This is a genomic window from Serratia sp. EWG9 (assembly GCF_019913725.1).
GTDB lineage: Bacteria > Pseudomonadota > Gammaproteobacteria > Enterobacterales > Enterobacteriaceae > Serratia > Serratia ureilytica.
The window spans coordinates 227,049-338,053 of sequence record NZ_JADNRO010000002.1; the positions used below are offsets into that span (position 1 = coordinate 227,049).

General features: G+C 60.9%; 110 protein-coding genes, 2 tRNA genes and 3 pseudogenes (3 of these 115 running past the window's edge). 72 read left to right on the forward strand and 43 right to left on the reverse strand.

Going from position 1 to position 111,005, the window contains the following annotated elements:
• Positions 1-47, reverse strand: partial view of a hypothetical protein gene (locus tag ITX55_RS06505; protein ID WP_223084936.1) — the 5' end (the start) only. The gene continues 769 nt to the left of window position 1, outside the view; only the first 47 of its 816 coding nucleotides appear in the window; the start codon lies at positions 45-47; its stop codon lies off the left edge, out of view.
• Positions 1-574 carry the 5' portion of a hypothetical protein gene (locus tag ITX55_RS06510; protein ID WP_223084938.1) on the reverse strand. The gene continues 17 nt to the left of window position 1, outside the view, so only the first 574 of its 591 coding nucleotides appear in the window; its start codon is at positions 572-574; its stop codon lies off the left edge, out of view. The genes ITX55_RS06505 and ITX55_RS06510 overlap by 64 nt, the downstream gene beginning before the upstream one ends.
• Positions 571-2,709 (reverse strand): ATP-binding protein, encoded by a 2,139-nt coding sequence (locus tag ITX55_RS06515; protein ID WP_197776716.1) that lies wholly within the window; start codon positions 2,707-2,709, stop codon positions 571-573. Before ITX55_RS06515 ends, ITX55_RS06510 begins: the two co-directional genes overlap by 4 nt.
• 439 nt (positions 2,710-3,148) lie before the next feature.
• Positions 3,149-3,619: an ash family protein gene (locus tag ITX55_RS06520; protein ID WP_255612272.1), complete on the reverse strand. Its 471-nt coding sequence runs from the start codon at positions 3,617-3,619 to the stop codon at positions 3,149-3,151.
• A 359-nt stretch (positions 3,620-3,978) separates the two neighbouring features.
• Between ITX55_RS06520 and ITX55_RS06525 the strand changes: the two genes are divergently transcribed.
• Genes ITX55_RS06525 through ITX55_RS06535 form a run of 3 tightly spaced genes read left to right on the forward strand, consistent with a single transcriptional unit; the run spans position 3,979 to position 5,418 of the window.
• Complete coding sequence (locus tag ITX55_RS06525; protein WP_223084940.1) at positions 3,979-4,806, forward strand: RNase A-like domain-containing protein; 828 nt, start codon at positions 3,979-3,981, stop codon at positions 4,804-4,806.
• A 4-nt stretch (positions 4,807-4,810) separates the two neighbouring features.
• A complete protein-coding gene (locus ITX55_RS06530) occupies positions 4,811-5,098 on the forward strand; it encodes a contact-dependent growth inhibition system immunity protein (protein WP_223084942.1) in 288 nt (95 codons plus the stop codon).
• On the forward strand, positions 5,095-5,418 hold the full coding sequence (locus ITX55_RS06535; RefSeq protein WP_223084944.1) for a contact-dependent growth inhibition system immunity protein: 324 nt from the start codon (positions 5,095-5,097) through the stop codon (positions 5,416-5,418). The genes ITX55_RS06530 and ITX55_RS06535 overlap by 4 nt, the downstream gene beginning before the upstream one ends.
• Before the next feature lie 34 nt (positions 5,419-5,452).
• Here ITX55_RS06535 and ITX55_RS06540 read toward each other — a convergent pair whose 3' ends face one another.
• Entirely contained in the window at positions 5,453-6,883 is a 1,431-nt protein-coding gene (locus ITX55_RS06540) for a 6-phospho-beta-glucosidase (RefSeq protein ID WP_033651415.1), read from the reverse strand.
• A gap of 144 nt (positions 6,884-7,027) precedes the next feature.
• On the reverse strand, positions 7,028-8,470 hold the full coding sequence (gene ascF, locus ITX55_RS06545) for a PTS cellobiose/arbutin/salicin transporter subunit IIBC (RefSeq protein ID WP_182073998.1): 1,443 nt from the start codon (positions 8,468-8,470) through the stop codon (positions 7,028-7,030).
• Between the two features lie 284 nt (positions 8,471-8,754).
• On the opposite strand from ascF, the gene ITX55_RS06550 reads away from it, so the two are divergent.
• From ITX55_RS06550 to ITX55_RS06575, 6 genes are all read left to right on the forward strand, one after another.
• Positions 8,755-9,774 (forward strand): LacI family DNA-binding transcriptional regulator, encoded by a 1,020-nt coding sequence (locus ITX55_RS06550; protein WP_156965084.1) that lies wholly within the window; start codon positions 8,755-8,757, stop codon positions 9,772-9,774.
• A 640-nt stretch (positions 9,775-10,414) separates the two neighbouring features.
• Positions 10,415-11,479, forward strand: a complete 1,065-nt coding sequence (rffG, locus tag ITX55_RS06555) for a dTDP-glucose 4,6-dehydratase (RefSeq protein ID WP_042783600.1) — start codon at positions 10,415-10,417, stop codon at positions 11,477-11,479.
• Positions 11,480-11,499: 20 nt separating this feature from the next.
• Entirely contained in the window at positions 11,500-12,369 is an 870-nt protein-coding gene (gene rfbA / locus ITX55_RS06560; protein WP_033651411.1) for a glucose-1-phosphate thymidylyltransferase RfbA, read from the forward strand.
• A gap of 75 nt (positions 12,370-12,444) precedes the next feature.
• Entirely contained in the window at positions 12,445-13,494 is a 1,050-nt protein-coding gene (locus ITX55_RS06565) for a TDP-N-acetylfucosamine:lipid II N-acetylfucosaminyltransferase (protein WP_033651410.1), read from the forward strand.
• Positions 13,495-13,548: 54 nt separating this feature from the next.
• The gene (gene rffA, locus ITX55_RS06570) at positions 13,549-14,679 is read left to right on the forward strand and encodes a dTDP-4-amino-4,6-dideoxygalactose transaminase (protein WP_033651409.1); all 1,131 of its coding nucleotides are present in this window, start codon (positions 13,549-13,551) and stop codon (positions 14,677-14,679) included.
• The gene (locus ITX55_RS06575; protein WP_223084946.1) at positions 14,676-16,073 is read left to right on the forward strand and encodes an oligosaccharide flippase family protein; all 1,398 of its coding nucleotides are present in this window, start codon (positions 14,676-14,678) and stop codon (positions 16,071-16,073) included. Before rffA ends, ITX55_RS06575 begins: the two co-directional genes overlap by 4 nt.
• An 87-nt stretch (positions 16,074-16,160) precedes the next feature.
• Here the strand turns inward: ITX55_RS06575 and yjiA are convergent, their stop codons facing one another.
• The 3 genes and pseudogenes from yjiA to ITX55_RS06590 form a co-directional block, all read right to left on the reverse strand.
• On the reverse strand, positions 16,161-17,114 hold the full coding sequence (gene yjiA / locus ITX55_RS06580) for a GTPase (protein ID WP_223084949.1): 954 nt from the start codon (positions 17,112-17,114) through the stop codon (positions 16,161-16,163).
• A gap of 21 nt (positions 17,115-17,135) precedes the next feature.
• Positions 17,136-17,339 carry a YbdD/YjiX family protein gene (locus ITX55_RS06585; protein ID WP_004953088.1) on the reverse strand — a complete coding sequence of 68 codons (204 nt, stop codon included), beginning with the start codon at positions 17,337-17,339 and terminating at the stop codon, positions 17,136-17,138.
• A gap of 218 nt (positions 17,340-17,557) precedes the next feature.
• Positions 17,558-19,737, reverse strand: a pseudogene (locus ITX55_RS06590) (carbon starvation CstA family protein).
• Positions 19,738-20,173: 436 nt separating this feature from the next.
• On the opposite strand from ITX55_RS06590, the gene sfnG reads away from it, so the two are divergent.
• Complete coding sequence (sfnG, locus tag ITX55_RS06595) at positions 20,174-21,268, forward strand: dimethylsulfone monooxygenase SfnG (protein ID WP_025305137.1); 1,095 nt, start codon at positions 20,174-20,176, stop codon at positions 21,266-21,268.
• A gap of 4 nt (positions 21,269-21,272) precedes the next feature.
• Here the strand turns inward: sfnG and ITX55_RS06600 are convergent, their stop codons facing one another.
• From ITX55_RS06600 to ITX55_RS06640, 9 genes are all read right to left on the reverse strand, one after another.
• Positions 21,273-22,157 carry a LysR family transcriptional regulator gene (locus ITX55_RS06600; protein WP_223084952.1) on the reverse strand — a complete coding sequence of 295 codons (885 nt, stop codon included), beginning with the start codon at positions 22,155-22,157 and terminating at the stop codon, positions 21,273-21,275.
• Between the two features lie 27 nt (positions 22,158-22,184).
• Positions 22,185-22,877 carry an MgtC/SapB family protein gene (locus tag ITX55_RS06605; protein WP_019453282.1) on the reverse strand — a complete coding sequence of 231 codons (693 nt, stop codon included), beginning with the start codon at positions 22,875-22,877 and terminating at the stop codon, positions 22,185-22,187.
• Between the two features lie 111 nt (positions 22,878-22,988).
• Positions 22,989-23,768: an ABC transporter ATP-binding protein gene (locus tag ITX55_RS06610; RefSeq protein WP_033641721.1), complete on the reverse strand. Its 780-nt coding sequence runs from the start codon at positions 23,766-23,768 to the stop codon at positions 22,989-22,991.
• Between the two features lie 585 nt (positions 23,769-24,353).
• On the reverse strand, positions 24,354-25,436 hold the full coding sequence (locus tag ITX55_RS06615) for a porin (RefSeq protein WP_223084955.1): 1,083 nt from the start codon (positions 25,434-25,436) through the stop codon (positions 24,354-24,356).
• 31 nt (positions 25,437-25,467) lie between these two features.
• Positions 25,468-26,259, reverse strand: a complete 792-nt coding sequence (locus ITX55_RS06620) for an ABC transporter ATP-binding protein (RefSeq protein WP_033641723.1) — start codon at positions 26,257-26,259, stop codon at positions 25,468-25,470.
• Positions 26,260-26,274: 15 nt separating this feature from the next.
• Complete coding sequence (locus ITX55_RS06625) at positions 26,275-27,801, reverse strand: ABC transporter permease subunit (RefSeq protein WP_089192526.1); 1,527 nt, start codon at positions 27,799-27,801, stop codon at positions 26,275-26,277.
• Positions 27,802-28,478: 677 nt separating this feature from the next.
• The gene (locus ITX55_RS06630) at positions 28,479-29,168 is read right to left on the reverse strand and encodes a trehalose-6-phosphate synthase (RefSeq protein ID WP_033651401.1); all 690 of its coding nucleotides are present in this window, start codon (positions 29,166-29,168) and stop codon (positions 28,479-28,481) included.
• A gap of 13 nt (positions 29,169-29,181) precedes the next feature.
• Positions 29,182-29,592 (reverse strand): GNAT family N-acetyltransferase, encoded by a 411-nt coding sequence (locus ITX55_RS06635; protein WP_047025147.1) that lies wholly within the window; start codon positions 29,590-29,592, stop codon positions 29,182-29,184.
• Positions 29,593-29,624: 32 nt separating this feature from the next.
• The gene (locus ITX55_RS06640) at positions 29,625-30,995 is read right to left on the reverse strand and encodes a glutamine synthetase family protein (protein WP_223084957.1); all 1,371 of its coding nucleotides are present in this window, start codon (positions 30,993-30,995) and stop codon (positions 29,625-29,627) included.
• Positions 30,996-31,231: 236 nt separating this feature from the next.
• Here ITX55_RS06640 and ITX55_RS06645 point away from each other — a divergent pair, with 236 nt between their 5' ends.
• Entirely contained in the window at positions 31,232-31,531 is a 300-nt protein-coding gene (locus ITX55_RS06645; protein ID WP_223084960.1) for a hypothetical protein, read from the forward strand.
• Between the two features lie 15 nt (positions 31,532-31,546).
• On the opposite strand, the gene ITX55_RS06650 is transcribed toward ITX55_RS06645, so the two are convergent.
• From ITX55_RS06650 to ITX55_RS06660, 3 genes are read right to left on the reverse strand one after another with little or no spacing between them, the layout of a single operon-like run.
• Positions 31,547-31,948 (reverse strand): putative T6SS immunity periplasmic lipoprotein, encoded by a 402-nt coding sequence (locus ITX55_RS06650; RefSeq protein ID WP_223084961.1) that lies wholly within the window; start codon positions 31,946-31,948, stop codon positions 31,547-31,549.
• Entirely contained in the window at positions 31,945-32,145 is a 201-nt protein-coding gene (locus tag ITX55_RS06655; RefSeq protein WP_197756105.1) for a hypothetical protein, read from the reverse strand. Before ITX55_RS06655 ends, ITX55_RS06650 begins: the two co-directional genes overlap by 4 nt.
• On the reverse strand, positions 32,117-33,034 hold the full coding sequence (locus ITX55_RS06660; protein WP_223084963.1) for a LysR family transcriptional regulator: 918 nt from the start codon (positions 33,032-33,034) through the stop codon (positions 32,117-32,119). Before ITX55_RS06660 ends, ITX55_RS06655 begins: the two co-directional genes overlap by 29 nt.
• A 168-nt stretch (positions 33,035-33,202) precedes the next feature.
• Here ITX55_RS06660 and ITX55_RS06665 point away from each other — a divergent pair, with 168 nt between their 5' ends.
• The 7 genes from ITX55_RS06665 (at position 33,203) to ITX55_RS06695 (ending at position 40,433) form a co-directional block, all read left to right on the forward strand.
• Positions 33,203-33,901, forward strand: coding sequence for a CoA transferase subunit A (locus ITX55_RS06665; RefSeq protein WP_004933280.1), 699 nt, complete (start codon positions 33,203-33,205; stop codon positions 33,899-33,901).
• 11 nt (positions 33,902-33,912) lie between these two features.
• The gene (locus ITX55_RS06670) at positions 33,913-34,566 is read left to right on the forward strand and encodes a CoA transferase subunit B (protein ID WP_025305151.1); all 654 of its coding nucleotides are present in this window, start codon (positions 33,913-33,915) and stop codon (positions 34,564-34,566) included.
• 14 nt (positions 34,567-34,580) lie between these two features.
• A complete protein-coding gene (locus tag ITX55_RS06675; protein WP_223084964.1) occupies positions 34,581-35,765 on the forward strand; it encodes an acetyl-CoA C-acetyltransferase in 1,185 nt (394 codons plus the stop codon).
• Positions 35,766-35,783: 18 nt separating this feature from the next.
• Complete coding sequence (locus ITX55_RS06680; protein WP_223084965.1) at positions 35,784-36,707, forward strand: 3-hydroxyacyl-CoA dehydrogenase family protein; 924 nt, start codon at positions 35,784-35,786, stop codon at positions 36,705-36,707.
• A 42-nt stretch (positions 36,708-36,749) separates the two neighbouring features.
• On the forward strand, positions 36,750-38,144 hold the full coding sequence (locus ITX55_RS06685; protein ID WP_197666623.1) for a GntP family permease: 1,395 nt from the start codon (positions 36,750-36,752) through the stop codon (positions 38,142-38,144).
• A gap of 12 nt (positions 38,145-38,156) precedes the next feature.
• The gene (locus tag ITX55_RS06690) at positions 38,157-38,927 is read left to right on the forward strand and encodes a 3-hydroxybutyrate dehydrogenase (protein WP_042783615.1); all 771 of its coding nucleotides are present in this window, start codon (positions 38,157-38,159) and stop codon (positions 38,925-38,927) included.
• Between the two features lie 369 nt (positions 38,928-39,296).
• Positions 39,297-40,433 carry a porin gene (locus ITX55_RS06695; protein WP_046688171.1) on the forward strand — a complete coding sequence of 379 codons (1,137 nt, stop codon included), beginning with the start codon at positions 39,297-39,299 and terminating at the stop codon, positions 40,431-40,433.
• Positions 40,434-40,469: 36 nt separating this feature from the next.
• Here ITX55_RS06695 and ITX55_RS06700 read toward each other — a convergent pair whose 3' ends face one another.
• On the reverse strand, positions 40,470-41,291 hold the full coding sequence (locus tag ITX55_RS06700; protein WP_046688172.1) for a helix-turn-helix transcriptional regulator: 822 nt from the start codon (positions 41,289-41,291) through the stop codon (positions 40,470-40,472).
• Between the two features lie 120 nt (positions 41,292-41,411).
• On the opposite strand from ITX55_RS06700, the gene ITX55_RS06705 reads away from it, so the two are divergent.
• From ITX55_RS06705 to ITX55_RS06715, 3 genes and pseudogenes are all read left to right on the forward strand, one after another.
• Positions 41,412-41,789, forward strand: a complete 378-nt coding sequence (locus ITX55_RS06705; RefSeq protein ID WP_108680141.1) for a hypothetical protein — start codon at positions 41,412-41,414, stop codon at positions 41,787-41,789.
• 10 nt (positions 41,790-41,799) lie between these two features.
• Complete coding sequence (locus tag ITX55_RS06710) at positions 41,800-42,675, forward strand: helix-turn-helix domain-containing protein (protein WP_047025153.1); 876 nt, start codon at positions 41,800-41,802, stop codon at positions 42,673-42,675.
• A gap of 233 nt (positions 42,676-42,908) precedes the next feature.
• Positions 42,909-43,826 (forward strand): annotated as a pseudogene (locus tag ITX55_RS06715) (L,D-transpeptidase family protein); the annotation flags it as partial.
• Between the two features lie 174 nt (positions 43,827-44,000).
• On the opposite strand, the gene ITX55_RS06720 reads toward ITX55_RS06715, so the two are convergent.
• Positions 44,001-44,303: a hypothetical protein gene (locus ITX55_RS06720; protein ID WP_033651388.1), complete on the reverse strand. Its 303-nt coding sequence runs from the start codon at positions 44,301-44,303 to the stop codon at positions 44,001-44,003.
• 492 nt (positions 44,304-44,795) lie between these two features.
• Between ITX55_RS06720 and ITX55_RS06725 the strand changes: the two genes are divergently transcribed.
• The 5 genes from ITX55_RS06725 to ITX55_RS06745 are packed head-to-tail and all read left to right on the forward strand — an operon-like array spanning position 44,796 to position 50,174.
• On the forward strand, positions 44,796-45,203 hold the full coding sequence (locus ITX55_RS06725; protein ID WP_047572802.1) for a biopolymer transporter ExbD: 408 nt from the start codon (positions 44,796-44,798) through the stop codon (positions 45,201-45,203).
• Between the two features lies 1 nt (position 45,204).
• Positions 45,205-45,951, forward strand: coding sequence for an energy transducer TonB (locus ITX55_RS06730; RefSeq protein WP_046688175.1), 747 nt, complete (start codon positions 45,205-45,207; stop codon positions 45,949-45,951).
• A gap of 39 nt (positions 45,952-45,990) precedes the next feature.
• Positions 45,991-48,234 (forward strand): TonB-dependent receptor, encoded by a 2,244-nt coding sequence (locus ITX55_RS06735; protein WP_033651386.1) that lies wholly within the window; start codon positions 45,991-45,993, stop codon positions 48,232-48,234.
• 46 nt (positions 48,235-48,280) lie between these two features.
• The gene (locus ITX55_RS06740) at positions 48,281-48,931 is read left to right on the forward strand and encodes a MotA/TolQ/ExbB proton channel family protein (protein WP_016929215.1); all 651 of its coding nucleotides are present in this window, start codon (positions 48,281-48,283) and stop codon (positions 48,929-48,931) included.
• Positions 48,924-50,174 (forward strand): phospholipase D-like domain-containing protein, encoded by a 1,251-nt coding sequence (locus ITX55_RS06745; RefSeq protein ID WP_223084966.1) that lies wholly within the window; start codon positions 48,924-48,926, stop codon positions 50,172-50,174. The genes ITX55_RS06740 and ITX55_RS06745 overlap by 8 nt, the downstream gene beginning before the upstream one ends.
• A 34-nt stretch (positions 50,175-50,208) precedes the next feature.
• Here the strand turns inward: ITX55_RS06745 and ITX55_RS06750 are convergent, their stop codons facing one another.
• From ITX55_RS06750 to ITX55_RS06765, 4 genes are all read right to left on the reverse strand, one after another.
• Positions 50,209-51,318 (reverse strand): P1 family peptidase, encoded by a 1,110-nt coding sequence (locus ITX55_RS06750; protein ID WP_047025158.1) that lies wholly within the window; start codon positions 51,316-51,318, stop codon positions 50,209-50,211.
• A 2-nt stretch (positions 51,319-51,320) separates the two neighbouring features.
• Positions 51,321-52,697 carry an APC family permease gene (locus ITX55_RS06755; RefSeq protein WP_033641746.1) on the reverse strand — a complete coding sequence of 459 codons (1,377 nt, stop codon included), beginning with the start codon at positions 52,695-52,697 and terminating at the stop codon, positions 51,321-51,323.
• Positions 52,698-52,822: 125 nt separating this feature from the next.
• Positions 52,823-54,331 (reverse strand): CoA-acylating methylmalonate-semialdehyde dehydrogenase, encoded by a 1,509-nt coding sequence (locus ITX55_RS06760; protein ID WP_223084967.1) that lies wholly within the window; start codon positions 54,329-54,331, stop codon positions 52,823-52,825.
• Positions 54,332-54,341: 10 nt separating this feature from the next.
• Positions 54,342-55,682, reverse strand: a complete 1,341-nt coding sequence (locus ITX55_RS06765; protein WP_223084968.1) for an aspartate aminotransferase family protein — start codon at positions 55,680-55,682, stop codon at positions 54,342-54,344.
• 135 nt (positions 55,683-55,817) lie between these two features.
• Between ITX55_RS06765 and ITX55_RS06770 the strand changes: the two genes are divergently transcribed.
• Complete coding sequence (locus ITX55_RS06770; RefSeq protein WP_047025161.1) at positions 55,818-56,747, forward strand: LysR family transcriptional regulator; 930 nt, start codon at positions 55,818-55,820, stop codon at positions 56,745-56,747.
• Between the two features lie 135 nt (positions 56,748-56,882).
• Here ITX55_RS06770 and ITX55_RS06775 read toward each other — a convergent pair whose 3' ends face one another.
• Positions 56,883-58,010, reverse strand: coding sequence for an iron-containing alcohol dehydrogenase (locus ITX55_RS06775; RefSeq protein WP_223084969.1), 1,128 nt, complete (start codon positions 58,008-58,010; stop codon positions 56,883-56,885).
• A 229-nt stretch (positions 58,011-58,239) separates the two neighbouring features.
• On the opposite strand from ITX55_RS06775, the gene ITX55_RS06780 reads away from it, so the two are divergent.
• The 3 genes from ITX55_RS06780 (at position 58,240) to ITX55_RS06790 (ending at position 60,904) form a co-directional block, all read left to right on the forward strand.
• Positions 58,240-58,998, forward strand: coding sequence for a helix-turn-helix transcriptional regulator (locus ITX55_RS06780; RefSeq protein ID WP_147838156.1), 759 nt, complete (start codon positions 58,240-58,242; stop codon positions 58,996-58,998).
• Positions 58,999-59,218: 220 nt separating this feature from the next.
• A complete protein-coding gene (locus ITX55_RS06785; protein ID WP_033651379.1) occupies positions 59,219-60,520 on the forward strand; it encodes an FAD-binding oxidoreductase in 1,302 nt (433 codons plus the stop codon).
• An 18-nt stretch (positions 60,521-60,538) separates the two neighbouring features.
• Entirely contained in the window at positions 60,539-60,904 is a 366-nt protein-coding gene (locus ITX55_RS06790; protein WP_015376517.1) for a cupin domain-containing protein, read from the forward strand.
• A gap of 46 nt (positions 60,905-60,950) precedes the next feature.
• Here the strand turns inward: ITX55_RS06790 and ITX55_RS06795 are convergent, their stop codons facing one another.
• The 5 genes from ITX55_RS06795 to ITX55_RS06815 all read right to left on the reverse strand — a co-directional run bounded on the left by ITX55_RS06795 (position 60,951) and on the right by ITX55_RS06815 (position 65,463).
• The gene (locus ITX55_RS06795; protein ID WP_187048598.1) at positions 60,951-61,757 is read right to left on the reverse strand and encodes an alpha/beta hydrolase; all 807 of its coding nucleotides are present in this window, start codon (positions 61,755-61,757) and stop codon (positions 60,951-60,953) included.
• A 95-nt stretch (positions 61,758-61,852) separates the two neighbouring features.
• Entirely contained in the window at positions 61,853-62,965 is a 1,113-nt protein-coding gene (locus tag ITX55_RS06800; protein ID WP_033651377.1) for a class II histone deacetylase, read from the reverse strand.
• Positions 62,962-64,149 carry an MFS transporter gene (locus ITX55_RS06805; RefSeq protein WP_187048599.1) on the reverse strand — a complete coding sequence of 396 codons (1,188 nt, stop codon included), beginning with the start codon at positions 64,147-64,149 and terminating at the stop codon, positions 62,962-62,964. Before ITX55_RS06805 ends, ITX55_RS06800 begins: the two co-directional genes overlap by 4 nt.
• 140 nt (positions 64,150-64,289) lie before the next feature.
• Positions 64,290-64,937, reverse strand: coding sequence for a LuxR C-terminal-related transcriptional regulator (locus ITX55_RS06810; RefSeq protein ID WP_033651375.1), 648 nt, complete (start codon positions 64,935-64,937; stop codon positions 64,290-64,292).
• Between the two features lie 253 nt (positions 64,938-65,190).
• Complete coding sequence (locus ITX55_RS06815; RefSeq protein WP_145957787.1) at positions 65,191-65,463, reverse strand: hypothetical protein; 273 nt, start codon at positions 65,461-65,463, stop codon at positions 65,191-65,193.
• Between the two features lie 96 nt (positions 65,464-65,559).
• Here ITX55_RS06815 and ITX55_RS06820 point away from each other — a divergent pair, with 96 nt between their 5' ends.
• The 7 genes from ITX55_RS06820 to ITX55_RS06850 all read left to right on the forward strand — a co-directional run bounded on the left by ITX55_RS06820 (position 65,560) and on the right by ITX55_RS06850 (position 71,566).
• Positions 65,560-67,053, forward strand: a complete 1,494-nt coding sequence (locus ITX55_RS06820) for an APC family permease (protein WP_089192544.1) — start codon at positions 65,560-65,562, stop codon at positions 67,051-67,053.
• The gene (locus ITX55_RS06825) at positions 67,028-67,618 is read left to right on the forward strand and encodes a DUF3156 family protein (protein WP_072626678.1); all 591 of its coding nucleotides are present in this window, start codon (positions 67,028-67,030) and stop codon (positions 67,616-67,618) included. Before ITX55_RS06820 ends, ITX55_RS06825 begins: the two co-directional genes overlap by 26 nt.
• Positions 67,611-68,393: an SDR family NAD(P)-dependent oxidoreductase gene (locus ITX55_RS06830; protein ID WP_046688188.1), complete on the forward strand. Its 783-nt coding sequence runs from the start codon at positions 67,611-67,613 to the stop codon at positions 68,391-68,393. The genes ITX55_RS06825 and ITX55_RS06830 overlap by 8 nt, the downstream gene beginning before the upstream one ends.
• A 10-nt stretch (positions 68,394-68,403) precedes the next feature.
• Positions 68,404-69,201 carry a molybdenum cofactor biosynthesis F family protein gene (locus ITX55_RS06835; protein ID WP_033651371.1) on the forward strand — a complete coding sequence of 266 codons (798 nt, stop codon included), beginning with the start codon at positions 68,404-68,406 and terminating at the stop codon, positions 69,199-69,201.
• Between the two features lie 4 nt (positions 69,202-69,205).
• Complete coding sequence (locus ITX55_RS06840) at positions 69,206-69,994, forward strand: SDR family oxidoreductase (RefSeq protein ID WP_072626680.1); 789 nt, start codon at positions 69,206-69,208, stop codon at positions 69,992-69,994.
• A 122-nt stretch (positions 69,995-70,116) separates the two neighbouring features.
• On the forward strand, positions 70,117-70,650 hold the full coding sequence (abiEi, locus tag ITX55_RS06845) for a type IV toxin-antitoxin system AbiEi family antitoxin (RefSeq protein ID WP_072626681.1): 534 nt from the start codon (positions 70,117-70,119) through the stop codon (positions 70,648-70,650).
• The gene (locus tag ITX55_RS06850) at positions 70,643-71,566 is read left to right on the forward strand and encodes a nucleotidyl transferase AbiEii/AbiGii toxin family protein (RefSeq protein WP_072626682.1); all 924 of its coding nucleotides are present in this window, start codon (positions 70,643-70,645) and stop codon (positions 71,564-71,566) included. Before abiEi ends, ITX55_RS06850 begins: the two co-directional genes overlap by 8 nt.
• Before the next feature lie 98 nt (positions 71,567-71,664).
• Here ITX55_RS06850 and hpaR read toward each other — a convergent pair whose 3' ends face one another.
• The gene (hpaR, locus tag ITX55_RS06855; protein WP_042783637.1) at positions 71,665-72,117 is read right to left on the reverse strand and encodes a homoprotocatechuate degradation operon regulator HpaR; all 453 of its coding nucleotides are present in this window, start codon (positions 72,115-72,117) and stop codon (positions 71,665-71,667) included.
• A 328-nt stretch (positions 72,118-72,445) separates the two neighbouring features.
• On the opposite strand from hpaR, the gene ITX55_RS06860 reads away from it, so the two are divergent.
• The 11 genes from ITX55_RS06860 (at position 72,446) to hpaC (ending at position 82,861) form a co-directional block, all read left to right on the forward strand.
• Complete coding sequence (locus tag ITX55_RS06860) at positions 72,446-73,078, forward strand: fumarylacetoacetate hydrolase family protein (protein ID WP_033651368.1); 633 nt, start codon at positions 72,446-72,448, stop codon at positions 73,076-73,078.
• Complete coding sequence (locus ITX55_RS06865) at positions 73,075-73,839, forward strand: fumarylacetoacetate hydrolase family protein (RefSeq protein ID WP_016929192.1); 765 nt, start codon at positions 73,075-73,077, stop codon at positions 73,837-73,839. The genes ITX55_RS06860 and ITX55_RS06865 overlap by 4 nt, the downstream gene beginning before the upstream one ends.
• The gene (gene hpaE, locus ITX55_RS06870) at positions 73,836-75,290 is read left to right on the forward strand and encodes a 5-carboxymethyl-2-hydroxymuconate semialdehyde dehydrogenase (RefSeq protein ID WP_223084971.1); all 1,455 of its coding nucleotides are present in this window, start codon (positions 73,836-73,838) and stop codon (positions 75,288-75,290) included. The genes ITX55_RS06865 and hpaE overlap by 4 nt, the downstream gene beginning before the upstream one ends.
• Positions 75,291-75,340: 50 nt before the next feature.
• The gene (gene hpaD / locus ITX55_RS06875) at positions 75,341-76,198 is read left to right on the forward strand and encodes a 3,4-dihydroxyphenylacetate 2,3-dioxygenase (protein WP_015376537.1); all 858 of its coding nucleotides are present in this window, start codon (positions 75,341-75,343) and stop codon (positions 76,196-76,198) included.
• Between the two features lie 9 nt (positions 76,199-76,207).
• Positions 76,208-76,594, forward strand: a complete 387-nt coding sequence (locus tag ITX55_RS06880) for a 5-carboxymethyl-2-hydroxymuconate Delta-isomerase (protein WP_004933172.1) — start codon at positions 76,208-76,210, stop codon at positions 76,592-76,594.
• Positions 76,595-76,608: 14 nt separating this feature from the next.
• Positions 76,609-77,412 (forward strand): 2-oxo-hept-4-ene-1,7-dioate hydratase, encoded by an 804-nt coding sequence (gene hpaH, locus ITX55_RS06885; RefSeq protein ID WP_033641768.1) that lies wholly within the window; start codon positions 76,609-76,611, stop codon positions 77,410-77,412.
• 76 nt (positions 77,413-77,488) lie between these two features.
• Positions 77,489-78,283: a 4-hydroxy-2-oxoheptanedioate aldolase gene (gene hpaI, locus ITX55_RS06890; protein ID WP_033641769.1), complete on the forward strand. Its 795-nt coding sequence runs from the start codon at positions 77,489-77,491 to the stop codon at positions 78,281-78,283.
• Positions 78,284-78,286: 3 nt separating this feature from the next.
• The gene (gene hpaX, locus ITX55_RS06895) at positions 78,287-79,657 is read left to right on the forward strand and encodes a 4-hydroxyphenylacetate permease (protein WP_021505400.1); all 1,371 of its coding nucleotides are present in this window, start codon (positions 78,287-78,289) and stop codon (positions 79,655-79,657) included.
• 34 nt (positions 79,658-79,691) lie between these two features.
• Positions 79,692-80,588, forward strand: a complete 897-nt coding sequence (gene hpaA / locus ITX55_RS06900; protein WP_004933161.1) for a 4-hydroxyphenylacetate catabolism regulatory protein HpaA — start codon at positions 79,692-79,694, stop codon at positions 80,586-80,588.
• A gap of 178 nt (positions 80,589-80,766) precedes the next feature.
• Positions 80,767-82,329 carry a 4-hydroxyphenylacetate 3-monooxygenase, oxygenase component gene (gene hpaB / locus ITX55_RS06905; RefSeq protein ID WP_004933158.1) on the forward strand — a complete coding sequence of 521 codons (1,563 nt, stop codon included), beginning with the start codon at positions 80,767-80,769 and terminating at the stop codon, positions 82,327-82,329.
• 16 nt (positions 82,330-82,345) lie between these two features.
• Positions 82,346-82,861 carry a 4-hydroxyphenylacetate 3-monooxygenase, reductase component gene (gene hpaC, locus ITX55_RS06910; RefSeq protein WP_016929186.1) on the forward strand — a complete coding sequence of 172 codons (516 nt, stop codon included), beginning with the start codon at positions 82,346-82,348 and terminating at the stop codon, positions 82,859-82,861.
• Between the two features lie 33 nt (positions 82,862-82,894).
• On the opposite strand, the gene ampH is transcribed toward hpaC, so the two are convergent.
• Together ampH and ITX55_RS06920 are read right to left on the reverse strand one after the other, a co-directional pair.
• Positions 82,895-84,037, reverse strand: a complete 1,143-nt coding sequence (gene ampH / locus ITX55_RS06915; RefSeq protein WP_033651366.1) for a D-alanyl-D-alanine-carboxypeptidase/endopeptidase AmpH — start codon at positions 84,035-84,037, stop codon at positions 82,895-82,897.
• Between the two features lie 125 nt (positions 84,038-84,162).
• The gene (locus ITX55_RS06920) at positions 84,163-84,921 is read right to left on the reverse strand and encodes a FadR/GntR family transcriptional regulator (RefSeq protein WP_033641770.1); all 759 of its coding nucleotides are present in this window, start codon (positions 84,919-84,921) and stop codon (positions 84,163-84,165) included.
• 236 nt (positions 84,922-85,157) lie between these two features.
• Between ITX55_RS06920 and ITX55_RS06925 the strand changes: the two genes are divergently transcribed.
• Genes ITX55_RS06925 through fucP form a run of 7 tightly spaced genes read left to right on the forward strand, consistent with a single transcriptional unit; the run spans position 85,158 to position 91,319 of the window.
• The gene (locus tag ITX55_RS06925; RefSeq protein ID WP_046898069.1) at positions 85,158-85,898 is read left to right on the forward strand and encodes an SDR family oxidoreductase; all 741 of its coding nucleotides are present in this window, start codon (positions 85,158-85,160) and stop codon (positions 85,896-85,898) included.
• A 25-nt stretch (positions 85,899-85,923) separates the two neighbouring features.
• Positions 85,924-86,769, forward strand: a complete 846-nt coding sequence (locus ITX55_RS06930; protein WP_042783645.1) for a fumarylacetoacetate hydrolase family protein — start codon at positions 85,924-85,926, stop codon at positions 86,767-86,769.
• Positions 86,770-86,783: 14 nt separating this feature from the next.
• On the forward strand, positions 86,784-88,061 hold the full coding sequence (locus ITX55_RS06935; protein WP_223084973.1) for an L-fuconate dehydratase: 1,278 nt from the start codon (positions 86,784-86,786) through the stop codon (positions 88,059-88,061).
• 14 nt (positions 88,062-88,075) lie between these two features.
• On the forward strand, positions 88,076-88,939 hold the full coding sequence (locus tag ITX55_RS06940; protein WP_223084975.1) for an amidohydrolase: 864 nt from the start codon (positions 88,076-88,078) through the stop codon (positions 88,937-88,939).
• On the forward strand, positions 88,917-89,693 hold the full coding sequence (locus ITX55_RS06945; protein ID WP_033651361.1) for an SDR family oxidoreductase: 777 nt from the start codon (positions 88,917-88,919) through the stop codon (positions 89,691-89,693). The genes ITX55_RS06940 and ITX55_RS06945 overlap by 23 nt, the downstream gene beginning before the upstream one ends.
• Complete coding sequence (locus ITX55_RS06950) at positions 89,690-90,049, forward strand: L-rhamnose mutarotase (RefSeq protein WP_015376547.1); 360 nt, start codon at positions 89,690-89,692, stop codon at positions 90,047-90,049. Before ITX55_RS06945 ends, ITX55_RS06950 begins: the two co-directional genes overlap by 4 nt.
• A 40-nt stretch (positions 90,050-90,089) precedes the next feature.
• The gene (fucP, locus tag ITX55_RS06955) at positions 90,090-91,319 is read left to right on the forward strand and encodes an L-fucose:H+ symporter permease (protein WP_042783649.1); all 1,230 of its coding nucleotides are present in this window, start codon (positions 90,090-90,092) and stop codon (positions 91,317-91,319) included.
• A 1-nt stretch (position 91,320) separates the two neighbouring features.
• On the opposite strand, the gene ITX55_RS06960 is transcribed toward fucP, so the two are convergent.
• On the reverse strand, positions 91,321-92,523 hold the full coding sequence (locus ITX55_RS06960) for an MFS transporter (RefSeq protein WP_108680154.1): 1,203 nt from the start codon (positions 92,521-92,523) through the stop codon (positions 91,321-91,323).
• A 108-nt stretch (positions 92,524-92,631) separates the two neighbouring features.
• Between ITX55_RS06960 and ITX55_RS06965 the strand changes: the two genes are divergently transcribed.
• Positions 92,632-93,543 (forward strand): LysR family transcriptional regulator, encoded by a 912-nt coding sequence (locus ITX55_RS06965; protein ID WP_033651358.1) that lies wholly within the window; start codon positions 92,632-92,634, stop codon positions 93,541-93,543.
• A gap of 10 nt (positions 93,544-93,553) precedes the next feature.
• Here ITX55_RS06965 and ITX55_RS06970 read toward each other — a convergent pair whose 3' ends face one another.
• Positions 93,554-94,750, reverse strand: coding sequence for an MFS transporter (locus tag ITX55_RS06970; RefSeq protein WP_033641780.1), 1,197 nt, complete (start codon positions 94,748-94,750; stop codon positions 93,554-93,556).
• Between the two features lie 136 nt (positions 94,751-94,886).
• Here ITX55_RS06970 and ITX55_RS06975 point away from each other — a divergent pair, with 136 nt between their 5' ends.
• Positions 94,887-95,483: a TetR/AcrR family transcriptional regulator gene (locus tag ITX55_RS06975; protein WP_187048605.1), complete on the forward strand. Its 597-nt coding sequence runs from the start codon at positions 94,887-94,889 to the stop codon at positions 95,481-95,483.
• Positions 95,484-95,528: 45 nt separating this feature from the next.
• Here ITX55_RS06975 and ITX55_RS06980 read toward each other — a convergent pair whose 3' ends face one another.
• On the reverse strand, positions 95,529-96,608 hold the full coding sequence (locus ITX55_RS06980) for a GGDEF domain-containing protein (protein WP_033641782.1): 1,080 nt from the start codon (positions 96,606-96,608) through the stop codon (positions 95,529-95,531).
• A 260-nt stretch (positions 96,609-96,868) separates the two neighbouring features.
• Here ITX55_RS06980 and ITX55_RS06985 point away from each other — a divergent pair, with 260 nt between their 5' ends.
• Entirely contained in the window at positions 96,869-97,153 is a 285-nt protein-coding gene (locus ITX55_RS06985; protein WP_033641783.1) for a DUF1435 domain-containing protein, read from the forward strand.
• A gap of 89 nt (positions 97,154-97,242) precedes the next feature.
• Here the strand turns inward: ITX55_RS06985 and ITX55_RS06990 are convergent.
• The 3 genes from ITX55_RS06990 to ITX55_RS07000 form a co-directional block, all read right to left on the reverse strand.
• A tRNA-Leu gene (locus tag ITX55_RS06990) sits at positions 97,243-97,329 on the reverse strand.
• Positions 97,330-97,365: 36 nt separating this feature from the next.
• Positions 97,366-97,452 (reverse strand) — tRNA-Leu (locus tag ITX55_RS06995).
• 72 nt (positions 97,453-97,524) lie between these two features.
• Positions 97,525-98,469 carry a LysR family transcriptional regulator gene (locus ITX55_RS07000; protein ID WP_108680155.1) on the reverse strand — a complete coding sequence of 315 codons (945 nt, stop codon included), beginning with the start codon at positions 98,467-98,469 and terminating at the stop codon, positions 97,525-97,527.
• A gap of 118 nt (positions 98,470-98,587) precedes the next feature.
• Between ITX55_RS07000 and ITX55_RS07005 the strand changes: the two genes are divergently transcribed.
• Positions 98,588-99,580: an aldo/keto reductase gene (locus tag ITX55_RS07005; protein ID WP_072626692.1), complete on the forward strand. Its 993-nt coding sequence runs from the start codon at positions 98,588-98,590 to the stop codon at positions 99,578-99,580.
• A gap of 51 nt (positions 99,581-99,631) precedes the next feature.
• Here the strand turns inward: ITX55_RS07005 and rsmC are convergent, their stop codons facing one another.
• On the reverse strand, positions 99,632-100,672 hold the full coding sequence (gene rsmC, locus ITX55_RS07010) for a 16S rRNA (guanine(1207)-N(2))-methyltransferase RsmC (protein ID WP_033641786.1): 1,041 nt from the start codon (positions 100,670-100,672) through the stop codon (positions 99,632-99,634).
• 146 nt (positions 100,673-100,818) lie between these two features.
• On the opposite strand from rsmC, the gene ITX55_RS07015 reads away from it, so the two are divergent.
• From ITX55_RS07015 to deoC, 13 genes and pseudogenes are all read left to right on the forward strand, one after another.
• The gene (locus tag ITX55_RS07015) at positions 100,819-101,256 is read left to right on the forward strand and encodes a DNA polymerase III subunit psi (protein WP_046688207.1); all 438 of its coding nucleotides are present in this window, start codon (positions 100,819-100,821) and stop codon (positions 101,254-101,256) included.
• A complete protein-coding gene (gene rimI / locus ITX55_RS07020) occupies positions 101,201-101,644 on the forward strand; it encodes a ribosomal protein S18-alanine N-acetyltransferase (protein WP_033641788.1) in 444 nt (147 codons plus the stop codon). The genes ITX55_RS07015 and rimI overlap by 56 nt, the downstream gene beginning before the upstream one ends.
• 154 nt (positions 101,645-101,798) lie before the next feature.
• Positions 101,799-102,104 carry a helix-turn-helix domain-containing protein gene (locus ITX55_RS07025; protein ID WP_072626693.1) on the forward strand — a complete coding sequence of 102 codons (306 nt, stop codon included), beginning with the start codon at positions 101,799-101,801 and terminating at the stop codon, positions 102,102-102,104.
• A 3-nt stretch (positions 102,105-102,107) separates the two neighbouring features.
• Positions 102,108-103,373 (forward strand): type II toxin-antitoxin system HipA family toxin, encoded by a 1,266-nt coding sequence (locus ITX55_RS07030; protein WP_108680157.1) that lies wholly within the window; start codon positions 102,108-102,110, stop codon positions 103,371-103,373.
• Between the two features lie 146 nt (positions 103,374-103,519).
• Positions 103,520-105,109 carry a peptide chain release factor 3 gene (gene prfC / locus ITX55_RS07035; RefSeq protein WP_033641789.1) on the forward strand — a complete coding sequence of 530 codons (1,590 nt, stop codon included), beginning with the start codon at positions 103,520-103,522 and terminating at the stop codon, positions 105,107-105,109.
• A gap of 516 nt (positions 105,110-105,625) precedes the next feature.
• Entirely contained in the window at positions 105,626-106,240 is a 615-nt protein-coding gene (gene osmY / locus ITX55_RS07040) for a molecular chaperone OsmY (protein WP_033641790.1), read from the forward strand.
• A 161-nt stretch (positions 106,241-106,401) separates the two neighbouring features.
• Positions 106,402-106,563: a DUF1328 domain-containing protein gene (locus tag ITX55_RS07045; RefSeq protein WP_004933089.1), complete on the forward strand. Its 162-nt coding sequence runs from the start codon at positions 106,402-106,404 to the stop codon at positions 106,561-106,563.
• A 68-nt stretch (positions 106,564-106,631) separates the two neighbouring features.
• The gene (locus ITX55_RS07050) at positions 106,632-106,817 is read left to right on the forward strand and encodes a hypothetical protein (protein ID WP_004933086.1); all 186 of its coding nucleotides are present in this window, start codon (positions 106,632-106,634) and stop codon (positions 106,815-106,817) included.
• 82 nt (positions 106,818-106,899) lie between these two features.
• A pseudogene (locus tag ITX55_RS24185) lies at positions 106,900-107,354 on the forward strand (patatin-like phospholipase family protein); the annotation flags it as partial.
• Positions 107,355-107,528: 174 nt separating this feature from the next.
• Positions 107,529-107,945, forward strand: a complete 417-nt coding sequence (locus tag ITX55_RS24190; RefSeq protein ID WP_370632640.1) for a DUF6363 domain-containing protein — start codon at positions 107,529-107,531, stop codon at positions 107,943-107,945.
• Positions 107,942-108,724, forward strand: coding sequence for a TatD family hydrolase (locus ITX55_RS07060; protein ID WP_072626698.1), 783 nt, complete (start codon positions 107,942-107,944; stop codon positions 108,722-108,724). The genes ITX55_RS24190 and ITX55_RS07060 overlap by 4 nt, the downstream gene beginning before the upstream one ends.
• A 184-nt stretch (positions 108,725-108,908) precedes the next feature.
• Complete coding sequence (locus tag ITX55_RS07065) at positions 108,909-110,186, forward strand: NupC/NupG family nucleoside CNT transporter (RefSeq protein WP_004933076.1); 1,278 nt, start codon at positions 108,909-108,911, stop codon at positions 110,184-110,186.
• A 370-nt stretch (positions 110,187-110,556) separates the two neighbouring features.
• On the forward strand, positions 110,557-111,005 hold the 5' portion of the coding sequence (gene deoC, locus ITX55_RS07070; protein ID WP_033641793.1) for a deoxyribose-phosphate aldolase. It continues 331 nt past the right edge of the window; 449 of the gene's 780 nt are visible here — the first part of the coding sequence; its start codon is at positions 110,557-110,559; its stop codon lies beyond the right edge, outside the window.

Here is a 111,005-nt window from a genome sequence, read left to right on the forward strand (position 1 = left end):
CTGTTACCATTCTTGTCTTCATTGGTATTAAATTTAATAAAGAACACAAAGTAGCGCTGGCAGCGTTTAAAACTCCAGCCTCCCACTCTAGCATTGCAGCTAATTGTGGGTTTGAATATACAGCAGATCTTACCGATGTGCGTAGTTTTTCTGGGTTATTTGTCATGCCGTCTTGTGTATTTATAAATTCTATTTTTGATAAACTAATTACGGCGAGTGGTTTTGCATATGACTCAATCCTTTCTATATATTCCTTTAGTTTTTCGCAATAGTCAGGGTATTCGGTCCATAAAACCAATATATATGGCCCTCCGTTAGGATTGATATTCTCCTCAAGGATTCCACATATGATTCCATAATTTTGACGCTGATCGGTAGATGCTTGACCGCCCAACAAATGTAGATCAATGAACAACGCTCTCACGCCTTGAAAGAGATTCTTATCTAGTGTTTTAGATGCTTCAAAATGGATCCCTAAACAAGGTGATCCTAATTTCTGAAAAGCATCTGTAATTGCCGTTAGATGCTCTTTTGTATCATCTAAGACGATGAAACGTGGGGGGGTGAAAATCAAAGCTCTTCTCCTTTTCCAAAAACTAAGGCAATTATTGCACCGTCAAAGCCTTCAGGAATGTTAGCATCTTCAGCAGTAGGGAAAATTAGTCTCCCACCATTTAACTCCATTACCATATTAGCATAGTACAATCCGACACCCATCCCATCTGGACGACGACTAAAGAACGGGTGGGTTAATCTTTCAGGATCATCTTGGAAACCAGGTCCATTATCAGCGATAATTATTGCAGGACCGCCATCAAAATCTGGTTCTATATTGATGTAAATTTTTTGTTCATGATCATGATCGGGCCATCTAACTTGAAGCCAATAGAAGGCATTATCTAACAGGTTATTTAAAGTTCCGAGTAATAATCCAAATGAAAATACACTTTTGAAATCGTCAGCGTCGTCTTCTAGTGCAGGACAATTTAAAGTAACGTTATGGAATCTAAATCGAACTTTATTTATATCTCGAGCTCTTTTAACTAAATGTTTTATACTATTATTTTGTCTTTCACCTTTACGAAGTAACTCGGAAAAACCATCTAATATACGAACCAATTCGTGAGCTTGCTGTTGTAAGGATTTTCCATTACCTCCAGCTTCAATCGCACTATATAATACTCTTACGCCTTGTTCAATTTCATGAAAAACTATTGCTAATCCCATCCCGGAGAGTCCTGCACGCAACATCGTGTCACGCATTTCATTATAGTTCTTTTCTGCCTTATTGATTAATGGGTCCAGCTCAGATGATAAATTATGTTTTTTTGCTGCTTTCCTTAAAGCCTCTAATGGTTTTGTTATATTAACATCTTCTGGATTATTTCCGCTGCTTGTTATTTTTTTTATATTATCTTTGTCAAGCTTGCGCTCTATCTCGAAAATTGACAATGCTCCTAGAACTATTTTTTGTAGTCTTTCATATGAATCATTCTCTACAAATCCCTCGCGATTTGTTTTTTCTTTTAACTGATTACTTAACTCAAGTTTAAGATCCACAGCACCTATTATTATGTTTCTACTTAAATTTCTACCTGGAGTATTTACTCGACGAAGATCAAGGCCTAACCAATCGTCACCAGGTTCACCGTAGTTGTAAACACGTATACTATCTCTATATACTCTTACACCGCCATTTTCATCTAGAAAGTTTTGAATTAATTGGCTGTCAGCGAATTTTGAAATTATATCTCGATCACGATCGAATGCATAGAACGCACCTTTCACTGGACCAATTCCTTCCGATGTTTTTTCATCGGCTGTAATTTTTTTTGGTTTTGTTAGTGTTTGTAAGTCATCATTGATTTCTCGGCGCTCCGCTGGCAGTAATAACTTTTCGTTTACACCAAGATTATTTCTTTTATTGAGTTTTATTCCAGGAATACCATTAAATGAATAATTCCAATTAAAAACACCATTGCTAAAGGTGAACTCGAAAAACCACGGTGCTCTTTTCAATAGAATATCAACATCAGGAACTCCATCAACCCAATCAGAGTGCTCTGGCACTTTTAATATTGTTTTGAATTTATCAGAGCGATTGCTAAAAGGAGATGAAATAGATGTTACTTGTCGTAGCAACCGTCGAACTTCTCCCCGTGTCCATGTTGACTCACGTAATTTTTTTATCGTGATTTGCGTGCCTGTTTTATCCTCTGTAAAAACTATTGGTTCGCGAGTTTTTACCGTTACTGGGGCATCAGATAAAAATGGTTTATGAACTATATCATCCCAGTCGATGGTCACGATACACTCTAAATTATCATGGGCTCTTGTAACTAACTCTATATAATCACCTAACTTGTGCACAGCGAAGCGGCCAAGCCCCTTTTCACCAAGAGGTAATCTTTGTAAACGTGTTCTCTTCAAGGAGTTGCGTTGTAGTTCTCGGTGATCATGCGCTGGTACTAACCAGATATTGCATATTGTCTCTAATGACATACCATCGCCATTATCATAAACAACTATGCTGGGTGCATCTGAATCAAGATTGGCGAGCGTAACTGTTACTTCCTCTGCATCAGCATCATATGCGTTCTTTACTAGTTCAAAAACAGCCAAGCGTGAAGAACCTATTAGCTGATCTCCTAGCAACTGTAGCAATCGTGCTCGAGGTCGAAAGGGAAGTTTGACTTCTTTATTATCCATATAGCACCTGTCGTATAAATGGCAACTTTGTTTATTGTCCAATAAAATATTAATGTGTTGATTATTAAGTTTTTATTCATTCATTGCAAACTACTCATGGTTGAATTATATACCTTTGACATTTCTATGCACAATGCTTCATGGTAAAAACTTCACATATATTATTATCTTGCTAATTATAACTATATATTACTATTTGGTTGATTCCTATATGTTGAATTAGATAGCTAGTAGCTTTAAATTTTTTATAGGGTGGAGCGAGGTGAGAGATAATTAATAAAAGTGGTATTTTTAATGATGCATAAATTTCTTATTATACTTGGAGTGTTTGGTGCTATTTTTACAATCGTTTTTGTTTTTATCAGGAAAATAATTGAAAAAGGCAGTATTACACAGTAATACTGCCCAGCTTTATCACTTATACCCGCTAACCACCTAGTTATTTCAACTCCATCTCCCGCAACGCCTGCCCATAAAGATTACACAACGCAGGAACCAGATGCGCCGTGGCGTTGAGATAGCGATTCAACTGTTCCCAGCCTTCGGCATCCAGCTGTGGGTGTTTTTGCAGCAAGTGGCCGAACAGCATCAGCCCGTGGCACAGACCTTCCGCCTGCTCGGCAGAGAGGGCGGCCAGATCTAAAAGTTCAGAGGGGTTAAAAGCGCTGAGATCGAGGTGGTTAAACAGTTGGCGATAAAGGGTAAGGGTGTTGGCGATGGTTTCAGAAGCGTTGGGTAAGTAAGTGTTTTCCATATCGGCTATTTCCATTGGGTGAGAAATACCGCTACCAGAAGAGACGCTAAACTCGGGTGGTAGCTCGAACGGCGTTAGCGTACCGGCCCCAACGGATACCGGCCTTCCCGGAGGAAGCACCGCCCGAGCCACCATTGTTTGGGTGCGCATCGGCATGCTCGAATTTATACCATATTCGAACAGGGTTGGGGGATTCGGAACGCTAACTCCGGCTACGGATTTTGCCGCAGCGAAAAAACTATAGCGTTATCAGTAAAAGGAAAAAATAAGCTGTATGGAATTACAGTTTGTTTGCTTTCAGCATTGGAATACAGATCGCAGTTATTTATGGTGCTCTTTTATATTTGTAATGTTGTCTATATATAGTGAATATAATTCATGGCATTCCATTCTCTAAATGAATGTTATGCTCAGTAATCCTCTATTCGCGCTACGAAATATTAACCGTTCCAGTATTTATCCTTTCTAGAGCTTATGTTAATCATACGGCTTTGCTCATTCACGGATGAACGAACATGGCGAATGAAGATGAGTTGCGCATTGCCCTGTCGCCGGTGCAGCTTGCGGCGGTGCTGTCTGATGAAAGCGTCACTGAAGGCGAAACGCTCAGTAACCGTCTGCTTGGCGGTTTGGGGCTTGCCGGTGGTGTCGTTGAGCTGATGGGGGCAGGGGTGTTGTGCTATGCGCCGGATCCGACGTTTATCACCAAAGTTGGGTGTGTGGTGGTGGGAACGCATAGCCTGGACAGCATCAAGGCCGCTTCCAATCAGATGATTACCGGGCATCCAACAACTACCGATACTTATCAGTCTGCCGTTTTATTGGCGCAAACATTGGGTGCCGATCGGGAAACGGCCTATAACGTTGGTTTAACGGTCGATATTGCCGTGCCTTTTGTCTTTGCCGGAGCGGTTGGCGCTGCCAGAGTCGCATCCGTGCGTATGGGGCGGGTTAAGCTGGTTGAGCATGAGTCCGTTAGCGGTAAATATCCGGGCGGGCACACATTGGCTCGGCATATAAACATAACTCCGGAAGCGCTTATTGCCAGGCTAGCCAGGCGCCCGAAACTGATTGCAGCAAGCACCTTCAGGTCGGTAAAAGAGGCCGAAAAGTATGTTTCTGTTACGGTAAAGGCAAACCGCGCAGATATTGTGAATTGGGTAAAGTACGCGTCTCCCGGCAGCCGTTTGAGTGTGTATCACAATTTCACAGAATCAGTGGGTTATGGGGTATTACGCGGCAGTACTGACGTCTATCAATGTCACCGGGTTGGCGTTGTGATTGAATTTACCCGCTATAATGGCAAACCTTACTTTATCCTTAGCGCTTTCCCTGCGAGATAAGCCGATGAAAACCAGCGAACTTGAGAACCTGATCGTCGTTTATTTTGGTCAAGATTATGACCTGATAAATGCAGAGGGCGATATTACTGCGCTGATCGCAGAGTACATTCGTCTGGCGACTCATCAGCAGCGCGAGGCTTTGGTTAATGAGATAGATGAGTTACTGGCGCAGGATAATGTGGAGTCATTATTCAGCCAACGTTTCGGCTTTACCTTCAGCCCGGAGCTATGGGGAACCACGGTTCCCGCATTCCTGCAACAGGCCAGAAGCGCTGCGGTGAAAGCGCTTTGAGCACCATCATGATTCACAATCACTTTAGCGAGCTCAGTAGCTTATTCAGTATTTACTTCGGTCAGGATTATGATTTGTTTACTGATGCCGAAACGGCCGAGGGTGTGATTGACGGCTTCCTGGAGCAAAACGGCACTCAAGTCATCCGCGCTATCCTCGAGGAGGCTAAAGAGTTTCAGGCTACTTATGCAGGACGTATATACGAAGGCATGGCGGAGCATTTTTCAGATGAATTTATGCCGGAGAGCTGGGGGTACTACCGCGGTAGCGTTCTTTGCCATGTTGCAACGAAAAGCAGAGCAAAAGCTGGGGCAGCTTAAACGAATTTAAGCCCCCCAACCCCACCGCCCAAACCTACCCCAAATCCCCCCCATTGCTGGCGATCACTTTCTTATACCACCAGAACGATTTCTTGCGGGTGCGGGCGAGGGTGCCGTTGCCCTGGTCGTCGCGGTCGACGTAGACAAAGCCGTAGCGCTTGCTCATTTCGCCGGTTGAGGCGGCCACCAGGTCGATGCAGCCCCAGGTGGTGTAACCCAGCACCGGCACGCCGTCGGCGATGGCGTCGGCCATGGCGCGGATGTGTTCGCGCAGGTAGCTGATGCGGTAGTCGTCCTCAATCTCGCCTGCTGCATTGAACTCGTCGTGTGCGCCCAGGCCGTTTTCCACCAGGAACAGCGGCTTTTGGTAGCGGTCGTACATCATGTTCATGGTGATGCGCAGCCCCAGCGGATCGATGCCCCAGCCCCAGTCGCTGCGCGGCAGGTGCGGGTTCGCCAGCGATTTCACCACGTTGGCGGCGCTGCTGTTGTTGTCGTTCATGTCGGCGGAGGCGCAGCGCGAGGCGTAGTAGCTGAAGGAGACGAAGTCGACGGTGTGCTTCAGGATGTCGGCGTCTTCCGGCGCCATGGCGATGCTCACGCCTTTCTCGCGGAAGACGCGGGCGGCGTAGGAGGGGTAAGCGCCGCGCGCCTGCACGTCGATAAAGAACAGGTTCTCGCGGTCTTTCTCCAGCGCGGCCCACACGTCTTCCGGCTTGCTGGACCACGGGTAGAAGTTGCCGCCGGCCAGCATGCAGCCCACCTGGTTGGCGGGGTTCACTTCATGGGCGATGCGCGTCGCCAGCGCGCTGGCCACCAGTTCGTGGTGCGCGGCCTGGTATTTCACCTGTTCAGGGTTTTCGTCCGCTTCAAACACCAGCCCCGCGCCGGAGAACGGGCTGTGCAGCAGGATGTTGATCTCGTTGAAGGTGAGCCAGTATTTCACCAGCCCGTCGAAGGCTTCGAAGCAGGTGCGGGCGTAGCGGGTGAAAAACTCCACCATCCTGCGGCTGCGCCAGGAGCCGTATTCGGTCACCAGGTGCATCGGCACGTCGAAATGGCACAGGGTGACCAGCGGCTCGATGCCGTATTGGCGGCACTCTTCGAACAGGCTGCGGTAGAAGGCGATGCCTTCGGGGTTGGGCGTCAGCTCGTCGCCGTTGGGGTAAATCCGGCTCCAGGCGATGGAGGTGCGGAACACGGTAAAGCCCATCTCCGCCATCAGCGCGATGTCGTCGCGGTAGCGGTGATAGAAATCGATGGCGTCGTGGCTGGGGTAAAACTCGTCGTCGCGCAGGCTAAAGCGCTTCTCCAGCCCGAGTTTGACCGCCATGCGGTTGGCGCCGTGCGGGAGCATATCGACGGTGGTCAGCCCTTTGCCGCCCTCGCGATAGCCGCCTTCAGCCTGGTTGGCGGCTAAAGCGCCGCCCCATAAAAATCCTTTAGGGAATGTTGAGTCAGACATGCAATCCTCAATACCCGTCATACTTGAAGCTGCATCCGTGTTGGCTGCGTTCACTCACCCGAATCACTTACTTGTGTAAGCTCATCGGGATTCGCTCTCTTGCCGCCTTGATGCCGCTCCAACTATTTAGGGTATAAATATACGTTAATGCGTTGCGCTGGCGGCGTTCGCCGCCGGTGCGGTTTGGCCGGGCGCGGCGGCGTTTTCCGGCAGATCCTCGAAGCCCAGCATCAGCGTGAGCGCGAACGACAGCACCACCGAGAGCGCCATCACCGCCACCACCCACACGATGCTCATCGGGTTGGCCGGATCGAAGAACTGCACGCTGGTGAACAGCCCGGGCGAGGCCATCGAATGGCTGGCCAACCCGCCGATGCCGGCGACCGCGCCGCAGACGAAGCCGCTGATCAGGCTGGCGATCAGCGGCCGTTTCAGGCGCACCGCCACGCCGTACAGCGCCGGTTCGGAAATCCCCGCCACGATGGCGGAGGCGGCGGCGGCCAGCGCGGTCTGGCGCAGCTCGCGGTTCTTGGTTTTCAGCGCCACCGCCAGCGAAGCGCCGCCCAGCGACAGGTTGGCGCCGATCTCCGAAGGCATCACCATGCCCTCTTTGCCGGTCTCGGCGATGGTCTGGATGATGGTCGGGGTGAACACCCGGTGCATGCCGGTGATCACCAGCAGCGGCCAGATCGCCCCCATGATGGCCACGGAAAGCCAGCCCAGGTAGCCGTGCACGGTGTACACCAGCGCAGAGATGCCGCTGCCTATCCAGATGCCGAGCGGCCCGATAAGCAGAATGGCGATCGGCGCGGCGATCAGTACGATCAGCATCGGCTTGAGGAAGTTCTTGGTCACCGCCGGGGTGATGCGATCCACCCCGCGTTCGATGTGCGACAGGATCCAGGTCATCACCAGCGCCGGGATCACCGTGTAGGTGTATTTCACCGCCGTCACCGGGATGAAGGCGAATTCCACCGCCTGGCCCTGCGCCGCCTTGGCCATCAGATCGATAAAGTTGGGATGCACCAGCACCCCGGCGATGGCGATCGCCAAAGACATGTTGGTTTTGAACTTCAGCGCCGCCGAGGCGGCGACCATCACCGGCAGGAAGAAGAACGCGCCGTCGCCGATCACGTTGAGGATGACGAGGGTCGAGGAGCCTTTCTCGAATACCCCGGCCATGTCCAGGATCATCGCCAACAGCTTCACCATCGAGCCGCCGATGATGGCGGGGATCAGGGGCGACATGGTGCCCACCAGCGCGTCGAGAATGCCGGCGCCGATGCCCTTCAGGGTGAGCTTGCGTTTTACCGGGGCGGCGGGGGCCGCCGCGCCTGGCATGCCGAGCGCCAGCACCGCCTGATAGGCTTTGGCCACCTCGTTGCCGATGATCACCTGGCACTGCTCGCCGCTGTGCACCACGCCCAGCACGCCGTTGATGGCCTTCAGCGCCGGCGTGTCGATCCGCGCTTTGTCTTTCACCACGAATCTCAGGCGGGTCATGCAGTGGGTCACGGCCTCGATATTGCCCGTGCCGCCCAGGGCGGCCACGATGGCGTGCGAGATCTCTGCGTAGTTCTTCGGCATGGCGTGTCGTCTCTCAGATAGCAATTCGGATAGCCCAAAGGCGAATATTTACTGCCTGGGCGATCCGTCGTTCCATCCGTATGAAACGCCCACAAGAAACCGGTTTCACAAAATCATGTATTGGTGTTTTGTGGTTGGCAAGAACTATGATTTTTGGCGTTTCGTTTTCGTGATCTGGATCGTCAGAGGTAAGTGCGCACCGACGCGCAGGGGCGCGAAAGCGTTCCAAACGCCGGGCGTCTTGGGTAGACTGCGCTGAACCCATGGATTTTGGCGGCGCACAGATGGCAACGATACTCGAGGTGGCGAAAAAGGCCGGCGTTTCAAAGGCGACGGTGTCGCGCGTTTTGTCCGGCAGCGGCTATGTCAGCGAGGAGAAACGCGCATTGGTGGATAAAGCCATCGCGGAAACCGGCTATCGGCCCAACCTGCTGGCGCGCAGCCTGGCGACCAACACCACCCAAACCCTCGGCCTGGTGGTCACCAACACCCTCTACAGCGGCAACTATTTCAGCGAACTGATGGCGCAGTCGGCGCGCATCATGGAGGCGAACGGCCGTCAACTGATCCTGGCGGACGGCAAGCACACCGCCGAAGAGGAGCGGGCCGCCATTCAGTTTTTGCTGGATCTGCGCTGCGACGGGGTGATCATCTATCCGCGTTTTCTGTCGATCGCGGAAATGGACGAGATCGTCTCCCAACACCGCCAGCCGATTCTGGTGATCAACCGGCGGCTGCGGCTGAACGACAGCTACTGCATCTTCAGCGATCAGCACGCCGCCGGCGCGGCGGCGGTGGCGCACCTGATCGCGCGCGGCCATCGCGACATCGCCTTTATCACCGGTTCGCTCGATTCCCCCACCGGGCTGGAGCGGCTTTCCGGCTACAAATCCGCGCTGGCGCAGCAGGGCATTGCGGTTAACGAGGCGTTGATCGTCGAAGGAAAATGGCACGCGCAAAGCGGCGTGGCGGCGGTCGATGCGCTGCTGGCCGGCGGGCAGCCGTTCAGCGCCATCGTCGCCGGCAACGACGAAATGGCCATCGGCGCGATGAAGCGGCTGGCGGAGCGCGGCGTGGCGGTGCCGGAGGCGGTATCGGTCATCGGCTTCGACGACATCCCGCTGGCGCCCTATACCGTGCCGTCGCTGTCGAGCATGAAGATGCCGGTCACCGAGATGATCCAGGAGACCATCAACCGCCTGCTGTCGATGCTGGACGGCGGCGAGCTCAGCAAGCGCCCCAGCTTCCCGGCCAGCCTGATCGAGCGCGAGTCGGTGGCGGCGGGGCCGTACGAGCGAAGTTGAACTCGGCAATGCGTCCATGTGGTTTGTGAAGGCGTAGGTTGGCCGTACAAGCCGTTATCACCCGGCGCAGCGCCGTCACCCCATAGCCATGACTTTTCGCGATGGCGCGTCAGTCGCTCCCCTTACCACCCTGAGTAATAATCTGAAAGAGCGCCCCAAGGCTGCTCTTTCGGGCCGCTATACGTTATGTTATCCCCCGAAAGTTTGGCCGTTCCCACCCGCTTTTAGCGATTGAAAGCATCACGCTGTCTTCTGCGACGGCATGGCTTCCTGCGTTGCGTCGGTGAACGGTTTCAGTGGCAAACCTTGCGGCCCTGCGGATGAACGGCCTGAGCGTGTCGCCGTCCGGCGGCAATACCCGAGCGACCACCAGAGATTGGCGTCTGTGAGCCAAGGGCGGTAGCGTAGCCGTCCGGCGTTTCCGGCGGCGATACCCGAACACGACGGTTGCGTGCCGACCTAAAACCAACAGAGCTGCGATGCAGCTCTGTTGGTTTTAGGGGCTTGCTCGCGCGGGATTGGGGAATGCTGTGATTCGATGGTCGGCAGGGTGTTTACCCACGACAAGGCCTTTAGCCGTTTTATGCGCATGTAAAACAATGTGGCGATGAAATGACCACGGCGTATTTTAGAGGATTCTATGAAAATTATCGTTACCGGCGGCGCCGGGTTTATTGGCTCGGCCGTTGCCCGCCATATTATCAATGATACCGCTGATCACATTTTGGTGCTGGATAGCCTGACCTATGCCGGCAACCTCGAATCCCTGGCGCCGATCGCCGATAGCGATCGTTACACCTTCGAGCAGGTCGATATCTGCGACCGTCAGGCGTTGGATCGCGTGTTCGCCGCCTTCCAGCCCGATGCGGTGATGCACCTGGCCGCCGAAAGCCACGTCGATCGTTCTATTGACGGCCCGGCCGCCTTTATCGAAACCAACATCGTCGGCACCTACACCTTACTGGAGGCGGCTCGCCAGTATTGGCACGCCCTGGACGCCGAGCGCAAGCAGGCGTTCCGCTTCCATCACATCTCCACCGACGAGGTGTATGGCGATCTGCACGGCACCGACGATCTGTTTACCGAAACCACGCCGTATGCGCCAAGCAGCCCGTATTCCGCCTCCAAAGCCGCCAGCGATCACCTGGTGCGCGCCTGGTTGCGCACCTACGGTTTACCGACCGTCGTCACCAACTGTTCGAACAACTACGGTCCTTACCATTTCCCGGAAAAGCTGATCCCTTTAACGATCCTGAACGCGTTGGAAGGCAAGCCGCTGCCGGTATACGGTAACGGCGCCCAGGTGCGCGACTGGCTGTACGTCGAGGATCACGCGCGGGCGCTGTATAAGGTGGTCACTGAAGGCGCGGTGGGCGAAACCTATAACATCGGCGGCCACAACGAGCGCAAAAATATCGAAGTGGTGCAAACCATTTGCGCGCTGTTGGATGAGCTGGTGCCGAACAAACCGGGCGACATCGCGCATTATGCGGATCTCATCACCTTTGTCACCGACCGCCCTGGGCACGATATGCGCTATGCGATCGACGCCGCCAAAATCGATGCGGAGTTGGGGTGGAAGCCGCAGGAGACCTTTGAAAGCGGCATTCGCAAAACCGTGGAATGGTATCTGGCGAATGAGACCTGGTGGCGCCGGGTGAAAGACGGTTCCTATGCCGGCGAACGTCTGGGTTTGACCCGTTAATCGATTTTTAAGGAAGAAGCATGAAAGGCATTGTTTTAGCGGGCGGTTCCGGCACGCGTCTCTACCCCATCACGCGCGGCGTTTCCAAGCAGCTGCTGCCGATTTACGATAAGCCGATGGTCTATTATCCGATCTCCGTGCTGATGCTGGCGGGGATCCGGGATATCCTGATCATCTCCACCCCGGAAGATATGCCCTCCTTCAAGCGCTTGCTGGGCGACGGCAGCCGTTTCGGCATCAATCTGAGTTATGAAATCCAGCCGAGCCCGGACGGCCTGGCGCAGGCCTTCCTCATTGGCGAAGCGTTCATCGGCGGCGACAGCTGCGCGCTGGTGCTCGGCGACAACATTCACTTCGGCCAGGGCTTCGGCAACAAGCTGGAGTCGGTGGTGAAGCGCAGCGAAGGGGCGACCGTCTTCGGCTATCAGGTGATGGATCCTGAACGTTTCGGCGTGGTGGAGTTCGACGATAACTTTCGCGCGTTGTCGCTGGAAGAAAAACCGGCCGTGCCGAAATCCAACTGGGCGGTCACCGGGCTTTATTTCTATGACCATCACGTGGTCGAGATGGCCAAGCAGGTGAAGCCGTCGGCGCGCGGCGAGCTGGAAATCACCACTCTCAACCAGATGTATCTGGAGCGCGGCACGCTAAACGTCGAGCTGCTGGGGCGCGGTTTCGCCTGGCTGGATACCGGCACGCACGACAGTCTGATCGAAGCCTCTCAGTTTATACATACCATTGAGAAGCGTCAGGGCTTCAAGGTCGCTTGTCTGGAAGAGATCGCCTACCGAAAAGGCTGGTTGACGCGCGAGCAGCTGGCCGCCGAAGCCAAGCTGCTCGGCAAAACGCTGTATGGCCAGTATCTGTCGCAGCTGATCGCGGAAAAATAACCCCGGCCCGGCCCGTCGTGCTCCGAACATCCGGCGCGCGGCGGGGCGCTGGACGAACCTGCATATAGAGCGGATATGAGCACTGTACATATTTGTCCTCTGGATAAATTCATCCCTTCATTCATTGAATTTGTGAATGAGAAATTCGATCCCGATGAGCACACCTTTTGGGTTTACGGCGATAAGGCGCGTTTCGCTTTGCCGCCGGCGGACAACGTTCATTATCTCGGGGCGGATCTGTTCGGCAACGTCAAGCCGACCCTGAAGTTGATGAAGGCCATTCAACGCCACGACCGGGTGATTCTGCACAGCTTCCACGGCATCAAGATGGCGCTGCTGCTGCTGTTGACCCCCTGGGTATTAAAGAAATGCTATTGGTTCATGTGGGGCGGCGATCTCTACCAATACCAAATCGGCAAGCGCAACTTCAAATGGCGCCTGACGGAGCTGCTCCGCCGCCCGGCCATCAAGCGTATGGGCAACTTTGTCACTTACATCAAGGGCGATTACGAGCTGGCTAAAAAGTGGTACGGCTGCGCCGGCCGGTGGCATGAGTGCCTGCTGTATACCAGTAACGTATACAAGAAAAACGTCATCGGCGAACGTGCGGCGGACGCGGACGATAAAACCACCATTTTGCTGGGTAATTCCGCCGATCCGACCAATAATCATTTTGCCGCGTTCGACGTTTTGGAAACCTACAAAAACGAGAATATCGAACTGGTCGTGCCGCTCTCCTACGGCAATAAACGCTATGCGGCAGAAGTGGTGGCCGAAGGCACGCGGCGCTTTGGCGAGAAGTTTGTCCCCTTGACCGACTTTATGCCTTTCCAGCACTACCTGGCGCTGCTGGGGAAAGTGGATATCGCGGTGTTCAATCACCATCGCCAGCAGGCGATGGGCAACACCATTTCCCTGCTGGGGCTGAAAAAAACGGTGTTCTTGAATCCGGGCACCACGCAGTGGGATTTCTTTCAGGAAAAGGGTATCCAGGTATTGGATCTTCAAACGTTTTCGCTACGCAGCTTGAGCGCGGCGGAAAAGGATGACAACGAGCAAAAAATCGAAGCCTATTTCTCCGCTGAGAACCTGACCGCGCAGTTAAAGGCCGTCTTTACTTCCTGATGCCGCACGGCGCACCGCCTCGGCATGCATTCAGAATCGACAACAAGGGATAACATGATACCGTTCAACAAACCACCGGTAACCGGCAACGAAATTCAATATATCAATGCGGCGTTGGAGAATGGGAAACTGTCGGGCGATGGCCCGTTCGGCAAACAGTGCCAGCAATGGTTTGAAAACAAGCTGGGGTGCAAACACGCGCTGTTGACCCCGTCTTGCACCGCCGCGCTGGAGATCGCCGCGCTGCTGGTCGATATCCAGCCGGGCGACGAAGTTATCATGCCAAGCTACACCTTCGTCAGCACCGCCAACGCCTTCGTGTTGCGCGGCGCAAAAATCAAATTCGTCGATATCCATCCTGAAACCATGAATATGGATGCAGCGCTGGTGGCTGCGGCGATCACCGATAAAACCAAAGCCATCGTGCCCGTGCATTATGCCGGCGTCTCCTGCGATATGGATGCGATCATGCGCCTGGCCGACCAACATAACCTGCTGGTGGTTGAAGACGCCGCGCAGGGCGTCATGAGCAAATACAAAGGCGATTTCGTCGGCGTTAAAGGCCATCTGGCGGCTTTCAGCTTCCATGAAACCAAAAACTACACCAGCGGCGGTGAAGGCGGCGCGTTGGTGATCAATGACGAACGCTTTATCAAACGCGCCGAAATTCTGCGTGAGAAGGGCACCGATCGCAGCCAGTTCCTGCGCGGCCAGGTAGACAAGTATACCTGGGTCGATTTCGGCAGCAGCTTCCTGCCGGGCGAACTGCAGTCGGCTTGCCTGTGGGGGCAGTTGGAACTGGCCGATGAGATCAACGATAACCGCCTGGCGACCTGGCACAAGTACTATGCGAGCTTTGCGCCGCTGGCGGAGAAAGGGCTGCTGACGTTGCCGACCATCCCGGCGGACTGCGAGCATAATGCGCATATGTTCTATGTGAAGCTGAAGGATATCGAGCAAAGAACGCAGTTCATCGCTCACCTGAAGGCCTGTGGCGTCATGGCGGTGTTCCATTATATTCCGCTGCACTCGGCGCCGGCGGGCAAGGTCTTCGGCACCTTCATCGGCGAAGACAACTACACCACCCGCGAAAGCGAGAGACTGGTTCGCTTGCCGCTGTACTACAAAATGAGCGATGCCGATCTGAATAAAGTCATTGAAAGCGTAGTGAGGTTCTTTGAGTGAACGCCCGCAAGATCCTGGCGTTCGCTATCGGGCCGATCGGTAATGCCGCGCTGGGATTGTTGACCCTGCCGGTGATCACCTGGCTGTTTTCGGCGGACGACGTAGGCCGAATCAGCATGCTGAACGTGGCCGTGTCTTTCTGCGTGCTGTTTTTCAGTTTGGGGCTCGATCAGGCTTACGTTCGGGAATACCACGGCGAATCCGATCGCGGGCAGCTGTTGAAGAACGTTGCTTTCCCCGGCTTGCTGATGATCGTCATCATCAGCGCCGTGTTCCTGCTGTTCCCCGGCAGTTTGTCCGCGTTGCTGTTCGAACAGAAAGACACGGCGATAAGCTGGCTTGTCATGCTGATTCTGTTGGCTTCGTTCATCAACCGTTTCCTGTCCCTGATACTCAGGATGCAGGAGAAGGGGATGGCGTTTTCGCTCAGCCAACTGATGCCCAAGCTGATGACGCTGATCGTTATCGGCCTGTGCTATGTCCTGTTCACCCAGCATACGCTGATGCAGCTGGTGGTGGCGAACGCCGTCGGTTTTATCGCGGTGTCGCTGATGCTGATGTGGTCTTCCCGGGCGGATTGGATCGCCGCGCTGCGCAGTTCGCTGGACGCCGGCAAACTGAAAGCGATGCTCAAGTTCGGCTATCCGCTGATTTTGGGCGGGCTGGCGTTTTGGGGGCTAACCACCATCGATCGGATGTTCGTGCGAGCCTATTCCGGCTTTGAACAGTTGGCTATCTTCTCGGTGGCGGTCAGCTTCGCCGGCGTGGCGAGCATTCTGCAAAGCGTATTTTCTACCGTTTGGGCGCCGATGGTCTACAAGCTGGCGGAATCCAACGAGGGCGGCGAGCAGCAGATGATCAACAAGGTCACGCAGTGCATGCTGATTGCCGTGGTTTGCCTGTTCAGTCTGGGGGGGCTATTTTCCTGGCTGGTTGACTTTGTCTTGCCCGCTAACTACTTGAATGTGAAATACATTTTGGTTGCGAGCCTGGGTTTCCCTTTGCTGTTCACGCTGTCGGAAACGACGGCGGTCGGCATCGGCCTGAGCAGAAAGACCGGTTACACCATGCTGGCTTCCTTGATCGCGTTGATTATCAACGTGGCGGCCAACGCACTGCTGGTGCCTCGTTTCGGCGCCGGTGGCGCGGCGGTCAGCACCTGCCTGGCCTTCTGGGCATTCCTGATCCTGAGAACGGAGTTCTCGATTATCAGTTGGAAGACCATGCCGCGTTTTGAAATGTATTTCTTCACTTTCCTGTGTCTGGCGGGGGCGTCGGCTTCCGCGCTGGCGGGCGAGAAAATGAAATACGAGCTGTTTGTCTATTGGGGCGTCATGCTGGCCGTTGTGCTGGTGAGGAACCTGCGGTTCCTTAAATCGTTCGCCAAAAGATAACGTTTTCGGTCAGGCAACCCGTTGTGGGTTGCCGCCGTTTTGACTTCCCCCATCCAGCGCTATCCGATGGCGTTCACTTCTCTTGGCTCAACGCAGCCGCTGCCGAATCTCCTCCTCCGGCAGATCCACACCGATAAACACCAACGTACTCTTGCGCTCTTCCTCAGGCAGCCATTCCCGATCCCAGTCGGCGTTATACAGCCGCTGCACGCCCTGGAACAGCAGGCGGCGCGGCTCGTCTTCGATAGACAGAATGCCTTTGTAGCGCAGCAGGTTGTCGGCGTATTCCAGCAGCAGGCCTTCCATCACGTCGGAGATTTGCATCAGCGGCAGCGGGCGTTCCAGCGTCACGACAATTGAGCGGATGCCGCTCTGCGGCTGCGGGATGCGGCGGAACAGCGGGGTGGCTGGCGTCAGGTTCAGCTTGTCGTTCAGCGTGAAGCCTTCGATGTCGAACAGCACGCTCAGATCGATGTCGCCGTGCGTGACTTTGTAGACCGGCGCGCGGGCGTTCATCCGCTGCAGCCGCTGGATCAGCGCCTCGCAGTCCGGCGCCACGTCGGTTTTGGTCAACAGGATGCGGTCGGCGTAGCCCACCTGCGCCTGGGCGATGCTGAACTGGCTCAGCTGCTGCTCGGCGTGCGCCGCGTCCACCAGGGTGATGATGCCGTCCAGCAGGAAGCGCTCGCACAAGATCTCGTGCGAGAAAAAGGTCTGGGTAATCGGGCCGGGATCGGCCATGCCGGTGCATTCGATGATCAGCCGATCGAACGCCAGCTGGCCGCTGTCGACGCCGTCCAGCAAATCCAGCAGCGCGTCTGCCAGTTCGTTGGACTTGCTACAGCAGATGCAGCCGTTGCTCAACGTGGTAATGCGGCTGGCGCGATCGCCGATCAGCGCGTCGTCGATCGGCACTTCGCCGAACTCGTTCTCGATGACCGCGATTTTATAGCCGTGGTCGGCGTTCAGGATGTGGCGCAGCAGGGTGGTTTTGCCGGCGCCCAAAAAGCCGGTCAGGATGGTGACTGCGATGGGTTTCATACGGATCCTTGTGACTGCGGGTTAACAGCAGCGCATGCCGCCTTTGCCGTCGCCGCCGTAGCGCGCTTGTTGGCGCTCGCGGAAAAATTCTTTATAGGTCATCACCGGCTTGTCCGGGTGGTTGTCTTTCATGTGCTGGACGTAGGTATCGTAGTCAGGCACGCCCACCAACATGCGCGCCGCCTGCCCGAGATACTTCCCCGCCTGGCCGAGATTTCCGAACATAAGCCTTCTCCAACTCTACCCTGCATCACTACAGCGCTTGCTTTAGCCTGATATTAGGGGAAGCCGGGGGATGGGGTTCCCGCAGGGATGCCCCACCTCCGGGTCGCCCCGGGTATCTCGATTGCATCGCGCCGCACGCCTGGCATCTTGCGATGCACAGGCCGTGCGGCTTTGGGTACTGCTTAACGTTTATTATGCAGGGTATCCGCTAAATCACATCAATGCTGGGTCGAAACTTTGACCTCCCCCTCAGTTACGCCGTCGGCGGGCGCGGCCTGCGGCACCGGCACGTAAGGCGTTTCCTGATCGGTGCGTTTCGGGGTCTTGTGCGCCGCCATCGCGGTTTTCACCCCGTAGAAGATGATGCTGTACACCACCAGCAGGAACAGAATGCTCAGACCGGCGTTGGTGTAGTTGTTCACCACGATGTGGTTCATGTTGGCGATCTGCTGGGCGCTCAGCTCGGCGCCGCCCTCGGCGATTTTGCGTTTGTATTCGCCGGCCAGGAAGAAGAAGCCTTCCAGCTGCGGGTTGTCGCTGAACAGCTTCAGGCCCAGCGCATAGGTGGTGCAGATCAGCAGCCACACCGCCGGCAGCACGGTCACCCAGATGTATTGCGCGCGCTTCATCTTAATCAGCACCACGGTGCCCAGCACCAGCGCCACGGCGGCCAGCATCTGGTTGGAGATGCCGAACAGCGGCCACAGGCTCTTCACGCCGCCGAGCGGATCCACCACGCCCTGATACAGCAGGTAGCCCCACAGCCCGACGCAGCCGGCGGTGCCGACGATGCCGGCCACCAGCGAGTCGGTTTTCTTCAGGAACGGTACGAAGTTGCCGAGCAGATCCTGCAGCATAAAGCGGCCGGAGCGGGTGCCGGCGTCCAGTGCGGTCAGGATGAACAGCGCCTCGAACAGAATGCCGAAGTGATACCAGAAGCCCATGTTGGCGCCCGGAATGATCTGGTGGAACACGTGGGCGATGCCCACCGCCAGCGTTGGCGCGCCGCCGGCGCGGTTCAGCACCGAAGGTTCGCCGATGTCGGTGGCGGTCTGCAGGATCTGTTCCGGGCTGATGACGAAGCCCCAGGAGCTGACCGCCGCCGCCGCGTGCACGGTCACGTCCTTCAGCGAAGCCATGATCATCGGCGCGTCTTCGGTGCCCAGGCGGTGCAGATCCGGCATGGTGATGCCCAGCGCCGCCGGCGGGGTGTTCATGGCGAAGTACAGGCCCGGCTCGATGATGGAAGCCGCCACCAGCGCCATGATGGCGACGAAGGACTCCATCAGCATCGCGCCGTAGCCGATAAAGCGCGCGTCGGTCTCATTGGCCAGCAGCTTCGGCGTGGTGCCGGAGGCGATCAGCGCGTGGAAGCCGGAGACCGCGCCGCAGGCGATGGTGATGAACAGGAACGGGAACAGCGTGCCTTTCCACACCGGGCCGGTGCCGTCGACGAACTGGGTCACCGCCGGCATTTTCAGCTCGGGGTTGAGGATCACGATGCCGATCGCCAGCCCGACGATCACGCCGATTTTCAGGAAGGTGGCCAGGTAGTCGCGTGGCGCCAGGATCAGCCACACCGGCAGCAGAGCGGAGACGAACGCGTAGCCGATCAGCGTGAAGGTGATGGTGGTGTCTTTAAAGGTCAGCGCCGGGCCCCAGTACGGGTCGTGCGCCACCACGCCGCCGAACCAGATGGCGGCCACCAGCAGCACGATGCCGATGATTGACACTTCACCCACGCGGCCGGGGCGCAGGTAGCGCATGTAGATGCCCATAAACAGCGCGATCGGCACGGTGGAGCAGACGGTGAACACGCCCCACGGGCTTTCCGCCAGCGCTTTCACCACGATCAGCGCCAGCACCGCCAGGATGATGATCATGATCAGGAAGCAGCCGAACAGCGCGATGGTGCCCGGTATCGGCCCCATCTCTTTTTTGATGATCTCACCGAGCGAGCGCCGTTGCGGCGCGAGGAGATGAACAGCACCATAAAGTCCTGCACCGCCCCCGCCAGCACTACGCCGCCCAGCAGCCACAGCGTGCCGGGCAGGTAGCCGACCTGCGCGGCCAGCACAGGCCCCACCAGCGGCCCGGCGCCGGCGATGGCGGCGAAGTGGTGGCCGAACAGCACGTTCTTGTTGGTCGGCACGTAGTTGAGGCCGTCGTTGTTGACCACCGCCGGGGTGGCGCGGCCGGCGTCCAGCTTCATCACCCTGGTGGCGATGTACAGGCTGTAGTAGCGGTAGGCCACCAGATACACCGCCACCGAAGCGACGACGATCCACAGCGCGCTGATGTGTTCGCCGCGGCGCAGCGCCACCACGCCGAGGCAGGCTGCGCCGAGTATCCCCAGCAGCATCCACGGAATGTGCTTTAAAATCCCCTCTCGTTTCATGAGGTATCCTTAATTCCAGTCTGCAAAATATGAATGAACTCATCCGCTTGTAAGAGATGTCAGAGTGGCGCGGTGAGCCGTAGCGTCTTTCCCGAGGTAAGGCGGGTTTAGGAACAGCTCATCATCGCCGGGGGTTAGGGGGGAAGACAGGCGTATTTCGGTCAGCGGTCAGATCCGCCGGGTGAACGGTTGGATTGGCGGGGTGAGCGGTTTGTTGCATAACCAACAGCCGCCCGTCAGCCGCTGTTGCCAATGCAGCACCCGCCCGCACCCGTCGGCTTTAAACGCCCGGTTTTTCAGCCAGATGCCTTAACGTGGCGGTTGGCACGCATCCTGCTATCGGATTTATAACCAAAACAAGGTTTTCAATATTTGGAAATCAATAATGGTTATATGCGCGCCGCATAACGGCGCCGACGGTCAGAGGGAGAGAAGCATGTCAGCAGCAAACCACTCGCAGCAGCCGATTCAGTTCGCCTACTGGGTGCCGAACGTTTCCGGCGGCCTGGTGATCAGCAATATCCCGCAGCGCACCGGTTGGGACATCGGTTATAACCGCAAGCTGGCGCAGATCGCCGAGCGCGCCGGTTTCGACTACGCGCTTACCCAGATCCGCTTCACCGCCGGTTACGGCGCGGAGAACCAGCACGAGTCGGTGTCGTTCTCACAGGCCCTGCTGGACGCCACCGAAAAGCTGAAAGTGATCGCCGCGCTGCTGCCGGGGCCGTGGAACCCCACGCTGGCGGCCAAACAGATCGCCACCATCAGCCATCTTTCCAACGCGCGCATCGCGGTGAACATTGTCAGCGGCTGGTTCCGCGGCGAGTTCAAGGCCATCGGCGAGCCATGGCTGGATCATGAGGAGCGCTACCTGCGCTCGGAAGAGTTTATCCGCTGCCTGCGCGGCATCTGGACTGAGCCCAGCTTCACCTTCGCCGGCGATTTCTACCGTTTCCGCGACTACTCGCTGAAGCCGAAGCCGCTGGCGCCGTTGCCGGAAATTTTCCAGGGCGGCAGCTCACGTGCGGCGCGCGACATGGCGGCGCGGGTCTCGGACTGGTATTTCACCAACGGCAACAGCGTGGAGGGCATTCGCCGGCAGGTGGAGGACATCCAGAGCAAGGCGCAGGCCAATCACCATCGGGTGAAGGTGGGGGTGAACGGTTTCGTCATCGCCCGCGAGAGCGAACAGGCGGCGCAGGCGGTGCTGCAGGAGATCATCGATCACGCCAACCCGGAGGCGGTGCAGGGTTTCGGGCACGAGGTGAAAAACGCCGGGGCGGCCTCGCCCGAGGGCGAAGGCAACTGGGCCAAGTCCACCTTCGAAGATTTGGTGCAGTATAACGACGGCTTTAAAACCAACCTGATCGGCACGCCGCAGCAGATCGCCGAGCGCATCATCGCGTTGAAAGACGCCGGGGTGGATCTGCTGTTGCTGGCGTTTCTGCACTTCCAGGAAGAGGTGGAGTACTTCGGCCGCGAAGTGATCCCGCTGGTGCGCGAACTGGAGCGCCAGCGGGCGGCGGCCTGAGCGTTCAACCCGTTTGCAGGGTTTGCAGCAGGTGGATAAAGGCGGCGCTGAGCGGCGGCGTGGCCGGCTCATGGCGGGTAAAGACATAAAAGCGCGCGCTGATGTCGATCCCCTGCGTCGGGATTTTCTGCAGGTGAAGCTGCGGGGCGTAGTGCGCGACGACCCGATCGCTCAGCAGCGCGATATAGCCCTGCTGCCTGACCAGGCACCAGGTCGCCAGAAAGGAGTCGGTCTCGACGATCTGGCCGTGCGGCGTGTAACGTTCGGCGATCTCGCGGATGGCGGCGTGCCCCACCGAGCAGGAGCGCGGCACCACCCATTTGGCTTCGGCCGGCGGCTGCCCGGCGGCGGTCAGGTCGCCCCCTTGATAGAGCGAGAAGCGCTCGCTCTTCAGCGCCTGCATGGCCAGATCGGCGCTGCCCGCCGCGCCGTTCAGGCTGCTGACCGCCAAATCCAGCTCGCAGTTTCTCAGCCGGGCGAGCAGGCCTTCCGGGCCGTCTTCCACCACCGTCACCCGGGTATGCGGGTAGCGGCGGTTGAAGCCTTCGAGCACCTGGGGCAGGTAGCACAGCAGCGGATCGACGCTCATCCCCACCCGCAGGCGCTTCTCGCCGCCGGCGCTCATGCCGCGCAGCTCGTCAAACGCGCTGAGCAACTGATTGGTGGCGGCGTCTATCCGCCGGTAAAACAGCTCGCCGACCGCCGTCAGGCGCACGCCGCGGTTGCTGCGCTCCAGCAACCGCGCGCCGATGGACATTTCCAGCTCTTTGAGCACCCGGCTGAGCGTCGGTTGCGAGACGGCCAGTTTTTTCGCGGCATCGTGCAAACTTCCGCAGTGAACGATGTCTTTGAACATCGTCAGATGAGCCAGTTTCGGCATGGTTTTCATGGTGGATCTCCCTGGAAGTGAACGGCACTAGCCGGAGCCGGCGATGCGGCTGTAATAGGCCTGTTTCATCATGCTGTCGTTCAGCAGTTTATTGATGGTCTGGTCGAGCACCGGCGTGGTGACGGAGGCCGGCATCAGCGTGGCGGTGATCTCCACGTCGTCGTCGCCAAAGGGTTCGATATCCAGATGCGAGATAAAGCAGTTTTCTCCTTGCAGCACCTGTTTGAATTTGGCCAGCGCTTCACGCTGTTCATGCTCGAAGGCAATGACGCAAATCTGGTAGGTGGATTCGCCGTTAACGTCATTGAAGGGCTGTTTGTTGACCATATTGACCAGAGGGCGCAGCAGGGTGTTGGCGGCGAGCACGAACAGCGTGGCGGCCAGCGCATCGCCGTACAGGCCGCAGCCGGCGCAGGCGCCGACCGCTGCGGAGCCCCAGAGCGTGGCGGCGGTGTTCAGGCCGCGGATGTTCATCCCTTCTTTCATGATGGCCCCGGCGCCGAGAAAGCCGACGCCGGAGACCACGTAGGAGATGACGCGCACCGCGCCGCCGCTGCCGTCGATGGTCATGGCCAGGTGGACGAAGATCGCCGCGCTGGTGGCCACCAGCGTATTGGTACGCAGCCCGGCGGTGCGCTGGCGGAATTGTCTTTCGTAGCCGATGGCGGCGCCCAGGACGGACGCAGTCAGCAGCGTCAGCAGTGTATGAATGAAATGCATGATAATAACTCGATGTATTATCCGCTTATCATGAGCCACCCGTGGCGGGGTGACTCTTGATAAACAGGTAGTTAAGTTGGCGGGATCCGTCCCGCCAGGCCAGGGCGGCGCTCAGTGCGCGGCGGCGATCTGCCGGCTGAGCGTCTCGCTGATTTTGTCCGTCAGCGGCTGCATCCCCTCGCGGGTGCGCGTCTCGCGGCGCTGCGCGATGTGATAGCAGCCGTCGAGGGTGCCGGCGCCCAGCAGGAGGATGCGATCAGACATCATCACCGCTTCCTCTACGCTGTGGGTCACCAGCACGATGGAGCGGGTTTTGATCTGGCGCGTGCTCCAGATGCGCAGCAGATCGCTGCGCAGGTGTTCGCCGGTATAGACGTCCAGCGCGGAAAAGGGCTCGTCCAGCAACAGCAGCATCGGTTCTACCGCCAGCGCGCGCGCAAAGCCGACTCGTTGGCGCATGCCGCCGGAAAGCTCGCGCGGGTAGGCATCGCGGTAGGGCGCGAGCCCGACCAGATCGAGCATTTTCAGCGTCTGGGTTTCGACCACCTGCGGCGGCAGATCCTGCGCCTGCAGCCCGAAGGCGATATTTTGGTAGACGTTCAGCCACGGGAAAATGGCGAAGGTCTGGAACACCATGTTGATCTGCGGATTCGGCCCCGAGACTTTTTTATCCCCCAGCATCACGGTGCCCAGATCCGGCGCGATCAGGCCGGAAAGTATGCGCAGCAGGGTGGATTTGCCCGAGCCGGACTGCCCCAAAATGCTGACGACCTCGTTATCGTAGAGGCGCAGGTTGATTTCATTCAGCACCAGGCGTTTTTCTTTACCGGTAGGCTGAACGCTTTTGCTGACGTTATTAACCGTCAGCAGCGTGGTTTTTTTTACCATCATGATGTTTCTCCACTCAATTAAAAATATGAGCATGGAAAAATGGCCGATAGTTATCGCCGCGCAGGGGTAAAATAAATGCGAGCGCAAATAAGCCTGAGCGTTATCGGACTGTTAATAAGCGTATGCTGGAAGGATTAGCCTGTCAGGCGCGCCGGAGCGGCGTGCGCGGAGGCCATGCGCTGAAGGGGTAAAGCGAAGGGATGTGGTAACTGACTCATATCCTGACACTTTCAGGATGCAATGGGATGACTATTGCTCCTGTGACCTCAGCGATTCCAACAATAAAATAAACAACCAACTGTCGCCGTCCATATCATTTCCCCGTTATTTTTCGTGTGGCCATAATACGCGTGATATTGCCTGTGATTCAATGTGGTTAGGCGGAATTATCGCGGCAAAATGTAATTTAATATGAATACGGGAAAGTTTTTCTTTATTTATTAAACGGGGCGTCAACGAAAATCATGAGAATGAATATAGGCGCTATTTTATGGAAATATAAACCTGAATTAAACGAGAGAATAACAGGGCGGGCGCAAGACAAATAATGAACCGGCCGCAGCGCGCGCTGCGGCCGGTATCGGGTCAGAACTGATACATGATGCCGGTTTCGACAATGTCGTCGGCGCCGGCGCCGACGGCGTTCTGCCGTTGCAGCAGGTTGAGCTTGTACTCCACGTAGGTCGACATATTGGCGTTGAAGCTGTAGTTCAGCGCCAGATCCAGGTATTTGACCAGATCGGCGTCGCCGATGCCGGGCAGGTTACGGCCGCGCGTTTGCAGGTAGGCCACCGAGGGCGTGACGCCGGAATCGAAGTGATACTGCGCGACCGCCTCGACGGCGTCCGCGCGGGGGGCGAAGCCGGCGTAGCGATCGCCGTCGACATAGGTCATGTTTTCGGTGCGCGCATAGCTGGCCGCCAGGTAGAGGTTGTCCAGATCGTATTTCAGCCCCAGCGTCCAGGCCCGGGCGCGATCGCCGTCAGCCAGGCCGAAGCGCTGCTGCGCCAGGGTGCGCGCAGAGTTGGCGTAGGCGGCGCCAAAGTTTAGCCCCACGCCGGTGTCGTAGGTGGCGGAAAAGGCGTAGCCATCGCCGTTTTGCGTCTGAATATCCTTCGCCCGCAGAGCGTCGTCCCCCCGATTCTTCCCCTGATATTGCAGGCCGAGATCCAGACCGTCCAACAGCCCGCCCAGGCTGCGGGTGTGGTAGGTCAGCAGGCCGTTGGCACGGCCAGTCATGAAGTTGTCGGCCGCTTCGTAGCTGTCGTTGCCGAATTCGGGCAGCACGTCCGTCCAGCCGGCCACGTCATACAGCAGGCCGTAGTTGCGGCCGTAGTCCAGGCTGCCCCAGTGGCCGAACGTCAGCCCGGCGAAGCCCAGCCGGGTATAGCTATTGCCCGGCCCGGCGCTTTCAGGCTGATCGAGCCCCGCCTGATATTCCCATTGGCCATACCCTGTCAGCCCGTCGGCGATCTGCGTCTCGCCTTTGAAACCGAAACGGGTGTAGGAGCGATCGCCGTTATTGTCGGCATCGCTGCTGAAGTAATGCACCCCGTTCAGTTGGCCGTAGAGATCCAGTTTATTGCCGTCCTTATTGACGATTTCTGCCCCGGCGGCGGCCGCCGGCATCAGGATGACCAGCGCCATCAGTAAGCTTTTATGTTTCATTTCACTACCCTGAGTTAACGAAAATGCGGCCTTATCCGGCCGGTTGCGCCTGCGCGATTTTTTTGTACAGACAGCTGCGGATCCGATCGGTGAGGTGCCGCAGGCTGTCCCGGTTGCGCGCCGCGCGGGGAATATTGATGCTGAATTCGTCATCGATCCGTTTGCTGGTCGCGTCCAGGATCAGCACCCGATCGGACATCAGCACCGCCTCTTCGACGTCGTGCGTCACCATCACCATGGCGCGCGTGCGCAGCCGGTTGTCTCCCCACAGCGCCAGCAGATCGCTGCGCAGTTTTTGCGCGGTAAAGATATCGAGGGCGGAAAAGGGCTCGTCCAGCAGCAAGACATCGGGCTCTACCGCCAACGCCCGGGCGAAGCCCACGCGCTGGCGCATGCCGCCCGACAGCTCGCGCGGCCAGGCGTGCTCATAGCCGCTCAGCCCCACCAGGCGCAGCAGCGCCTCCAGCCGCTCGGCGATCGTCTGCGGCGGCAGCTTTTGCGCCAGCAGGCCGAAGGCGATGTTGTCGTACACCGTCAGCCAGGGGTAGAGCGCGTAGGATTGAAACACCATGCCGGCGTTGGCGCTCGGGCCGCAGACCGGTTTGCCCGCCAGGGTGAGCGTGCCGCTGTCCGGCGGGATCAGCCCGGCCAGCATGCGCAGCAGCGTGGACTTGCCCGAACCGGATTGCCCCAGAATGGTGACGAACTCGCCGGCGTGCACGGTCAGCGACACGTCGCGCAGCACGGGGGTGGGGCGCTTGTTTTCGCCGATAAACGTCTTGTTCAATCGACGGGCGCTGATAATCACGTCTTGAGTCAGCATGTTGTTCCCCCTTGATCAGTCATATTTGAATTTGGTTTCCGCGATGCGATACAGCGGTTGCCAGACGAAGATGATGCACAGCGCCACCAGCGCGCACATCGCGGCGCAGCCCAGTGCGGACTCCGGGTTCTTGCCGGCGTCGGTGACGACGGAAATGAACGCGCCCAGCCCGGTGGCGCTGAGGGTGGTGCTGCCCCACTGGATCACTTCGGCGGCGATGGCGCTGTTCCAGGCGCCGCCGGCGGCGGAGATGATGCCGGTCACGATGTAGGGGAAGATCGCCGGCAGCATGTAGTAGCGCCACCAGCGGAAACGGCGCAGCCCGAAGGTTTCGCTGACCTCGGTGATCTGCGTCGGAATGGCGGAAACGCCGGCGATCACGTTGAACAACACGTACCACTGGGTGCCCAGCATGATCATCGGAATGGCCCACCAGCCGAGATCCTGATGATAAATGGCGATGAAGGCGGCGATCAGCGGGTAGAAAATATTGGGCGGAATGGCCGCCAGGATCTGGATGATCGGCTGGAAGATCTTCACCAGGCGCGGATTCAGGCCGATCCACACCCCCAGCGGCGTGAAGATCGCCACGCTGAGCAGCATGGCCGCGGCCACGCGCGCGGTGGTGAGCAGCATCCACTCCGGCAGCATGGCGAAGTACTGTTTGGGGAAGTATTCCCACAGCCGGTAACCGAACCAGACGCAGGCCAGCACCACGCCGAGATACCACAGGCTGCGCCACAGCCAATTGCCTTTGGCGGCGAGGCGAAACAGGCGGTGCAGGCCGAGGGCGTACCACAGCCGCGGCAGCTTGAACAGCCACAGATCAGCCAGCGCGCGCAGCGTGCGGCCGAGCGCCGCGCCGACGTGCGAAAAGGCCAGACTGTTGTAGAACCACGGATTGCCGAGCGCCCGATTGGCGGTAACGTCTTCGTATTTGAAGCGGGCGGTGTAACGCACCAGCGGGCGGAAAACCAGCTGATCGAGCAGCACGATGTTGGCGGCCAGCGCGACGATCGCATACAGGATCGCCGGCACGTTCTGCTGCGCCAGCGCTTCGGCGATATAGGAGCCGACGCCGGGCAGTTCGACCGAGCGATCGCCGACCGGAATGGCTTCGGAGGCCACCAGGGCGAACCAGGCGGCGGATTGCGACACCATGGCGTTCCACAGCAGGCCCGGCACCGAATAGATGAATTCCAGCCGCCAGAAACGTTGCCACGGGTTGTAATTGAAGCTGCGGGCGGCTTCGTCCAGCTCCTTGGGCACGATGCGCAGCGTCTGATACAGCGTCAGCATCATGTTCCAGGCCTGGCCGGTAAACACCGCGAAGATGGCGGTGCACTCCAGCCCCATCACGCTGTGTGGGTAGAGGTTGAGAAAGTACACGGTCGTGAAGGTCAGGAACCCCACCAGCGGCACCGACTCCATAAAGTTGACGAAGGGCAGGATCACCCGGCGCAGCGGCGCATAGCGCGCGGCCAGCACGGCGAACACCACAGAAAACAGCAGCGACCAGGCCATGCCGAGGAGAAAACGCATGCTGGTTCTGAGCGAATAATAAAGCAGGTTCCAGGCATCGAGACTAATGGCAGAGACGTTTTGTTCATTGAAGTCGCCGTGCATGTCGCCCCACGCGCGAATAAAAAAGGCAATGAAGAAAACGCCGGTGGCGATAACGATAAAGTCATTTAAATAAGACTTTCTGAAAACAGATGTACCCCGGTTATTTTGCATAACGCAATACCTTATTTTTCCCATAAGAAATCCGTCGGCGCTCGGGTAATAGGCCCGGCGACATCAGATAAATACCGCCACAGCGGTTGAGACAAACGTTATTTTCGCAGCGAGGCGATGGGCGGGCAGGCAGAGCGGGAAAGGCCGTCAGAAGGGGAGCGGTTGCCGCATTCCGTATCTTTCAGAATGCAACGTGGATGGCATTACTGAAAGGTGCCCAATAGCATTAGCGTAAAACTAAAACTTTCATCGCCCATAGGGCCCTCCTCGGTTTAAATATGGCACGGAGAGGGTAATGTGTTTTGCTAATAAAAAGCAATTGGCGGCGCGCGGTTTTTACGGTTGATATGTAACAGGATGAATATTCATTTTTTAATCGCTATATTCAGAAAATAAAATAACCTATTTTGATGGCGGTAAATGCGGTGAAAATAAATCGCGGCGAAATAAAACGGCGCGCCTGAATACCGCGCGCCGTAACATTAATAAACCTGCCTGCCGTTGATGCCGGCGGGGAAAATGCCGGTGGCGAAAATATGCCCGTTGGCCTGGATCTGGTCGTCGGGCAGCATCTCCAGCGGAAACTCGGCCGCCAGGCAGTTGAGAAAGGCGTTGCGATCGTCGGTGGTGGTAAAGCCGATCAGATCGTAGAACAGCAGCGAAGCGATCAGCTGGCGATGTTCCGGGATGCGCCGCAGCAGCGCCGCCGACGGGAACGGCAGATGGAAAAAGAACGCGCAGTCGTTCAGCAGCCCCTGTTCCTTCAGCGCCTGGGCGCAGGGCAGCAGTTGGTAATCGTCGATGCAGACGATGTCGCCCGGGCACAGGTGTTCGCAGGCGATATCGGCGAAACGGCGATTCAGCTGCCGGTAGGCGCGGTAGTTTTCCGGCGTGAAGTGCGCCTTCTCCGGCTGGTTGTGGAACACCGGCCACAGGCCGTCGTGGTAGTAGCCCTGATAGTGGCGGCGGAACTCTTCGATCGACAGCGGGAAGGTCACCTGATCGTAACCGGCGTCTTGACGGCAGTGGATCGGGCGCTGCGCGAAATTCTGCACGTCGCCGTTCCAGCCGAGCCACAGCCCCGGTTCTGCGTCGGCCGCCAGCGTCCGGCCGGCGCAGGCCAGATCCTTGCCGTCGCACTGCTTGTTGGAAATCAGCACCAAACGAGACATGGGGGTCTCCTTATCAGTGAAGGGCGCGCGGGGCGTGCGCCGCGCAGTCGGCGCGCCAGGGCGCTTGCAGCGCGGGCAGCGTGACGCGCAGGCCGCGCAATGCCGGATGCGCCAGGCAGCAGCGCGTCAGCCAGCTTCCCAGCCCGACGCCGCGGTATTCGGCGCTGACGAACAGTTCGCTCACCGAGGCGAAGGTGGCGTAATCGGTCACCATGCGGGCGAAGCCGAGCTGGTGGCGTTTGCGGTACAGGCCAAAGCACAGGCCGTGGCGCGCCAGGCGCTCCGCCGCCGCTCGATCCTGCAGGCTGAGAAAACGCTGGATCGCGTCGATATCCAACAACTGCCGATCGGTGCTGATATGAAAAACGCCTTTGCGCCAGCAGAGCAGCGGCTGTGCGGGCGCCCGTTGCGGTTGCATATTCATGATTATCCTTAGGTTAACGAATCAGTGGGCGGTTACAGCATCCAGCCGAGTTCGGCGGCGGTGACCTGTTCCTCGAAGCGGCGCAGTTCGGCGCTTTTGCAGGTGTGCCACAGGGTGCAGAACGCCGGGCCGAGCAGTTCGCGCAGCGGATCGCTGTGGCGGAACAGCGCCAGCGCCTCCTGCTGGCCGAGCGGCAAGGGCGCGGCGTTGTCGCTCTCGCAGCCGTTGGCGGCGGGCGGCAGCGGCAGCGGGTGTTCCAGCCCGTGCAGCAGGCCGCCGAGCATCACCGCCAGCGCCAGATAGGGGTTGGCGTCGGCGCCGGCCAGGCGGTATTCGATGCGCTGGTTGGCGCTGTCGGCGCAGGGCAGGCGCAGCGCCACCGTGCGATTGTTGTGGCCCCAGGAGGCGCGCAGCGGCACGTGCATGCCGGGGCGGAAGCGGCGAAAGGCGTTGATGTTGGGCGCCAGGATCGCCATCGACGCCGGCATCAGCGCCAGCATGCCCGCCATCGCCTGCTGCATGCTGTCGCTCAGTTCGCCCGGCGCGCCGGTCAGCAGGTTCTCGCCGTGCTCGTTCTGCAGGCTGATGTGAAAATGCAGCCCGCTGCCGGCGGCATGGGCGCAGGGCTTGGCCATAAAGCAGGCGTGCTGGTGATGTTGCTCGGCAATCTGCCGCGTCAGGCGCTTCAGCGCCATGATCTGGTCGCAGGCTTCCAGCACGCGCCGGCTGTGATGCAGGTTCAGCTCGTACTGGCCGGAAGCGGCTTCGGCCACCACGCCGGTCAGCGGCAGGCTTTGCAGCCGCGCGTGCCGTTCGATGTCGCTCAGCAGCGCATGGTGGCGCTCGGGCGCATCCACCGCGAAGCTCTGCGTCGGGCAGGCTTCCGCCTCGGCGGGGCGCTGCGGATCCTGCAGGTAGAACTCCAGTTCGGCCGCCACCACCGGGAAGCAGTTGCGCTCGTGCAGGCGCTTCAGCACCCGTTGCAGCACCACACGCGGCTCCAGCTCGCAGGCGTCGCCGTCGGCGTTTTGCATCGTCAGCAGCAGCTGGGCGTGGCGTTCGGGATCGCGCGCGCAGGGGCGCAGCGTGCCGGGCACCGGCAGGCACAGCCGATCCGGCTCGCCCGCCCGTTGCCCCAGCCCGCTTTCTTCAATCACCCGGCCGTGCAGATCCAGGGCGTAGATCGACAGCGGGAAGTAGCAGCCTTTTTCCAGGCCAAAGGCTTCGGCGATCGGCAGGCGCTTGCCGCGCAGCTGGCCGTTCAGATCGTGCAGATAAATATCCAGCTGTTCGGTATCCGGATAGCGCTGCAGGTAGTGTTCCAGCTCTTTGCGAAAGGTGCGCGTCGGCGATGCGGGCAGCTCTGCCAGCAGAGGATTGAACCCGATAATATTAGAATGCATGGCGCGCTCCAGAACGAAGACCGGTCACGGCCAGAGGCAGGGATAAACGCATGAGACAACTCTCTTGTGAGGCCATAGCGGCGATGTGAAAAGGGTATCTGCGGCGGCAAAAACTGTCTGTAAAAACGCCGTAACGTTAACGGGGCGCGGAATAAAAATGCCGTAAAGAGCGCGGCGGGTTGGCAGGGGCGGCACGGTCTATACTGGCGAGACGGGCCGTAGAAGGAGAGATAACGATGAAGAGAATAGGGCTGCTTATCGCCGCGCTGGCCGCGTTCCACGCCACCGCGTCTTCCCCACAGGCGTGGGCCGAGAGCGAACGGGCGATGCGCGCCGCCTGCCTGAAAGCCAGCGGGCTAAAAAACGCCAGGGTGGAAGGGGATATTATTCACTACGGTGATGACGTCGGCTATTCGGCGCTGTTTATCGGCGGGCGCTACCCGCAGCCGTTTATGAAAAACCAGCCGGGCAGGGAGCTGTGCTTATATCAGCGCGCCACACAGAAGGCGGCGGTGCAGGGGGTGGAGGGGGAATAAATAATCCTAGTCTCCTTACTGTAGCTGTATTCCTCCCTTGGGATTAATTATTAAGTTGAATTTTTTTATGTATTTACGCCTTTCCGTATCGTTATTCATCGAGACGCCGAGCAAGACCGAGTATTCTCCCGCAGCCCAGTTTACCTGCGGATAAGTGGCGCATTGTCCCGGTTTCAGGTCGGGCAACGGAGTGACTTCTGGTGAGGCCCAGACGATATGCCATTGCTGTTGTTCCTGTCGTGAGACGATCACCCCCCGGTTTTGCAGGCTGTCGCCGCTGCGAACGCTGTTGATAGGCACGGCAAAGCAAGGTTGGTTGTCTTTGAGCGAGACGTCTAACGGATGGTACCAGGGCTGAGTGGATTGGCAGCCGTTCAGTAGCAGTGCGCACAGTAAAGAGAGATAAAGTTTTGTCATAGCAAGGTGTTCCGGTTCTTTGGATTGTTCAGGAAAGCTCGCAATACCCATTCATAACGTTTTTTGATGTCTGGCCCAATAATGCCGCTGTAGCTGGTGGCTACGTGGAAGCGATGGGCGGCACGCTGCGCCTGGACATTGAACTGCCGGGCGGCAAGCACGTCGGGTTTACGGTTTAAGCGCAGGCTGCCCGCCACTCCCCGCCATCTCCCGTTCGATTACCGTCGCCAGCGCCTGCGCGGCGGAAGAGAGTTGGTGCTGCGCCAGGCGGATCAGGCCCACGCGCCGTTCGATGATCGGGCCGATCAGCGGCACGCAGACCGCCCCCAGCTCATCCATCTGTTGCTCGCACAGCGCCGGCACCGCGCTGGCGCCGAGGCCGTTGGCCACCATGCGCCCGACCGTCACCAACTGGTGGCTCTCAAACGCCACCTCCAGCGTTCGCCCGCTGCGGGTCAGTTCCTGCTCCAGCAGCAGTCGCACCGCCGATGGCCGCTGCAGGGTGATGAAATCCAGCGTCAGCAGCTCCTTCCAGCTCACCTGCGCCTTGCGCGCCAGCGCCGAATCCTTCGGCACCACCGCCAGAAAGCGATCGCGGCACAGCGGGGTGAAGTGCAGGGTGTCGCTCGGCTCCGGCTCGAAGGCGATGCCCATCTCCACCCGGCCTTCGCGGATCATTTCAAACACCTGTTCGTTGATGACGTCGTGCACCGCCACGTTGATGCCGGCATAGCGATCGCGAAACGCCTTAAGGATCGGCGGCAGCGGGTTGCCGGCGAACGACGGCATGGCGGCGATCGCCACCTTGCCCATCTGCAGGGTGAAGCGCTGACGCATCGCCTCTTCCGCGTTATCCCAATCCGCCAGCAGCTGGCGCGCCATCGGGAAGAAGGTTTCTCCTTCCGGCGTCAGCGTCACCCGGCGGGTGGTGCGCAGCAGCAGCGGCCCGCCCAGCGCGTCTTCCAGCCCACGGATCGCCAGGCTGAGCGCCGGCTGAGAAATATTCAGCCGCTCGCTGGCCTGGGCGAAATTCAGAGTGTGAGCTACCGCTAAAAACGCGCGTAACTGTTTGATGCTCATTTTCATTTTGGTTGGCGTTAACTCTTTGTTAATTTTCGGTTAACGGGTGATTAATAAAAATTCTAAATGAATGCGGCATAAAAACAAAATTAACAAATCATTTTTGTGACCTGAAGATGCCCTCACGCAAGCCAGGGCATTTCGCCCTGCGCCGCAACATGCAGGGGCAACGATATGGCAGGGCTCGACAAACGCGTCGGCAGCTACCAGGAAGCGCTGGCAGGCCTGACGGACAACATGACGGTGCTGGCGGGCGGCTTTGGCCTGTGCGGCATCCCGGAGAATCTGATCGAAGAGATCCGCCGGCGCGGCGTGCGCGGGTTGACGGTGGTTTCCAACAACTGCGGCGTCGATGGGTTCGGCCTCGGGCGGCTGCTGGAAACCCATCAGATCCGCAAGGTGGTGGGATCTTACGTCGGTGAAAACGCGCTGTTCGAACAGCAGGCGCTCAGCGGCGAGCTGGAGGTGGATCTCACGCCGCAGGGCACGCTGGCGGAGAAGATCCGCGCCGGCGGCGCCGGCATCCCGGCATTCTTCACCGCCACCGGTTACGGCACGCCGATCGCCGAAGGCAAAGAGGTGCGCGAGTTCAACGGCCGCCCCTACATCATGGAAACCGCCATCACCGGCGATTTCGCCATCGTGAAAGGCTGGAAGGCCGATCACTTCGGCAACGTCATCTACCGCCACACCGCGCAGAACTTCAATCCGCTGATGGCGACCGCCGGGCGCATCACGGTGGTGGAAGTGGAAGAGATCGTCGCGCCGGGCGAGCTGGATCCGGCGGCGATCCACACCCCCGGCATCTATGTCGATCGGCTGATCCAGGGCACCTTCGAAAAGCGTATCGAACAACGCACCCTGCGGGCATAAGGAGAATTCGCATGCTTACCCGTGAACAAATGGCGCAGCGCGTGGCGCAAGAGCTGAGGGACGGTTACTACGTCAATCTGGGCATCGGCATCCCGACGTTGGTGGCCAACTACGTGCCGGCGGGCATGGACGTGATGCTGCAGTCGGAAAACGGCCTGCTGGGGATGGGCGAGTTCCCGACCGAGCAACAGCTGGACGCCGACATGATCAACGCCGGCAAGCAGACGGTCACCGCGCGCCTCGGCGCGTCGATCTTCGATTCGGCGCAGTCGTTCGCCATGATCCGCGGCGGCCATGTCGATCTGACCGTGCTGGGGGCGTTTGAAGTGGACGTCGAGGGCAACATCGCCTCGTGGATGATCCCCGGCAAGATGGTCAAGGGCATGGGCGGCGCGATGGATCTGGTGGCGGGGGCGGAGAACATCATCGTGGTGATGACCCACGCTGCGAAGGGCGGCGAGTCCAAGCTGCTGCCGCGCTGCACGCTGCCGCTGACCGGCGCCAACTGCATCCGCAAGGTATTGACCGATCTGGCCTATCTGGAAATTGAAGACGGCGCCTTCGTGCTGCGCGAACGCGCGCCGGGCGTCAGCGTGGCGGAGATTGTCGCCAAAACCGCCGGCCGGCTGATCGTGCCGGAGCAAGTGCCGGAAATGCGTTTCTGAAACGGGAGGTGAATGTGCAACAACGTGAAGTGGTGATCGTGGCGGCGACGCGCACGCCGGTCGGCAGTTTTCATGGCGCGCTGGCGCCGCTGACGGCGGTGGAACTGGGCACGGCGGCGGTGCAGGGGCTGCTGGCGCAAAGCGGCGTGGCGCCGCAGCAGATCGATGAAGTGATCCTCGGCCAGGTGCTGACCGCCGGCTGCGGGCAGAATCCGGCGCGCCAGACCACGCTGAACGCCGGACTGCCGTTTACGACGCCGGCGCTGACCATCAACAAGGTGTGCGGCTCCGGTTTGAAGGCGGTGCATCTGGCGGTGCAGGCGATCCGCAGCGGTGACGCCGACGCGGTGATCGCCGGCGGCCAGGAGAGCATGAGCCGGTCGCCTTACCTGATGACCGGCGCGCGCGCCGGTCTGCGTCTCGGTCACGCGCAGATGGTGGACAGCGTGATCCACGATGGCCTGTGGGACGCGTTCAACGACTACCACATGGGCATCACCGCCGAAAACCTGGCGGAGAAATACGCCATCAGCAGAGAAGAACAAGACAGGTTCGCGCTGCGCTCGCAGCAGAAGGCGCAGGCGGCGCAGCAGGCCGGGCGTTTCGCGCAGGAGATCACGCCGGTGACGGTGCCGCAGCCGAAGGGCGAAGCGCTGCGGGTAGAGCGCGACGAACAGCCGCGCGACACCAGCCTGGAGGCGCTGGCGCGGCTGCGCCCGGCGTTTCGCAAAGAGGGCACGGTGACCGCCGGCAATGCCTCATCGCTCAACGACGGCGCCGCCGTGGTGCTGCTGATGAGCGCGGAAAAAGCCGCAGCGCTGCGTTTGCCGGTGCTGGCGCGCATCGCCGGTTACGCCTCGTCGGGCGTCGATCCGGCGATCATGGGCATCGGCCCGGCGCCGGCCGCGCGCCGCTGCCTGGAAAAAGCCGGTTGGCGGCTGGAGGAGGTCGATCTGATCGAAGCCAACGAAGCCTTCGCCGCGCAGGCGCTGGCGGTGGGCAAAGAACTGGGCTGGGAGGCGGAGCGGGTGAACGTCAACGGCGGAGCGATCGCGCTGGGGCATCCGATCGGCGCGTCCGGCTGCCGCATTTTGGTGTCGCTGCTGTACGAAATGCAGCGCCGCGAGGTGAACAAGGGGCTGGCGATGCTGTGCATCGGCGGCGGGCAGGGCGTGGCGCTGGCGGTAGAGCGCCCGTAAACAACCGAGGAAGGCACGATGCAGTCATCTGACTATGCGGTACTGGGCGCCGGGCTGATGGGGGTGGGCATCGCCACCCACTTTATTCGCCACGGCCATGAGGTGCTGCTGTATGAACCGGATCCGCAGCGCCGGGAGGAAGCGTCGGCAGTGGCGAGCGGCATTCTGGCCGAGCTGAGCGACGTCGGGCAGTTTGATCGCGGCGAACGCGAAGCGGCGCTGGCGCGGCTGTGCGTGACCGGCGATCTGAACGCGGTAGCGCGTGCCCGGCTGCTTATCGAGGCGATCCCGGAACGGCTCGAGCTGAAGCACGCGCTGTATGAGCAGTTGGAAGGGCTGATCGCTGACGACGTGGTGATTGCCAGCAACACCAGCGGCTTGCCGCCGGACGAGCTGGCGGCGCGCATGACCCATCCGCAGCGGCTGCTGATCGCCCACTTTTGGCACCCGCCGCACCTGATCCCGCTGGTGGAGATCGTGCCCGGCAGCGCCACCGAGCCGCGCCATCTGGCGGCGGTGCAGGCGCTGCTCGGCGAGATGGCGCTGGAGGCGGTGCTGCTGGAACGCGCAGCGCCGGGGTTTGTCGGCAATCGGCTGCAGTTTGCGGTGCTGCGTGAGGCGCTGCACATCGTCCACAGCGGCATCGCCAGCGCCGAGGTGGTGGATCAGGTGATGCGCGCCTCGCTGGGGCGGCGCTACGCCATGGTCGGCCCGCTGGAGGCCGCCGACATGACCGGGCTGGCGACGGTGGCGGACATCGCCCGCCACCTGTTCCCGGAACTGGCGACCGGCGACGAGATGATGGCGCTGGTGGAACAGCGGCTGCAGCGCGGCGATACCGGCCAGCGCAGCGGCCAGGGATTTTATCTTTGGGATGAAGCGCGCAGGGAACGCATTCAACGGCGACGGGCGCATCAGCTGCGCTTTGCGCTGAAACCGTAATTTCGCACGCCGTACCTGACAATAACAACGATAGCGAGGTGCCTGATGAGCGTTTTGATTGCCCTGGCAGCACTGGGATTACTGATGCTGGCCGCCTACCGCGGCTACAGCGTGATTTTGTTCGCCCCGATAGCCGCGCTGGGCGCGGTGCTGTTGACCGACCCCGGCGCGGTGGCGCCGACCTTCACCGGGCTGTTTATGGAGAAGATGGTTGGCTTCGTGAAGCTCTACTTCCCGGTGTTCCTGCTGGGGGCGGTGTTCGGCAAGCTGATCGAGCTGTCCGGCTTCTCCCGTTCGATCGTCGCGGCGGCGATCCGCATTCTCGGCCGACGCCACGCCATTCCGGTGATCGTGCTGGTGTGCGCGCTGTTGACCTACGGCGGGGTGTCGCTGTTCGTGGTGGCGTTCGCGGTTTATCCGTTCGCCGCCGAGCTGTTCCGCCAGAGCGGCATCCCCAAGCGGCTGATCCCGGCCACCGTGGCGCTCGGCGCCTTTTCCTTCACCATGGACGCCTTGCCCGGCACGCCGCAGATCCAAAACATCATCCCGACCAGCTTCTTCGGCACCAACGCCTGGGCCGCGCCCTGGCTGGGGCTGATCGGCTCGCTGTTCATCATCGCGGTCGGTTTGCTGTATCTTGAACGCCAGCGGCGCAAGGCGCAGCTGAAGGGGGAGGGGTACGGCACCGATCTGCTGAACGAGCCGGAAACCCCGGACGACATCAACCTGCCGAACCCGCTGATCGCCATCCTGCCGCTGATTTTGGTCGGGGTATTCAACCTTGGCTTCACCCATTGGATCCCGCAGTGGTACGGCGCCAGCCACGAGCTGACGCTGCCGGGGCTGGCCAAGCCCATCACCACCGATGTGGCGAAGATCACCGCCATTTGGGCGGTGGAAGCGGCGCTGGTGTCGGGGATTCTGCTGGTGGTGGCGTTCGGCTTTCGCAATATTCGCGGCCGCTTGGCGGAAGGCAGCAAGACGGCGGTCGGCGGCGCAATTCTGGCGGCGATGAACACCGCCTCCGAATACGGCTTCGGCGCGGTGATCGCCGCCCTGCCGGGCTTTTTGGTGCTGTCGCAGGCGCTGTCGGCGATCCCCAATCCGCTGCTGAACGAAGCGATCAGCGTCACCCTGCTGGCCGGCATCACCGGTTCGGCCTCCGGTGGCATGAGCATCGCGCTGGCGGCGATGGCCGATAACTTCGTGGCCGCCGCCCATGCGGCACACATTCCGCTGGAGGTGCTGCACCGGGTGGCCTCGATGGCCAGCGGCGGCATGGACACCTTGCCGCACAACGGCGCGGTGATCACCCTGCTGGCGATCACCGGCCTCAGCCACCGGCAGGCCTATGGCGGCATCTTCGCCATCACCCTGATCAAGAGCGCCGCGGTGCTGTTCGTGATCGGCGTGTTCTACCTGACCGGCATTGTTTAAAGGAGCGATACCATGAGTGTACAAGGCAAAACCGCGCTGGTGACCGGCTCGACCAGCGGCATCGGCCTCGGGATAGCGTCCGTGCTGGCCGCCGCCGGCGTGCGCGTGATCCTCAACGGCTTTGGCGATGTGGAAGCGGCGAAGGCGCAGGTTGCCCGGCTGGGCACCGCGCCGGGGTATCACGGCGCCGATCTCGGCGATGCGGCCCAGATAGCGGACATGATGCACTATGCCGAGCGTGAGTTCGGCGGCGTGGACATTCTGGTGAACAACGCCGGCATTCAGCACGTGGCGCCGCTGGATCAGTTCCCGGTGGAGAAATGGAACGCCATTCTCGCCATCAACCTGTCGGCGGTGTTCCACACCTGCCGATTGGCGCTGCCGGGTATGCGCGAGCGCAACTGGGGGCGCATCATCAACGTGGCGTCGGTGCACGGGCTGGTGGCGTCGAAAGACAAATCGGCTTATGTGGCGGCCAAGCACGGCGTGGTGGGGCTGACCAAGACGCTGGCGCTGGAAACCGCCCGCACGCCCGTCACCTGCAACGCCATCTGCCCCGGCTGGGTGCTGACGCCGCTGGTGCAACAGCAGATCGACAAGCGCATCGCCGCCGGCATCGATCCGCAGCGGGCGCGCGATGAGCTGCTGGCGGAGAAGCAGCCGTCGCAAGCGTTCGTCACGCCGGAGCAGCTCGGCGAACTGGCGCTGTTCCTGTGCAGCGATGCGGCGGCGCAGGTGCGCGGCGCCGCCTGGAACATGGACGGCGGCTGGCTGGCGCAGTAGTGAATTCTCTCTCGGAGCGCGCAACGCGCTCCGTCGTTATTTCCCGCCTTTAATTAATTCCCTCGCGTGACGGTTTACCTGCGGCAATAATATTTATTTGTTATTTGCTATCTTTATTCCCAGATAATCACGCCGGGTTATTTTGGGTAAAAGATGCGGATTGGTTTATTTCGTGCTGCGGTTATTACATTATTTTTCTCCGTGTTACAGGTGAACACGTTTCTGCTGAAAATAAGCCCAACCTGAAATAATGGCAGATTATGACGTGAATTTTTATATCTTGCGTGCGCTGTTGACATCGGGTAATTATTTCCGCGTGGCTTAAGACCACCGTTTTTATAACAATAATTTTTTCGGGCAGGGGTAATAATGAGAAAGAATACAACGCCAATATTCATTGGCGGCGTCTTGCTGTCGGCGTTATCCGCCGGCGCACAGGCCGAGATCACCATTCTGGATAAAAACCCGCAGAGCAATGTGTTGCTGGCGCCGCTCAGTTTAAAGGTGGGCGGCAGCATTCGCCCCGAGTGGATCTTCAATAACGGCCCGGAGCCGGGCTATGACAAAAACGGTCACGACGGCGGCACGCGTTTTCGCTTCAGCGGCGACTATGCGCTGACGCAGGACACCTCGATCATCGGCTATTACGAATGGGGCGTCGATCTGGCGCACGCGCTCAGCTGGGACGGGCACTACAATGAGGACGGCAAACGCGACTATCAGCGCCAGCTGTACGCCGGTTTCAAGGACGATCGTTACGGCACCCTGACCTATGGCCACCAGTACGGCATCTATTATTCCGTGGTCGGCATCAAAAGCGACGTCTGGGATAACGACGGCCACGCAGGCGGCACCGGCATCGGTATTTCCGGCGATTATGACGGCGGCAATAAACCGAAAAACAGCATCAAATACACCAATGATTTCGGGCCGGTAACGCTGTACGCCAACTATTTATTGCCGGAAGACGATCTGCACACCGCGGATAACCTGATTTACCGCCGCAAGGGCGGTGGCGGGCTGGGCTTCGATTATAAGGTGACGAAGGATTTCACCTTCAGCGCCGCCTACAGTTATACCGACGCGAAGATCAAAGATAATCTGTACAACGAAAAGGATTATCACCAGCAGCTGTCCGGCACCGCGTTGACCTGGCAGCCGAACAACTGGTACATCGTCGGCACCGCCAGCTATTACAAAGACTATGTGCCGAGCACCCGCCAGCGCACGCTGTCGCACTTCTTCGCCGGCGACGGCTACGGGCTGGAAGGCTTCGTCGGTTACACCTTCAATATCGACAAGCCGTTCCTCAAATCCGTTCAGCCTTACGTCGCGGCGGACTCGCTGCGGCTGAAAGGAGACGAGGCGTATCACGCCAACCACGTCTACCTCGGCGCGGGCACCACCATCGGCTACGGTCTGTCGGTGTATGTGGAGCGCACGCTGGCCAACAGCAGCGACAACGAGCCGGATTCCACCTGGATAACGGTGTTCTACGACTTCTGATCCGCCTCTTGCCAGGCCGGCGCGGGCGCCGGCCGTTCACATGCTGATCGCACCGCCCGGAGATTGTCCGGCGGCGTTGCGTTCCGCCAGGTAGCGCGCCGGCGGTTTGCCCACCGCCTTTCTGAACATGGTGACGAAGCCGCTGGCGCTCTCGTAACCCAGATCCAGCGCCACCGTCTGTACGCTCTCGCCCTGCGTCAAGCGCTGCAGCGCCAGCATCACGTGCAGCTGACGCCGCCAGTGGCCGAAGCTCATGCCCATCTGTTGTTGCAGCGTGCGGCTGAGGGAGCGCTCGCTCATGCCGATGCGCTGCGCCCACTGGCCGAGGGTGGATTTGTCCGCCGGGCAGCTCAGCATGCCTTCGGTCAACTGCCGGATGCGCGCATCGTCGGATACCGGCAGATGCAGATTCTCGATCGGCGCGGCTACCAGCTGATCCAGCAACACCGCCGTCAGGCGCCCTTCGGCGCCCTGTTCGTCGTAGAGCGGTTCGAAGGTGGTGGCCTGCAGCAGCAGTTCGCGCAGCAGCGGCGAGACCGACAGCGTGCAGCAACTCTGCGGCAAGCCGGCGACGACGTGTTGATCGACGAACAGGCAGTAAGCCTCGGTCGAGCCGGCACCCTGGGCGTTGTGCAACACGTTGCCCGGCATCCACAGCGCGCACTGCGGCGGCACCAGCCACAGACCGTTTTCCACTTCGCAGCGGATCATGCCGCGCACGGTATAGATCAGCTGCGCCTTTTGATGACGATGCGGCTCGACTTCCCAGTCCTGCTCGATGGTGGAACTCTGCACGGCGAACAGCGGGCGCGGCACCTGATCGATATCGATATTGCGGCGTGGGATCTGGACTTTCATGAGAACAATTCTCAATTTGGCGGAATTGAAAAGTATTATGTCCTGATTGCGCAATGTGGTCTAGCGCCGGTGCCGATAAAGTAAGCGCCAGTCCTAAACCCTTTCGCGAGGAAACTGATTATGTCACTCGATACCGCCGATTTTCCGCTGGTGTGGATGCGCCGAAACGGGCGCGATACCCAGGCCGAGCTGGCTGAATTCAGCGCGCTGCTGGCGCGCGCCGAGCCTTTCGTCCTGATAACCGATCGCAGCGTCGGCGATGAAGGTGAAGAGCACGATCGCGACGCCCGCACTCAGGTAGCGCTGTGGAAGCGCGATAACCGCGCGGCGCTGAAGCGGTGGGCGAAAGGCATGATCATGCTGGAACCGGACGACGCCAAACGCGCGGCGGCGGAAGCATTCGCCGAATACGGCGCCAGGTTCTGGGGCTATCCGATACTGGTGGCCGCCGATGAAGCCGCAGGCCGGATGTTGGCGCTGACATTATTGAGCAAATAAGGGGAACACCATGCACCAGCAACAGGTGATTGAGCAGCTGCTGGCCTGGATCGAGCAGAGCCTGGATCAGCCGCTGACGCTGGACGACATCGCCGCCAAATCCGGCTATTCCAAGTGGCATTTGCAGCGGATGTTCAAGCAGCACACCGGCCATATCCTCGGCACTTACGCCCGCCGCAGAAGGTTGACCGCCGCCGCGCGCGAACTGCGCCTGACCGGCACCAGCGTGGCCTGTATCGCCGATACGTACCAGTTCGATTCGCAGCAGACCTTCACCCGCTGCTTCCGCAAGCAGTTTGGTCTGCCGCCGGCCAGCTATCGTCGCAGCCAGGATTGGTCGAGCTACGGTCTGCAGCCGCCGCTGCGGCTGACCGAAGCGCCGCTGCCGCAGGCCGATATCGTGACGCTGCCCGCCATGCAGCTGGTGGGCAACACGCAACGCCGCAGCTTTACGCTGGGGCAGTTGGCGGCTTCCAAATGCGAGCTGCGTCGCCATGCCTGGCGGCAACTGCTGCGGCCGCAGACGCTGCCTGAGGTGATGTATGGCCTTACCAGCCTGGAGATCGACCGGCAGCGTCGGGGCTGCCCGCGCATGGCGTATACCGCCGCTTTGCCGGACGAAGGGGCGGTGGGGGAACGGGTGACCATCGAACAGGGGGAATACGCCCGTTTCACCTATCAGGGGCAGGCGGAAGGGTTACAAAACTTTATTGTCCGGCTGTATGACACCGCCATGCCGCAGATGAACGCCATCCGCCGGCCAGGGCAGGATATTGAGCGGTTCTACCCGGCGCAGGAGGGCAGTTGCCCGCTTGGCGGCGCGGCGATCCGTTGTGAATATCTGATCCCCATTCGGCGGGCGGAGGCGCTGGCCGCCGCCAGTTAGACGGCGGTTCTCGCAGAAAATCGCCTTCGTGGCGCGTCAGGTTACAAAAAATTGCGATATTACATCGGTAATGGTTCACACTTTGATTGATGTGCACATATAATGCGCATCCGGTCAAATCCCCCCTGGTTTTTCAGGCCGCAGCGCCGTTGGCTGCCGGCTGAAATTCAACGGGGAAAAGTGGCCGTAGAAACCAATACCCATAATCGCCAGTGGCCTTGACCAACACGAAGATGAAAATGAGCATTCGCGCGTTATTAACCCTGTTTACGGCACTGGTTGCATTCAGCCAGGCTGCCTTCGCCGTCGTCTACCCGCTGCCGCCAAAAGACAGCCGTTTGGTGGGCGAAAATATCCAAATCACCGTACCGGAAGACAGCAAACTGCCGCTGGAGAGCTTCGCCGCCCAGTATCAGATGGGGCTGAGCAACATGCTGGAGGCCAACCCGGGCGTGGATCCGTTCCTGCCGAAGGCCGGCAGCACCCTGACCATCCCGCAACAGCTGATCCTGCCGGACGCGCCGCGTGAAGGCATCATCATCAACAGCGCCGAAATGCGTCTGTACTACTACCCGAAAGGTTCCAACACCGTCGTGGTGTTGCCGATCGGCATCGGCCAGCTGGGTAAAGACACCCCGCTGAACTGGACCACCACCGTGCAGCGCAAGAAAGACGGCCCAACCTGGACGCCGACCGCCAAAATGCGCGCCGAATACGCGGCTGACGGCGAGATCCTGCCTGCGGTGTTCCCGGCCGGCCCGGATAACCCGATGGGGCTGTATGCGCTGTATGTTGGCCGCCTGTATGCCATTCACGGCACCAACGCCAACTTCGGCATCGGCCTGCGCGTGAGCCACGGCTGCGTGCGTCTGCGCGCCGACGACATCAAGTACCTGTTCCAGAACGTGCCGGTCGGCACCCGCGTGCAGTTCATCAACGAACCGATGAAGGCCACCGTCGAACCGGACGGCTCGCGCTACGTGGAAGTGCACAACCCGCTGTCGGCCAACGAAGAGCAGCTGCAATCCAAGGATCCGGTGCCGCTGACCATTTCCGCGCCGGTCGGCAAAGTGCTGATGGACGCCGGCGTCAACCAGAGCGAAGTGGATGCGGCGATCAAGGCCCGTTCCGGTATGCCGGTGAAAGTGAACTGATCGCCTCGGGCTTCAGTGACAATACCAAGAAGACGCCTGTGGGCGTCTTTTTTTATGAACCGAAGTGCTGTCAGGATATTTGCGCCGGCGCGTCTCCGGGATTAACGGTTTTTTTATTCCCCGCGCGTCAAAAATAAAATAGCCGCCGCGCCGGCGGCCATTTTATTTCTATTACAGGCTGCCGCCGACCGAGGTCGAGGTGGAGCCGATCGTCTCGCGGAAATGTTTAGCGTAGTCGGCCACTTCCTGCTGCGTATGCGTCAGGCCATAAAGACCCAGCCCCACACCGCCTGCAACGCCGCCGATGAGGGTGCCGACCAATTGGCCGACCGCACCGGCAATAAAGCCGCCTGCGCCTGCGGATTTGCCTGCAATCAGCGCGCCGGTCATGGCGCCGTCCAACAGCCCATCCCAGGCCGCGTTCAGATCGCCACCGCTAACGTACTGTTCTTCATATTGACTAAGTACTTTCATATACAATCCTTATAAATAAAAGGGTGACTTAGTGGGTTTAATTAAATTCTAAAATAACGCCGTAGCGCTATTTCACTTTAAAAATATAACAGCTGATATTTGATTGGCAATATTCTATTCAATGAAGGGTATTATTTGGTTAAATATAGGCGCATTCATTTTTGGCGAGTGTTTTAAAGAGGGGGATTGGGAATGTTCTTGGGAAAAATAGCAGATATCGCTGGAAGGTGAGAGGCAAAACCGCTGCCGCTTGGCGCAGCTTGTCACTATTTTCACATTTATTGTCTCGTCATCCGCGCGGCGTTAGGCCCACATTGCAATTATTCCGATAAAAACTATCGCTAATTAATGGGTTATATAGCCCTTGCCGTCGTCAGTCATTGAAAAAATTCTCGCAAAAAATTCGCACTGTGAAAATAAGATCACACAAGCGTAACAAAAGGTAAACAAACCCCTCCTATATTGGCTGCTTCGCTTTTGTGAGGGAGTGTCATGCGTAACTGGAACGAACCGAAAAAGAACAAAGCGCACATCGAACTGATCCCGATGATCGACGTGATGATGTTTTTATTGGTGTTTTTCGTCTTGATCAGCCTGAACGTCATTCCGGCGCTCGGGTTGAAAACGCAGCTGCCGTCCGCCGACAGCGCGCAACAGCTGAAACCGCAGAAGAAAGCGATTATCACGCTGGGGGCCGACGAACAGCTGCAGCTGGATGGCCAGCCGATCGCGCTTGACGCGTTGGTCACGACGCTCAAGCAACAGCAGCAGGCCAACCAGACCACCACCATCATCGTCAACAGCGACAAAGGCGTGGCGGTCGAGCGGCTGGTGGCGGTCATGGATAACCTGCGCCAGGGCGGTTTCTTCTCCGTCTCCATCGCGACACGGAAGCTGTGACATGTATCTGCTCTATCGCTCACGTCATCTTTTCAGCTGGTTGCCGGCGCTGATTGTCGCCGGCTGCCTGTTGTTCGCCAGCCAGCAGGCGGCGCTGAAGATCCAGCCGCGCTACGACGAAACCGCCATCGAACTGGCGCTGGTGGAGCCTGAACCGGCGCCTGAACCTCAACCGCAAACGCCGCCGGACCCCCAGCCCGAACCGCCGCCGCCCGAGCCGGAGCCGATCCCCGAACCGGTGGTGCCGGCGCCGGAACCGATCGTGGAAGCCAAGCCGGTGCCGAAACCGCAACCGAAGCCCAAACCCAAGCCGGTGAAAGAGAAAGCCAAACCGGTGGAAAAGCCTAAACCGACGCCGGCGCCCGCCGCGCCGCGCGCGCCGGTCAGTAAACCGGCGGCGCAACCCGCACCGGCCGCCCCGGCGGCGCCGAAGGTGAATGCGCAGGCGATTGAAAACGGCTATCTGCTGGCCTTGCGCCGCGAACTGGAACAGCGCAAGCGCTACCCGACCGGCCGTCAGGCCTCCCTCGAGCGCCCGCAGGGCAACGTCGAGGTGTGGCTGGAGGTCGATCGCAGCGGGCGGGTGGTCTCTTCCGGCATCGCCAACAAAGCCGCCAGCATGCTGCTGAATCGCGCGGCGATGAGCAGCCTGCAAAGCATCAGTTCAGTGAAGCCATTCCCGAGCGACGCGTTCGCCGGGCAAACAACCAAAAGATTTACCGCGACGTTCAATTATCAGGCGCCTTAGCGCAAGGGTTAATCGTTTGATTTTTAAGGGATGCACACCATGAAATCGTTCAATCGTTCTGGGATCTATCTGGCGGTGATGTCGGCGATGCTGCCGGGCGCCGCGCTGGCGGCCGACGGCACCGACGTCGGCACCATCAGCGTCAAGGGGCAGTCGCTCGGCGGCGGCATGATGGTGCAGGACGACAGCGCCAAGGCGCGCTCCACCGTCACCAAAGAGGCGATGGATAAAATGCCGTCGGCGGCCAACGCCATCGACAAGCTGAAGTTCACGCCGGGCCTCAACGTCAACAGCAATGACGCCAGCGGCCTGAGCGGCGTGGACTACACCATGCGCGGCATGAACTCGGATCAGATCGGCCTGTCGATGGACGGCATCCCGATCAACGACTCCGGCAACTACGCGGTATACCCGAACCTGCTGGGCGATGCGGAGAACCTGGAGGAGGTGTTCGTCACCCAGGGCTCTTCCGAAGCGGACGGCCCGCATATCGGCTCCAGCGGCGGCAACATCGGCCTGGTAACGCGCCGCCCGGCGAAAGACTTCGGCGGTTTCGTCAAGCAAACGCTGGGCAGCAACAGCCTGAGCAAAACCTTCGCCCGGCTGGACACCGGCGAGTACAACGGCTTCAGCAACTGGCTCTCCTATTCGCACACCGAGGCGAAGAAGTGGCGCGGCGAGGGGCGGCTGTACTCCGACAAGTTCGAGATGAACTCGCTGTACGAAGACGGCAACGGCAACAGCAGCAATCTGGTGATGAAGTACAACCGCCAGAACAACACCAACTACAACACCCTGAGCAAGGCGCAGTTCCAAAACGACGGCCGCGACACCGACTATGCCACCACGCCGGAGTACAACAGCCGCGGACAGTTGAACAAGTATTACAAGCTCGAGCGCAACCCGTTCGAGAACTTCACGCTGTCGTTCACCCAGAAGCTGCAGCTGCGCGACAACCTGTCGCTGACCCTGCAACCGTATTACTACTGGGGCAACGGCGGCAGCTTCAACGGTCAAACCGCGTCGGTATTGTCCAGCACGTCGGACAGGGCAGGGCAGTACGATCTCAGCAACCTGAAATCCAACACCTACTACCGCCCGTCGTGGACTCAGACCTGGCGGCCGGGCATCACCACCAAGCTGAAGTGGGACATCAACGATCAGCACAGTCTGGATATCGGTTACTGGTATGAGCGCGCGCGCCAGCTGCAGACCCAGCCGTTCATCAGCATCAAGGGCGACGGCAACCCGTCGCAGATTTGGGGGCCGCCGGGCGGTTCCGATCAGGTGAAGGACGCCAACGGCAACACCGTTCAGGGGCGCAACCAGTACACCATCACCCCGGCGCAGAAGGTGTGGCTGCAGGATACCTGGTTCGCCACGCCGGACTGGACCTTCGTCGGCGGCCTGGCCTATCAGTATGTGGAACGTAAAGGGGACAATCGCGGCAGCCTGTACAACGCGCCGGAGAAACGCAAAGCCACCTATCATGAATTCCTGCCGAACTTCAGCGCCAGCTATAAGGTGAACCAGGAAAACCAGGTGTTCTACAACCTGACGCGCAACATGCGCACGCCGCCGAACTACGTGCTGTACAACGTCGGCGATTCGCTCAGCACCAAGCCGGAGCTGAGCTGGAACCACGAGCTGGGCTGGCGCTTCCAACAGGAAGACATGCTGCTGAGCGCCACGCTGTTCTACATGCGCTACAGCGACCGCCAGATCTCCACCACCAACGCGGCCGGCGACTACGAGATGATGAACATCGGCAACGTAGAGAACAAAGGGCTGGAGCTGGAGTGGAGCGGCCAACTGCCGCATAACTTCAATTACTACACCTCCTATACCTATACCCAATCGAAGCAGAAGAGCGACATCGTCAGTAACGGCGGGCTGCCGCTGCCGACCTCAGGCAAAGAGGTGCCGAACGTGCCGAAAAACCTGCTGAATATGACGCTGGGTTATGACGACGGCCTGTACTACGGCAGCGTCAGCGGCAAGTACGTCAGCGCGTTCTATGGCGATCTGACCAACGACGAGAAGATCGGCGGGCGCACGGTGTTCGATCTGGCGGCGGGGGTGCATCTGCCGGTGGACAAGAAAATCGTCAAAAGCGCCGCGCTGCGTTTTGGCATCAGCAACCTGTTTGACAAGGAATACCTGACCTCGGTGCGCACCACCACCTTCAACGCGGCGCCCTACGGCGGCGTGAAGGCCAGCACCCCGTATTACAACGTCGGCGAAGAACGCACCTTCAGCGTCTCGCTGGAAGCCACCTTTTAACTGAATGCCCCGCCGTCTGCCCGGCGGCGGGGAAGAGGAACCCTGTATGGACGCCAATCTGTTGCACGACATTATTTTCTACGTGATGTACGCCGCGCTGGCGATCGCGCTGGTGATCATCATCGAACGCACGCTGTACTTCGCCTACACCCAGCGTCAGGCGCGCCGGCTGGAGCAGGCGCTGACGCCGGAGGTACGCCGAGCGGCCGATCTGCCCGACGCGCTGACGCAGCGCAACAGCCTGCCGATGGCGGTGATCGCGCCGGTGCTGGCGCAGAAACACCGCGCCGGCGACCGTGAGGCGATCGGCGATCTGATCGACGCCCAGTACCTGCTGAGCAAGCCGCCGATGGCGCGCGGCCTGTGGCTGCTGGAAACCGTGGTCACCGCCGCGCCGTTGCTGGGGCTACTGGGCACGGTGATGGGGATCATCGAAACCTTCAAGGCGCTGGCCGCCTCGGGGGTGTCCGAGCCGAGTCTGGTGTCGGCCGGCATGGGCACCGCGCTGTACGCCACCGGGCTGGGCATCGCCATCGCGCTGCTGTGCCTGGTGGCCAACAATTTCCTGCAGAGCCGCATGGAGCGCATCAACGAACTGCTGAAGGTGCTGCTGATCCGCGCCGGTCAACCGGCCAGCCGTCCGGAGAGCGGCAGCGGCGAACAATGGGTTGACAGCGGAGCGCCGCGCTATGCCTAATGGCCATCCAGCACGGCGGCCGAGAGGCCGCCTTTATACGGCATTGTGGAGCGGTTGTTTGTTGATGTTGAGCCAGAGCGCTGCGGCGCGTTTTGCTATTCCCGGTTACGAGCTGGTGTACACCGCGCCGGTGGAAACCGCGCTGCAGGCCGACGACCTGCGCAACACCGCCGAGGTATGGCGCGAGATGTTCGACGCGGCGAAAACCCGCATCGATCTGGGGCAGTTCTACGTGGCGAATCAGGACGGTTCGCTGCTGGACGGCGTGCTGCAGCACCTGAAGGCGGCCGGTGAGCGCGGGGTAAAAATCCGCTTTTTGTTGGAAGAGAAGGGCATTCGCCTCTCCACCGCCGAGACGCTGGAACGGCTGAAGGCGATCCCCAATCTGGAGCTGCGCATCATCCCATACCAGAAGCTGAGCGGCGGCATTCTGCATGCCAAGTATCTGCTGGTGGACGGCGAGCAGGCGTTCGTCGGCAGCCAGAACTTCGACTGGCGCGCGCTGGAACACATTCACGAAACCGGGCTGCGCATCAGCGACGCCAGGGTGGTAGGGCAGATCCAGGCGATCTTCGAACAGGACTGGCGGGCGCAGGCGCTGCTGGCGCAGGATAAGCCGGTGCCGACGCTGCCCGATTCGCCGCCGACGGCGCCCCCGCAGGGCAACTATCTGGTGGCCAGCCCGCGCGCCTACAACCCGGCGGGCGTGCTCGATTCGCAGGCCGAGCTGCCGCGTCTGCTGGCCGACGCCAAACGGCGGGTGCGGGTGCAGGTGATGGACTACGCGCCGCTGTCGTTTGGCCCGGAGCGCAGCCGCCCCTTCTACGCGGTGATCGACAACGCGCTGCGCAGCGCGGCGGCGCGCGGGGTGCAGATCGAGCTGATGGTGGCCAACTGGAACACCAAAAAGCCGGATATCGCCTGGCTGAAGAGCCTGGCGCTGGTGCCGAACGTGCAGATCAAGGTGGTGACCATTCCGCCGGCCAGCAGCGGCTTCATCCCGTTTGCCCGGGTGATCCACAGCAAGCTGATGACCATCGACGATGAGATTGCCTGGGTGGGCACCAGCAACTGGACCGGCGGCTATCTGGACAACTCGCGCAATCTGGAGTTGGTGCTGCACAGCGCGGCGATGAGCGGGCGGTTGGACAGGCTGTACCAACAGCTGTGGGACAGCGTCTACGCCGAGCCGTTGAAGCTGGATTACGATTACCCGACGCCCAAACCGGGCGGCGAATCCTGACGGTCAGGGCGCGTTAACCCGCGCCCCGCGTTGTTTACCGCCGCCAGCCGGCCTTCTCCAGCGCCGTCACCAGCTGTTCGGCGCTCAACCCTTCCGCCCGATGGCCGTTGCCGCTGACGGTATTGGCCGCCAGCAACGCATTGACGATCGCCTCTTCCACCGCTTCCGCCGCCGCGGCGAACAGCGCCGAAATGTAGTCGTTGTTCACCATGCGCAGCGGTGTGGTGAAATCGCCTTTATTGGCGTAGTCGGCGGGCGGCAGGCCGTCGTTGCCGGTGGCGAAGGCGATAAAGATATCGCCGCTCGAATCCTCGGTGCCGCCGCCGGTGCGGGCGATGCCGATGCTGGCGCGCTGCGCCAGCCGCGCGCACTGGTGCGGCAGCAGCGGCGCGTCGGTCGCCAGCGCCACCACAATGGAGCCCATGCCGGGATGCGGCAACTGAGGCGTGAACGGCGAGGGGATATGCCCCAGGTGGCGGCCCACCGGGTAACCGCCGACCAGCAGCGACTCGCGCTTGCCGTGGTTGGCCTGCACGATGGCGCCCACCGTCCAGCCGCCTTGATCGGCGGGCAAGCGGCGCGATGCGGTGCCGCTGCCGCCCTTGAATTCATGACAGATCATGCCGCTGCCGCCGCCGACCGCGCCTTCCTGCGGCAAGCCGCCTCTGGCCGCCTGCTGCGCCTGGCGCACGTGCTCGGCCTTGACGTGAAAGCCGTTGATGTCGTTGAGCAGGCCATCGAAGGTTTCCATCACCACCGGCATATTCCAGTACACCGCGTTGTCGCTCGCGGGCAGCGTTTCACGCTCCAGCGCGATCAGCGCATCGCGCACTACCCCCACGCTGTGGGTGTTGGTGAAGGCGATCGGGCTGGTCAACAGGCCCGCTTCTCGCACCCATTCCAGGCCGGTGGCGTCGCCGTTGCCGTTCAGCACGTGCACGCCGGCGAAGCAGGGCGCGTGGCGAGCGGAGCCGGGGCGCGGTTCGATTACCGTCACGCCGGTGCGCACGCTGCGCCCGTCCGCCAAATCGGCATGAAGGCTGGCATGGCCGACGCGCACGCCGGGCACGTCGGTGATGGCGTTCAGCGGGCCGGGCGTGCCCTGACCGATGGTGATGCCCAGATCCTGAGCGCGCTGCGTCATGGTTATTCTCCTTCTATTGAGGGGGTGGCGAGGGGCGCCGTCTGGCGGCCGCGCAAGTGGTTCAGCGCCAGCCCGAAGCCGATGATGCCGGCAATGATAATAAAGTCTTTCAGGCTGCTGGCGATCAAAATCGTCCACAGCACGTACAGGCAGCACAGCAGCGCCGCCGCCACCGGCAGCGGCCACAGCGGCATCAGGTACGGGTGATGGAAGTGGCGGCGACGGCGGCTGATCAGCGCCGCCACCGCCATGATGATGTACACCAGCAGCAGCAGGATCACGGTGAATGAGGTCAGCGATTCGAGGTCGGAGCAAAACGCCAGCAGCGCCGAGGGGACGCCGAACAGCAGGGTGGCGATCCAGGGGGTGCCGAAGCGCGGGTGGATGATTTTCAGCGCGCGGTTGAACGTCGGCAGCCAGAAGCCGTCGCGCCCGCTGGCGAACATCATGCGGCTGAACTGCGCCACGATGGCGATGATGGCGTTGAATACCGACAGATAGATCGCGCCGCTCACCACCCGCGCCAGCGTCGGGCCGCCGAGCTGGGTGACCACATAACCGACCGGATCGGCCTGTTTGGCCATCTCTGCCAGCGACGGCGAGCCGATCAGCAGGGCGGTGAACGGCACCAGTTCCACCAGCACCACGATGACCAGCGTCAGCATGATCGCGACCGCCATCGGTTTGCCCTGCTCGCGCATATCTTCCGCCATGTACACCGCCGCGCCGTAGCCGTTGTAGGAGAACAGCGCGACCCCGACCATGGCGACGATCAGCGGCAGCGAAACCGGCGCCAGGCTGCCCTGCGCGTCCAGCATCACCGGCGCGGTGAGGATCTCCGCGCTTTGATGCGGATGGCTGAAACCGAGCCAGGCGATCAGCGCCAGCACCGCCACTTCCACCACCAGAAAGGCGCCGGTCAGCAGGGCGTTGGCCTTGATGTTGAAAATGGCGCAGGCGCCGCCGATCAGCACGGTGATCATGCCGGCGGTGGAGGCGTCGAATGAGGTGCCCAGCGCGGTATTCAGATAGGGCACGGCGCCGGTGGCCAGCACCGCCGGCACGAACAGCGCGGCGCTGAGAATAAACAGATAGGTCTGCAACCCGCACAGGGTGCCGAACAGGCGTTTGATGATGCTGTATTCGCCGCCGGCGCTGGGGTGCGCGGCGCCGAGCTCGGCATAGCACAGCGCGATGGTGGCGGCGACGCAGGCGGCGATCAGAAACGACAGAAAGGCGCCGCTGCCGGCGCTGGCGATCGCCAGCGGCGCGATGACGAAGATTGAGCTGGCCGGCGTCACGCCGGAAGCGGTGATCATCACCACGTCGAGGACGCTGAGATTGCCTTTGAAAGTGTGTTCAGGGGCGGACTCTTTCATGGTTAACGACTCCATTAACGTGTGAGTGAGTAATTGTTTTGCTGCACAGGCTGTACGCAGAAATCAAATGGAGCGCGCTAAATGCCGGGGAGCGTTGCTCCCCGGAAGTTTATTGTTCTTATGTGTTACCCCTGCCCCGACGGGAAGCTGAAGCTGGCGCGGCGGGCATCACCGGAGGCCGGCCAGCGCTGGGTAATGGTCTTGCGTTTGGTGTAGAACCTGACCGCGTCCGGGCCGTAGGCGTGCAGATCGCCGAACAGCGAGCGCTTCCAGCCGCCGAACGAGTGGTAGGCCACCGGCACCGGCAGCGCCACGTTGATCCCCACCATGCCGACCTGAATGCGGCTGGAGAAGTGGCGCGCCGCTTCACCATCACGGGTAAACAGACAGGTGCCGTTGCCGTATTCGTGGGCGTCGATCAAGGCCATCGCCTCCTGCAGCGACGCCGCGCGCACCACGCCGAGCACCGGGCCGAAGATCTCCTCCTGATAGATGCGCATGCCGGGCGTCACGCGGTCGAACAGCGTCGGGCCGAGGAAATACCCCTGGCTGGGTCGGCCGTCGGCGTCCGTCACGCGCAGTTCGCGGCCGTCCACCAGCAGCTCGGCGCCTTCGGCCACGCCCTGATCGATATAGCCTTTCACCTTCTGATAATGCTGTTGAGTCACCAGCGGCCCCATGTCGTTGCGGTTGTCGCTGCCGGGGCCGACGCGCATGGCGGACATCTGTTGCCGCAGCCCGGCGATCAGCGCGTCGGCGGTGCCGTCGCCCACCGCCACCACCAGCGGGATGGCCATGCAGCGCTGGCCGCAGGAGCCGAACGCCGCGCCCATCAGCGCGCCGACCGCGCCGGGGATATCGGCGTCCGGCAGCACCACCGCGTGGTTTTTGGCGCCGCCCAGCGCCTGCACCCGTTTGTTTTGGCCGCAGCCGGTGTGATAGATGTGTTCTGCGACCGGCGTCGAACCGACGAAGCTTATCGCCTTCACGCGTCCGTCATGCAGCAGCGTCTCCACCGCTTCGCGATCGCCGTTGACCACGTTGAGCACCCCCGGCGGCAGCCCGGCCTCCGCCGCCAGCCGCGCGATATACAGCGCGGCGGAAGGGACGCGCTCGGAAGGTTTCAGCACGAAAGTATTGCCGCAGGCGACCGCCATCGGCCACATCCACAGCGGCACCATCGCCGGGAAGTTGAACGGGGTGATGCCCGCTACCACCCCGAGCGGTTGAAACTCGCTCCAGCTGTCGATGCCCGGGCCCGCCTCTTTGCTGTGTTCGCCTTTCAGCAGTTCCGGCACATAGCCGGCGTATTCGATATTCTCGATGCCGCGCTGCAGTTCGCCCAAGGCGTCGCTGAGCACCTTGCCGTGCTCGGCGGTGATCAGTTGGCAGATGGCGTCGGCGTGCTGCTCCAGCAGATCCTTGAGCTTCATCATGATGCGCGCGCGCTTCAGCGGCGGGGTGTCGCGCCAGGCGGGATAGGCCTGTTCGGCGGCGGCGATGGCGCGCTCCACCGTGGCGCGGTCGGCCAGCTGCACCTCCTGCGCCGATTGGCCGGTGGCCGGGTCGTAAACCGGCTGGCTGCGTTCGCCGCCGGCGGCGGGTTCGCCGTTGATCCAATGGGTAATGGTCATGGTTCGCTCCTTATTCGGTGGCGTTGAGGGCATCGCCGACGGCGTTGATCAGCGCATCGATCTGCGCTTCGCTGCTGATGAACGGCGGCGCCAGTTGCAGGGTGTCGCCGCCGTAGCGCACGTAAAACCCGCTTTCCCAGCAGCGCATCGCCGCTTCGAAGGGCCGCCGCGCCGGTTCGCCGGGCCGCGCCGCCAGCGTGATGCCGGCCGCCAGGCCGATATTGCGAATGTCGGCGACGTGTTTGGCCCCCTGCAGGCTGTGCACCGCGCGCTCGAAGTAGGGCGCCAGCGCCTGTACGCGCTCCACCATCTGTTCGCGCTGCAGGATGTCCAGCGTCGCCAGCGCCACCGCGCAGCTGACCGGATGGGCGGAGTAGGTGTAACCGTGCGGGAATTCGAGCTGGTAGTCCGGCTCGCCGCCGTTCATGAAGGTTTGGTAGATCTCCGGCCGCACCACCACGGCGCCCATCGGCTGCGCGCCGTTGGTCACCTGTTTGGCGATGTTCATGATGTCCGGCGTGACGCCGAACGCCTCGGCGCCGGTCATCGCGCCGCAGCGGCCGAAGGCGGTGATCACTTCGTCGAAGATCAGCAGAATGTCATGCTGGGTACAGATCTCGCGCAGGCGCTGAAGATAGCCGACCGGCGGCACGATCACCCCGGCGGAGCCGGAGAACGGTTCGACGATCACCGCGGCGATCGTCGAGGCGTCGCGCAGCGCGATGATGCGGTTGAGCTCTTCCGCCAGCTCCGCCCCCTGTTGCGGCATGCCGCGCGAAAAGGCGTTGCCGGCCAGCAGGGTGTGCGGCAGATGGTCCGCCTCGGCGCCGGCGCCGAACGCCTTGCGGTTGCTGGCGATGCCGCCGACCGAGATGCCGCCGAAGTTAACGCCGTGATAGCCCTTTTCCCGGCCGATAAAGCAGGTTTTGCCCGCCTGGCCTTTGGCGCGCCAGTATGCGCGCGCCATTTTCAGCGAGGTGTCCGCCGCTTCCGAGCCGGAGCCGGTGAAGAACACGTAATCCAGCCCCGCCGGCGTCAGCGCCTTGATTTTGTTGGCCAGCTCGAACGACAGCGGGTGGCCGAACTGAAACGCCGGCGAGTAATCCAGCGTCGCCAACTGACGCTGGGCGGCGTCGGTGATTTCCTGCCGGCCGTGCCCCAATCCGCAGCACCACAATCCGGACAGGCCGTCGAAAATCTTTCTGCCGTCGTGGCTGGTGTAATACGCCCCTGCGGCCTGAGTAATGATGCGCGGCTGCGCTTTAAAATTGCGGTTGCCGGTAAAAGGCATCCAATGGGCTTCTAACCCTTCGGCATCGAGACGATTAAGCGAATAATTTTCAGCGGCCATGTTTTCCTCCGGGCAGGAAAATAAGTGCGATTAATTAAATAAAATGAGTTGTTAACGAATTGTTGTGCGAAATTGACTATGTACCGCTTGTTCTCTACTGTGAATAATCATATGTCGAAACTTACTTAAGGTTTTATGCAAGTAAAAAAGCGCGCGTTGCTGGGACAATTGTCGGATATGGATCTGCGTTTGCTGCGGGTATTCAAGGCCGTGGTCGATTGCGGCGGCATGAGCGCCGCCGAACTGGAGCTGAATATCAGCCTGTCGACCATCAGCAAGCACATCAAGGATCTGGAGCAGCGGCTGGGCCTGACGCTGTGCCAGCGCGGGCGCGAGGGCTTTGCGGTCACCGACGAGGGGCTGATTATCTACCAGGAAACCGTCAACCTGCTGGCGGCCACCGAGGCGTTCCGGCGCGGGGTGGATGAGGTGCACCAGCGCATGGGCGGGCAGCTGCACGTGGCGATATTCGACCACACGGTCAGCAATCCGCAGGCGCAGATCGGCCGGGCCATCGCGTTATTCAGCGCGCGCGCGCCGGAGGTTTCTTTGCAAATGTACGTGGAGCCGATTAATACCATTGAACGTGGCGTTATTGACGGGCAATTTCAGGTTGGCGTTATTCCCATGCACCGCAGCGCGGAAAGTTTATCTTATCATTCGTTATTCAGTGAGAGGATGTTCTTATATTGCGGCGCGCAGCATGAATTATTTTCCGCCCGCCATGAAACATTAAATTGGGATCTGCTGCACAATTATGCTTTCGCCGGATTGGGCTACCATTCGCCGAATATGGAACTGAGCCTGCAGCAACATTTGCATCGCAAGGCGACGGGGTTCGCGCAAGAGTCGATCGCCACGCTGATCCTGTCCGGCAAATACGTCGGCTTTTTGCCGGATCACTACGCGGCGTTTTTTGTGGCGCAGAACCTGATGCGGGCGATCAAACCGGCGCTGTTCCGCTATCACTGCGAGTACTCCAGTGTGCTGCGCCGCTCGCCGGTGCCGCAACGGGTGGTGAAGCTGTTCCATGAGTGCCTGCTGGCGGCCCACGGAACAGCGTGACGCTTACTGCTCTTTCTTCTTGCCGAAGATTCTGATCAGCGCGCCGACCAGGATGCCGACCGCGATGCCGGCGAAGATCCAGCCGATGATGCCCATTTCCTTAACTCCTGCTAGTGCGTTGATCTGATTATATAATCATTCGACGCGAAACGCCTCTTTGATCATCCGTTGCCGCTGCGCCGGCGCATAGTCGATCCAGGAATTCTTGCTGTTGGATTTCTCCAGCACCACCGCCAGCTCCTGGCCGGAAATTGGCAAATCGTCCTGCCAGAACGGCGCGATGGCGTGGCGGGTGATGAAATCGCTCAGGTAGCTCTCCGGGCTGCCCTGCCAGTGCGGGTACAGTCTGGCGGCCAGCTCGGCCATCAGCGCGCGCTGCTGCGGCTGTTCGCTGGTTTCCAACAGGGCGAGGAACGGCAGCAGCAGGCGACCGCAGACCTGCCCGTGGTGGTAGTCGCGCAGCGCGCCGATCTCGCCGGCGATGCCGTGAATGACCCCCAGCCCGGCGGCGCTCAGCGTCAGCCCGCCGAGGTAGGAAGCCTGCATAATGGCTTCGCGCGCCGCGTCGCTGCGGTTAAGCGCCGGCCAGGCGGCGAGGAAGTGGCGGATGCCGCTCAGCGACATATCGCGCGTCATGGCGCCGGCGGTTTTCGACAGATAGGCCTCGAACAGGTGGGTGAAGGCGTCGATGGCGCAGTAGGCCAGCACCTTGTCCGGGGCGCCCGTCAGCAGCTGCGGGTCGAGAATGGCGGTGTGCGGCACGAAGTTGTTATGGCGCAGCGAGGCTTTCACCTTGCTGACCTGGGTATCGGTGATCACCGCGTTCTGGGTCACCTCGCTGCCGGTGCCGGCGGTGGTGGGAATGGCTATCAGCGGCAGGGTGGCGCCGCTGATTTTGCTGTCGCCCACCTTTTCCATATAGCGCAGCGTTGGCAGCGGGTGCTCAACCAGCGCGGAGAACGCTTTGGCGGCGTCCAGCACGCTGCCGCCGCCGATGGCCACCACGCGCCGCGCCTGGCCGCGCCAGCGCGCCACCCAGGCGTCGATTTCCTGCGGCGACGCCTCGTGGCTGACGATTTCGGTGCCGATGAGCAGCGGCGCCAGCGCTTCGCGCAGGCCGGCGTACACCGGGCCGTTGAGAAAAGAGCGGCAGCTGAATAGCAGCGTCGGCTGCGGGTCGGCAAGCAGCAGCGGCGGCAGCTGCTGGATGCTGCCGCGGCCGAACCAGGTCTGGCGGTTGGCGATGATGTGGCTGACGGACATGAGGTCTCCTTGACGGCGTTGCAGGTCGCGATGCCACAGCATAAGCCAGCGGGCGCGGAGCGGCCACCGCTTTCCCCGCCGCGGCAACCTGTGAGTTGTTTAACATGTAAACGATCGCGCTCTTGCATTTCGGCGCTGCGGATGCTTTTTTTAACAGTACCGGCCGTCGTGCGGCCAACCCCATCCGAAATCGGTAGATTGTTAATGTGTTAATAATGGCGAGGCGGGTATGGAAATTCAGGTTGAACGCTTGTCTGCGGTGATCGATGCGGTGGCCAGCCCACGCTTTTATCCCAGCCTGTTGAACTGGCTGGAAGGGTTTTTCGCCTTCGACAACGCCATCGTCTATGCCTTCGAACGCGGCCGGCCGCCGCGCTGCCTGATTAAAACCGAGCGCGAAAACAGCGACGCGGTCAATCAGCTCTACCAGCAGGGCGCCTACCTGCAGGATCCGTTTTACCGCGCGCTGAACGACGGCGGCGAAGGCGAGGTGCTCACGCTGCGCCAGCTGGCGCCCTGCGGGTTTTATCACAGCGACTATTACCGTAATTTTTATCGCAAGACCGGCTGGCACGACGAGGCCGGCGTGCTGCTGCAACTGACGCCGGAGCGCGGGCTGGGCGTCTTTTTCGGTTCGGCGCGCCGCACGGTGGCGGTGCGCTACCCGCAGCGGGCGGATCTGCGCAGCGCGCTGACGCTGGTGAAAAGCGTGGCGCGGCTGCACGGCGAAGTGGTGGTGGCGCCGGCCGAGGCCGCGACGGTGAACGATGACGGCGCCCAGGCGCGCTATCTGCTGACGCCGCGCGAGCGTGAGATTGTCGATCTGATCCTCGCCGGCTGCGGTTCGCAGCAGATTGCCGACCGGCTGTTCATCAGCCTCGGCACGGTAAAAAACCACCGCAAGAACATCTACGGTAAGCTGAACATCGGTTCGCAGGCCGAACTGTTCAGCCTGCTGCTGGCCGCCCCGCAGCGGCGCAGCGCGTGAATGTATCGATCTATCCCCTATAGCTTTCAAGCTACAGCTAGGCGGCCAGGACGAGCGTCCCCAGGAGCTTACTTAGGTAAGTGACTGGGGTGAACGTCAGCAGCCAACAACGCTGTAGTTTGAAAGATGAAGGGGACGAATGTCCCTAAGGGGACATAGCGAACGATCCCACTGCTCCCGATAATCCGATGTCATGGCATAGGCAATCGGGAGTGCGGCAGTGAACAACGAAATCGAGTCCTTAACCTACTACGCGGCGACCAAAAAATACGATCTGCGCTTCCCGACGCTGGAAGAGGATCTGGACGTTGACGTGGTGATCATCGGCGGCGGCTTCTCCGGCATCAACACCGCGCTGGAGCTGGCGGAGAAGGGCATCACCAACATCGCCATTCTCGAGGGCCGCTATCTGGGCTACGGCGGCACCGGGCGCAACGGCGGCCAGGTGATGGCAGGCATCGGCCACGATCTGGAGAAGATCAAACGCCACGTCGGCCCGTCCGGGCTGGAAACCATCTTCAAGATCAGCAACCTCGGCGCCGGCATTATCCGCGAGCGCATCAAGAAATATGACATCGACGCCGACTTCTGCTTCGGTTACGGCTACCTCGGCAGCAATGCGCGCCAGGAGAAGACCCTGCGCGGCTGGCTGAAGGAGTTCAGGGCGGTGGCGCCGCAGGAAGAGATCGAACTCTACACTGGCGCGGAAGTGAAGCAGGTGGTGGGCTCCGACGCCTACACCTGCGCGCTGAAACACATGGGCGGCGGCCACGTGCATTCGCTTAACCTGTTGCTGGGCGAGGCCAAGGCTCTGAGCGGCTACGGGGTGAAAATCTTCGAGAACAGCAGCGTGCTCAACGTCGAGTATGGCCCGCGCATCACGGTGCGCACCGCCATGGGCTCGGTGCGCGCCAACAAGATGCTGTGGGCCTGCAACGGCTTTCTCAACGGCATGGAGCCGCAGATCTACCGCAAGACCATCAATACCTACGCCTTCCAGCTGGCCACCGAGCCGCTGTCTGACGATCTGATCCGTCAGATCAGCCCGATCCGCGGCGCCTACAGCGACATCCGCCCGGTGATCGACTATTACCGGGTGACCAACGAGAACCGGCTGCTGTTCGGCAGCGCCACCCGCCTGATCGAATATTTCCCGTCGGATCTCAAGGCCTGGAACCGCAACCTGATGCTGAAGGTGTTCCCGTACCTGAAAGACGTGAAGATCGATCTGGCCTGGGGCGGCCCGCTGTGCTGCAGCGCCAACCTGTTCCCGCAGATCGGCACGCTGCCGGATCGCGACAACGTGTTTTACGTGCAGGGCTACTCCGGCTTCGGCGTGACGCCGAGCCACATCGTGTGCAAGGTGCTGGCGGAGGGCATGAGCGAAGGATCCGATCGTTACGATCTGATGAGCTCGATCCCGCACGTCAACATCTTCGGCAAAGACAAGCTGCGGCGGGTGATGACCACCGCCGGCAAGGTTTGGCACCAGACATCCGGCTACTGGAAAGGCCGCCGTTAACCCTCAGAGGAGAATCACATGAAACCGTTACTGCTTAAACAACCGCTGCCGGAACTGCTGGAGATCGGCAGCGTCAGCAACCTGGGCGCCACGGTGATCGCCGGCACGCCGAACGTCGGCGTGGCCAGCATCTTCGGCGAACCGACCGACAACCTGAACTGCGGCGTGTTCAGCTGCACCCGCGGCAGCTTCGTGATGGAGTACCCGTTCGCCGAGCACGCCACGGTGTGGGAAGGCAGCGCCACCCTGACCAACGAACGCACCGGCGAATCGGTGCAGTATCAGGCCGGCGATTCCTGGTTCGTCGAGAAGGGCACCCCGGTGCGCTGGGACATCACCTCGGATCGCTTCGTCAAACACTACCTCGCCATCGTCGAGGGCTGACGCCGTCATGCCCCCCTCAGCAGGCTGAATGCCGAGGGGGAGCGCCTTAACCTAACGCCCGCGCAATAAAGTCGGTTACCCGCTTGAGGATCTGATCCTTATTGGTTTCGTTAAAGCTCTCGTGCCGCCCGCCCGCATTGATCATCCGTTCGAAGTCGTCGCCCCGCAGACGGTCGAGCGCGGTTTGCGTTTCACTCATCAGCACCAGCCGATCGTCGTCGCCGTGGATCCACAGCGTGGGCAGCGCGCCGAAGCCCGGCCCGGCGTTGATGGCGGCGAGCATCCGCTGCATGGCGCGCAGGGTGGGGCGCTTGAACGGCCCGTGCCACACCAGCGGATCCTCCTGATAGGCCGCGCCGACCGCCGGATCGCGCGCCAGGGTGGCGGTATCCAGCGGCGCGTCGGGGATCGTCGGCAGTTCGGCCAGATCGGAAATCGCCGTTCTGTCGCCGAGCAGCGGGCCGGACAGCACCAAGGCGCGCACTTCCTCGCCGTAGCGCTGCACGTAGCGGGTGGCGATCATGCCGCCCATCGAGTGGCCGATCACCACCAGCGGCAAGGCGGGGTATTGCTGCCGGAAATGGCTGACCACGCGCTGCACGTCGTCGACCACGGCGTCATAATCTTCGATCAGCACGCGTTCGCCCTGCGACAGGCCGTGGCCGAGGTGGTCGGGGCCGAACACCCGCGCCCCCTGCGCCTGCAGCGTACGCGCCACGTATTGATAGCGGCCGAGGTGCTCGCCGTAGCCGTGCACCAGCAGCGCCAGATAGCGCGGCTTGTCGTTGCCCCAGTCGTGCACGGCGATGTCGCCGTGACGGCCTTTGATAAAGCTGACGGTTTGTTCGGACATGTTATTGTTCTCATGGTGGTAGGGTTGCCCTTCAGCGTAGCGGCTGGCGGCGAGGTTGTCAGGGGCGCCGGGTGCGGCGCCCGCAGAGAGGGGGGTTACAGGCCGAACTGGCGCGCCAACGCGTCGAGCGCTTCACGCTGGAAGCGGTTGAACGCGTCGCGCGGCTGCTGTTGCTGGATGAACGCCAGCAGCGGATCCTGCACTTCCGTGCGCACGCCGCTCAGCTGTTCCATCACCGCCAGCCCGCAGAACGGCACGTAGGATTCGGCGTAGCCGCCTTCATGCACCATCACCAGTTTGCCGCCGCACAGCCGGTCGGCGGCCTCCTGCACCAGCGCGGTCATGGCGCGGAAGCTGTCGCTGTGCAACTGCATGCGCGCCAGCGGATCGAGGGCGTTGGCGTCGTAACCGCAGGCGACGATGATCATCTCCGGCTCGAATTTTTCCAGCGCCGGGATGATGATGCGCCGCATGGCGTGCAGGTAGCCGTCGTCGCCGGCGCCGGCCAGCATCGGCACGTTAACGTTGCAGCCCGCCCCGTCGCCTTCACCGCGATCCCGTTCGCCGGAATAGCCCGCCGGGAAGCAGCCGTCCTGATGCAGCGACAGCGTCAGCACGTCGCCGCGCCGCCAATAGATGTGCTGGGTGCCGTTGCCGTGGTGCACGTCCCAGTCGAGCACCGCCACTTTTCCGAGGCCGTAACGGGCCTTGGCGCGCTCGATGGCGATCGGGATATTGGCCAGGAAGCAGAAGCCCATCGATTGATCCGGCAGGCAGTGGTGGCCCGGCGGGCGCGACAGCGCATAGGCATTATCCAGCTCGCCTTGCAACACCGCCTCCACCGCCGCGCAGGCCAACCCGGCGGAGAGTTTGGCGATTTCATAGCTGCCCGGCCCTAGCGGCGCCTCTTCCCCCAGCAGGCCGCCGCCGCTGTCGCTCACCTGTTTGAAGCGCTGCAGATAGTGGGCGGGGTGGATGCGCAGCAGGTCTTCTTCCGTCGCTGGTTCGGCGCTCAGCAGGGTGAGCTGGCGCGACAGGCCGGACACGTCCATCAGGTTCTTCATGCGTCGTTTGGTTTCCGGCGATTCGGCATGGCCGGCGCCCGAGGGCGGTTGCACCCAGCCGCCGACCGGCAGGGTGGTGGCGTGCAGGCCGGTGCTGTGCCAGAAACAGCGTTCATCAAACAAGAAACCGGTTGTTCTTTTCACCTTTCTCCTCCTGTTATACGGCGCGGTGCGCGCGGTGAAGCCAGCGAAATCAACAGCAGCGACAGCAGCGCGCAGCCCAGCGCGCCGAACAGCAAGGCGTTGAAACCGCCGGAAGATTCGATCAGATAGCCGGCCAGCGTCGGGCCGATGGCCATGCCGCCGCCGATCACCAGGTTGATGCCGTTCATCAGCTTGCCGTCGTTATCCAACCCGGCGACCCGCGCCAGAATGAACGGCAGCACGAAGGTCCAGGTGAATTTGAACAGCAGGGCCGCCAGGGCGAAGCGCAGCAGCAAGGGTTGACCCGCCAGCAGCGCCACGCTGGCCAGCAGCAGGGCGTAACCGAGCGCGATCGGGCGCCCGCCGCCGAAGCGCGCGCCGATCAACGCTGCGGCGCCGGCGCCGACGATGCCGAGCAAGGTGGCGACGGCCAGCACCTGGCCGCTGTGGGCCGGCGACAGCCCGGCGCCGGCGGCGATGCCGCCGATAAAGGTCCAAACCGCGCTCAGGCTGATGTAAAAGGTCAGCACCGCCAGCACGGCGCACAGCTTGCGCGTCGGCGAGGCGGCGGCTCCGTTGCGGGCGCTGCGCGCGGCGGTGAAACCGTTGGGAAACGCCGGGATGAGCGGCAGGCAGCACAACATGATGGCGGCCAAAATCAGGTAGACCGCCATCAGGCCGAAGTGCGCGAACAGCGGCGGCAGCGCCAGCAGCCCCACCGCGCCCAGCACCAGCTGGCCGAGCACCCAGAAGGCATAGACGCGGCTGGGATTGGCGGTGCCGGCGGCGCAGGTGATGCACAGGATCATCAGGGTGCCGCCCGCCAGCGAGGCGATAAAGCGCAGCGGCAGCAGCAAGGTGAAATCCTGCACCAGCGCCGAAGCCAGGTTGCCGGCGATAAACACCAGCGCCGACAGCGCAGCGACCCGCCGCCAGTTGATGCGCCCGATCCACCACCACGCCGGCAGCGTGGCCAGGCTCATGGCGCCGAGTTCGGTGGAGAACAGGCGGCCGATCTGCGCGGGGCCGAGCTGCCACTGCGCGGCGAGCTGGGCGGCCACGGCGGGGGCGGTCATCAGAATACCCGGCGCGATGGCGGCGAAGACGATAATGGCGGTCAGCAGCCGCGGCGGGCAGGGGAGCGCCGCGCCGGCGGCGGGCGCGGAAACCGAATCACTGGACATAAACCTTATTCCCCAAGCGTTGAGTGACGATGAAATATCCCGCCCGGCCCGATTGCGGGCAGGGGGGAGCCGCGCCATAAATGGCGAATACGTTTTGGCGTTATTTTCCGGCCGTCGGCAGCGGCGGCCGTTATTGGGCGTTAACCGTGGGCGAGAAAGCCGCCGGCGACCAGTTCGGTGCGGTTCACCACGTCGGTTTTGGCGAAAATGTTGCGCATATGGGTTTTCACCGTGGACAGCGAAATGCCCAGCTTTAGGGCGATGCGCTTATTGCTGGCGCCTTCGCGCACCAGGTTGACGATCTCTTGTTCCTTGGCGGTCAGCAGCTGCGCCTCGCTGTCGGGCAGCAGATCGCGCGTCGCCAGCTCGATCAGCGGCAGCACCGCGCGCAGGCGGCCGCGCTCCAATTCGGTAAACGGCGTATCGCGGATCAACGACACCCCGGCAACGATGCGTTTGCGTTGGCGAATGAAAATCTCCGTCATGTCGCGCATGTCGTTCGGCAGCATAAAGTCGTGGTAATAGCGGCGGTTGTCGGCGATCGCCGCCGGGCTCATGCCGACCATGGTGATGTCTTGCCGATGGAAGTTGGCTGGCTGCAGCGGGTCTATTTGCTGGAAGTGGTTCAGGTATTGCTGATGCGTTTTATCGGGCATGCCGTGCAGAATGTAGTGATCCGGCCGCAGGTCGCGATCGACCAGATAAAACACTCCGGCGGACACCGGGATCAGGTGCGTGATGGTCGCCAAACAACTGTTGATAAAGGCATCGGATGCTGTGCTGTGCATGATTCGTATTCCTCCCTTTATCGTTCAATCTGGAGAATGTTGGCGGTCAATATATGAACGATACAAGCATAGTTGTAGCAATTTGGAAACACAATAAAAACATATTAACAACGTGAGGCCGATTGCAATAAAACACAGAAATAACAAGATGACACTGCGTTGATCAGGGCTTTTTTGTTCGGATTTATCGCGATTTTCATTAATAGGTTAATGAAATAATTCGACGTTTTTCCCGCTGAATTTACAGCGCTTTTCAACGCCTGCCCGGGGGAGGCCCTCGCCGCTGCGCGCGTGCTACAGCCGACGTCGCTTCCGCTGCCCCTCGTTCTAAAGAACGATAGCCAGGCTTTTCCGCCGTTTCCTGTATTGCGCATTGAAGATAGCGCCAGTCGGCGCCAAACGTATAAGACGAAAAAATGATGACCTTGCTTGGGCTGAGCCGATCCGCTTCATGCTGAGCGAGCGCGCCGCCGTGAGCGCGGCCGCAGGTTGAAACCGTCTCGTCCTTAAGGACGATAGTCAGCATTTTCCTTTCCTCTCTATAGTGAGATGACCGCCGCTGGCGGTGAAAAACCTGCAAGCACCTGCATGCATCAGGCCAAAACTATAAGAGGAAATAACCATGAACCTGTCGTCGCGGTTGCACGCCCACCTGGCTCGAGGCAAGGTCGGCTTTCCCACCACCCTGGCCAGTTCGGTCGGGGTGATCATGGCCAGCCCGGTGATCCTGACCGTCACCAGCGGCTTTGGCATCGGCGGCGACACCTTCGCGCTGGCGATGCTGATCGCTTTCGTCATGATGCAGGCGCAGCTCACCACCTTCTCCGAAGCGGCGGCGCTGCTGCCGACCTCCGGTTCCGTTTACGACTACATTTCCTGCGGCATGGGGCGCTTTTTCGCCATCACCGGCGCGCTGTCGGCCTACCTGATCGTGCATATCTTCGCCGGCACCGCCGAGACCATTCTCTCCGGCATTATGGCGCTGGTGAACTTCGAACACCTCAACACCCTGATGGAAAGCCACAACGCCTCCTGGATGGTCGGCGTCGGGCTGGTTGTCGTGTTCGGCATGCTCAACGCGTTCGGCATCGAGGCCTTCGGCAAGGCGGAGATCGTGCTGACCTTCGCCATGTGGAGCACGCTGGTGATTTTTGGCATCGTCGGGCTGCTGTCGCCGCATGCGGTGCCGCTCGAGGGCTGGTTCGGCAGCACGTTGAACCTGAACGATCCCTTCGCGGTGTTCAGCCTGATCGGCATGGCGATGTTCATGTTCGTCGGCTGCGAACTGGTGACGCCGATGGCGCCGGAGATCAAACGCTGCGATCGGGTGATCCCGCGGGCGATGGCGCTCGGGCTGTGCGGCGTGGCGGTATGCATGGCGCTGTACGGCGCGGCGCTCAGCCACCAGGTGGAAAACGTGGTGATCGACGCCGCCAGCGGCACGCGTCTGCTGGAAACGCCGATGGCCATCCCGGCGTTCGCCGGCCAGGTGATGGGCCAGTTCGGCAAGTACTGGCTGGGCGTCGGCCTGCTGCTGGCGGGCGCGGCAACCATCAACACGCTGATGGCGGCGGTGCCGCGCATTCTGTACGGCATGGCGCTGGACGGCGCGCTGCCGCGCATGTTCGCCTATCTGCACCCGCGCTTTAAGACGCCGGTGGTCGGCATTCTGGTGGCGGTCTTGATCCCCTGCGTACATGCCTTCGCCATTCAGGGCAACCTCGACAAGATCATTCCGCTGGTGCTGGCGGCGGTGTGCGCCTGGGGCGTGGCCTACCTGCTGGTGACCTGCTCGGTGGTGCTGCTGCGCCTGCGCCGCCCCGATCTGCCGCGCGCCTATAAATCGCCGTGGTTCCCGCTGCCGCAGATCGTCTCCAGCGTCGGCATCGTGCTGGCCATCGTTTACATCACGCCGCCGGGGATGAATCCGCGCGACGTCTACATTCCCTTCGGCTGGATGATCGGCCTGACCGCCGCCTATGCGCTGTTCTGGACGCTGTGCGTGCAGAAAGTGAATCCGTTTAAGCCGGTGCCGGTCGAGCAGGTGCTGGAGAACGCGTTCGCCAAGGGCGAAAACGAGGAGGCGCAGTTTGATCGGCTTACTTCCCTCACTTAATCGCGCCTGGCGGCGAGCGCCGTCGGGCTATCGGCCGGGCGCCGCGCTGGATCGTCTGGCGCGCAACCTGGAACCCTACGCGTGCGAACGCCTGGCGCCGGGCCTGCTGCGGCTGACGCTGCCGCAGGGGCCGCAGATCGAGGTCAGCGAACAGGTGCAGGGGCTGTTTATGGCGCATATCGTCAGCCACCGCTTTCGGTTGCAGGGCACGTGCACAGCGCAGCCTCCGCTGACGCTGGACGTGGTGGCCGGCGGCTGGCTGCGGCGGCGCGGAGTGCGCTATCTGCTGCGCCAGCGCCATGCGGCCGCGCAGCGGCTGTTGGACGGCCTGCTGCGCTACCCGCAGATCGGCGAGACGCTGGCGCAGCTGGATTTTCGCCGCGTGCGGCTGACGGTGAACGATGGGCGCTGGCAGGCGGATATCGAGCATTTCGCCGCCTCCGAGGTGGTCAGCCGCGTGCCGGCCGGCCGCCGCTATCTGCGGCTGGATGCCGAACAGCGGCGGTTGCTGTTGAGCAGCCTGCTGATGATCGGCCAACTGATGGAGAAGCTGAATCATGAATAGAGTGGTTGTGATTACCGGCGGCGGCACCGGCGTCGGTGCCGCCTGCGCCCGTTTGCTGGCGGCGCAGGGCGATCGGGTGTTCATCATCGGCCGCCGCCCGGAACCGTTGGCGGCGCTGGCGCAAGAGATCGGCGCGCAGGCGCTGGTGGGCGACGCCGCCAGCGGCGAGAGCTGGGCCCACACGCTGTTGCCGGCCATTCTGCGCGACGCCGGGCGCATCGACTGCCTGATCGGCAGCGCCGGCGGCATGGGCTTCAAGCGCATTACCGAGATGAGCGACGCGCAGTGGCAAGGGGCGATGGACAGCAACCTCAACAGCGCTTTCGCCAGCGCGCGCGCCTGCCTGCCGGAGCTGATTAAAAGCGGCGGCAACCTGCTGTTCGTGGCCTCGATCGCCTCGCTGGCCGCCGGGCCGGAGGTCTGCGGCTACGTTACCGCCAAACATGCGCTGATCGGGCTGATGCGTTCCATCGCCCGCGATTATGGTCCGCTGGGCGTGCGCGCCAACGCGGTGTGCCCGGGCTGGGTGACCACGCCGATGGCGGACGAAGAGATGCAGCTGTTGATGGACGCCCATCAGATTTCGCTGGAGCAGGCTTACCAGATGGTCTGCCGCGACGTGCCGCTGCGCCGGCCGGCCAGCGCCGAGGAGATCGCCCGCGTCTGCCGTTTCCTCTGTTCCAGCGAAGCCTCAATCATTACCGGCGCGACGCTGGTGGCCGACGGCGGCTCCACTATTGTCGATGTGCCGACCCTGGCTTTCACTTCCCTGTAAGGAGCATTCCATGAGTTCAGAAGCGGTATTCATTCAGGTTGGCGCGCTGGCGGAAGGCTTTGCGCCGCACAGCAATACGCTGGAACGCCAGCACGGTCTGGCGGGCACCACGCTGACGCTGCGTTTCAGCGACGGCGCGACGCAGCGCTGTCGGTTTACCGATGCGCAGACGCTGGAGTGGGGGGAGCGGCGCGGTATCGCCTATCGCGCCACCAGCATTCGCCCCGGCGTGCTGTTCATCGATTTTCTCGATCCCGCCCGCGCCAACGCCAGCATTACGCTGGTATGCGACCGCAATCAGGGCAACTTCACTGCGGTATACGGCCAGCTGCCGGACGAAGCGCAGGCGCGGCTCGACGCCTTTAGCCGGGTGGAGCAGGGGCTGCCGCTGACCGCGGTCGAGGCCGAATTCCGCTTCGGCACGCTGGATGACGCCGACGCGGCACCGCCGGGCTTTACCGATGAGCTGATCGGCATGCGCAATATGTACACCTACAGCCCGACCGAACGGTACGAGCACATCTACCTGAACGACAACTTTTACGCCTGGCAGTGTCTGGACGGAGTGGAGAAGGGGCTGGCGGACGTCGATCGCTGCCACTACGTGAAGGTGGCGGAGCAGCTTTATCTGTTCGTCTGGCGCGAGAAAATCATCCCGACGCTGGGCGTGGTGATGATCGATCTGCAGGGCATGCGCACCGACGGCAAGATCCTCGGTTATCAGGGCAGCGATTTCAGCGCGCTGAGCAACTTTGCGGTGGGCGCCCACGCACAGGTGCTGAACACCACGCGCCACCCGCGAGGATAGGGCGATGAGCGCAACCTATGCGGCCGAGGCCTTCGCCGGGCAGGCGGTGCTGGTGACCGGCGGCGCGCAGGGCATTGGGCTGGCGATCGTCAGTGCCTTTGCCCGGCTGGGCGCCGAGGTGACGATCGCGGACGTGCAGCTGCCGCAGGCGCAGGCGGCGGCGCAAACGCTGCGGGGCGAAGGGTGGAGCGTACAGGCGCTGGCCTGCGATCTGGCCGAACCAGGGCAGATTGCCGAGTTGGTGGCGGCGGTGGGCGAGCGGCACCAACGGCTGGACGTGGTGATCCACAACGCCGCCTATTTTCCGCTGACGCCGTTCGCCGCCATCGACGCGGCCCTGTTGCAACGCACGCTGAGCGTCAATCTGATGGCGCCGTTCTTTCTGGCGCAGGCGGCGCTGCCGTGGATGCGCCGCGCCGGCGGCGGCAGCCTGCTGGTGACCTCGTCGGTGACCGGCCCGCGGGTGGCGTATCCGGGGCTGGCGCATTACGCCGCCTCCAAGGCCGGGGTAAACGGCTTTATTCGCGCGGCGGCGCTGGAGTTGGCGGCGGAGAATATTCGCGTCAACGGCGTGGAGCCGGGGATGATCCGCACGCCGGCGATGGCCAACCTGGGCGACGCGCAGGTGAATCAGGCGATCGCCGCCGCGGTGCCGCTCGGGCGGCTGGGGGAACCGGAAGACATCGCCGCGGCGATGGTGTTTCTCGCCTCGCCGGCGGCGGCCTACATCACCGGCCAGACGCTGGTGGTGGACGGCGGCGCGCTGTTGCCGGAAACGAATGCTCAACTCTGATTTATAAGATTTTTTATGTATACAAATAAACCCCTTTTAAGGGGTTTATTTGTTAAGATGTTATTGTTATCGTATCTATACATAATCACCCCCAAATCGGGGAGGTTAGCAGGAGCGATACTGTGGATAAAATGACAGCCATCAATACGCTGGATAAATTCAGCAGGTTGGGAAAGCACATTTTTCTTACTCAAGATCTCGCCACCCTTTTCCCTGCCGAGTCGCCGCGAACATTGCAAAAATCAGTCGATCGTTTAGTGGCTGCCGGTATCCTTACGCGAGTGGCGAAGGGCGTTTATGCGAACGGGCGGGCTTCTCTGGGGGGGTACCCTCTTGAGAGCATCGCGATCAACCTCCGGCGGGGGGAATACAATTATATCAGCTTGGAATCTGCTTTATCTCAGTACGGCGTCATCTCACAGATTCCTATCGATAGACTCACTATCATGTCTACCGGCCGTTCTGGTGAATTCGTCACGCCCTGGGGCGTTATCGAAATCACCCATACCAGCAAGAAACCCATCGATATTCTTCGAAGCAGCCTTGAAGGCCGGGGCCCGCTACGCATCGCGACGAAAGAAACGGCGATAAAAGATCTGTTTCGGGTCGGGAGGAATACGCACCTCATTCAACAGGGAGAGCTGACTGATGTCTGATTCCGTCGATTTTAATCAGCTGGTCGATGACATCGTCAGGTCAGGTAATCTGGCGTCCGTCAGGCCCGTGGTGGAAAAGGAGCTGTTGCATTATGACATTTTGTACGCGCTCGCGAATGCGGGATTCTTAAAGTCTCTGATATTTCAGGGGGGCACGTCGCTGCGCCTGTGCTACGGCTCTAACCGCTTCAGCGAGGACTTGGACTTTGCGGGAGGCCGTCATTTCTGCTCTGCAAACATGAAGGAAATTAAGGCGTGCATTGAGCGCTATGTCGGAAGTCGGTATGGCCTGGCAGTGACGGTTAAAGAGCCTGCGGAACTGAGACGGGAGCCTGACTACGTTGATGTTACCGTGGACAAATGGCAGATGTCGGTGACGACGTTCCCGGAACGAAAAGAATTACCGAAGCAACGTATCAAAATCGAGATAGCCAATATTCCAGCCTATACGAGCGATCCACGGATGCTGATAAGGAATTATTCTCAGTTGCCGGACGGTTATTCTGATTTGATTGTTCAGGTTGAGACATTGAATGAAATTATGGCTGACAAACTCGTTTCCCTGCCTGCGACTACGCGCCGCATCCGCTATCGCGACATCTGGGATCTGGCCTGGTTAAAGCAGCAAAATGCAGATGTTGATGCGGAGCTGGTGGCAAGAAAGCTGGCCGATTATGGCCTGGGTCCCAAGTTTGAAGCGCTGCTACAGGCTCGCATCGGTACCTTAAACGTCATTATCGAAAGCAGGGAACTCCAGGCTGAAATGAGGCGATTCCTGCCCGTTGAGGTTTATGAGCGCACCATCAGTCAGCCGCAGTTTATGCAATATCTTGAGACTACGTTGCGCGAGTTGCTGACTACCGTGCAAAGGCAACTCTACGATAAGCCTGCGGCTGTCCCACCGTTCAAAATGTAACGGCAATTTATCCCTCTAAGCCCGACGAGTTCGGGCTTTTTCTTGGGTAAAGGTTAGCCGCACAGTCAGTTGTCAATGGCGTATTCCGGCCAGTGGCGTCACTTCTTGGCTGGATGCGCGGTGACGTTGGCGGGCAGGCTGTCGCCCAGGGTGATCAGCTCGTCCAGCAATGTCATCAGCTGGTCCATTTTTTGCCGCGAAAAGGCGGCTTCAATCTCGGCGTAGCCTTGCTCCACCTGATGGCGCGCCACTTCATACAGCTCCTGACCCTGCTGGGTCAGCGACACGTACAGCTTGCGCTGATCGTTGACCGGTTTAAGGCGGAAGATCAGCTTATCGCGCTCCATGCGCGACAGAATGCCGGTCAGGCTGGGACGCAGGATGCAGGTTTCCGCCGCCAGTTCGTGGAATTCGATCGAACGGCTGTTGGCCAGCACGCGGATGATGCGCCACTGCTGCTCGGTGAGATTGTGGCTTTTCAGGATCGGGCGGAAGAACCCCATGGCGGTTTCACGCGCCTGCAGCAGGGCGATGGTTAACGATTCATGCATAAGTTTGGCCTTAGCTATCAAGGTGTTCGTTGTTACGGCGCTCGTTATGGGGGCGCCTGCCCCGCAAAGCCCGATTTTGTTAATAACTTAATAGTAGCCAAAGTTACCCGTAGGGATAAAGCAAAAATGCGAGGCGCAGCTAAAAATGGCGTGAAAAATGGTTAATGCATTGAATAATCACGCTAATGTTCGTAATTTGTGAATATTTTGTTATCACGATCACAAATCACTCCAAGCGCGTTGCGTAAAAGCTGCACAGCGTATAAAAGTAATCATTAATATATTAATGAATGCCGGTTGTCATGTTTTTGCCATTGGAGGAGTTCGCATGAAAGGCACCGTATTTTCCGTTGCGCTGAACCACCGCAGCCAACTGGACGCCTGGGATCAGGCGTTTCACCAGCCGCCGTATCAAACCCCGCCCAAAACCCCGGTGTGGTTTATCAAGCCGCGCAATACCCACCTCGCCAACGGCGGAGCGATCCCGTTTCCGGCCGGTGAAACCGTGCAGAGCGGCGGCACGCTGGCGGTGATCATCGGCGACACCGCGCGCAAGGTGCCGGCGGCGCAGGTGAGCCGTTATCTGGCCGGTTACGCGCTGGCCAACGACGTCAGCCTGCCGGAGAGCAGCTTCTATCGCCCGGCGATCAAGGCCAAATGCCGCGACGGCTTCTGCCCGCTGGGGGAGATGGGGCAGTTGGAGAACGCCGATCGGCTGGAGATCGTCACCGAGATCAACGGCGTGGAGCAGGATCGCTGGTCCACCGCCGATCTGGTGCGCTCGGTACCTGAGCTGATCGCCGCCATCAGCGATTTCATCACCCTGCAGCCGGGCGATGCGGTGCTGATCGGCACCCCGCACCAGCGGGTGGCGATCAAACCGGGGGATGAGGTGACGGTGCGCGCCGCCGGCCTGCCCACGTTGACCAACCGCGTCACCCAGGCAGGAGCCGCATCATGAAACATGCCCGTATTCGCCATCATGGCCAGATCGTCAACGTTCAGGTAGACGACCAGCTGCGTGTCACGCTGCCGAACGGCGAGGTGCTGCAGGAGCGTGAAGTGGAATGGCTGCCGCCGGCGCAGGGCACGGTGTTCGCCCTGGGACTGAACTATGCCGACCACGCCAGCGAGCTGGAATTTAAAGCGCCGGAAGAGCCGCTGGTGTTCCTCAAGGCGCCGAACACCCTGACCGGCCACCGTCAGGTGTCGGTGCGTCCGGCCGGCGTGGAGTACATGCATTACGAAGCCGAGCTGGTGGCGGTGATCGGCAAGACCGCGCGCAACGTCAGTCGCGAGCGCGCCATGGAGTATGTGGCGGGTTACACCCTGTGCAACGACTACGCCATCCGCGACTACCTGGAGAACTACTACCGGCCGAATCTGCGGGTGAAGAGCCGCGACACCCTGACGCCGATCGGGCCGTATATCGTCGATCGCGACGACGTCGCCGATCCGCATCGGCTGGCGCTCAGCACCTACGTCAACGGTGAGCTGCGCCAGCGCGGCAGCACCGCCGACATGATTTTCGACATTCCGTTCCTGATCGCCTACCTGAGCGAATTCATGACGCTGCAGCCGGGCGACATGATCGCCACCGGCACGCCGAAAGGGCTGGCCGACGTGCAGCCGGGCGACGAAGTGGTGGTGGAGATCGAAGGTATCGGCCGTTTGGTTAACCACATTATCAGTGAAAAAGATTACGAGGAGAGCCTGCGATGAAAACCATCAACCACTGGATCAACGGTAAGAACGTCGCCAGCAAAGAGTATTTCACCACCACCAACCCGGCGAACGGCGAGGTGCTGGCGGAAGTGGCCTCCGGCGGCCAGCTGGAGATAGACCAGGCGGTGGCCGCAGCGAAAGAGGCGTTCCCCAAGTGGGCGAATACGCCGATGAAAGAGCGCGCGCGCCTGATGCGCCGTTTGGGTGAACTGATCGACCAGAACGTGCCGCAGATCGCCGAAATGGAAACCGCCGATACCGGTCTGCCTATCCATCAGACCAAAAACGTGCTGATCCCGCGCGCCTCGCACAACTTCGAATTTTTCGCCGAGGTGTGCCAGCAGATGAACGGCAAGACCTACCCGGTGGACGACAAGATGCTCAACTACACGCTGGTGCAGCCGGTGGGGGTATGCGCGCTGGTGTCGCCGTGGAACGTGCCGTTCATGACCGCCACCTGGAAAACCGCGCCTTGCCTGGCGCTGGGCAACACGGCGGTGCTGAAAATGTCCGAACTGTCGCCGCTGACTGCCGATCGCCTGGGCGAGCTGGCGCTGGAAGCCGGCATTCCGGCCGGGGTGCTGAACGTGGTGCAGGGCTACGGCGCCACCGCCGGCGACGCATTGGTGCGCCATAAAGACGTGCGCGCGGTCTCCTTCACCGGCGGCACCGCCACCGGCCGGCGCATCATTGAAAGCGCCGGGCTGAAGAAATTCTCCATGGAGCTCGGCGGCAAGTCGCCGGTGCTGATCTTTGAAGACGCCGACATCGAGCGGGCGCTCGACGCCGCGCTGTTCACCATCTTCTCGATCAACGGCGAACGCTGCACCGCCGGTTCACGCATCTTCATTCAGGAGAGCATCTACCCGGAATTCGTCAAACGTTTCGCCGAGCGCGCCAACCGTCTGCGCGTCGGCGATCCGCAAGATCCCAACACCCAGGTGGGCGCGTTAATCAGCCCGCAGCACTGGGAAAAAGTCTCCGGCTATATCCGCCTCGGGGTGGAGGAAGGGGCGACCCTGTTGGCCGGCAGCCCGGATAAACCGGCCGGCTTGAGCCACGGCAACTTCCTGCGCCCGACGGTGCTGGCGGATGTCGACAACCGGATGCGCGTGGCGCAGGAGGAGATCTTCGGGCCGGTGGCCTGCCTGCTGCCGTTCAAATCAGAAGAAGACGGCCTGCGCATGGCCAACGACGTGGAGTACGGCCTGGCGTCGTACATCTGGACGCAGGATGTGAGCAAGGTTCTGCGCCTGGCCCGCGGCATCGAAGCGGGCATGGTTTTCGTCAACACCCAAAACGTACGCGATCTGCGCCAACCGTTCGGCGGCGTGAAAGCCTCCGGCACCGGCCGCGAAGGCGGGGAATACAGCTTCGAAGTGTTCGCCGAGATGAAGAACGTGTGCATTTCCATGGGTGATCACCCGATCCCACGCTGGGGCGTTTAATCAGGCCCCGGCATCGTTCACGGAATCATTTTTGTTTCATGTGAGGACTTATGGGTAAGTTAGCGTTAGCCGCCAAGATTACACATGTGCCATCGATGTATCTGTCGGAAATCCCTGGGAAAAACTTTGGCTGCCGGCAGGCGGCCATCGACGGCCATAAAGAGATCGGCGCGCGTTGCCGCGAGATGGGCGTCGACACCATCGTGGTGTTCGACACCCACTGGCTGGTGAACAGCGCCTATCACATCAACTGCAGCGCGCATTTCTCCGGCGTGTACACCAGCAACGAGCTGCCGCATTTCATCCGCGACATGACTTACGACTACGACGGCAACCCGGCGCTGGGCCAGCTGATCGCCGATGAGGCCTGCAAGCGGGGCGTACGCGCCAAGGCGCACGACATCCCGAGCCTGAAGCTGGAATACGGCACGCTGGTGCCGATGCGTTACATGAACGCCGACAAGCATTTCAAGGTGGTGTCGATCTCGGCGTTTTGCACCGTGCATGACTTCGCCGACAGCCGCCGGCTGGGCGAGGCGCTCAAAAGCGCCATCGAGAAATATGACGGCACCGTGGCGGTGCTGGCCAGCGGCTCGCTGTCGCACCGCTTTATCGACGATCAGCGCGCCGAAGAGGGCATGAACAGCTACACCCGTCAGTTCGACCAGCAAATGGACGAACGGGTGGTCAAGCTCTGGGAAGAGGGGCGCTTTCGCGAGTTCTGCGAAATGCTGCCGGAGTATGCCGATTATTGCTACGGCGAAGGCAACATGCACGACACCGTGATGCTGCTGGGCCTGCTCGGCTGGGACAAGTACGACGGCAAGGTGGAGTTCATCACCCCGCTGTTCGCCAGTTCCGGCACCGGGCAGGTCAACGCCGTGTTCCCTTTGCCCGCTGAAGCCTGAGGTGTGTGAATGCCCCATTTTTACGCTGAATGTACCGACAACATCCGCCGCGAGGCGGATTTGCCCACCCTGTTCGCCAAGGTCAACGAGGCGCTGGCGGCGACCGGCATCTTCCCGCTGGCCGGCGTGCGCAGCCGGGCCATCTGGCTCGATACCTGGCAGATGGCCGACGGCAAGCAGGATTACGCCTTCGTGCACATGACGTTGAAAATCGGCCACGGCCGCAGTCTGGAAAGCCGTCAGCAGGTGGGCGAGATGCTGTTTGCGCTGATCAAGGAACACTTCGCCGCGCTGATGGCGCAGCGTTACCTGGCGCTCTCTTTCACCATGGAAGAGCTGGATCCGGTGCTGAATTACAAACAGAACAATGTCCACGCGCTGTTCAATAAAGCGTGAATAAGGGGTCGTAAATGCTGGATAAAGAGCAGGTTAACCGCGCCGTGCAGCGCCTGCATCAGGCGGAAAAGAGTCGTGAGCAGATCCGCGCGCTGTCGCTCGATCATCCCGAGATCACCATCGAAGACGCCTACGCCATTCAGCGGCAGTGGGTGGCGCTGAAGATCGCCGAGGGGCGTGCGCTCAAAGGCCACAAGATCGGCCTGACGTCGCGCGCCATGCAGGTCAGCTCACAGATCACCGAACCGGACTACGGCGCGCTGCTGGACGACATGTTCTTCAACGACGGCAGCGATATTCCGATCGATCGCTTCATCGTGCCACGGGTGGAGGTGGAGCTGGCGTTCGTGCTGGCCAAGCCGCTGCGCGGGCCGAACTGCACGCTGTTCGACGTCTACAACGCCACCGACTACGTCATTCCGGCGCTGGAGATCATCGACGCGCGCAGCCACAACGTCGATCCCGAGACGCAGCGGCCGCGCAAGGTGTTCGACACCATCTCCGACAACGCCGCCAACGCCGGGGTGGTGATGGGTGGGCGGCCGATCAAGCCGGATGCGCTGGATCTGCGTTGGATCTCTGCGCTGCTGTACCGCAACGGCGTGATTGAAGAGTCCGGCGTGGCGGCGGCGGTGCTCAATCATCCGGCCAACGGCGTGGCCTGGCTGGCCAACAAGTTGGCGCCGTATGAGGTGGAGCTGGAAGCGGGGCAGGTGATCCTCGGCGGTTCTTTCACCCGGCCGGTGCCGGCGCGGCGCGGCGATACTTTCCACGTCGATTACGGCCCGATGGGCTGCATCAGTTGCCGCTTCGTCTAATAAGCAGGCTCGGCGAACCGAGCCGCAATAACCGGGCGGGGGCCACGCGCCGCGCCCGCTTGTCAGGGAGAATGCGATGTTAACCAACCACTTCAAGCGAGCGCTGCAGGAAAAACGCCCGCAGATCGGGCTGTGGCTCGGGCTGTGCAGCAGCTACAGCGCCGAACTGCTGGCCGGCGCCGGTTTCGACTGGCTGCTGATCGACGGCGAACATGCGCCCAACAACGTGCAGACGGTGCTGGGGCAGCTGCAGGCGGTCGCCCCTTACCCGAGCCAGCCGGTGGTGCGGCCGCCGTGGAACGATGCGGTGATCATCAAGCAGTTGCTGGACGTCGGCGCGCAAACCTTATTGATCCCGATGATTCAGAACGCCGAACAGGCGCGCGACGCGGTGCGCGCCACGCGCTATCCGCCGCACGGCGTGCGTGGCGTCGGCAGCGCCCTGGCGCGCGCCTCGCGCTGGAACCGGGTGCCCGATTACCTGCAGCAGGCCGACGAGCAGATGTGCGTGCTGGTGCAGATTGAAACCCGCGAGGCGGTGAAAAACCTGGAGGCGATCCTGCAGGTGGAAGGGGTGGACGGCGTGTTTATCGGCCCGGCGGATCTCAGCGCCGACATGGGCTTCGCCGGCAATCCGCAGCACCCGGAGGTGCAGCGCACCATCGATGACGCCATTGCTCGCATCCGCGCCGCCGGCAAGGCGCCGGGCATTTTGATGGCCAACAAGGCGCTGGCGCAGCGCTATCTGGAAGCCGGCGCGCTGTTCGTCGCGGTAGGAGTGGATACCACCCTGCTGGCGCGGGCGGCGGAAGCCCTGGCGAACGAGTTCAAACAGGGCGGGGCGCAAGCGCCTTCATCGGGAGTCTACTGAACCATGAACCACGTCGATTCGCTGCCGCCGGCCAACCCGGCGCAGCAACATAAAGCGTTAACCGCCGCCGAGCAATCGGTGATTAAAAAGTTGTTTCGGCGCCTGATTATTTTCCTGTTCGTGTTGTTTGTTTTCTCTTTCCTCGACCGCATCAACATCGGTTTCGCCGGGCTGACGATGGGCAAGGATCTCGGCCTCAGCTCGACCATGTTCGGGCTGGCGGCGACGCTGTTCTACGCCACCTACGTGATCTTCGGCATTCCGAGCAACATGATGCTGAGCCGGGTCGGCGCGCGGCGTTGGATCGCCACCATCATGGTGCTGTGGGGCATCGCCTCCACCTGCACGATGTTCGCCACCGGGCCGACCAGCCTGTATGTGCTGCGCATGATCGTCGGCATCACCGAGGCCGGCTTCCTGCCGGGCATTCTGGTGTACCTCACCTACTGGTTCCCGGCGTTTTACCGCGCCCGGGCCAACGCCTTGTTCATGATCGCCATGCCGGTGACCATGGCGATCGGTTCGCTGGTCTCCGGCTATATTCTGGCGCTGGACGGGGTGATGAACCTGAAGGGCTGGCAGTGGCTGTTCCTGCTGGAAGGGATCCCGTCGGTGCTGTTGGGCGTGGTGGTGTGGTTCTACCTCGACGACACCCCGGCCAAGGCCAAGTGGCTGACCGACGAGGAAAAAGCCAGCCTGAAAGCGATGATGGAGGCCGACAAGCTGCAGCTGGTGCAACCCAACGGGCCGAGCAGCCACCGCGCGCTGCAGCAGCGCAGCCTGTGGCGCGAGATCTTCACGCCGATCGTGCTGATGTACACGCTGGCCTATTTCTGCCTGACCAACACCCTGAGCGCGATCAATATCTGGACGCCGCAGATCCTGCAGAGCTTCAACCAGGGCAGCAGCAACGTGACGATCGGCATTCTGGCGGCGATCCCGCAGATCTGCACCATCGCCGGCATGGTGTGGTGGAGCAAACGATCCGACAGGCTGCAGGAGCGTAAGCATCACACCGCGCTGCCGTATCTGTTCGCCGCCGCCGGCTGGCTATTGGCTTCCGCCACCGATCACAGCCTGATCCAACTGCTGGGGATCGTGATGGCGTCGGTCGGTTCCTTTACCGCCATGGCGATCTTCTGGACCACGCCGGATCAGTCGATCAGCCTGGAAGCGCGGGCGGTGGGGATCGCCGTGATCAACGCCACCGGCAATATCGGATCGGCGCTCAGCCCGCTGTTGATCGGCTGGTTCAAGGACATGACCGGCAGCTTCAACTCCGGGCTGTATTTCGTCTCGGCGCTGTTGATCGTCGGTGCCGTGCTGGTGTGGCGCATCCCGATGAAGGATTCGCGCCCGAGAGCGACGCCTTGATACGCAGATAGGCAGGATTGCAGGAGGTAATGAGGTGCGGAAAAGTACCGGTTTTATCGCCAACATCGATATTTGCAAAGAGTATGACGCGCGCTACGCCGCCGACGAGGTGCACTACGAAACCTTCGCCGGGCTGGCGGCGTTCTTCGGCCGCGACATGCAGGTGCACTGGCACGACTGCTTCTTCCAGGTGCATTTTCTGGAGACCGGCAAGATAGAGCTGCAGCTCGACGATCAGCACTATTCGGTGCAGGCGCCGCTGTTCATCCTCACGCCGCCGTCGGTGCCGCATGCGTTCTTCACCGAACCGGACAGCGACGGCCACGTGCTGACGGTGCGTCAGGAGCTGATTTGGCCGCTGCTGGAGCGCCTGTATCCCGGCAGCAATCTGGCGCTGGACATGCCGGGCATCTGCCTGTCGCTGGCCGATGCGCCGCAGGAGCTGACTGCGCTCAGCCATTATTGGGCGCTGATCCGCCGCGAGTTCGCGCAGAACCTGGCCGGGCGCGAACAGACGCTGGCGCTGTTGGCGCAGGCGGTGTTCACGCTGCTGCTGCGCAACACCGCGCTGGAAGACAGCGCCAACAGCGGCGTGCGCGGCGAACTGCAGCTGTTTCAACGCTTCAACAAGATGGTGGACGAGCGTTTCCGTGAGCATCTGCCGGTGCCGGAGTATGCGCAGGCGTTGGGCGTGACCGAATCGCGGCTCAACGACCTGTGTCGGCGCTTCGCCAACCGGCCGCCCAAGCGGCTGATCTTCGATCGATTGCTGCGCGAGGCCAAGCGCATGCTGCTGTTCAGCGCCTGCACGGTGCATGAAACCGCCTACAGCCTCGGCTTCAAGGATCCGGCCTATTTCGCCCGTTTTTTCAATCGGCTGGAAGGCTGTTCCCCTTCAACCTACCGCGCGGCGCAACACGCCCTTTCGTAACCGCGATCACAGTTTGCCGCGAAAGCGGCAAACTGACCTGAAAAGTACCGGCGATTGCCGCAAAAGTCTCTTCTCGAAACCGGCTTTGGCAGCTTCAATTAAGCAACCAAAAGAAAACATTATTTTAACAAATGGCCGACTCCACGGCCTGAAAAATGCCGATTACGAGGAAGACCCGATGAAACCAGAAGACTTTCGTGCCGACAGCAAGCGTCCGTTCACCGGCGCCGAGTACCTGAAAAGTTTGCAGGACAGCCGCGAAATCTACATTTACGGCGAACGCGTAAAAGACGTCACCACCCACCCGGCGTTCCGCAATGCGGCTGCCTCGGTCGGCCAGCTGTACGACGCGCTGCACGATCCGGCCAGCCAGGATCGCCTGTGCTGGAATACCGACACCGGTAACGGCGGTTACACCCACAAGTTCTTCCGCTATGCCCGCAGCCCGGAAGAGATGCGCCAGCAGCGTGACGCCATCGCCGACTGGTCGCGCCAAAGCTACGGTTGGATGGGGCGCACGCCGGATTATAAGGCGGCCTTCGGCTGCGCGCTGGGCGCTTATCCGGAGTTCTACGGCCAGTTCGCCGACAACGCGCGCCACTGGTACAAACGCATTCAGGAAACTGGGCTCTATTTCAACCACGCTATCGTCAACCCGCCGATCGATCGTCATAAGCCGGTCAACGAGGTGAAGGACGTTTACATTCAGGTGGAGAAAGAAACCGACGCCGGCATCATCGTCAGCGGCGCCAAAGTGGTGGCTACCAACTCGGCGTTGACCCACTACAACTTCATCGGCTTCGGTTCGGCGCAGGTGATGGGCGATAATCCGGACTTTGCGCTGATGTTCGTGGCGCCGATGGATGCCGAAGGGGTGAAGCTGATTTCGCGCGCCTCCTACGAGCTGGTGGCCGGCGCGACCGGTTCGCCGTTCGACTACCCGCTGACCAGCCGCTTCGACGAGAACGACGCAATCCTGATCATGGATCATGTGCTGATCCCGTGGGAAAACGTGCTGATCTACCGCGATTTCGACCGCTGTCGGCGCTGGAGCACCCAGGGCGGTTTCGCCCGGCTGTTCCCGCTGCAGGCCTGCGTGCGTCTGGCGGTGAAGATGGATTTCATCACCGCGCTGCTGCAAAAGAGCCTCTCGTGCACCGGCGTGCTGGAGTTCCGCGGCGTGCAGGCCGATCTGGGTGAAGTGGTGGCCTGGCGCAACCTGTTCTGGTCGCTGAGCGACGCGATGTGCGCCGAAGCCACGCAATGGGAAAACGGCGCCTACCTGCCGGATTCCGCCGCGCTGCAAACCTACCGCGTGATGGCGCCGATGGCCTACACCAAGGTGAAACACATCATCGAGAAGAACGTCACCAGCGGCCTGATCTACCTGCCGTCCAGCGTGCGCGACATGAACAACCCGGAGATCGACAAGTACCTGGCGCGCTACGTGCGCGGATCGGACGGCATGGATCACGTCGAGCGCATCAAGATCCTTAAACTGATGTGGGATGCGATCGGCAGCGAGTTCGGCGGGCGCCACGAGCTGTATGAGATCAACTACGCCGGCAGCCAGGATGAGATCCGCCTGCAGTGCCTGCGCCACGCGCAGGGATCCGGCAACATGGATCGCATGATGCAGATGGTCGACAAGTGCCTGGCCGATTACGATCAGCACGGCTGGAAGGTGCCGCACCTGCGGAACAATGACGATATTAATCAGTTGGATAATCTGCTGAAGTAATTCAGGAGGAGGTTGTATGTCTCAGGAAAATGAACAGCGGCTGCGCTTTCGCGACGCCATGGCCAGCCTGTCGGCGGCGGTGAATATCGTCACCACCGACGGCCCGGCGGGGCGCTGCGGCATCACCGCCACGGCGGTGTGTTCGGTGACCGATACGCCGCCGACGCTGCTGGTGTGCATCAACCGCAACAGCGCGATGAACCCGGTGTTTCAGGAAAACCGCAGGCTGTGCGTCAACGTGCTTAACCACGAGCAGGAGCTGATGGCGCGCCACTTCGCCGGCATGACCGGCGTCAGCATGGAAGATCGTTTCCGGCTGGAAGAGTGGCAGCTCGGCGCGCTGGGGCAGCCGGTGCTGCGCAATACCCTGGCAAGCCTGGAAGGGGAGATCGAGCAGATCCAGAGCATCGGCACCCACCAGATGTACCTGGTGCAGATCAAGCAGATCGCGCTGAGCGAAGCGGGCAACGGCCTGATCTACTTCAAGCGCAACTTCCATCCGGTGATTCATCAGATGGCGGTGCCGGCCTGACGCCTGGGGGCGCAGCCAGCTGCGCCCCCCATCTCAACTCTTGTTGGCCGCCAGATCGCTCACCAGGCGGTTGACCGGATCGCTCATGTTGGTGAACTTGCTCAGCTCCGAACGGGTCACCACCACGAACACCCCGACGTTTTTCGCCGGGATCATCGCCATATAGGTGATGAATCCGCCGCCGCCGCCGGTCTTCTGAATGATGCCCGGCAGCCCGTCCTTCGGCGCCATATACACCCAGCCCAATCCCAATGCATCCGCTTGCCCCGGCACGTCCATGCCCTTCAGCGACACCAGATCGTGGCGCTGGAAGTACATGGTTTGCTCGCTGGCGGCGGTGGCTTTGCGCGGGCCGCTGGCGCTGGAGGAGAGGAACTGCTGCATCCAGCGCTGCATGTCGCGCGGGGTGGAGTAGACGCCGCCGCTGCCGGCCGCGGCGGTGGTGTCGCGACAGGCGCTTGGGCCGGCCGCCGCCACCATCAGGCGCGAGCATTGTTCAGGGCTCGGCGTCAGCGTGGTGTCGACCATGCCGAGCGGTGCGGTGATTTTCTCTTTCAGCAGCGCGTTGTAAGGTTTGCCCGCGGCGCGCGACAGCGCGTCGGCCAGCAGATCATACGCCAGGTTGGAGTAGGCGGCGTGCACGCCCGGCGGCGTCGTGATGTTGGCATGCGCCAGCCACTGCCAGCGCTGGGCCTTGGTCGGCCAGGTGAACACCGGCGTTTTCGGCGGCTTCTTGCCCGGCTGCTCGCGCGGCAGCGCGCTGGTGTGGGTCGCCAGGTTCAATAAGGTGATCGGCTGGCCGGCGTTGTAAGCCGGCACATAGGCGCCCTTGGGGGCGTATTTGCGCAGCGGGTCGGTCAGCTTGACCTGGCCTTCCGCCGCCATCTTCACCATCACTTCGCTGGTCATCAGCTTGGTGATCGAGGCGATGCGAATCAGCGAATCCGGGCGCGGGCGCAGGTTGTTGCCGGGCTTGGTGTCGCCGAAGCTGCGGTTAACCACCTGATTGCCGTCGATCACCACCAGCGCCATGCCGGTGGCGCCGCTGTTGTAGAAAATATGTTCGGCATACTGGTCGACGATTTGCGAAGCCAGCTGCGGGGGCGCGGCCTGCACGGCCAGCGGCGCGGCGCACAGGCCCAGCGCCAGCAATAAAGCGGAGACAGAGTTCTTCAACGGTCGTTATCCATTTAACAATGCAGCGGGAAAGGGCGTTATTCGTCGCCCAGTGTAATGCCCCCAGGCCCCTGCTGCATGTAGAAAAAAGAGCGGTGGCGATAAAAATTTTTAACCGCCGCGGCCTATTGCGCGCGGGCGAAAATGGCGATCACTTCGTCCAGGTGCGCCTTCATCGCCTTGCGGGCGCCGCGCACGTCGCGCGCTTCAATTGCCGCCAGGATCGCCCGGTGTTCCAGCTCGGAACGGTGCGGCATGTCGTCCGGCGTATAGTGGCGCTGCAGCACGCGGAACATGCTGCCGTAACGGTGGCCGAGCAGGTGCCCGATGATGAACGCATAGGCCGGGTTGCCGCTGGCCTGGGCGATGCGGATGTGGAACAGCCGATCGCCGGGGTGGGTGGCGGAGCCGGCCCGGTTATCGCGGCAGTTCTGCTCATAGGCGGCGCGGATGCCCGCCAGCTCTTCGTCGGTGGCGTGGCGCGCGGCCAGTGCGGCGGTCTCCGGTTCGATCAACAGGCGGGTTTGCAGCAGTGAAAACGGCGGCAGCTCGGCGTTGAAATCCAGCTCGATATTCAGTTCGTCGTCGATTTCCGCCCACTGGTTGCGGCCGGCCTGGGCCATGACCGGTTCTTGCGACGCCGGCGGCGGCGTTTGCGAACGCACGATCACCCCGTTGCCCACCTTGACGTCCACCAGGCCAATCACTTCCAACGCGATCAGCGCCTCGCGCACCGACGCGCGGCTGACCTGCAACTGCTGGGCAAGATCGCGCTCCGAGGGCAGGCGGCTGCCCGGCGGAAATTCGTTGTTCTCGATAAGACGTTTGAGCTGGTCAGCTATCTGTCTGTAAATCCTTGGGTTTTCCAGTCGGGTAATCGGCATTTTTGACCTTTGACGATTCGGCGTTCAGTGATTTGGCGCACAATTATGCGACAAGGCGCTTGAGTAATCGTTATTCAAGTGTAAAAAAATGGTTAATTGAAATGCGGTTTCAAGGCTGTTTTTATTAACTTCTTCCCCCAACGATAACGCGTAAAGCGTCTTTTGTCATGTTAGAGGCCTGACCTTTAACCGCCTTTAGTGGCCTGACCATTAGACCTTTAGGCCGAGGAGTCAAGATGGATTTAACCGGGAAACGCGTACTGATCACCGCCGCCGGGCAAGGGATCGGATTCACCACCGCCAGGCTGTTCGCCGCCGCCGGTGCCGACGTGATCGCCAGCGACATCAACCTCGAGCGCCTGCAGGGTTGCGCCGGGATCCGCGCGCTGGCGCTGAACGTCACCGATCCGGCCGCCATCGCGGCGGCGGCGGAAGCGATCGGCCCGATCGACGTGTTGTTCAACTGCGCCGGCGTGGTGCACAGCGGATCGATCCTCGATTGCAGCGAGGATCAGTGGGCGTTCGCGCTCGATCTCAACGTGACCGCAATGTTCCGCATGATCCGCGCCTTCCTGCCGGGCATGTTGGCGCGCGGTAAAGGTTCGATCATCAACATGTCCTCGGTGGCCTCGAGCGTGAAAGGGGTGCCGAACCGCTTCGCCTACGGCGCCAGCAAGGCGGCGGTGATTGGCCTGACGCGCTCGGTGGCGGCGGATTACGTCACCCAGGGCATCCGCTGCAACGCCATCTGCCCCGGCACGGTGGAATCGCCGTCGCTGCGCCAGCGCATCAATGAGCAGGCGCGCGAGCAGGGGCGTAGCGAGCAAGAGGTGTATCAGGCGTTCGTCGCCCGCCAGCCGATCGGGCGCATCGGCACCACCGAGGAAATTGCCCAGTTGGCGCTGTACCTGGCCTCCGACGCCAGTTCGTACACCACCGGCACGGTGCAGATCATCGACGGCGGCTGGAGCAACTGAGCCGTCATTTTTGAGAGAGGAACGCATGAAACTTTTACGTTACGGGGAACCCGGGCAAGAGCGCCCCGGCATGTTGGATGCGCAGGGCCGCCTGCGCGATCTGTCGCAGCATATCGCCGACGTGGGCGGCGCCGCGTTATCGCCGGCGTCGCTCGCCAAACTGCGTGCGCTGGACAGCGCCGCGTTGCCGCTGGTCGAGGGGCAGCCGCGCCTCGGCGCCTGCGTCGGCGGCATCGGCAAGTTCATCTGCATCGGCCTGAACTACGCCGATCACGCGGCGGAAACCGGCGCGGCCATTCCTGAAGAACCGGTGGTGTTCAACAAATGGACCAGCGCGGTGGTCGGCCCCTACGACCGGGTGGAGATCCCGCGCGGCTCGCAGAAAACCGACTGGGAAGTGGAGCTGGGCGTGGTGATCGGCCTGGGCGGGCGCTACATCAGCGAAGCGGACGCGATGCGCCACGTCGCCGGTTATTGCGTGATCAACGACGTCTCAGAACGCGAATATCAAATTGAGCGCGGCGGCACCTGGGACAAGGGCAAAGGCTGCGACACCTTCGGGCCGATCGGGCCCTGGCTGGTGACCGCCGACGAAATCGCCGATCCGCACAGCCTGAACCTGTGGCTGGAGGTGGACGGCAAGCGCTATCAGGACGGCAACACCAGCACCATGATCTTCCGCATTCCACAGATCGTCAGCTACCTCAGCCGCTTTATGAGCCTGCAGCCGGGCGACGTGATCTCCACCGGTACGCCGCCGGGCGTCGGCATGGGGCAGAAACCGCAGCCCGTCTATCTGCGGGCGGGCCAGACGATGCGTCTGGGCATCGAAGGGCTGGGCGAACAGCGCCAGCAAACCGTACAGGCTTAACCGGGAGCGCCGCCATGACCACCATTACCGCACTGCGGGTTGAAGACATTCGCTTCCCCACCTCGTTGGGGCTGGACGGATCCGACGCCATGAATCCGGATCCCGACTATTCCGCCGCCTACGTGATCCTGGAGACCGATCGCACGGATCTCAGCGGCCACGGGCTGACGTTCACCATCGGCCGCGGCAACGAGATCTGCTGCGCGGCGATCCGCGCGCTGGAACATCAGATCGTCGGTGAGCAACTGGAGACGATCGCCGCCGACATGGGCGCCTTCTGGCGGCGCTTCACCAGCGACAGCCAGCTGCGCTGGATCGGGCCGGACAAAGGCGCCATTCACCTGGCGACCGGCGCGGTGGTCAACGCGGTGTGGGATCTGTGGGCCAAATCGGTCGGCAAGCCGGTGTGGCGGCTGGTGGCGGAGATGACGCCGGAGGAACTGGTGCGCTGCATCGACTTCCGTTACATCACCGACTGCATCACGCCGCAGGAAGCGCTGGCGCTGCTGAAACAGCGGGCCGAGGGCAAAGAACGGCGCCTGGAGCGGCTGCTGCAGGAAGGGTACCCCTGTTACACCACCTCCGCCGGCTGGCTGGGTTACCCGGACGACAAGCTGCGCCGCCTGTGCCAGGAAGCGGTCGACGCCGGTTTCTCCTACCTGAAGCTGAAGGTCGGGCGCGATCTGGAAGACGACATTCGCCGGGTGCGCATCGCCCGTGAGGTGATCGGCCCGGATCGCCGGCTGATGATCGACGCCAACCAGGTGTGGGAGGTGGGCGAAGCCATTCCGTGGGTGAAACATCTGGCGTTCGCCAACCCCTGGTTTATCGAAGAACCGACCAGCCCGGACGACGTGGAAGGGCATCGCCGCATCCGCGAAGGGGTGGCGCCGGTCAAGGTGGCCACCGGTGAGATGTGCCAGAACCGCATCATGTTCAAGCAGTTCATCATGCGCGGCGCGGTGGACGTGGTGCAGATCGACGCCTGCCGTCTCGGCGGCGTCAACGAAGTGCTGGCGGTGATGCTGATGGCGGCCAAATACCAGCTGCCGGTCTGCCCGCACGCCGGCGGCGTCGGGCTGTGCGAATACGTGCAGCACCTGTCGATGATCGACTACCTGTGCATCGCCGGCACCCACGAAGGGCGGGTGATCGAGTACGTCGATCATTTGCATGAACACTTTGTCGATCCCTGCGTGATCAACGGCGCGGCCTACATGCCGCCGAGCCGTCCCGGTTACTCGATCGAGATGCATCCGTCGTCGATCGAGCAGTATCGGTTCCGCGGGTGAGGCGGGAGGATCGCATGCCGCGCATCGACGCTCACCAGCACTACTGGCGCTACCACCCGCAGCACTACCCGTGGATCGACGAGCGGATGCGCGTGCTGCGACAGGATTTCGATCCGCCCCGGCTGCGGCCGCTGTTGCAGGAACACGGCTTCGACGGCGCACTGGCGGTGCAGGCGCGCCCCAGCGAGGACGAGACGCTGGCCCTGCTGGCGCTGGCTGAGCAGAGCGAGGGCGTATGCGGCGTGGTGGGCTGGTTGGATATCGCCGCGCCGCAGCTGGCGCAGCGTCTGGAGGCCTGGCGGCCTTACAGCGCGCTGCGCGGGGTGCGCCATCAGGTGCAGGACGAAGCGGATCCGGCGGCCTGGCTGGCGCGGCCGGAGGTGGATCGCGGCATGCAAACGCTGCAGCGCGCCGGGTATGTGTACGAGATCCTGGTGACGCACCGGGATCTGGCGGCCGCGGCGGCGTTTGCCGGCCACCACGACCAACACAGGCTGGTGCTGGATCACCTCGGCAAGCCGGACATCGCGCGCGGCGCGCGGCACTGGGCGCAGCAAATCCGGCCGTTGGCGGCGCTGCCGCACGTGGCCTGCAAGCTGTCGGGGCTGATCACCGAGGCGCCGGGTGGCCGGTGGCGCGCGGAAGAACTGCTGCCGTTCTTCGATGCCGCGCTGGAGGCGTTCGGCCCGCAGCGGCTGATGTTCGGCTCCGATTGGCCGGTGTGCCTGCTGGCCGGCGACTACCGCCAGGTGGTGCAACTGTGTGAACGGGCCCTCTCGACGCTGGGGGCTGCCGAGCAGGCGGCGATTTGGGGCGACACCGCCTGGAGAATTTACGGGTTAACGGAGTCTGGTTATGGATCTGTATCTGCAAGATAAGGTGGTGCTGGTCACCGGCGGCGGTGCCGGCATCGGCGCGGCGATTTCTCATGTGCTGGCCGAGGAAGGGGCGATCCCGGTGCTGGTCACCAACGCCGCGCCGGAGGCGGCGCTGCTGGCCGATTTACAGCGGTTGCAGCCGCGCACCGGGGTGATCCTCACCGAATTGTGCGACGAGGCGGCCTGCCGCCGGGCGGTCAGCCAGACGCTGGCGACCTTCGGCCGCATTGACGGGCTGGTGAACAACGCCGGGGTCAACGACGGCGTCGGGTTGGAGGCGGGGCGCGAAGCGTTCGTCGGCTCGCTGGAAAAGAATCTGGTGCATTACTACCTGATGGCGCACCTGTGCCAGGCGGCGCTGCGGGAGAGCCGGGGCGCCATCGTCAACATCGCCTCCAAGACCGCACTCAGCGGGCAGGGGGGCACCAGCGGCTACACCGCCGCCAAGGGCGCGGTGCTGGCGCTGACGCGCGAATGGGCGGTGTCGCTGCGCCATGATGGGGTGCGGGTGAACGCGGTGGTGCCGGCGGAGGTGATCACCCCGCAGTACCAGCGCTGGCTCAACACCTTCGCCGAGCCGCAGCGGCAGATGGAGAAGATCACCGCGCGCATTCCGCTCGGGCAGCGCATGACCACGCCGCAGGAGATCGCCGATACCGTGGCGTTTCTGCTGTCGTCGCGGTCATCACACACCACTGGACAGTGGCTGTCGGTGGACGGCGGCTACCTGCATCTCGATCGGGCGCTGACGTGAGCGGCGCGGCGGCAGGGCGGCGCCGTTTCTGCCAGGCGCTCGATCTGATTGACTCACCGGCGCTGATTGCGGAGTACCAGCAGCATCATCAGCGCATTTGGCCGGGCATCGCCGCGCATTTGCGCGAGCACGGCATTCTGGACATGGAGATTTACCGGTTAGGCACCCGGCTGTTCATGATCGTGGAGGTCAGCGCCGATTTCGACGCCGCGCGTTTTGACGCCGCCAGCCTGAACAACCCCGAAGTGCAGCGATGGGAAGCGCTGATGTGGCACTACCAGGCCGCCACCCCCTGGACGCCGCAGGGCGAAAAATGGGTGGAAATGGCGCGGATTTTCTCTCTGCAACAGCAATAACGCCAACATCATCATCGCCAGACGATACGAGGGTATCACCATGCTTGCTGAAAAAAGTGCGGCCTCCGCGCAGCCGGGCGTCCCCGTGACCGCCAATCTGCGCTGGGCCTTTATCCTGGTCACCAGCCTGTTCTTCATGTGGGGGCTGTCCTATGGCCTGCTGGACGTATTAAACAAACATTTTCAGGAGACGCTGCACGTCACCAAGGCGCAGTCGGGGCTGCTGCAGGCGGCGTACTTCGGCGCCTATTTCCTGGTGGCGCTGCCCGCCGGTTATTTCATGGATCGCAAGGGCTATAAGGCGGGCATTCTGGTCGGGCTGTGCCTGTACGCACTGGGCGCGCTGCTGTTCGTGCCGGCGGCGTCGGCCAACAGCTTCGCCGTATTCCTGTTCGCGCTGTTCGTTATCGCCAGCGGCCTGGGCTGCCTGGAAACGGCGGCCAACCCGTACGCCACGGTGTTGGGCGACGCGCAGGGCGCCGAACGGCGGCTCAACCTGGCCCAGTCGTTCAACGGCCTCGGGCAGTTTATCGGCCCGCTGATCGGCGGCACGCTGTTCTTCTCCGCCGGCCAGTCCGTCGGCGGCGGCGATCAGAGCGCGGTGAAGATGACCTATGTGGCGATCGCCGCGCTGGTGCTGCTGATCGCGCTGTTGTTCAGCCGCACCCGGCTGCCGGCGATCCGCGAAGAGGAAAAACCGGTGCACGGCGTGATAGCGCAGGGGTTGTGGCAGCATCCGCATTTCGTCGGCGGGGTCATCACGCAGTTTTTCTACGTGGCGGCGCAGGTGGGCGTGGGGGCGTTCTTCATCAACTACGCCACCGAGCACTGGCGCGAGGTGTCTAACCAGAGCGCCTCTTACCTGCTGTCGATCGCCATGATCTGCTTTATGGTCGGACGTTTCTTCAGCACCTGGCTGATGGGACGGGTCAAACCGGCGACGCTGCTGGCGGTCTATGCGCTGATCAACATTGCGCTGTGCGGTGTGGTAATGCTGAGCGTCGACGGCGTCTCGGTGGTGGCGCTGATCGCGGTGTTCTTCTTTATGTCGATCATGTTCCCGACCATTTTCGCCCTGGGGGTGAAAAATCTGGGCAAGCACACCAAGCGCGCCAGCTCGTTCATGATCATGGCGATCGTCGGCGGCGCCATCATGCCTTACTTTATGGGGGCGCTGGCCGACCGTTACAGCACCGCGCTCTCTTATCTGCTGCCGCTGCTGTGTTTCGCGGTGGTGTTGGTTTACGGCCTGCGGCAGCGCCGCGCCTGACTCACCCCGGCGGCGAATCGGCTTTCGCCGCCGTTTTCGGCATCTGCCGCCGGGTCCCCATCAGGATGGCCAACGCCAGCAGCAGCACCAGGCTGGACAGCGCGCCGTTTATCGTCAGGCCGCCGGCATCCACCACCAGCCCGCCCACCAGCGAACCGCAGGAAATCGCCAGGTTAAACAGCGCGATATACAGTGAAGAGGCGACCTCGGCCGCATCGGGCGCCGCCTTGAGCATCCACGCCATCAGCGCAACGGAAACGCCGCCGTAGGCGATGCCCCACAGCAGCAGGAAGGCGCCGCCGCTCAGCGGCGTGTGGCCCAGCAGCGGCAGCAGCAGGACGGCGAGCGCCAGCCCGAGGGCGATCAGCGCCAGGGTGCGGCGCAGTCGTTTGGCGGCGGCCTGGCCGGCGATAAAATTCCCGACGAGGCCGGCGATGCCGTAGGCGAACAGCAGCGGCCCCACCCAGCGGCTCTCGATGCCGGAGACCGTCTGCAGCAGCGGACGGACAAAGGTGTAAGCCATAAAGTGGCCGGCGACCAGCAGAAACGTCAGCAGCAGCCCGGTCAGCAGCCGGCGATTCGCGCGTTGCGCGGTGAACGACCGCCAGCCGATCGCCTGCGTGACCGGCAGCGGCGGCAGCACGCACACCAGCAGGAGCAGGGTCAGCGCCGCCAGAACGGCGACCGCCAGAAACGCCATGCGCCAGCCCAGCGCTTCGCCGAGGAATACCCCGAGCGGCACGCCGAATACCGAGGCCGCCGCTACGCCGCCGAAGATGATGGACAGCGCCAATCCGACGGAGGCCGGCGGCACCAGGCGTTCCGCCAGCCCGCCGGCGATGGCCCAGATACCGCCGATGCAAAAGCCCAGCAGGATGCGCGCAGCGAACAGCAGCGCCAGGGAGGTGGCGGCGGCGGCCAGCAGGTTAGCGGCTGTCAGCAGCAGCAGAAAGCCCGCCAGCAGGTTGCGGCGGTCCGTGCGCCGGGCGCCCAGCACCACCAGCGGGGCGAACAGCGCGGCGAACAGGGCCGGCAGGGAAATCAGCAGCCCGGCGCGGCCGATCGATGCGTTCAGGGTGTTGACGATCGGGGTCAGCAGCCCGACGGGCAGCATTTCTGCGGTGACGACGGTAAAGGTGGACAGGCCGACCGCGAAGGTCGCCAGCCACGCTTTTGCGCCGCCGTCGGCGTGTAAGGCACTCATAATGACTCTCCCAACAGATGACGAACCTCAGTGTATCCGCGCCAAAATGGCTGATAAACTGGCCTGAATGCGCAACATTGGGGACAAAGCGTGGCTAATTTACCGTCTATGCCGTTGGATAACCTGACCGACCTGCTGGTATTCATTCGCGTCGCCGACGCCTGCAGCTTCACGCTGGCGGCCGAGAGACTGGGCATCTCCCGATCGGCGGCGGGCAAATGCGTGAACCGATTGGAGGCGCGATTGGCGACCCGGCTGCTGCAACGCACCACGCGCAGCGTCAGCCTGACCGAAGACGGCGCGGTGTTTTACGAATATGCGCAGCGCATCCTGTCGCAGGCCGAAGAGGCGGAAACGGCGCTCAATACGCGGCGGCAAACCCCGCGCGGGCGGCTGCGGCTGGATGTGCCGGTCTCGTTGGGGCGGTTGCATATTTTGCCGATTCTGCGGGAATTTTTGGCGCAGTGGCCGGAGGTGGACGCCGACGTCAGCTTCTCCGACGATTACAGCGATTTGGTGCGCGACGGTATCGATGTGGCGATCCGCGTCGGCGGCAGCGACGACAGTCGGCTGGTGCGGCGGGTGCTCGCGCCGCACCGCCTGATCACCTGCGCGGCGCCGGACTATCTGGCGCGCTACGGCACGCCTGCGACACCGGAGGCGCTGGGCGATCACGAGACGCTGGTCTTCAGCCACCAGGGATTGCCGGCGCCCTGGCGCTATCGGGTTAACGGCCAACTGCACGAACAGCCGGTGCGCGGCCGGATGCGTTTCAACAACGTCGAGGCATTGCGGGATGCAGCCGTCGCCGGGGCCGGTCTGTGTCAGGTAGGGGCGTTTCTGGTCGGTGAACAGATGGCGGCCGGCACGCTGGTGCCGGTGCTGGAACGCTATTGTCGCCCGGGGCCGCCGATCTGCGCCGTCTATCCCAGCCGACGCCATCTCTCCCCCAAAGTGAAACTGTTTCTGGCGGCGATCGAACGGCGCTGGCAGGGCAAGGCGATTTGGGAAACCGTTTAGCGCAGGCGGTTCACGCCGCTTTCAAGGCCAGCGTTCGCCGCATTAGGCGATAGCCGCCGGCCGCCACCAGCAGTACGACCAGGCCGGCCGTGAGCGTGACGCCAAAGCCGGCCGTTATCCCCGCAGCGTCGATCGCCAGGCCCGCCAGGGCTGCGCCGAACGCCACGCCTATCCCCAGACCGGTGACCATCCAGGTCAATCCCTCCGTCAGCCTGGCGGGGGGCACGATGTTTTCAACCAGCCCCATGGCAATGATCATGGTCGGCGCGAAAAACAGTCCGGCGACAAACATCGCCGCCGCCAGCGTCAAGACATTGTGCACCCACAGCAGCGGCAGGGTAGTGAATGCGGTGGCGAACGCCGCGTATAAGAACAGGCGGGGCAAGGGGACGGGGATCTTCATTGCGCCGAAAATCAGCCCGGCGAGGCAGGAGCCAAACGCGTAAACCGACAGTACGATGCTGGCGGCGGCCGGCTGGCCTTGCTGCTCGGCGAAGGCCACGCTGATGACGTCCACGGTGCCGACAATGGTGCCCAGGGCGATCAGCGCCAGCACCAGAATTTGCATTGACGGCATAGCCAGGATGGCGCGCTGCCGCTCGCTGTTGCGGGTGTAAACCGGGGGCTGTGTGCTTTTTTGCAAGGCGAATGCCGTGACGCCCGCCACCAGAAGCAGCGCGGCCACCAGAGGGCCGGCTTCTGGGAAAAGTGAAACGCTGAGCCCCACGGCGATCGGCGGGCCGATGATAAAGGCGACTTCGTCCAACACCGACTCGAATGAAAATGCCGTGTGCAGCTGCGGCGTGCCGCGATAAATTTCGCTCCAGCGAGCTCTGACCATCGCGGAGATACTGGGCATGCCGCCCGCGAGCGCGGCGAAGACGAACAGCGCCCAATCCGGTGCCTGGTAGCGAGTGCAAATCAGCAGCAGCAAGAGGGCGATCGCGCTGGTCCCGGTGGCATACGGCAGCACTCGGCGTTGGCCGAAGCGATCCGCTGCGCGCGCGATCTGCGGCGCGAGCAGCGCCATGGAAAAGGCGAACGTCGCCGCCACCGCGCCCGCTAACCAATAGGAGCCGCGTACCTGCGAGAGCATGGTAATGATGCCGATGCCGGTCATCGAGACCGGCAGGCGCGCGATTAGCCCGGCAGAGGAAAACGCCTTGCTGCCCGGGGCGGTGAACAGTTTGAAATAAGGATTTGCCATAAAATGGGCTCCGGAATGTTGCGGCTCGGTATTCGCTCAATGTCCATCATTGACATACGCCACGTATGTTACGTTAATTGACATACATAGCGTATGTCAATTATAACGTCATCAATAACGAGGCGGGAGTGAACCCATGGCACGTAAAGCGCGTACCGAAATGATTGAAGAAACCCGACAAAAGCTGGTGGCGGCGGCCCGCCTGCAATTCGGCAACGTGGGGTATGCCGAAACGGTGATGGATGATCTCACCGCCCAGGCCGGCCTGACGCGCGGCGCGCTCTATCACCATTTTGGCGATAAAAAGGGGCTGTTCCTGGCGGTGGTGCAGGCGATAGACGCGGAGATGGATGCGCATCTGGCTGAGATAACCGCGAGTACTGCGGATGACTGGGAGGCTTTTGCGGCGCGTTGCCGCAGTTATCTGATCATGATGACGGAGCCGCAAGCGCAACGCATTCTGTTGCGTGATTCACCTTCGGTGCTGGGAGCTGAATATCTGCGGGCCAGCAAGCTGGCGTGCATCAGCTGGATGACGGGCGCATTGGAGGTATTGATGGCGCAGCGGCGTATCGCCGTTGCCGATCCGGAAGCGCTGGCGCATTTAATCAACGGCGGCCTGATGGATGCCGCGCTGTGGGTCGCCCATCATCCGGAAAAAGACGTGGGGCTGGAACAAGCCTTGGCCAGTTTGAACCTGTTGCTGAACGGGCTGCGTTCCACCGCCGTATAGCCGTATAAGTGTTGATGTCAGCCGCCGCGCCGTTACCACGGCGGCTTAAGAGTGAACGGCAGCGGGCTCGACGTTTTGCGCCAGCTGAATATTGTTGCGTCCGCTGTGCTTCGCCAGATAGAGCGCGGCGTCGGCTGCACCTATCGCCGATTCGATGTCCAGTTTTTCCAGCGCGGAGATGCCGGCGCTGAGCGTCAGCGTGCCGCTGTGCTGCGGACTGGCGCCGTGCGGGATGTTCAGCTCCGCCACCCGCTGGCGCACCCGTTCGGCCAGTTGCGCCGCGTAGCCTTCGTGCACGTTGGTCAGCAGCACCAAAAATTCTTCCCCGCCGTAACGCACCACGATGTCGCGCGAACGCACCGCATCGCGGATGGCGACCGCCACCTGCACCAATGCCCGATCGCCCATGGCGTGGCCGTAGCTGTCGTTATAGACCTTGAAGTGGTCGATATCCAGCAACAGCACGTAATGATGGCCGGTTTGCGGTTCCAGCAGCATCGTGATCTTATTCTCCAGCCCGCGCCGGTTATAAAGGCCGGTCAGAGGATCGATCATGCTCAAATTATTGAATTTATCGCGCTCGTTATACAGGTTGGCCACCAGCGCGTGAGTAAAGATTTCACTGCGTTTCAACATCAGGTGGTGGATGGAGAAAGCGATAATAGGTAATAGCGTGGTGAATAATATCCGCAGGGTATTATGCATGCCGTCTAAAGCCAGGATCACCATTGCGGAAGGCACGGCGTGTAAACAAAAGGCGGTAAAGTTGTCCGTCAGGGAAATAGCGCTGATAAAAAAGATGCTAAACAAACTAATTAATAAAAAATCTTGGTTATTCGGTAGGCAATATTGACTTTTAACGTAAATATGTGCGGCCCAGAGCAGGCCGAGCACGCCGGCGAACAGGTTGAGTTTGCACAAGTATTTGCGTGGCGTTTGCAGGGACAATAGCGCGGCTACCAGACAAAATAGCGGTATACATAATAAAGGTAGGGTAAATGCGGGCGTATCCCTAAAAGGGAACAGTAATGTAAATACGGAAGAGGCGGCATTCATTATCAGAAAAAGAAATAATGCCAGGCGCTGCTTGCTGTTCAGTAATTCCTGATAAGAACGGGCGTTCATACGGAGGTCACTCTTTGCAAAGTCGTTCTGTCGAATAATTAAGGTTGAGAAGCATTCCTTTGGCGCGAATATCCACTTGAATTGCATGGTTGAGTATTGTGATTATTATCATGCAAACAGGACTAGGAATTTTCTTATGTCAAATTATCATTTTTTCATGCTGGTGTCATCTGGGTTTGGTCAGCGCAGTGAAAATGATGCGGCGGCCAAAAAAGTGTTATATGATATTGGTTATCATTATCACTTGAAGGGGGGTTGTCATGCTCACCGCCATGATTGCCGCGTGCGGGCTGTGGGGCGTCAGTTGGTGCCTCGGGGATCGCCTGGCCAGCGCCTGGGGCGTTTTGCTGCCTTGTGCGCTGATGCCGCTGCTGGCCTTGATCGACCTGGATATGGTGCAGTTGCGCACCCTGATCGTGATAGCGATGTTGGCCACGCTGGTCATGTTGTTCAACAGCCGGCTGCGCCACTATCTGCTGCTGCCTTCCTGTATGGCGCTGGCGGGCGGCCTGGCGGCTGTCAGCCTGAACTTCAGCTTCGGGTGAAACGCCGGAAACGGCAAAACCACGCTTAAGCGTGTGATTCATCAATGCGTTGGGATTTTTTCGAGGATACTGCCGGGGAGATCATCAATTGGTGCGAAGAGAGGGACTTGAACCCTCACGTCCGTAAGGACACTAACACCTGAAGCTAGCGCGTCTACCAATTCCGCCACCTTCGCATCGATGCTGAGTGCAATATAAATCATGTGGTTATTTGGTGCGAAGAGAGGGACTTGAACCCTCACGTCCGTAAGGACACTAACACCTGAAGCTAGCGCGTCTACCAATTCCGCCACCTTCGCGTACCAGAAACATTACCGGAGTAACGTTACCACGGAGGCGAATTCTAGAGATTTTGGCGGACACGTCAACAGTTATTTCCCCGCTTTGCGGGCGTTTGCTGGAAAAACAGCCATATCGCCGCTTTTCTGCTGGTCAAACAGCCAAATCAGCCAATCAATCAACACTCTGACCCGCGGCGCCAGGAAACGGCCGGGCGGATACATGATGTAAATCGGCATCGGCGGAGGCGGCGTTTCCGCCAGCACTTCCACCAGTTCGCCCTGTTCCAGCCAAGGGGCAAGCGAATAGCGCGCCGCCTGTATCAATCCCATGCCGGCGCGCGCGCCGGCGATATAGGCGTCGGCGCCGCTGACGCTCAGCCGGGCGGGCAGTTCGCGCAGTTCCAGCTTGCCGCCGCGGCAAAACTCCAGCGGGTAATCGCGGTTGCTGGCCAGCGAAAAATACCCCACCGCGCGGTGCGGCGTCAGGCTATCGATGTCGAGCGGCGTACCGTGGGCCTGCAGGTAAGCGGGGGAAGCGCAGGTGACCTGCGGCAACTGGGCGATGCGCCGCGCCACCAGGCTGTCGTCTTCGGTTTCCCAGGCGCGCAGCACGCAGTCCACGCCTTCGCGCAGCAGATCGACGTGGGTGTCGTTGGCGCCCAGCGCCAGCGTGATGTTGGGATAGCGCCGGTAGAAGTCGTCCAGCGCCGGAATGACGACCTCGCGCGCCAGCGAATGGGGCATATCGATGCGCACTTTGCCGGACGGCTGCAGCTTATGGTGACTGAACAGCGTGTCCGCCTCCTCCAGCGCGCCCAGCAACTGCACGCAGCGTTGATAGTAGAGACTGCCTTCGCTGGTCACCTGCACCTGGCGGGTGGTGCGGATCAGCAGGCGTACGCCCAGCCGCTGTTCCAGCCGTTTCAGCGCGTTGCTGACCGTGGCGCGCGGCAGCTGCAGGCGTTCGGCCGCCCGGCTGAAGCTGCCCAGTTCGACGATGCGGGTAAAAATGCGCATGGCTTGAACCTGATCCATGTCCACTCCGGATTGTTGGTGATTTTTGAACAGTGATGTGCAATCTGAATTATTTATCTTTGTCGCGTAAACAACCAGACTTTGCTGCGTTATCCATTCACCGCATGAGGGCAGCACAATGCAACAACGTAAACTGGGTTCCCACGGTCCCGTCGTCTCCGCCCTGGGGCTGGGATGCATGGGCATGAGCGACTTCTACTCCACCGGCGCCGATCGGCAGGAGGCCATCGCCACGCTGCACCGGGCGCTGGAGCTGGGCGTCACGCTGCTCGACACCGCCGACATGTATGGCCCGCACACCAACGAAGAGCTGGTGGGGGAAGCGATCAAAGGCAAACGGCAACAGGTGTTCCTGGCCACCAAGTTCGGCATCCTGCGCGATCCGGCGGATCCTTCGGCGCGCGGCGTCAGCAGCCGCCCCGAGTATATCCGGCGCTCTGTCGAGGGCAGCCTGCGGCGCTTGGGCGTGGAGGAGATCGATCTTTATTATCAGCATCGGGTCGATCCGCAGGTGCCGATCGAAGACGTCGTCGGCACGATGGCGGATCTGATCCGCGAAGGCAAGATCCGCCATATCGGCCTGAGCGAGGCGTCGGTCGCCACGCTGGAGCGGGCGCACAAGGTGCATCCGATCACGGCGTTGCAGACCGAGTATTCGCTGTGGACCCGCGATGCCGAGCAGGGCGTGCTGGCGGCCTGTGAGCGCCTGGGCATCGGCTTTGTACCCTACAGCCCGTTAGGGCGCGGTTTCCTCACCGGCGCTATCCAGCGGCCGGAGGATCTGGCCGAGGACGACTTCCGCCGCAGCAACCCGCGCTTCCAGGGGGAAAACTTCAGCCGCAATCTGGCGCTGGTGGAGAAGGTGAGCGAGCTGGCGGCGCAGAAGGACGTTAAACCTTCGCAGCTGGCGCTGGCCTGGGTGTTGGCGCAGGGGGAACACATCGTGCCGATCCCCGGCACCAAACGCCGTCGTTACCTGGAAGAGAACGTCGCGGCGGCGGAGATAACGCTGAGCGCGGCTGAGCTGGCGGCGATTGAAGCGGTGTTCCCGCTGAGCGCGGCGGCCGGCGATCGCTACGGCGCGGAGTCGATGACCTACATCAACGGTTAAAAAAAAGCGCGGCCTGCAGGCCGCGCTCTGTCGTTTTCCGCCAACGGCGAATTATTTCTTCTTCGGCGCGCGCGGCGGACGGCCGACGGTCGCCTGGTACACCTTGAAGCGGCCGTTCTGCGCCAGCACTTCGTGGCTGCCGAAGGTGGCGTCCAGAATGTCCGGGTATGGCAGGAAGGCGTTGGCGACAATGCGCAGTTGGCCGCCGATCGGCAGGTGCTTCACCGCGCCGCGGATCAGGGTTTCGGCGGCGGTCAGGCTGGTCTGCAGCCCGTCGTGGAACGGCGGGTTGGAGATGATCATGTCGAAACGGCCGGTGATGTCGGAGTAAACGTTGCTGACGATCACTTCCCCTTCGATGCCGTTGGCGGCCAGCGTCGCGCGGCTGGATTCCACCGCGGCGGCGTTGACGTCGCTGAGGGTCAATTTGACTTTCGGCGACAGCTTGGACATTACCGAGGCCATGACGCCGGCGCCGCAGCCGATGTCCAGCACCTTGCCTTTCATGTGTTTTTCCAGCGTCGACAGCAGCAGCGAGCTGCCGACGTCCAGACCGTCGCGGCTGAACACGCCCGGCAGCGTTTTCACTTCCAGATCGTGCAGCTGATAGCTGTCCCACCAGTCGTTCAGGTCGAACTCGGTCTGCGCGTCCAGGCGGCCGTGATACAGGCCGCAGCGGCGCGCGCTGTCGATTTTCACCAGCGTGACGTGGCCTTCCAGCGTTGGCTCGGCGCTGCGCACGCCGCTGCGGTTTTCACCGACCACGAACACGTCTGCGCCCACCGGCAGCAGCGCCAGGATGTTGCACAGCTGGAATTGCGCTTCCTGCTTGCTCTTCGGCCAGTAGTAAACCAGCGTGTCGCAGTCGGCGACGAAAGCGGGATCGACGGTCAAACCGAACTGCACGTTATCGCCCATCGTCCGGTTCAGTAACTGCCAGTGATGGTATTGCTGAGTGTGGACGCGCACGTCCGCGGCCTCGAATTGGGCCGGCAGGCTGTCCTGCAGGTCGCCGGCAAACAGCACGCGGCGTTCGATAAATTCATCACTGTGGCGCAGCATGACTTCACTGGCGGGGGTTAATGCAGACATCAGATATTGGCTCCTGGAAATGAGACCGGGGATTATAGAGCTTTGTGGCGATATGTTCGACGGGTTTGTTGGCGCGGGCTGCGCGGGTTTGTTAGCATAGCGCGGCGCATGGCAGGCATGGCGCACCACAACGGGTAGGAATCGGCATGGCATCAAAACGCGACTGGCTGTTACAACAACTGGGTATTACGCAGTGGACATTGCGCCGCCCGGGCGTGTTGCAGGGCGAAGTGGCGGTCAGTCTGCCGCCCGAGACGCGCCTGCTGGTGGTGGCGCAGACGCTGCCGGCGCCCGACGATCCGCTGTTTTGCGACGTGCTGCGCAGCCTGGGGCTGACGCCGGCGCAAACCTACAGCCTGACGCCGGAACAGGTGGCGATGCTGCCTGAAGAGACCGCATGTAACAGTTGGCGGCTGGGCGTGACGGAACCGCTCGCGGTCGCCGGCGCGCAGCTACACAGCCCGGCGCTGGCCGAGCTTTCCCAAGACGCGGGGGCCAAACGCGCCCTCTGGCAGCAGATTTGTCATCATGAACACGATTTCTACCCTGACGGCGGCCGACCTGGCCACGGCCTTCAACATTGAGCAAGCCAGCCACGCTTTCCCCTGGACGGAAACCACCTTTGCCAGCAATCAGGGCGATCGCTACCTTAACCTGAAGCTGAGCGCCGATGGGGAGATGGCGGGGTTCGCCATCACGCAGATCGTGCTGGACGAAGCCACGCTGTTCAACATCGCCATTCATCCGCAGCACCAGCGCCGGGGCTTTGGCCGCCTGCTGCTCAACGCGTTGATCGAACAGCTGGAGAGCCGCGGCGTGGTTACGCTGTGGCTGGAAGTCCGCGCCTCCAACCAGGCGGCGATCGCGCTGTATGAAGATCTCGGTTTCAACGAAGTCACCGTGCGTCGTAATTATTACCCGAGCGCCCACGGCCGCGAAGACGCGATCGTGATGGCGTTGCCGCTGGGGTAATCTAAAACATCCTGTTCATTGTTTTCATTCCCTTTTACAACTAAAAAGTTGTTTCTTCATTAATTTACATCAAAAAAGTTGTTTTTCACTGTTTCGACAACTAATTTGTTGTTTATTGCTGGTGAAACAATCAATGCGTTGTTTGGAGGCGCGGATGAGAAAATTATCTGAAATATCAGCGTTGCTGAAAGAAAAACGCAGTGAGTTGGGCTGGAGTCAAAAAGACTTTTTAATGAAGATTGGCATGACCCAACAGCAATATCAGCGTATTGAATCGGGTAGCGATATGCGGGTAAGCACGTTGCTACGAATATTGGCGGCGATGAATTTGGAATATGTCATCGTGCCGAAAAAGTCTGCCCGTGATGTGGAGTGCCTGCTGCAACAGGAAGTGAGTCGCGCACCGGAAGTCGATAAGCCGCAGGATTTTGAAAAAAAACTGAGAGATCTCGAGGACTAGCTGATGAAAGGGCTGCGACAGGTTGAATCGGTACAGGCATTAGCCTTGATATTGCATGGCGTGCGTGTTGGCGTGCTGGCGCATTACAGCGGCGGCAGAAACATCCTGACGTTTGATCCACACTACCTTGCTTTGCCGGAGCGTGTTCGTCCTTTGTTTACGCTCAGGCAGAAGGCGCACACGGGGTATCTTGAGCAAGTTTTACAGTCATCGCAGCGTCTGCCGCCCGTCTTATCCAATTTGTTACCCGAAGGTACACTGCGCGCTTGGGTGGCCCAGTCGTTGAAAACCCACGTGAATGAGGAGTTTCCTTTAATTGCTTGGGCCGGGGGAAACTTGCCGGGAGCGCTTGAAGCACGGCCGCTGGCCGCCAGTGACATACCCGCCTGGGCGCTAACGTCGCGCGGCGAGTTGGAAGCCGTGCAAATTGATGTGGGGATGGCGGCGCAAAAGTTTTCTCTGGCAGGAGTACAAATGAAATTTTCCTCTGTGCGCAAAGAGGGCCGCTTCAACATTTCTTCTCAGGTGGGCGCTGATAGCTGGATCATTAAAACGCCTTCAACGGTTCATCGCCATCTCCCTGAAAATGAATATACGGCAATGCGTTTGGCGCAAGCCATCGGCGTGGATATTCCTGATATTGAGCTGGTTGAACTGACACGACTTGAACACTTGCCTGATATTCGCTTGGCGGATGAACCTTATGCTTATGCCATCCGTCGTTTTGACCGCAGCGAAAGCGGGCGAGTGCATGCAGAAGATTTTGCCCAGATATTCGAGATTTACGCGCACGATAAATACCGCGGCAAAAATTACGATCAGATAGCGGCTTATCTCTATGAGTATGGCAGTGAATCTTTAGCGGATGTGCAGCAAATGGCGCGCCGCTTGTTGGCGAATATTTTGCTCGCCAATGGCGATGCGCACGTAAAAAATTGGTCCATGATCTATCCGCATCAGACTGATGTCCGGCTTTCTCCCGCTTATGACATCGTCACTACGTTGGCTTATATTCCTGGTGAGTCTGAGGCTGCGCTCAATATGGCGAAGGAAAAGCGCTGGGATAGGATCTCAATGCAAACCTTCGAGCGTTGGGCTGAGCGGGTCGATATTCCCTGGCCTGCGATACGGGTGCACCTTGTGGATGCCATCGAAAAGGCGCGAAATTTGTGGCCGACATTATTGGCAGACCTGCCGATGGCGGGCGATCACAAATCGGTATTACGTCGGCATTGGGCCGCTTTGTCTCCCGATTTCCGCCTGCGTTAGCGGGAAATCGGATCCATTGATTGTCACCGGTTGGCAAATCGGCGAAAATGCCCGGCTGTTATCTTTTATTCACCGCTTTGCCCGGCGCCGCGATCGGCGCGTTCTGATGATGTCGCAGGGCGGACTAACCGTAGAACCTGAAAACCATGTCTCCTAGTGAATTTGCCCGCGAAGTCTCCAAAAGAAGAACTTTCGCCATCATCTCGCACCCCGATGCCGGTAAAACCACCATTACCGAAAAAGTGCTGCTGTTCGGACAGGCGATCCAGACCGCCGGTACGGTAAAAGGCCGCGGCTCCAGCCAGCACGCCAAATCCGACTGGATGGAAATGGAAAAGCAGCGTGGGATCTCGATCACCACCTCGGTGATGCAGTTCCCGTATCGCGACAGCCTGGTCAACCTGCTGGATACCCCGGGGCACGAGGACTTCTCCGAAGATACGTATCGCACCCTGACCGCCGTGGACTGCTGTCTGATGGTGATCGACGCCGCCAAGGGCGTTGAGGATCGCACCCGCAAGCTGATGGAAGTCACCCGTCTGCGCGACACGCCGATCCTGACCTTCATGAACAAGCTGGACCGCGACATCCGCGATCCGATGGAAGTGATGGACGAAGTCGAGCGCGAACTGAAAATCGCCTGTTCGCCTATCACCTGGCCGATCGGCTGCGGCAAGCTGTTTAAAGGCGTTTACCACCTGTACAAGGATGAAACCTACCTGTACCAGACCGGTAAAGGCCACACCATTCAGGAAGTGCGCATCGTCAAAGGCCTGAACAACCCGGAGCTGGATGTCGCCGTAGGCGAAGATCTGGCGGCGCAGCTGCGCGATGAGCTGGAGCTGGTGCAGGGCGCTTCCCACGAGTTCGATCAGGCGGCGTTCCTGAGCGGCGAGCTGACCCCGGTGTTCTTCGGTACCGCACTCGGCAACTTCGGCGTGGATCATATGCTGGACGGCCTGGTGGCCTGGGCGCCGGCGCCGATGCCGCGCAAAACCGACACCCGTGAAGTGACGGCGGCGGAAGAGAAATTCACCGGCTTTGTGTTCAAGATCCAGGCCAACATGGATCCGAAGCACCGCGACCGCGTGGCCTTTATGCGCGTGGTGTCCGGCCGTTACGAGAAGGGCATGAAGCTGCGTCAGGTGCGCACCGGCAAAGACGTGGTGATCTCCGACGCGCTGACCTTTATGGCCGGCGACCGTTCGCACGTGGAAGAAGCCTATCCGGGCGACATCATCGGTCTGCACAACCATGGCACCATCCAGATCGGCGATACCTTCACTCAGGGTGAAGACATGAAGTTCACCGGCATCCCGAACTTCGCGCCTGAACTGTTCCGCCGCATTCGCCTGCGCGATCCGCTGAAGCAGAAACAGCTGCTGAAGGGGCTGGTGCAGCTGTCGGAAGAGGGCGCGGTGCAGGTGTTCCGCCCGATCGCCAACAACGATTTGATCGTCGGCGCGGTCGGCGTGCTGCAGTTCGACGTGGTCGTGGCGCGTTTGAAGAGCGAGTACAACGTGGAAGCGCTGTATGAGTCGGTCAACGTGTCGACGGCGCGCTGGGTCGAGTGCGACGACGTGAAGAAGTTCGAAGAGTTCAAGCGCAAGAACGAGATCAACCTGGCGTTGGACGGTGGGGACAACCTGTCCTACATCGCGCCGACCATGGTGAACCTCAACCTGACGCAGGAACGCTATCCTGACGTGACCTTCCGCAAGACCCGCGAACACTGATACATCGGCAGGGCGCCCGGTGCGCCCTGCCCATTCCCCGTATTCTCACTCCGCTAATTAATAAATCTTCCTCATATTTTATCCTGCGAATCGATGTCGCCCAGGCGAGACGCGATTGGCCTGCGTTTTCCGCCGCATGGTCTATCTTTAACGAGATGTCCGCACATTGCTTGAGAGTAAATCACTGTAATACGCTGATTGTTTGGTGAGTTATTCTGATGTGTTGCCGATAGGAGACAGTCTGTTTCCTTAAATATCAATGAGATGACTGTTTTACCGTTTCGTGTCACTTGGTCTGTCGTCAATAGGCGACAGTTTTTTGATTAAAAATCCGACTTAACGCTCTTTTTGTTTGATTTTTAAGGTGTTTATGGAGTTGGCACGGCGGTTGCAATATTCCTGTCGTGAACGCTTAATCGTATAGCGATGATGAAGTATTTACCGAGAGGCCGCGTGAAGGCGGCTGAAGGGTTCCGGCGCTCTGGCGCTGGGGCCCCCAACAAAAGGAAGAGATCGATGAAAAAGACCAAATTTGCACACTCGCTGATGGCTGTTGTTTTGGGTTCTGCTTTGGTGAGCGGCACTGCGCTGGCCGAAGACAGTCTGCTCAACAAGGCGTCTAACGCCGCGGACAGTGCCGGTGCCAAAATCGATAGCTCCATGAAAAAAGTTGACGGTTACATGGATGACAGCGCGATAACGGCTAAAGTTAAAAGTGCATTGGTGGACGATAAGAGCATCAAAAGCACTGACATTTCGGTGAAAACCGAAAAAGGCACCGTGATCCTGAGCGGGTTTGTCGGCAGCCAGGCGCAGGCGGAGCATGCGGTTGCGGTTGCCGGCAAGGTGGAAGGCGTCAAAACCGTCAGCGACAAGCTGCACGTGAAAGATGAAGCCAACCAGTCGATCAAATCGTATGCCGGCGACACCGCCACCACCAGCGAGCTGAAAGCCAAGCTGCTGGCCGATGACATCGTGCCGTCGCGCAATGTGAAAGTGGAAACCACCGATGGCGTGGTGCAGCTTTCCGGTGAAGTGAAAACGCAGGCGCAGTCTGAGCGTGCCGAAAGCATCGCCAAGGCTATCGACGGCGTGAAAAGCGTGAAAAACGACCTGGTGGTCAAGCAGTAATCCCGCCAGGCGCCCGTAACAAGTAACAACAAGCCGCATCTGTCGGGCCGTCAAGGCGGCCCGACGTGTACCACCAAAAAAAGAAACTGATTTGCCGTCGATGTCCCGTTGTCGGGGCGGTAGACGGCAGCGAATTTTTTCACAATGGTAAGGAGAAGCTTATGTTTCGTTGGGGCATTATCTTTTTAGTCATCGCGCTTATCGCTGCGGCACTGGGGTTCGGTTCGCTGGCGGGCACCGCCGCCTGGGCCGCCAAAGTCGTGTTCGTTGTCGGCATCATCCTGTTCCTGGTCAGTCTGTTCACCGGCCGTCGGCGCCCTTAGCCGGCCGGCATTTTCCTGCAAACTGTAACAAAGCTTAATTCCTTTTCTCACGTCGGGGAGGGCCGGCCATGAACAGCGACATCATCGTCGGGCGCTGGAAACAGCTGAAAGGTCAGGTATGGCAGGCTTGGGCCGAATGGTCCGGCAGCGATGGTGCCTGGTTGGCCGGCAGCAATGATTTCCTCGTCGGCGTGCTGCAAGAGGATTACGGAAGAGAGCGAGACGCGGTATCCTCTGAGAAAACGTCTCACTGAGGATGCCAAGTTGGGATACAGAATACCCATCACGCTCGGCAATATAGAACCGCTGGCGTCTAAACCTTTTCGACCAGGAAAAATGGCGTTGGTCTGCGAAGGCGGCGGCCAGCGCGGCATTTTCACCGCCGGCGTGCTGGACGAGTTTCAGCGCGCGGGCTTTAACCCTTTCGATCTGCTGATCGGCACATCGGCCGGCGCTCAGAATCTGTCTGCCTATATCTGCGGGCAGATGGGCTACGCGCGTCGGTGATCACCCGTTACACCACTTCGGCACAGTTCTTCAATCCGCTGCGCTTCGTGCGCGGCGGGCATCTGATCGATCTCGATTGGCTGGTTGATACGGCGGCGGCGCAGATGCCGCTGGCGATGGACGTGGCGGAACAGCATTTTACCGACGGGCGCGAATTCCTGCTGTGCGCCTGCCGCAGCGACGATTTCGAGCCGACCTATCTGCCGGCGCAGCGCGAACGCTGGCTGCCGGCCATCAAGGCGTCCAGCGCCATTCCCGGCTTCTACCGTCAGGGCGTGGAGTTGGACGGCGTCAGCTATCAGGACGGCGGCATCAGCGATGCGATCCCGGTGGAAGAGGCCTATCGCCGCGGCGCCGACACCATCGTGGTGATCCGCACCGTGCCTTCGCAAATGTACTACACCCCACAGTGGATGAAGCGCATGGAGCATTGGCTGAGCGACAGCAGCCTGCAGCAGATGGTGCGCATCCTGCAGCATCACGAGCAAAGCTATCACCGCATCCAGCGCTTTATCGAAAAGCCGCCGGGCAAGCTGCGCATCTTCGAGATCTTCCCGCCGAAGCCGCTGGCCAGCAATGCGCTGGGCAGCCGATTGGGGGCGCTCAATCAGGATTATCACCTGGGGCGCCGCTGCGGCCGCTACTTCCTGGCCACCGTCGGCCAGTGGATGGCGCAGCAGGAGCCCGACGGCATGAAGGTGCGAAAAGCGTTGTCGCGCCGCCTGATCCAGCCGGAGAACGTCAGAATGCCTTCGCCGATCGTGACCGACATCGCCATGCCCACCGAGCGGGCGGCGCAGCCGGAGGCCGCGGTGGCGGCGCCGAAAATCATCCTGCCGGGCGATCTGCCGCCGGGTGAAGGGGGCGCGCTGTGAGTTACGCCTTTACCGACACCCACTGCCATTTCGATTTCCCGCCCTTTACCGGGCATGAGGCCGAGAGCCTGGCGCGGGCGGCAAGCGCCGGCGTAAAGCGCATCATCGTCCCGACGGTCACCGCCGATCGCTTCGCGCGGGTGTTGCGGCTGGCGCAGGAGCATGCGCCGTTGTTCGCCGCACTGGGGCTGCACCCGCTGTATATCGCGCAGCATCATGAGCCGCAGTTGGAACAGTTGGCGGCGCTGCTGGCCGAACGGCCGCACAAGCTGGTGGCGGTGGGGGAGATCGGGCTCGATCTGTATATGGATAACCCACAGTTCGAGCGGCAGCAAAGCGTGCTGCTGGCCCAACTGAAGCTGGCGAAACAGCATGACCTGCCGGTGATCCTGCATTCGCGCCGCACCCACGACCAGCTGGCCGCCGCGCTGCGGCGCATGCAGCTGCCGCGCCGCGGCGTGGTGCACGGCTTTGCCGGCAGCTTGTCGCAGGCGCAGGCGTTTATCCGCCTCGGCTATTACATCGGCGTGGGCGGCACCATCACCTATGAGCGGGCGCAGAAAACGCGCGCCGTGATGGCGCAACTGCCGCTTGAGGCGCTGCTGCTGGAGACCGATGCGCCGGACATGCCGCTGGCCGGCTATCAGGGGCAGCCGAACCGCCCCGAGCGCGCCGCCGAGGTGTTTCACGCGCTGTGCGAACTGCGGCCGGAACCGGCCGACGAGATAGCCGCCCACCTGCAACGCAATACCCAAGCGCTGTTCGCCATGCCGAATTGAGGTCTGCATAACGTGACTTGCGTCACGTTATAAGATTTTCATTTGCGTCTCGTTGTATACATTTGTGACATAAATCGGTGCGAGGGTGACCTCGCTCAGTATAATCCCCCCCGAAACACTCCAATAGCAGACCTCTCTTCATGAGCAGGGATGTATTTTATTTTTTGCAACAGGGAAACTTTGCATGCAACTCATCATGAGTCTGGTCGGGATGGCGGTGCTGATCGCCATTGCGGTGCTGCTCTCCAGCAACCGTCGGGCCATCAAACTGCGCACCGTGGTGTGGGCGTTCATCATTCAGGTCGGTATCGGCGCGCTGGTGCTGTACGTGCCGCTGGGCCGCAGCATCCTCGGCAGTATGTCTAACGGCGTGGCAAACGTTATCGCTTACGGCAATCAGGGCATTTCGTTCATCTTCGGTGGGCTGGTGTCCGACAAGATGTTTGAGGTGTTCGGCGGCGGCGGCTTCGTGTTCGCGCTGCGCGTCCTGCCGGTGATCGTGTTCTTCTCCTCGCTGATTGCGGTGCTGTACTACCTCGGCATCATGCAGTTGGTGATCCGCGTGTTGGGCGGCGGCCTGCACAAGTTGCTGGGCACTTCGCGCACCGAATCGCTGTCGGCGACCGCCAACATTTTCGTCGGCCAGACCGAAGCGCCGCTGGTGGTGCGTCCGTATATCGCCACCATGAGCCAGTCAGAACTGTTCGCCGTGATGTGCGGCGGCCTGGCTTCGGTGGCCGGTTCGGTGCTGGCGGGATACGCGCAGATGGGCGTGCCGCTGGAATACCTGATCGCCGCGTCCTTCATGGCCGCGCCGGGCGGGCTGCTGTTCGCCAAGCTGATGGTGCCGGAAACCGAGCAGACCCACGATAAAGACGATGCGATGAAGCTGATCGCCGAAGAGGATCGTCCTGCCAACGTGATCGACGCGGCGGCTTCCGGCGCGGCTTCCGGCATGCAGCTGGCGCTGAACGTCGGCGCGATGCTGCTGGCGTTTATCGCACTGATCGCCTTGCTCAACGGCATTCTCGGCGGCATCGGCGGCTGGTTCGATTACCCGCAGCTGTCGCTCGAGCTGATCCTCGGCTGGGTGTTCTCGCCGATCGCCTTCCTGATTGGCGTGCCGTGGAGTGAAGCGATGACCGCCGGTTCGTTTATCGGCCAGAAGATCATCGTCAACGAGTTTGTCGCCTATATGAACTTCGGCGCCTATCTGCGCCCGGACGATGTGGTGGCGGCGGAAGGCCTGCAGGTGCTGTCAACGCACACCAAGGCGATCATCTCCTTTGCGCTGTGCGGTTTTGCCAACCTCTCCTCGGTGGCGATCCTGCTGGGCGGTTTGGGCAGCATGGCGCCCAACCGTCGCCATGACATCGCGCGTTTCGGTCTGAAGGCCGTGGCGGCGGGCACGCTGTCCAATCTGATGAGCGCCACCATCGCCGGTTTCTTCCTGGCGCTGTAAGCCCTCGCTGAGCCCGCGCCGGCGCGACCGATCGCGGGACTCCGCCTATACTCTAAGCAACGCGGGTGTTCGCCGCACCCGCGATCTTCAGCCGCTTCTTTAGCGAATTTGTGAACGATATCGCGTTATTTTGTGATGTTCTTCACATATAATTCCGGTCTGTTACAGTGCTATTTCATATAGTGTGACGATGAACGCGAATCGCCCCCGGCATTCGTGTTCAAATAGCTATTACTGGCCGGCCGCAATGCGGGTGGCCATGTGCGGTGAGAAGGATCTCAGTTGCCGCCGCGGGAACGCCGTTCCCCTGCGCTATCTTCATGGAACCAAGTCCGCTCGCCAACACCCAGGTACTCAGTTGGAGAGTTTTATGACCGAATTAACCGCAGCAGCGCAACGTGCGCTGAACTTGATGGATTTAACCACGCTGAACGATGATGACACCGACGAGAAAGTGATCGCCCTCTGTCGTCAGGCCAACAGCCCGGCCGGCCACACGGCGGCCATCTGCATCTACCCGCGTTTTATCCCGGTGGCGCGTAAGGCGCTGCGCGAGCAAGGCACGCCGGACATCCGTATCGCCACCGTGACCAACTTCCCGCATGGCAACGACGATATCGACATCGCGCTGGCGGAAACCCGCGCGGCCATCGCCTATGGGGCGGATGAAGTGGACGTGGTGTTCCCTTACCGCGCGCTGATCGCCGGCAACGAACAGGTCGGTTTCGAGCTGGTGAAACAGTGCAAACAGGCTTGCCAGGCGGCCAACGTGCTGCTGAAAGTGATCATCGAAACCGGTGAGCTGAAGCAGGCCGATCT

What these genes read in the sequence shown, in the direction of transcription:
- ITX55_RS06750 (WP_047025158.1), bottom strand. Translation starts at nt 51,318, where the DNA reads ATGACGCAGCGCGCTCAGGATCTGGGCATCACCATCGGTCAGGGCACG.
- ITX55_RS06935 (WP_223084973.1), top strand. Translation starts at nt 86,784, where the DNA reads ATGACCACCATTACCGCACTGCGGGTTGAAGACATTCGCTTCCCCACC.
- ITX55_RS06525 (WP_223084940.1), top strand. Translation starts at nt 3,979, where the DNA reads ATGGCGAATGAAGATGAGTTGCGCATTGCCCTGTCGCCGGTGCAGCTT.
- ITX55_RS06940 (WP_223084975.1), top strand. Translation starts at nt 88,076, where the DNA reads ATGCCGCGCATCGACGCTCACCAGCACTACTGGCGCTACCACCCGCAG.
- ITX55_RS06770 (WP_047025161.1), top strand. Translation starts at nt 55,818, where the DNA reads ATGCAAGTAAAAAAGCGCGCGTTGCTGGGACAATTGTCGGATATGGAT.
- rffA (WP_033651409.1), top strand. Translation starts at nt 13,549, where the DNA reads ATGATACCGTTCAACAAACCACCGGTAACCGGCAACGAAATTCAATAT.
- ITX55_RS07025 (WP_072626693.1), top strand. Translation starts at nt 101,799, where the DNA reads ATGAGAAAATTATCTGAAATATCAGCGTTGCTGAAAGAAAAACGCAGT.
- ITX55_RS06760 (WP_223084967.1), bottom strand. Translation starts at nt 54,331, where the DNA reads ATGACCATTACCCATTGGATCAACGGCGAACCCGCCGCCGGCGGCGAA.
- ITX55_RS06530 (WP_223084942.1), top strand. Translation starts at nt 4,811, where the DNA reads ATGAAAACCAGCGAACTTGAGAACCTGATCGTCGTTTATTTTGGTCAA.
- ITX55_RS06865 (WP_016929192.1), top strand. Translation starts at nt 73,075, where the DNA reads ATGAAACATGCCCGTATTCGCCATCATGGCCAGATCGTCAACGTTCAG.
- ITX55_RS06660 (WP_223084963.1), bottom strand. Translation starts at nt 33,034, where the DNA reads ATGAAAATGAGCATCAAACAGTTACGCGCGTTTTTAGCGGTAGCTCAC.
- ITX55_RS06780 (WP_147838156.1), top strand. Translation starts at nt 58,240, where the DNA reads ATGGAAATTCAGGTTGAACGCTTGTCTGCGGTGATCGATGCGGTGGCC.
- ITX55_RS06625 (WP_089192526.1), bottom strand. Translation starts at nt 27,801, where the DNA reads ATGCGTTTTCTCCTCGGCATGGCCTGGTCGCTGCTGTTTTCTGTGGTG.
- hpaX (WP_021505400.1), top strand. Translation starts at nt 78,287, where the DNA reads ATGAACCACGTCGATTCGCTGCCGCCGGCCAACCCGGCGCAGCAACAT.
- ITX55_RS06585 (WP_004953088.1), bottom strand. Translation starts at nt 17,339, where the DNA reads ATGTTCGGAAATCTCGGCCAGGCGGGGAAGTATCTCGGGCAGGCGGCG.
- ITX55_RS06515 (WP_197776716.1), bottom strand. Translation starts at nt 2,709, where the DNA reads ATGGATAATAAAGAAGTCAAACTTCCCTTTCGACCTCGAGCACGATTG.
- ITX55_RS06820 (WP_089192544.1), top strand. Translation starts at nt 65,560, where the DNA reads ATGAACCTGTCGTCGCGGTTGCACGCCCACCTGGCTCGAGGCAAGGTC.
- ITX55_RS06700 (WP_046688172.1), bottom strand. Translation starts at nt 41,291, where the DNA reads ATGAAAGTCCAGATCCCACGCCGCAATATCGATATCGATCAGGTGCCG.
- hpaC (WP_016929186.1), top strand. Translation starts at nt 82,346, where the DNA reads ATGTCTCAGGAAAATGAACAGCGGCTGCGCTTTCGCGACGCCATGGCC.
- ITX55_RS06730 (WP_046688175.1), top strand. Translation starts at nt 45,205, where the DNA reads ATGTATCTGCTCTATCGCTCACGTCATCTTTTCAGCTGGTTGCCGGCG.
- ITX55_RS06920 (WP_033641770.1), bottom strand. Translation starts at nt 84,921, where the DNA reads ATGCCGATTACCCGACTGGAAAACCCAAGGATTTACAGACAGATAGCT.
- ITX55_RS06755 (WP_033641746.1), bottom strand. Translation starts at nt 52,697, where the DNA reads ATGAAAGAGTCCGCCCCTGAACACACTTTCAAAGGCAATCTCAGCGTC.
- ITX55_RS06695 (WP_046688171.1), top strand. Translation starts at nt 39,297, where the DNA reads ATGAGAAAGAATACAACGCCAATATTCATTGGCGGCGTCTTGCTGTCG.
- hpaD (WP_015376537.1), top strand. Translation starts at nt 75,341, where the DNA reads ATGGGTAAGTTAGCGTTAGCCGCCAAGATTACACATGTGCCATCGATG.
- ITX55_RS06815 (WP_145957787.1), bottom strand. Translation starts at nt 65,463, where the DNA reads ATGCTGACTATCGTCCTTAAGGACGAGACGGTTTCAACCTGCGGCCGC.
- ITX55_RS07030 (WP_108680157.1), top strand. Translation starts at nt 102,108, where the DNA reads ATGAAAGGGCTGCGACAGGTTGAATCGGTACAGGCATTAGCCTTGATA.
- hpaE (WP_223084971.1), top strand. Translation starts at nt 73,836, where the DNA reads ATGAAAACCATCAACCACTGGATCAACGGTAAGAACGTCGCCAGCAAA.
- ITX55_RS06550 (WP_156965084.1), top strand. Translation starts at nt 8,755, where the DNA reads ATGGCAACGATACTCGAGGTGGCGAAAAAGGCCGGCGTTTCAAAGGCG.
- ITX55_RS06735 (WP_033651386.1), top strand. Translation starts at nt 45,991, where the DNA reads ATGAAATCGTTCAATCGTTCTGGGATCTATCTGGCGGTGATGTCGGCG.
- prfC (WP_033641789.1), top strand. Translation starts at nt 103,520, where the DNA reads ATGTCTCCTAGTGAATTTGCCCGCGAAGTCTCCAAAAGAAGAACTTTC.
- ITX55_RS06805 (WP_187048599.1), bottom strand. Translation starts at nt 64,149, where the DNA reads ATGTCCAGTGATTCGGTTTCCGCGCCCGCCGCCGGCGCGGCGCTCCCC.
- ITX55_RS07050 (WP_004933086.1), top strand. Translation starts at nt 106,632, where the DNA reads ATGAACAGCGACATCATCGTCGGGCGCTGGAAACAGCTGAAAGGTCAG.
- hpaI (WP_033641769.1), top strand. Translation starts at nt 77,489, where the DNA reads ATGTTAACCAACCACTTCAAGCGAGCGCTGCAGGAAAAACGCCCGCAG.
- ITX55_RS07045 (WP_004933089.1), top strand. Translation starts at nt 106,402, where the DNA reads ATGTTTCGTTGGGGCATTATCTTTTTAGTCATCGCGCTTATCGCTGCG.
- ITX55_RS06605 (WP_019453282.1), bottom strand. Translation starts at nt 22,877, where the DNA reads ATGCATTTCATTCATACACTGCTGACGCTGCTGACTGCGTCCGTCCTG.
- ITX55_RS06680 (WP_223084965.1), top strand. Translation starts at nt 35,784, where the DNA reads ATGCAGTCATCTGACTATGCGGTACTGGGCGCCGGGCTGATGGGGGTG.
- ITX55_RS06975 (WP_187048605.1), top strand. Translation starts at nt 94,887, where the DNA reads ATGGCACGTAAAGCGCGTACCGAAATGATTGAAGAAACCCGACAAAAG.
- ITX55_RS06745 (WP_223084966.1), top strand. Translation starts at nt 48,924, where the DNA reads ATGCCTAATGGCCATCCAGCACGGCGGCCGAGAGGCCGCCTTTATACG.
- ITX55_RS06965 (WP_033651358.1), top strand. Translation starts at nt 92,632, where the DNA reads ATGCCGTTGGATAACCTGACCGACCTGCTGGTATTCATTCGCGTCGCC.
- rsmC (WP_033641786.1), bottom strand. Translation starts at nt 100,672, where the DNA reads ATGTCTGCATTAACCCCCGCCAGTGAAGTCATGCTGCGCCACAGTGAT.
- ITX55_RS06980 (WP_033641782.1), bottom strand. Translation starts at nt 96,608, where the DNA reads ATGAACGCCCGTTCTTATCAGGAATTACTGAACAGCAAGCAGCGCCTG.
- ITX55_RS07000 (WP_108680155.1), bottom strand. Translation starts at nt 98,469, where the DNA reads ATGGATCAGGTTCAAGCCATGCGCATTTTTACCCGCATCGTCGAACTG.
- ITX55_RS06930 (WP_042783645.1), top strand. Translation starts at nt 85,924, where the DNA reads ATGAAACTTTTACGTTACGGGGAACCCGGGCAAGAGCGCCCCGGCATG.
- ITX55_RS06620 (WP_033641723.1), bottom strand. Translation starts at nt 26,259, where the DNA reads ATGCTGACTCAAGACGTGATTATCAGCGCCCGTCGATTGAACAAGACG.
- ITX55_RS06960 (WP_108680154.1), bottom strand. Translation starts at nt 92,523, where the DNA reads ATGAGTGCCTTACACGCCGACGGCGGCGCAAAAGCGTGGCTGGCGACC.
- ITX55_RS06985 (WP_033641783.1), top strand. Translation starts at nt 96,869, where the DNA reads ATGCTCACCGCCATGATTGCCGCGTGCGGGCTGTGGGGCGTCAGTTGG.
- ITX55_RS06710 (WP_047025153.1), top strand. Translation starts at nt 41,800, where the DNA reads ATGCACCAGCAACAGGTGATTGAGCAGCTGCTGGCCTGGATCGAGCAG.
- osmY (WP_033641790.1), top strand. Translation starts at nt 105,626, where the DNA reads ATGAAAAAGACCAAATTTGCACACTCGCTGATGGCTGTTGTTTTGGGT.
- ITX55_RS06945 (WP_033651361.1), top strand. Translation starts at nt 88,917, where the DNA reads ATGGATCTGTATCTGCAAGATAAGGTGGTGCTGGTCACCGGCGGCGGT.
- ITX55_RS06665 (WP_004933280.1), top strand. Translation starts at nt 33,203, where the DNA reads ATGGCAGGGCTCGACAAACGCGTCGGCAGCTACCAGGAAGCGCTGGCA.
- ITX55_RS06540 (WP_033651415.1), bottom strand. Translation starts at nt 6,883, where the DNA reads ATGTCTGACTCAACATTCCCTAAAGGATTTTTATGGGGCGGCGCTTTA.
- ITX55_RS06720 (WP_033651388.1), bottom strand. Translation starts at nt 44,303, where the DNA reads ATGAAAGTACTTAGTCAATATGAAGAACAGTACGTTAGCGGTGGCGAT.
- hpaR (WP_042783637.1), bottom strand. Translation starts at nt 72,117, where the DNA reads ATGCATGAATCGTTAACCATCGCCCTGCTGCAGGCGCGTGAAACCGCC.
- ITX55_RS06600 (WP_223084952.1), bottom strand. Translation starts at nt 22,157, where the DNA reads ATGAAAACCATGCCGAAACTGGCTCATCTGACGATGTTCAAAGACATC.
- ITX55_RS06565 (WP_033651410.1), top strand. Translation starts at nt 12,445, where the DNA reads ATGAGCACTGTACATATTTGTCCTCTGGATAAATTCATCCCTTCATTC.
- ITX55_RS06640 (WP_223084957.1), bottom strand. Translation starts at nt 30,995, where the DNA reads ATGCATTCTAATATTATCGGGTTCAATCCTCTGCTGGCAGAGCTGCCC.
- ITX55_RS06925 (WP_046898069.1), top strand. Translation starts at nt 85,158, where the DNA reads ATGGATTTAACCGGGAAACGCGTACTGATCACCGCCGCCGGGCAAGGG.
- ITX55_RS06635 (WP_047025147.1), bottom strand. Translation starts at nt 29,592, where the DNA reads ATGAATATGCAACCGCAACGGGCGCCCGCACAGCCGCTGCTCTGCTGG.
- rffG (WP_042783600.1), top strand. Translation starts at nt 10,415, where the DNA reads ATGAAAATTATCGTTACCGGCGGCGCCGGGTTTATTGGCTCGGCCGTT.
- ITX55_RS07005 (WP_072626692.1), top strand. Translation starts at nt 98,588, where the DNA reads ATGCAACAACGTAAACTGGGTTCCCACGGTCCCGTCGTCTCCGCCCTG.
- ITX55_RS06835 (WP_033651371.1), top strand. Translation starts at nt 68,404, where the DNA reads ATGAGTTCAGAAGCGGTATTCATTCAGGTTGGCGCGCTGGCGGAAGGC.
- ITX55_RS06860 (WP_033651368.1), top strand. Translation starts at nt 72,446, where the DNA reads ATGAAAGGCACCGTATTTTCCGTTGCGCTGAACCACCGCAGCCAACTG.
- ITX55_RS06970 (WP_033641780.1), bottom strand. Translation starts at nt 94,750, where the DNA reads ATGGCAAATCCTTATTTCAAACTGTTCACCGCCCCGGGCAGCAAGGCG.
- hpaH (WP_033641768.1), top strand. Translation starts at nt 76,609, where the DNA reads ATGCTGGATAAAGAGCAGGTTAACCGCGCCGTGCAGCGCCTGCATCAG.
- ITX55_RS06765 (WP_223084968.1), bottom strand. Translation starts at nt 55,682, where the DNA reads ATGGCCGCTGAAAATTATTCGCTTAATCGTCTCGATGCCGAAGGGTTA.
- ITX55_RS06610 (WP_033641721.1), bottom strand. Translation starts at nt 23,768, where the DNA reads ATGATGGTAAAAAAAACCACGCTGCTGACGGTTAATAACGTCAGCAAA.
- yjiA (WP_223084949.1), bottom strand. Translation starts at nt 17,114, where the DNA reads ATGAAACCCATCGCAGTCACCATCCTGACCGGCTTTTTGGGCGCCGGC.
- ITX55_RS06645 (WP_223084960.1), top strand. Translation starts at nt 31,232, where the DNA reads ATGAAGAGAATAGGGCTGCTTATCGCCGCGCTGGCCGCGTTCCACGCC.
- ITX55_RS06795 (WP_187048598.1), bottom strand. Translation starts at nt 61,757, where the DNA reads ATGTCCGAACAAACCGTCAGCTTTATCAAAGGCCGTCACGGCGACATC.
- ITX55_RS06725 (WP_047572802.1), top strand. Translation starts at nt 44,796, where the DNA reads ATGCGTAACTGGAACGAACCGAAAAAGAACAAAGCGCACATCGAACTG.
- ITX55_RS06690 (WP_042783615.1), top strand. Translation starts at nt 38,157, where the DNA reads ATGAGTGTACAAGGCAAAACCGCGCTGGTGACCGGCTCGACCAGCGGC.
- ITX55_RS24190 (WP_370632640.1), top strand. Translation starts at nt 107,529, where the DNA reads ATGGTGCGCATCCTGCAGCATCACGAGCAAAGCTATCACCGCATCCAG.
- ITX55_RS06740 (WP_016929215.1), top strand. Translation starts at nt 48,281, where the DNA reads ATGGACGCCAATCTGTTGCACGACATTATTTTCTACGTGATGTACGCC.
- ITX55_RS06790 (WP_015376517.1), top strand. Translation starts at nt 60,539, where the DNA reads ATGAAACCGTTACTGCTTAAACAACCGCTGCCGGAACTGCTGGAGATC.
- ascF (WP_182073998.1), bottom strand. Translation starts at nt 8,470, where the DNA reads ATGCCGAAGAACTACGCAGAGATCTCGCACGCCATCGTGGCCGCCCTG.
- ITX55_RS06630 (WP_033651401.1), bottom strand. Translation starts at nt 29,168, where the DNA reads ATGTCTCGTTTGGTGCTGATTTCCAACAAGCAGTGCGACGGCAAGGAT.
- ITX55_RS06670 (WP_025305151.1), top strand. Translation starts at nt 33,913, where the DNA reads ATGCTTACCCGTGAACAAATGGCGCAGCGCGTGGCGCAAGAGCTGAGG.
- sfnG (WP_025305137.1), top strand. Translation starts at nt 20,174, where the DNA reads ATGTCAGCAGCAAACCACTCGCAGCAGCCGATTCAGTTCGCCTACTGG.
- ITX55_RS06810 (WP_033651375.1), bottom strand. Translation starts at nt 64,937, where the DNA reads ATGCACAGCACAGCATCCGATGCCTTTATCAACAGTTGTTTGGCGACC.
- ITX55_RS06880 (WP_004933172.1), top strand. Translation starts at nt 76,208, where the DNA reads ATGCCCCATTTTTACGCTGAATGTACCGACAACATCCGCCGCGAGGCG.
- ITX55_RS06775 (WP_223084969.1), bottom strand. Translation starts at nt 58,010, where the DNA reads ATGTCCGTCAGCCACATCATCGCCAACCGCCAGACCTGGTTCGGCCGC.
- ITX55_RS06520 (WP_255612272.1), bottom strand. Translation starts at nt 3,619, where the DNA reads ATGCCGATGCGCACCCAAACAATGGTGGCTCGGGCGGTGCTTCCTCCG.
- rimI (WP_033641788.1), top strand. Translation starts at nt 101,201, where the DNA reads ATGAACACGATTTCTACCCTGACGGCGGCCGACCTGGCCACGGCCTTC.
- hpaB (WP_004933158.1), top strand. Translation starts at nt 80,767, where the DNA reads ATGAAACCAGAAGACTTTCGTGCCGACAGCAAGCGTCCGTTCACCGGC.
- ITX55_RS07065 (WP_004933076.1), top strand. Translation starts at nt 108,909, where the DNA reads ATGCAACTCATCATGAGTCTGGTCGGGATGGCGGTGCTGATCGCCATT.
- ITX55_RS06830 (WP_046688188.1), top strand. Translation starts at nt 67,611, where the DNA reads ATGAATAGAGTGGTTGTGATTACCGGCGGCGGCACCGGCGTCGGTGCC.
- rfbA (WP_033651411.1), top strand. Translation starts at nt 11,500, where the DNA reads ATGAAAGGCATTGTTTTAGCGGGCGGTTCCGGCACGCGTCTCTACCCC.
- ITX55_RS07015 (WP_046688207.1), top strand. Translation starts at nt 100,819, where the DNA reads ATGGCATCAAAACGCGACTGGCTGTTACAACAACTGGGTATTACGCAG.
- ITX55_RS06850 (WP_072626682.1), top strand. Translation starts at nt 70,643, where the DNA reads ATGTCTGATTCCGTCGATTTTAATCAGCTGGTCGATGACATCGTCAGG.
- fucP (WP_042783649.1), top strand. Translation starts at nt 90,090, where the DNA reads ATGCTTGCTGAAAAAAGTGCGGCCTCCGCGCAGCCGGGCGTCCCCGTG.
- ITX55_RS06650 (WP_223084961.1), bottom strand. Translation starts at nt 31,948, where the DNA reads ATGACAAAACTTTATCTCTCTTTACTGTGCGCACTGCTACTGAACGGC.
- ITX55_RS06615 (WP_223084955.1), bottom strand. Translation starts at nt 25,436, where the DNA reads ATGAAACATAAAAGCTTACTGATGGCGCTGGTCATCCTGATGCCGGCG.
- ITX55_RS06705 (WP_108680141.1), top strand. Translation starts at nt 41,412, where the DNA reads ATGTCACTCGATACCGCCGATTTTCCGCTGGTGTGGATGCGCCGAAAC.
- ITX55_RS06840 (WP_072626680.1), top strand. Translation starts at nt 69,206, where the DNA reads ATGAGCGCAACCTATGCGGCCGAGGCCTTCGCCGGGCAGGCGGTGCTG.